Consider the following 97075-nt stretch of genomic DNA (forward strand, 5'->3'; position numbering starts at 1 on the left):
CCGGTGAAGATGCCGGGTACCTGCGACAGGACGGAAAGACCCCATGGAGCTTTACTGTAGCTTGACGTTGGGTCTTGGTACTACATGTACAGGATAGGTGGGAGACTAAGAAGCATGGACGCCAGTCTGTGTGGAGTCAACCTTGGGATACCACCCTTGTAGTACTGGGATCCTAACCATAGGCCTTGAATCAGGTCTTGGAACACCGTCAGGTGGGCAGTTTGACTGGGGCGGTCGCCTCCTAAAAAGTAACGGAGGCGCTCAAAGGTTTCCTCAGCACGGTCGGAAATCGTGCGAAGAGTGTAAAGGCAAAAGGAAGCTTGATTGCAAGACATACAGGTCGAGCAAGGACGAAAGTCGGACTTAGTGATCCGGTGGTACCGCATGGAAGGGCCATCGCTCAACGGATAAAAGCTACCCTGGGGATAACAGGCTTATCTCCCCCAAGAGTCCACATCGACGGGGAGGTTTGGCACCTCGATGTCGGCTCATCACATCCTGGGGCTGTAGTAGGTCCCAAGGGTTGGGCTGTTCGCCCATTAAAGTGGTACGCGAGCTGGGTTCAGAACGTCGTGAGACAGTTCGGTCCCTATCCGTCGCAGGCGTAGGAAATTTGAGAAGACCTGTCCTTAGTACGAGAGGACCGGGATGGACGTACCTCTGGTGTACCAGTTGTTCTGCCAAGGGCATGGCTGGGTAGCTATGTACGGAATGGATAAGCGCTGAAAGCATCTAAGCGCGAAGCCAACTTCAAGATAAGATTTCCCACCGTAAGGGTAAGACCCCAGGAAGACTACCTGGTTGATAGGTCGAAGGTGTAAGTGCAGTAATGTATTTAGCTTATCGATACTAATAGGTCGAGGACTTGACCAAAAGAAATGATGGAATTCTAAATGGTATGCAGTTTTCAGAGTACTAACTTTGAAAAAACTTTATAAAAAGTTAATTGAAAGATTATGTGGTTATTATAGCAAAGAGGATACACCTGTTCCCATACCGAACACAGAAGTTAAGCTCTTTAGCGCTGATGGTACTTGGTGGGTAATTGCCTGGGAGAGTAAGACGTAGCCACGTAATCTTTTTTTAAAAAATGCCTTTAATATGATTTTTATCATTTAAAGGCATTTTTTACGCTTAAGGATATTATAATACTTAAAAAAATGTGGATAAATTCTGAATGTAAGTAATATCAATAAGCTATTTTTGAGCTTAAAAAAGATTTTGAACAAAGGACGGAGTTGTTAACGACATGAGCGAAGCGAATTTTTATAATTTTAAGCATTATAGTTAATATTGTACTAGGATTATACAAAATAAAATATATAATGATATAATATAGATTAGTGATATCGATTGTAAGTAATATTATATAGAGAAGAAATATAATTTATAAGTTTGGAAGGGGTAAATTATGAACACTAAAGAGAGAAGAGAGTTACTATTGAGTATATTAAATAAATCAACCAATCCTATAAAGGGTGATGAGTTAGCGAATATTTTAAATGTAAGCCGACAAGTAATAGTTCAAGATATAGCTTTAATAAGAGCAACAGGAGTAGATATAATAGCTACTCCTCAAGGGTATGTAATATATAATACTAAAATGTCATCTAAAGTTATAGAATGCAGAAACCATACTGATGAAGATGAATTTTATAATGAGTTAAAGACTATAGTAGATTTAGGTGGTAAAGTAAAAGATGTAATAGTAAAACATCCGATTTATGGAGAAATTAAAGTAGATTTAGATATAGCTTCTAATAGAGATATAGATAAATTTATGAAAAAAGCCTCAAGTGATGAATTTAAACAATTATCAACATTAACAAAAAATAGCCATTTTCACACAATTGAAGCAAAAAGTGAAGAGATATTAGATGAAATTATTTCCTCATTATTAGATAAAAATATACTTGCAAATAATAGCAAAAAATAGTCTATAAAAATTATAAAACATTATTTTGCAAAAATAATCTAATTAACTCGTTGTGCTAGTTAAATATAATTATTGAAAATACTAGAATCTAGTAATATATATTTTTATAGTTCAAAAAAAATATATATATGTTTTAATTAAAATACTTCATCAAGTAAAGTTATCATTTTGTATTGTTTAAAAGTACCATAAACAATAAAAGTATTTTATAATGTAGAATTATTATTAAAACATATATAGTAATTTTAATATGTTTAGTAAAATAACTATCACAATAGATTAATTTTTAATTATAAAAGCAAATATTTTAACTAAAATAAAATAATAAAAAGTTTGAATAATACTATTGAAACTTGGTTATATATATAATATAATGATTATCAAATAAAACAATTAGTTTAAAAGCTATGAAGGAAAATAGTAAAAAATATTTTTGTATTCAGAGAGTGAGTGGTTGGTGTGAACTCATTGCAATGATTTTTGAATCCATTCCAGAGCTTCTAGTCGGAAATAATAGTAAGATTAGACGTATACCTACGTTACAGGATTGAGAGGACTATACATATACTGTATGGTCAATTAGGGTGGCAACGCGGATTAAAGACTTTCGTCCCTTTTTATAGGGGGATAGAAGGTCTTTTTTTATTACAATTAATTGTTTTAGGAAAGTTATTCAACAAAAATCTTAAGATAAATTTTAAAAAGATAACGTTATCTAAATGTACATATGTATTAAAAGATAAGCTAGAAAATAGCTATAAAATAAAAATAGGAGGAAGTAAAATGCTAGATATAAAAAGAATAAGAGAAAACTTAGAAGACATAAAAAAAGCAATGGATAGAAGAGGGGAAAAAGAATTCGATTTAGATGCTGTAGTTGCATTAGACGATAAGAGAAGAGAATTACTTAAAGAAGTTGAAGTAATGAAAAATGAGTTAAATGTTGAATCTAAGAAAATACCTCAACTTATAAAAGAAGGTAAAGATGTAGATGCTGCAAAGGCTCAGTTAAAAGAATTATCAGATAAGATAAAGGCTATAGATGAGCAAGTTAGAGCAGTTGAAGGGGAAATGGAATATAACTTAATGAGAATCCCTAATGTTCCTCACCCAGATGTTCCACAAGGAACGACAGATGAAGATAATGTTGAAATAAGACAATGGGGAGAAACTCCAAAGTTTGACTTTGAAAGTAAAGCACACTGGGATCTAGGTACAGATCTTGGAATATTAGATTTTGAAACTGCTGGTAAAATAACAGGTTCAAGATTTACTTTATATAAAGGTTTAGGAGCAAGACTTGAAAGATCTATAATAAACTTCTTCTTAAACACTCATACAGCAGAACATGGATATACAGAAGTGTTACCTCCATTCATGGCAAATAGAGCAAGTTTTATAGGAACAGGACAATTACCAAAGTTCGAAGAAGATATGTTTAAGATAGAAGGTATGGAATATTTCTTAATACCAACTGCAGAGGTTCCAGTAACTAATATACATAGAGATGAAATATTAACTGCAGATCAATTACCTATAAAGTATTGTGCATATACACCATGTTTCAGATCTGAAGCAGGATCTGCTGGTAGAGATACAAGAGGTTTAGTAAGACAACATCAATTCAACAAAGTTGAATTAGTTAAATTCTGTGATCCTCAAAATTCTTATGAAGAGTTAGAAAAATTAACTAATGATGCAGAAAGAATGTTACAATTATTAGGATTACCATACAGAGTAGTTAGAATATGTACAGGTGATTTAGGATTCACTGCAGCATTCAAGTATGACTTAGAAGTCTGGATGCCAAGTTACAACAGATATGTTGAAATATCTTCTTGTTCAAACTTTGAAGATTTCCAAGCTAGAAGAGCTGGTATAAGATTCAAGAGAGATAAAAAATCTAAAGCTGAATATGTTCATACATTAAATGGTTCAGGATTAGCAGTAGGAAGAACTTTAGCGGCTATATTAGAAAACTATCAACAAGCTGATGGATCTGTAGTTGTTCCAGAAGTATTAAGACCATATATGGGTGTAGATGTTATAAAGAAAAATGAATTATAAGATATAGTTTATATAAATATAAGAGTATCCTAAGATTATTATTTTAAGATACTCTTATATATTTTTAATAAAATATAGTTTATATAAATATAATTTATTAATGATTAAGTCTAAAACCTTATTAAAAATATATTAGATCGCTGTGATAATTGAATATTATTATTGAAAATACTATAGTCTAAAATCTACATTTTGATAGCTAAAAAACTATATAGTAATTTCAATAGGTTTAGTAAGAAAACTAGCATAACAGATTAATTCATTGTATTAGATAAATTATATTTTTGAAAGTACTAGCGTTTATAATAAAAAAATAATTACTAAAAAATTTTATGTAACATTTTAAATATGTGTAGGGAATAAGTAGCACGACAGATTAAGTTATTTATTTTGTATATAGAGCACTATGCATATATGAGTTTATATTAATAGTATTAATATTTAAATTTAAGTTGAAATATAAAATAAACTATGTTAATATAAACTTGTTGTAAGTTTTAGGAGGATATATGGAAAACTCATACTACATGAAAGAGGCTTTAAAAGAAGCAAATAAAGCATATGAAAAAGGTGAAACACCTATAGGAGCTGTAATTGTAAAGAATAATGAAATTATAGCAAGGGCTCATAATTTAACTGAAACGTTAAATGATTGTACAGCTCATGCAGAAGTTTTAGCTATAAGACAAGCTTCAGAAAAGTTAGGTGGATGGAGACTAGTTGATTGTGATTTATATGTAACGATGGAGCCGTGTATAATGTGTAGTGGAGCAATAGTTCACTCTAGAATAAAAAAACTTATAATTGGAACAAAACATATAAAAAATGCATATACAGAAAAACAACATGAATTTAAAATAGATTATTATAAATATAATAATATCGAGACCACATTCGGTGTATTACAAGAAGAATGCTCTAATATATTACAAGAATTTTTTAAGAATTTAAGGAAAAGATAATATGGAGAGTTGGTCGAGATGGTCGAAGGCGCTCGCCTGGAAAGTGAGTATACGTCAAAAACGTATCATGGGTTCGAATCCCATACTCTCCGCCAGAGAATATTAAATATGGTTGTAATTTTGCTGTACTAGATGGGGAGGTAGCGGTGCCCTGTAACCTGCAATCCGCTATAGCAGGATTGAATTCCATCTAGAGGCTTTTGCTTTGTAAGGCTGCCCTAAATAAGTGATGTTGACGCTTAGGTCCTGCGCAACGAAAGCTCATGAACCCCGTCAGATCCGGAAGGAAGCAGCGGTAAGTGATCACTTTCGTGTGCCGCAGGGGTGCCTAAGCCGAGTTAACTGTTTAGGTAACGCTTGTGAAGTAAAGTCAATAGATGGTGTACAGCATTTAATATATAAAATAGAATCCCTTTAATCAGGGATTTTTTTAATATGCAAAAATTTTAATTTATATAACTTTATTAAATATAATGATATAATATTTCAAGATATAGGAAATTAATATATTAGATTGATTTTTACATTAAGGAGAGAGAGGAATGCATAAAGCATTATATAGATCGTATAGACCTCAAAATTTTGAAGATGTTGTGGGTCAGGAACATATTATAAGAACATTAAAGAATCAGATAGAAAATAATAATGTAGGTCACGCTTACTTATTTTCAGGTACAAGAGGTACTGGTAAAACATCTACAGCTAAGATATTTGCAAGGGCTGTTAACTGTGAGAATAGTGTTGATCAAGAGCCTTGTAATGAATGTGAAGTGTGTAGAGATATATTAAATGATAATGTTATGGATGTAGTAGAAATAGATGCTGCTTCTAACAATAGTGTAGATGATATAAGGGAGCTTAGAGAAAGTGTTAAATATTCTCCAGCTAAGGCTAAGTATAAAGTATATATAATAGATGAGGTACACATGTTATCTCAAGGTGCATTTAATGCATTATTAAAGACTTTAGAAGAGCCACCATCATATGTAATATTTATATTAGCTACTACAGAACCTCATAAAATACCAGCGACAATTTTATCAAGATGTCAAAGGTTTGATTTTAAGAGAGTTACTGTTAAAGATATGACTACTAGGATGCAAAGGATTTGTGATGAAGAAAATATAGAAGTAGAAGAAAAAGCACTAAACTTAATTGCTAGAAACTCTCAGGGAGCATTAAGAGATGCTCTTAGTATATTAGATCAATGTATATCTTTTTCAGATAATAAAATAGAATACAAAGATGCTGTAGAGTTATTAGGAACAGTTAATATAGAGCAATTATTCGAAATGGCTCAGTCAATAATAGATCAGGATACAAAGAAATCTCTTCATATATTAAATGAGTTTGTTGTATGGGGGAAGGATATAAGAAATTTAATAAATGACTTGATAGATCATTTTAGAAATTTAATGGTCTGTAAAGTCTCAACAGAATTAGATGAGATTATATCACTTCCAGAAGAAACGATAAAACAATTAAAAGAACAATCTAAGATAGTAGATATAAATGATTTAATAAGAATTTTAAATATATTATCAGAGACTCAAGATAATATGAAAACATCATCAAATCCCAGAGTATTAGCAGAAGTTACTATTATGAAAACTGCTCAACCTATGTTTGATGAAAGCAAAGAAGCTTTAATAAAAAGAATAGAAAATTTAGAAAAAACTATTGAAAGCGGTAATATAACAATAAATACAAGGGAGAATCATATATCGAACAATGAGATAGTTATAGAGGAAGAAGAACCTAAAGAAATAGTATATGAAAATGTAAAAAGTGAAGATGTTAAATTAATAGAGTCATCATGGCAGAAGATAAGGCAGAAAATAAAAGAAGATAAAGTAAATAAACAGATGCCGGTATATTTCTTATTAGGTGATGTGAGTGGGTTTAATGTTTATAATAATAACTTATATATAATTTATGGACATGGATTTGAATTTGCAAAGAAAAGATTAAGTAACCCAGAAACTATATCATATATAGAACAAATGATAAGAGAAACTATTAATAGAAGCTTTAGTATAAAAATAATATTAGAGTCTGAAGTTAAAGATATAGAGCTAGAAATAAAAAACGATAAAATGGATAAAGGTGAAGAATTACTAAAGTCTATAGTTAATGAAGATATACTTGAAATAAAAGATAATGAAGAAAAACAAGAGTAATAATAAAAAAGATTATGATATAATAATAAAATATATATAAATTTTAAAAGGAGGATTTTAGTTATGGCTAAAAGAGGTTTTGGAGGCGGAATGATGCCTGGAAATATGAATAATTTATTAAAGCAAGCTCAAAAAATGCAAGAAAATATGCAAAAAATGCAAGCTGAGTTAGAAGCAAAGGAAATAGAGTCTTCTGTTGGTGGAGGAGCTGTTACAGTAAAGGTTAATGGTAAGAAAGAATTAATAGATATAAATATAAAACCTGAAGTAGTTGATCCAGATGATATAGAAATGTTACAAGACTTAGTTTTAAGTGCAGTTAATGAAGCATTAAGAAGTGTTGACGAAATGCAATCAAGTCAAATGAGCAAAGTAACTGGAGGAATGAATATACCAGGATTATTCTAGTAGGTGATTATATGCAAGTTTATACAGGGCCTATAACTAGGCTGATAGAAGAATTTTCAAAGCTTCCTGGAGTTGGAAGAAAAACTGCTCAAAGATTAGCATTTCATATTATAAATATGAATACTAATGATGTAGAAGCTTTATCTAAAGCTATAATAGAAGCTAAGAGAGAAATAAAATATTGTTCTATTTGTTGCAATATAACAGATACAGACCCTTGTAGTATGTGTTCTAATAAAAATAGAGATTCTAGTGTAATATGTGTTGTGGAAGATCCAAGAGATGTAGCAGCAATGGAAAGAACTAGAGAGTTTAAAGGTCAATATCATGTATTAAATGGCGTTATATCTCCTATGGATGGCATAGGACCTGACATGATAAAGATAAAAGAGCTGATACAAAGATTAGGAGCGCAAGACGTAAAAGAGATAATAATGGCTACTAACCCAACGATAGAAGGGGAAGCAACAGCTATGTACATAGCAAGGCTTTTAAAACCTATGGGTATAAAAGTTACAAGAATAGCACATGGTCTACCTGTAGGTGGAGATTTAGAGTATGCTGATGAGGTTACTATATCTAAAGCTTTAGAAGGTAGAAGAGAAATATAAAAAATCGAGGTATATACCTCGGTTTTTATGTTTAATAGGAGTGTAATATGGAAACAACTATGAATTTAGAAAAATATAAATCTATGAAAAAAGCTAGTACTATATCAGAGGAAAAAAAATCAAAAAATATAGATATAGATGCTTTGATTAAGAAAAAATCAAAAAAAACTTCAAGCAATATGAGTAGTGAATTTAGAAATAATTATAAGAATTATCAATATGATTATGAAGAAGATTTTTATGAGCCGAGATACTAAGTTTAAGGTTTTTAGATAATGATATTTAAATATTTTTTATAGCAAAAGAGAGCCAAGTAATAATAAAATTATTTCAAGGCTCTTTTTTATAAGTATATTTATTTAGCATATATTAAAGTTTATTCATTACTGCTTAATATATCTACAACTAAGTTAGAGATATTGACTGCCGAATTGAATTTTCGTATAGACTTTATATTTTTTCTAAGACTATCTAATCTAGAAGGATCATCTATAAGTACTTTCAGTAAAACAGGTAAGCTATACTTTTTAGTTGTTCTAAGTGCAGCACCACAATTAGTTAAGAAGTCTAAATTTTCTTCTTCTTGGCCGGGTATAAAGTATGGCACAATCATAGGTACATCATTAAGCAATGCTTCTGTAGTAGTAAGACCACCAGGTTTTGATATTAATACATCAATAGAAGCTAAGATATCATTCATTTTATTCGTATATCCTAATAAACATATATTTTTATTATGTATAGTGGAATCTAACATTTTTGATAATCTGTCTTTTAAATGCTCATTTCTTCCAGTAACTACTAATATTTGAAAATCTCTATCTACAGTAAGTAATTCCTCTAATGTTTCTTTTATATTACCAGCTCCGAAACTTCCACCCATAAGTAAGACAGTTAATTTTTCAGGAGATAAGCCAAGTTCAGTTAATACAGTTTCTCTATCTCTATGACTTAAGAAAGATTTTTCAACAGGAATTCCAAAAGCCTTAACTTTTTCACTGTCAACTCCTTCGTATACTAGCAACTCTTTAACATATTCATGTCCAACAATATAATAATCAATTTCATTTTGAATCCACGTTGAGTGTGTAGTATAGTCTGTTAAAACGGATATCATAGGTGGTATATCCACTTTAGTAGATTTATAGAAGCTTTCACTTCGACTTAAAGAATGAATATTATTATTTTTTTTCAATGTGCTAAGAGCTATCATAGGAAATGGGTGAGTTCCTATAATTAAATCAGGACTAGAGTCATTTAATAAATGCTTGAATTTTCTAGCCATTAAAGATGTAAGGGGATTTCCTTTAAATTCATTTTTAGAGGCAAGACTAGTTTCGGAAAATCTATATACACTGCCATATGCTTTAGGTGTATATAGTGCTGATTTTTCATAACCTCCAGAAATTACTTTATCCATTGTATTATTAACTAACTTTAAACTATCGACAATTTCACATTCTATCGACATATTATCTATAGTTCTACTTTCAAGTTCTTCCTTAATTGCGCGAGCAGCTCTATTATGCCCGCCGCCAGTAGATGCTGACATGATTAGTACTTTTTTGATCATAAAAGTTCCTCCTAATATAATAGAGTATATTGAACAATCATATAATTTTATGTATTATTAATTATACTTTAAAAAACTAAAATATTACATAGTATTAAATTATTATTAACTGATATATGATAATAATAATCTAATAGAATAAAAAAATACAAGCATATAGTGCTTAGGAGGTATATTAAATGAAAAATATAGAAATATATACTAGTGACACATGTATCCAGTGTATTAAAGTTAAAGAATATTTTAAAAATAGAAATATAGAATTTAAAGAATACAATATATCTAAAGATTTAGAAGCTAAAAGAGAGCTAATAAGAATGGGATATATGTCTATTCCAGTTATACTTATAGATGGAGAACATGTATTAGGATTTGATTTAAATAGAATAGAAAGTTTATTACAAAAATAAATTAAAAGAAGAATTAATAATAGATAAATATTAGGTAAAATTTCTAAAATAATTTTTTTACTAATGTTATAATTTTGAAAGAATATAAAAAATAAAAGTATGGATATTATTTTATTATAAATTATAAAAGCTTTAAATTAATATGTTATGCTAGTTAATCTATTGAATATATTCAAAATACTATGTATAGATTTTTAGCTATGAAAATACCCTATTATAAAGTCTAGTATTTTTAATAACTAAAATTAACTAGCACAACACGTTAAATTAAGTTATATATAGCTGTATAAATCCGATAAAATGGGATATTCTAATATAGAATAATTTTATATACAGAAGTAAAAATAAAAATATAAAATAAAAATATAAAAAAAGTATTGACGATATGAATATAAGATGATATATTATTACTTGTCCTTAAGAAAAAGGAAAAACAAATAAAAACAACTTAAAAAAATAGGTTGACAAAGAAAGATAACTTTGGTAAACTTAAGAAGTTGTGAAAATGAACTTTGAAAATTAAACAGTAGGTTAATTTATAGAATTGAAACTAAACAAACCAAGCCAGATATTCAGATAATGATTAGTCTGAGCAGGTAACAACTTTTATTTGAGAGTTTGATCCTGGCTCAGGATGAACGCTGGCGGCGTGCCTAACACATGCAAGTCGAGCGATTTACTTCGGTAAAGAGCGGCGGACGGGTGAGTAACGCGTGGGTAACCTGCCCTGTACACACGGATAACATACCGAAAGGTATGCTAATACGAGATAAAATACTTTTATCGCATGGTAGAAGTATCAAAGCTTTTGCGGTACAGGATGGACCCGCGTCTGATTAGCTAGTTGGTAAGGTAACGGCTTACCAAGGCGACGATCAGTAGCCGACCTGAGAGGGTGATCGGCCACATTGGAACTGAGACACGGTCCAAACTCCTACGGGAGGCAGCAGTGGGGAATATTGCACAATGGGCGAAAGCCTGATGCAGCAACGCCGCGTGAGCGATGAAGGCCTTCGGGTCGTAAAGCTCTGTCCTCAAGGAAGATAATGACGGTACTTGAGGAGGAAGCCCCGGCTAACTACGTGCCAGCAGCCGCGGTAATACGTAGGGGGCTAGCGTTATCCGGAATTACTGGGCGTAAAGGGTGCGTAGGTGGTTTCTTAAGTCAGAGGTGAAAGGCTACGGCTCAACCGTAGTAAGCCTTTGAAACTGGGAAACTTGAGTGCAGGAGAGGAGAGTGGAATTCCTAGTGTAGCGGTGAAATGCGTAGATATTAGGAGGAACACCAGTTGCGAAGGCGGCTCTCTGGACTGTAACTGACACTGAGGCACGAAAGCGTGGGGAGCAAACAGGATTAGATACCCTGGTAGTCCACGCCGTAAACGATGAGTACTAGCTGTCGGAGGTTACCCCCTTCGGTGGCGCAGCTAACGCATTAAGTACTCCGCCTGGGAAGTACGCTCGCAAGAGTGAAACTCAAAGGAATTGACGGGGACCCGCACAAGTAGCGGAGCATGTGGTTTAATTCGAAGCAACGCGAAGAACCTTACCTAAGCTTGACATCCTTTTGACCGATGCCTAATAGCATCTTTCCCTTCGGGGACAGAAGTGACAGGTGGTGCATGGTTGTCGTCAGCTCGTGTCGTGAGATGTTGGGTTAAGTCCCGCAACGAGCGCAACCCTTGCCTTTAGTTGCCAGCATTAAGTTGGGCACTCTAGAGGGACTGCCAGGGATAACCTGGAGGAAGGTGGGGATGACGTCAAATCATCATGCCCCTTATGCTTAGGGCTACACACGTGCTACAATGGGTGGTACAGAGGGCAGCCAAGTCGTGAGGCGGAGCTAATCCCTTAAAGCCATTCTCAGTTCGGATTGTAGGCTGAAACTCGCCTACATGAAGCTGGAGTTACTAGTAATCGCAGATCAGAATGCTGCGGTGAATGCGTTCCCGGGTCTTGTACACACCGCCCGTCACACCACGGAAGTTGGGGGCGCCCGAAGCCACTTAGCTAACCCTTTTGGGAAGCGAGTGTCGAAGGTGAAATCAATAACTGGGGTGAAGTCGTAACAAGGTAGCCGTATCGGAAGGTGCGGCTGGATCACCTCTTTTCTAAGGAGAATTACCTACTGTTTAATTTTGAGGGTTCATTCCTCAATGTTAGTACCTTGAAAACTGCATAACATTTAGTGATATGACATCATTTTAAACATATATAGACAAGAAAAGTCTTTAAAATTACAACTCTAATAACTGGTCAAGTTATTAAGGGTGCAGGGCGGATGCCTTGGCACTAGGAGCCGATGAAGGACGTGATAAGCTGCGATAAGCTTCGGGGAGTTGCACGTAAACTTTGATCCGAAGATTTCCGAATGAGGAAACTCACTTAGAGTAATGTCTAAGTATCGTTAAGTGAATACATAGCTTAGCGAGGGGAACCCGGGGAACTGAAACATCTAAGTACCCGGAGGAAGAGAAAGAAATTCGATTCCGTAAGTAGCGGCGAGCGAACGCGGAACAGGCCAAACCAATGAAGTTTACTTCGTTGGGGTTGCGGACATGTCATTAACGAAGAGGTCATCGTAGATGAAGAGAGTTGGAAAGCTCCGCTATAAAGTGTAATAGCCACGTAGTTAAAACGATAATTCTTTAGATATGATCCAGAGTACCACGGGACACGTGAAACCCTGTGGGAAGCAGGAGGGACCATCCTCCAAGCCTAAATACTACCTAGTGACCGATAGCGCATAGTACCGTGAGGGAAAGGTGAAAAGAACCCCGGGAGGGGAGTGAAATAGAACCTGAAACCCTGTACTTACAAGCTGTGGGAGCACATTACTTGTGTGACCGCGTACTTTTTGTAGAACGGGCCAACGAGTTACGTTAAGTAGCAAGGTTAAGCACTTAAGGTGTGGAGCCGTAGCGAAAGCGAGTCTTAAATGGGCGATTAAGTTACTTGGCGTAGACCCGAAACCGGGCGACCTATCCATGAGCAGGTTGAAGCGAAAGTAAAATTTCGTGGAGGACCGAACCCACGAGCGTTGAAAAGCTCGGGGATGACTTGTGGATAGCGGTGAAATTCCAATCGAGCCCGGAGATAGCTGGTTCTCCCCGAAATAGCTTTAGGGCTAGCCTCAAGCGTAGAGAAACGGAGGTAGAGCACTGAATGTCCTAGGGGGTATTGCACTTACCGAAGACTATCAAACTCCGAATGCCGTTTTCTTTTACTTGGGAGTCAGACTGTGGGTGATAAGATTCATAGTCAAAAGGGCAACAGCCCAGATCGTCAGCTAAGGTCCCTAAATGTACGTTAAGTGGTAAAGGATGTGGGATTGCACAGACAACCAGGATGTTGGCTTAGAAGCAGCCACTCATTTAAAGAGTGCGTAATAGCTCACTGGTCGAGTGATCCTGCGCCGAAAATTTCCGGGGCTAAAACGTACTACCGAAGCTACGGCATCAATTATGATGGGTAGGGGAGCTTCGTATGCAGGCTGAAGCATGACCGTAAGGACATGTGGACAGTATACGAGTGAGAATGTTGGCATGAGTAGCGAGACGTGGGTGAGAATCCCACGGGCCGTAAACCCAAGGTTTCCAGGGGAAGGTTCGTCCGCCCTGGGTTAGTCGGGACCTAAGCCGAGGCCGAAAGGCGTAGGTGATGGACAACAGGTTGATATTCCTGTACCGCCAATAAGCGTTTGAGAGATGGAGTGACACAGTAGGATAAGCTAACCGTACTGTTGGTTATGTACGGCTAAGCATTGAGGCAGTCTAAATAGGCAAATCCGTTTAGACAATGCTAGGATGTGATGGGGAAGCCCTTCGGGGCGAAGTAGCTGATTTCACACTGTCAAGAAAAGCTTCTATCGAGTTTAAAGGTGCCCGTACCGTAAACCGACACAGGTGGGTGAGGAGAGTATCCTAAGGCCAGCGAGAGAACTATTGTTAAGGAACTCGGCAAAATGACCCCGTAACTTAGGGAGAAGGGGTGCCTGTCTATGACAGGCCGCAGAGAATAGGCCCAAGCGACTGTTTACCAAAAACACAGGTTTCTGCTAAGTCGCAAGACGATGTATAGGAGCTGACGCCTGCCCGGTGCTGGAAGGTTAAGGGGATCTGTTAGAGCAATCGAAGCAGTGAACTTAAGCCCCAGTAAACGGCGGCCGTAACTATAACGGTCCTAAGGTAGCGAAATTCCTTGTCGGGTAAGTTCCGACCCGCACGAAAGGCGTAACGATTTGGGCACTGTCTCAACAATAGACTCGGTGAAATTGTAATCCCGGTGAAGATGCCGGGTACCTGCGACAGGACGGAAAGACCCCATGGAGCTTTACTGTAGCTTGACGTTGGGTCTTGGTACTACATGTACAGGATAGGTGGGAGACTAAGAAGCATGGACGCCAGTCTGTGTGGAGTCAACCTTGGGATACCACCCTTGTAGTACTGGGATCCTAACCATAGGCCTTGAATCAGGTCTTGGAACACCGTCAGGTGGGCAGTTTGACTGGGGCGGTCGCCTCCTAAAAAGTAACGGAGGCGCTCAAAGGTTTCCTCAGCACGGTCGGAAATCGTGCGAAGAGTGTAAAGGCAAAAGGAAGCTTGATTGCAAGACATACAGGTCGAGCAAGGACGAAAGTCGGACTTAGTGATCCGGTGGTACCGCATGGAAGGGCCATCGCTCAACGGATAAAAGCTACCCTGGGGATAACAGGCTTATCTCCCCCAAGAGTCCACATCGACGGGGAGGTTTGGCACCTCGATGTCGGCTCATCACATCCTGGGGCTGTAGTAGGTCCCAAGGGTTGGGCTGTTCGCCCATTAAAGTGGTACGCGAGCTGGGTTCAGAACGTCGTGAGACAGTTCGGTCCCTATCCGTCGCAGGCGTAGGAAATTTGAGAAGACCTGTCCTTAGTACGAGAGGACCGGGATGGACGTACCTCTGGTGTACCAGTTGTTCTGCCAAGGGCATGGCTGGGTAGCTATGTACGGAATGGATAAGCGCTGAAAGCATCTAAGCGCGAAGCCAACTTCAAGATAAGATTTCCCACCGTAAGGGTAAGACCCCAGGAAGACTACCTGGTTGATAGGTCGAAGGTGTAAGTGCAGTAATGTATTTAGCTTATCGATACTAATAGGTCGAGGACTTGACCAAAATAAATGATGGAATTAAATGATATGCAGTTTTCAGAGTACTAACTTTGAAAAAACTTTATAAAAAAGTATTGACATTATTAATTAAAAATGTTAATATTATACTTGTCCTTAAGAAAAGGACGAAAAATTGTAATATGGTTATTATAGCAAAGAGGATACACCTGTTCCCATACCGAACACAGAAGTTAAGCTCTTTAGCGGCGATGGTACTTGGTGGGTGACTGCCTGGGAGAGTAGCACGTAGCCATGTTAAGGCCCATTGGTCAAGCGGTCAAGACACCGCCCTTTCACGGCGGTAACAGGGGTTCGATTCCCCTATGGGTCACCAATATCTCGGGACTATAGCTCAGCTGGGAGAGCACCTGCCTTACAAGCAGGGGGTCACAGGTTCGAGCCCTGTTAGTCCCACCATTTGCGGCCTGGTAGTTCAGCTGGTTAGAATGCCAGCCTGTCACGCTGGAGGTCGAGGGTTCGAGTCCCTTCCAGGTCGCCAACTTAATTAAATACGCGGGAATATGGCTCAGTTGGTAGAGCAATTGACTGTTAATCAATGGGTCACAGGTTCGAGTCCTGTTATTCCCGCCAATATATGCTGGTGTGGCTCAACGGTAGAGCAGCTGACTTGTAATCAGCAGGTTGTAGGTTCGATTCCTATCACCAGCTCCACGTGGAGGATTTCCCGAGCGGCCAAAGGGGGCAGACTGTAAATCTGTTAGCATTGCTTTCGGTGGTTCGAATCCACCATCCTCCACCAACTATATATGAAGTAAAATGCGGATGTGGCGGAATTGGCAGACGCACCAGACTTAGGATCTGGCGCCTACGGCGTGGGGGTTCGACTCCCTTCATCCGCACCACTTTACTTTTTAAAATAATGTGGGTGCATAGCTCAGCTGGATAGAGCAACGCCCTTCTAAGGCGTGTGTCCGGGGTTCGAATNGGGATTCGCCAAGTCGGTAAGGCATAGCACTTTGACTGCTACATGCGTAGGTTCGAGTCCTGCATCCCCTGCCAAATTAATATTTGATCCATTAGCTCAGTCGGTAGAGCACCTGACTTTTAATCAGGGTGTCCCGCGTTCGAGTCGCGGATGGATCACCAAATGGAGAGGTGTCCGAGTGGTTTAAGGAGCTGGTCTTGAAAACCAGTGATGCTTAACGGCACCGTGGGTTCGAATCCCACCCTCTCCGCCAAATGCCCAGATAGCTCAGTCGGTAGAGCAGGGGACTGAAAATCCCCGTGTCGGTGGTTCGATTCCGCCTCTGGGCACCATAAATATGGCGGTATAGCTTAGTTGGCTAGAGCGTTCGGTTCATACCCGAAAGGTCACAGGTTCGACTCCTGTTACCGCTACCAAATTAATGTGGACCATTAGCTCAGTTGGTTAGAGCGCCCGGCTCATAACCGGTAGGTCCGGGGTTCGAGTCCCTGATGGTCCACCATATTAATTTAAAATAAGTACTTCGAGGTGTAGCGCAGTTTGGTAGCGCACGTGGTTTGGGACCATGGGGCCGGGGGTTCGAGTCCCTCCACCTCGACCAATATATGGTGGGTATAGCTCAGTTGGTTAGAGCGCCAGATTGTGGCTCTGGAGGTCGTGAGTTCGACTCTCATTATCCACCCCATATAATTTGATCCATTAGCTCAGTCGGTAGAGCACCTGACTTTTAATCAGGGTGTCCCGCGTTCGAGTCGCGGATGGATCACCAAGTACGGCGACATAGCCAAGTGGTAAGGCAGTGGACTGCAACTCCTTGATCCCCAGTTCGAATCTGGGTGTCGCCTCCAAAAAAATTGAATGCCGAAGTGGCGGAATTGGCAGACGCACAGGACTTAAAATCCTGCGGGACTTACCTCCCGTACCGGTTCGATTCCGGTCTTCGGCACCATTTTTTTACCCTTAATATCGCGGGGTGGAGCAGTTGGCAGCTCGTCGGGCTCATAACCCGAAGGTCGCAGGTTCGAGTCCTGCCTCCGCAACCAAATAAATATGGCCCATTGGTCAAGCGGTCAAGACACCGCCCTTTCACGGCGGTAACAGGGGTTCGATTCCCCTATGGGTCACCAATTAAATATGCGGGTGTAGCTCAATGGTAGAGTTCCGGCCTTCCAAGCCGGCTGTGAGGGTTCGATCCCCTTCACCCGCTCCAGATTAAACTTATGGGACTATAGCTCAGCTGGGAGAGCACCTGCCTTACAAGCAGGGGGTCACAGGTTCGAGCCCTGTTAGTCCCACCATTTGCGGCCTGGTAGTTCAGCTGGTTAGAATGCCAGCCTGTCACGCTGGAGGTCGAGGGTTCGAGTCCCTTCCAGGTCGCCAACTTAATTAAATACGCGGGAATATGGCTCAGTTGGTAGAGCAATTGACTGTTAATCAATGGGTCACAGGTTCGAGTCCTGTTATTCCCGCCAATATATGCTGGTGTGGCTCAACGGTAGAGCAGCTGACTTGTAATCAGCAGGTTGTAGGTTCGATTCCTATCACCAGCTCCACGTGGAGGATTTCCCGAGCGGCCAAAGGGGGCAGACTGTAAATCTGTTAGCATTGCTTTCGGTGGTTCGAATCCACCATCCTCCACCAACTATATAAATTAAATATGCGGGTGTAGCTCAATGGTAGAGTTCCGGCCTTCCAAGCCGGCTGTGAGGGTTCGATCCCCTTCACCCGCTCCAGATTAAACTTATGGGACTATAGCTCAGCTGGGAGAGCACCTGCCTTACAAGCAGGGGGTCACAGGTTCGAGCCCTGTTAGTCCCACCATTTGCGGCCTGGTAGTTCAGCTGGTTAGAATGCCAGCCTGTCACGCTGGAGGTCGAGGGTTCGAGTCCCTTCCAGGTCGCCAACTTAATTAAATACGCGGGAATATGGCTCAGTTGGTAGAGCAATTGACTGTTAATCAATGGGTCACAGGTTCGAGTCCTGTTATTCCCGCCAATATATGCTGGTGTGGCTCAACGGTAGAGCAGCTGACTTGTAATCAGCAGGTTGTAGGTTCGATTCCTATCACCAGCTCCACGTGGAGGATTTCCCGAGCGGCCAAAGGGGGCAGACTGTAAATCTGTTAGCATTGCTTTCGGTGGTTCGAATCCACCATCCTCCACCAACTATATAAATTAAATATGCGGGTGTAGCTCAATGGTAGAGTTCCGGCCTTCCAAGCCGGCTGTGAGGGTTCGATCCCCTTCACCCGCTCCAGATTAAACTTATGGGACTATAGCTCAGCTGGGAGAGCACCTGCCTTACAAGCAGGGGGTCACAGGTTCGAGCCCTGTTAGTCCCACCATTTGCGGCCTGGTAGTTCAGCTGGTTAGAATGCCAGCCTGTCACGCTGGAGGTCGAGGGTTCGAGTCCCTTCCAGGTCGCCAACTTAATTAAATACGCGGGAATATGGCTCAGTTGGTAGAGCAATTGACTGTTAATCAATGGGTCACAGGTTCGAGTCCTGTTATTCCCGCCAATATATGCTGGTGTGGCTCAACGGTAGAGCAGCTGACTTGTAATCAGCAGGTTGTAGGTTCGATTCCTATCACCAGCTCCACGTGGAGGATTTCCCGAGCGGCCAAAGGGGGCAGACTGTAAATCTGTTAGCATTGCTTTCGGTGGTTCGAATCCACCATCCTCCACCAACTATATATGAAGTAAAATGCGGATGTGGCGGAATTGGCAGACGCACCAGACTTAGGATCTGGCGCCTACGGCGTGGGGGTTCGACTCCCTTCATCCGCACCACTTTACTTTTATCATGCGGGAATAGTTCAGTGGTAGAGCGTCACCTTGCCAAGGTGAAAGTCGCGAGTTCGAATCTCGTTTCCCGCTCCAAAAAATAATGTGGGTGCATAGCTCAGCTGGATAGAGCAACGCCCTTCTAAGGCGTGTGTCCGGGGTTCGAATCCCTGTGCGCTCACCACTTTATTTAGGGGATTCGCCAAGTCGGTAAGGCATAGCACTTTGACTGCTACATGCGTAGGTTCGAGTCCTGCATCCCCTGCCAAGTTAATATTTGATCCATTAGCTCAGTCGGTAGAGCACCTGACTTTTAATCAGGGTGTCCCGCGTTCGAGTCGCGGATGGATCACCAAGTGGAGAGGTGTCCGAGTGGTTTAAGGAGCTGGTCTTGAAAACCAGTGATGCTTAACGGCACCGTGGGTTCGAATCCCACCCTCTCCGCCAAATGCCCAGATAGCTCAGTCGGTAGAGCAGGGGACTGAAAATCCCCGTGTCGGTGGTTCGATTCCGCCTCTGGGCACCATTTTATTATGGCGGTATAGCTTAGTTGGCTAGAGCGTTCGGTTCATACCCGAAAGGTCACAGGTTCGACTCCTGTTACCGCTACCAAATTAATGTGGACCATTAGCTCAGTTGGTTAGAGCGCCCGGCTCATAACCGGTAGGTCTGGGGTTCGAGTCCCTGATGGTCCACCATATTAATTTAAAATAAGTACTTCGAGGTGTAGCGCAGTTTGGTAGCGCACGTGGTTTGGGACCATGGGGCCGGGGGTTCGAGTCCCTCCACCTCGACCAATATATGGTGGGTATAGCTCAGTTGGTTAGAGCGCCAGATTGTGGCTCTGGAGGTCGTGAGTTCGACTCTCATTATCCACCCCAATTTTTATTTAGTATGGCGACATAGCCAAGTGGTAAGGCAGTGGACTGCAACTCCTTGATCCCCAGTTCGAATCTGGGTGTCGCCTCCACTATTAACAAATGCGCCTATAGCTCAACTGGATAGAGTGTCTGACTACGAATCAGAAGGTTAGGGGTTCGAGTCCCTTTGGGCGCACCATAAAAGATCCGGGATTATAGCTCAGCTGGGAGAGCACCTGCCTTACAAGCAGGGGGTCACAGGTTCGAGCCCTGTTAATCCCACCAGTGTTTAACCTCTAGTGATAATTCACTAGGGGTTTTTTAATATAAAAATAACTTACTAGATTAACTTCTAAATAATGTATATAAAGTATTAAATGTGTCTAAATTCATATATATATGAGTTTAGGAGGATATAATATGAGCGCTAAAAAAAAGATTGAAAAAGAATTAGAAAAAGAGAATATAATTAAAGAAATAAAAAAAGCTCAAGCTGATGTAATAACGGCTGAAAAATTTTTCCAGTTAGTTAGTGAACCAGAATTAGTAGATGTTGCAATATATAATTTAGAAGCTAAAAAATCTAGATACAGATATTTAATAAAGATTGCAAAAGAAAAGGGAATAAAGAAATCTTTAAAAGAATCCTTAATAGAAGCAATAGCTAAATAATTTAAGAGGAGATGATATTTTGTACATAGTTTTTGGAAATGAAATAATTGATAGCAGTGAGATAAAAGATATTATAGAAAATAATAGTGATTTTAATGTAGAAAAAGATTTAACAAAAGGAAGTAAAAGAGAAGATACACTTGCATATCAAGTAAGTATAAATGTAGATTTATTAAATGAAGTTATAAAAGAAAATTATGAATTAGATGAATTAAATGAAGAAGAGTTATTTGATGAGTATATGACGTTATCTGATGAACTAGCTATGGAATTAGAAGAATATATGCCAGAAGATGTTATAATAAATGCTAGGGCGTATAAATGGGATAACTCGGATAACACTATAAAATCAGTATTAGCGATGGCTCATTTAGAGTTAGGAGAATTAAAGCTTTCAGATATAACTAGGAGATTATTAACACAAGTTGATTAATTAGGGATCTAAATAGATTGATTATATTAGTAGATATAAGTAAAAGTAATCTATATGAAAATATTGAGATTTGTTAATCAAAACTATAAATATACAAAAGACGAAGTATTATCAATTAACAAATGAATATTATAATGTATGTTTAATAGTAACAAGATATACAATTTTTTTAAAGCTGTTTTAAGGTAGGTTAGATAAAATTTATAATTAATATACATAAACAAAAGGGTTACAGCAGAAATACTGTAGCCTTTTATATTATATTTATAAAGATAGAAATACATATACTTATATTTTATATACTAACCAACGTACAACAAAATAAGTAATAAGATAAAAATTAGAGAATTGCTATTATTACAAGTGTAACACTTTATGTGTATGTTGAAGAGGAGATTTTTGGAGGTATTTTATATTTAAAGTATTAGAGAGGTATATTCTTTATTATATTTACTACAAAATTAAACTATTTTTGAGTTATTAGAAAAATCAAATCTTTTAGGATAAAATTTTTAAATAATCTGTTAGTGTTTTCGTTAGGACCTCTTTTTCAAGAAGCACGCCAACATGTAAAATAAATATCTATATATAATATATTTTTAATTTTATTATAAGCATCAAATTCCTGGATTTTATCAATTGTAAATATTTAATTAATTTATTTGAATTTGACTACAATTCTTTGAAATAATATAAATTAAAGGTTAATTATTTTCTTTTTATTCTCCAGCTCATTTTGTTATTTAGGAAAATTTAATTTACTATATAAGCTAAATACTTTTTACTAGCGAGATTTATTATGATTTTTCTTAAAATTGTATAAGCAAGATATTTTATGGTTCTTTTTATATTTGATATGAAGTCGAAGAAATTAGTTATACAACATCTTTTATTTATGATAATATGTTTGCAATTTATAAATTTATGTAGTTTTATGTGAAGTAGTTTTGTAGTGATTATTACTGTAATATGAACATAAACTTACGAGTTATTTTTTATCAATTTTTAGGTTTTTCACTTGATTTAAGCTTAATATGATAATTTACCGTATTAAAAAGATATATCAAAGTAGATAGATTATAAAAAATTATAAAAAAAATTTAAAAAGTATTGACGATATGAATATAAGATGATATATTATTACTTGTCCTTAAGAAAAAGGAAAAACAAATAAAAACAACTTAAAAAAATAGGTTGACAAAGAAAGATAACTTTGGTAAACTTAAGAAGTTGTGAAAATGAACTTTGAAAATTAAACAGTAGGTTAATTTATAGAATTGAAACTAAACAAACCAAGCCAGATATTCAGATAATGATTAGTCTGAGCAGGTAACAACTTTTATTTGAGAGTTTGATCCTGGCTCAGGATGAACGCTGGCGGCGTGCCTAACACATGCAAGTCGAGCGATTTACTTCGGTAAAGAGCGGCGGACGGGTGAGTAACGCGTGGGTAACCTGCCCTGTACACACGGATAACATACCGAAAGGTATGCTAATACGAGATAAAATACTTTTATCGCATGGTAGAAGTATCAAAGCTTTTGCGGTACAGGATGGACCCGCGTCTGATTAGCTAGTTGGTAAGGTAACGGCTTACCAAGGCGACGATCAGTAGCCGACCTGAGAGGGTGATCGGCCACATTGGAACTGAGACACGGTCCAAACTCCTACGGGAGGCAGCAGTGGGGAATATTGCACAATGGGCGAAAGCCTGATGCAGCAACGCCGCGTGAGCGATGAAGGCCTTCGGGTCGTAAAGCTCTGTCCTCAAGGAAGATAATGACGGTACTTGAGGAGGAAGCCCCGGCTAACTACGTGCCAGCAGCCGCGGTAATACGTAGGGGGCTAGCGTTATCCGGAATTACTGGGCGTAAAGGGTGCGTAGGTGGTTTCTTAAGTCAGAGGTGAAAGGCTACGGCTCAACCGTAGTAAGCCTTTGAAACTGGGAAACTTGAGTGCAGGAGAGGAGAGTGGAATTCCTAGTGTAGCGGTGAAATGCGTAGATATTAGGAGGAACACCAGTTGCGAAGGCGGCTCTCTGGACTGTAACTGACACTGAGGCACGAAAGCGTGGGGAGCAAACAGGATTAGATACCCTGGTAGTCCACGCCGTAAACGATGAGTACTAGCTGTCGGAGGTTACCCCCTTCGGTGGCGCAGCTAACGCATTAAGTACTCCGCCTGGGAAGTACGCTCGCAAGAGTGAAACTCAAAGGAATTGACGGGGACCCGCACAAGTAGCGGAGCATGTGGTTTAATTCGAAGCAACGCGAAGAACCTTACCTAAGCTTGACATCCTTTTGACCGATGCCTAATCGCATCTTTCCCTTCGGGGACAGAAGTGACAGGTGGTGCATGGTTGTCGTCAGCTCGTGTCGTGAGATGTTGGGTTAAGTCCCGCAACGAGCGCAACCCTTGCCTTTAGTTGCCAGCATTAAGTTGGGCACTCTAGAGGGACTGCCAGGGATAACCTGGAGGAAGGTGGGGATGACGTCAAATCATCATGCCCCTTATGCTTAGGGCTACACACGTGCTACAATGGGTGGTACAGAGGGCAGCCAAGTCGTGAGGCGGAGCTAATCCCTTAAAGCCATTCTCAGTTCGGATTGTAGGCTGAAACTCGCCTACATGAAGCTGGAGTTACTAGTAATCGCAGATCAGAATGCTGCGGTGAATGCGTTCCCGGGTCTTGTACACACCGCCCGTCACACCACGGAAGTTGGGGGCGCCCGAAGCCACTTAGCTAACCCTTTTGGGAAGCGAGTGTCGAAGGTGAAATCAATAACTGGGGTGAAGTCGTAACAAGGTAGCCGTATCGGAAGGTGCGGCTGGATCACCTCCTTTCTAAGGAGAATTACCTACTGTTTAATTTTGAGAGTTTATTAAAAACTTTCAAAAAGAGGGCGAAGCCCAAAATAAGTACTTTGAGCACCTAGGCACGAACGAATGCGAGTGGAAGGTAGCGAAGTGCGTTAGCACTTTGAAAACTGCATAACATTTAGTGATATGACATCATTTTAAACATATATAGACAAGAAAAGTCTTTAAAATTACACTTTTAATAACTGGTCAAGTTATTAAGGGTGCAGGGCGGATGCCTTGGCACTAGGAGCCGATGAAGGACGTGATAAGCTGCGATAAGCTTCGGGGAGTTGCACGTAAACTTTGATCCGAAGATTTCCGAATGAGGAAACTCACTTAGAGTAATGTCTAAGTATCGTTAAGTGAATACATAGCTTAGCGAGGGGAACCCGGGGAACTGAAACATCTAAGTACCCGGAGGAAGAGAAAGAAATTCGATTCCGTAAGTAGCGGCGAGCGAACGCGGAACAGGCCAAACCAATGAAGTTTACTTCGTTGGGGTTGCGGACATACAACATAGATGCAATATCGTAAATGAAGAGAGTTGGAAAGCTCCGCCATAGAAGGTAATAGCCCTGTAGTTGAAACGAGAAAGCTACTAGTATGATCCAGAGTACCACGGGACACGTGAAACCCTGTGGGAAGCAGGAGGGACCATCCTCCAAGCCTAAATACTACCTAGTGACCGATAGCGCATAGTACCGTGAGGGAAAGGTGAAAAGAACCCCGGGAGGGGAGTGAAATAGAACCTGAAACCCTGCACTTACAAGCTGTGGGAGCACATTACTTGTGTGACCGCGTACTTTTTGTAGAACGGGCCAACGAGTTACGTTAAGTAGCAAGGTTAAGCACTTAAGGTGTGGAGCCGTAGCGAAAGCGAGTCTTAAATGGGCGATTAAGTTACTTGGCGTAGACCCGAAACCGGGCGACCTATCCATGAGCAGGTTGAAGCGAAAGTAAAATTTCGTGGAGGACCGAACCCACGAGCGTTGAAAAGCTCGGGGATGACTTGTGGATAGCGGTGAAATTCCAATCGAGCCCGGAGATAGCTGGTTCTCCCCGAAATAGCTTTAGGGCTAGCCTCAAGCGTAGAGAAACGGAGGTAGAGCACTGAATGTCCTAGGGGGTATTGCACTTACCGAAGACTATCAAACTCCGAATGCCGTTTTCTTTTACTTGGGAGTCAGACTGTGGGTGATAAGATTCATAGTCAAAAGGGCAACAGCCCAGATCGTCAGCTAAGGTCCCTAAATGTACGTTAAGTGGTAAAGGATGTGGGATTGCACAGACAACCAGGATGTTGGCTTAGAAGCAGCCACTCATTTAAAGAGTGCGTAATAGCTCACTGGTCGAGTGATCCTGCGCCGAAAATTTCCGGGGCTAAAACGTACTACCGAAGCTACGGCATCAATTATGATGGGTAGGGGAGCTTCGTATGCAGGCTGAAGCATGACCGTAAGGACATGTGGACAGTATACGAGTGAGAATGTTGGCATGAGTAGCGAGACGTGGGTGAGAATCCCACGGGCCGTAAACCCAAGGTTTCCAGGGGAAGGTTCGTCCGCCCTGGGTTAGTCGGGACCTAAGCCGAGGCCGAAAGGCGTAGGTGATGGACAACAGGTTGATATTCCTGTACCGCCAATAAGCGTTTGAGAGATGGAGTGACACAGTAGGATAAGCTAACCGTACTGTTGGTTATGTACGGCTAAGCATTGAGGCAGTCTAAATAGGCAAATCCGTTTAGACAATGCTAGGATGTGATGGGGAAGCCCTTCGGGGCGAAGTAGCTGATTTCACACTGTCAAGAAAAGCTTCTATCGAGTTTAAAGGCGCCCGTACCGTAAACCGACACAGGTGGGTGAGGAGAGTATCCTAAGGCCAGCGAGAGAACTATTGTTAAGGAACTCGGCAAAATGACCCCGTAACTTAGGGAGAAGGGGTGCCTGTCTATGACAGGCCGCAGAGAATAGGCCCAAGCGACTGTTTACCAAAAACACAGGTTTCTGCTAAGTCGCAAGACGATGTATAGGAGCTGACGCCTGCCCGGTGCTGGAAGGTTAAGGGGATCTGTTAGAGCAATCGAAGCAGTGAACTTAAGCCCCAGTAAACGGCGGCCGTAACTATAACGGTCCTAAGGTAGCGAAATTCCTTGTCGGGTAAGTTCCGACCCGCACGAAAGGCGTAACGATTTGGGCACTGTCTCAACAATAGACTCGGTGAAATTGTAATCCCGGTGAAGATGCCGGGTACCTGCGACAGGACGGAAAGACCCCATGGAGCTTTACTGTAGCTTGACGTTGGGTCTTGGTACTACATGTACAGGATAGGTGGGAGACTAAGAAGCATGGACGCCAGTCTGTGTGGAGTCAACCTTGGGATACCACCCTTGTAGTACTGGGATCCTAACCATAGGCCTTGAATCAGGTCTTGGAACACCGTCAGGTGGGCAGTTTGACTGGGGCGGTCGCCTCCTAAAAAGTAACGGAGGCGCTCAAAGGTTTCCTCAGCACGGTCGGAAATCGTGCGAAGAGTGTAAAGGCAAAAGGAAGCTTGATTGCAAGACATACAGGTCGAGCAAGGACGAAAGTCGGACTTAGTGATCCGGTGGTACCGCATGGAAGGGCCATCGCTCAACGGATAAAAGCTACCCTGGGGATAACAGGCTTATCTCCCCCAAGAGTCCACATCGACGGGGAGGTTTGGCACCTCGATGTCGGCTCATCACATCCTGGGGCTGTAGTAGGTCCCAAGGGTTGGGCTGTTCGCCCATTAAAGTGGTACGCGAGCTGGGTTCAGAACGTCGTGAGACAGTTCGGTCCCTATCCGTCGCAGGCGTAGGAAATTTGAGAAGACCTGTCCTTAGTACGAGAGGACCGGGATGGACGTACCTCTGGTGTACCAGTTGTTCTGCCAAGGGCATGGCTGGGTAGCTATGTACGGAATGGATAAGCGCTGAAAGCATCTAAGCGCGAAGCCAACTTCAAGATAAGATTTCCCACCGTAAGGGTAAGACCCCAGGAAGACTACCTGGTTGATAGGTCGAAGGTGTAAGTGCAGTAATGTATTTAGCTTATCGATACTAATAGGTCGAGGACTTGACCAAAAGAAATGATTAAATTCTAAATGATATGCAGTTTTCAGAGTACTAACTCTAACTCTAAAACTTATGCGGGTGTAGCTCAATGGTAGAGTTCCGGCCTTCCAAGCCGGCTGTGAGGGTTCGATCCCCTTCACCCGCTCCAACTTAAATAAGATTATGTGGTTATTATAGCAAAGAGGATACACCTGTTCCCATACCGAACACAGAAGTTAAGCTCTTTAGCGGCGATGGTACTTGGTGGGTAACTGCCTGGGAGAGTAGCACGTAGCCACGTAATCTTTTTTTATTATATTTACTACAACTTGAGTTATAGTAGTAATATGTTTGTGGTCCATAATTTTATGTCATTTTATGTGAAGTGGTTTTGTAGTTATTATTACTGTAATACGAACATAAACTTAGGATCTATTTTTTTATCCGATTTTAGGTGTTACACTTAATATGATAATTCATCATATATTTAAAGCTAGATGATATATTCTCTAGTTTTTTTACGTTTAAGGATATTATAATACTTAAAAAATGTGGACAAATTCTGAATGTAAGTAATATCAATAAATTGGTTTTGAGCGTAAAAAAGATTTTGAAATACTTCGCCCACGCAGTGGCTCAAGCAACGGACGAAGTCGTTGGCGACATGAAATGTTTCGCCGACACGTCGCTCAGGCTAAGCGAATTTTTTACATTTAAGTATATTTATAAATACTAATTATAGTAGTCGAACTTATAAAAGTTTGTAAATTTAATCAATATCTATTTTATGAGTTCTAAGATAAGTATTGATTTGAGATATATTATGTACGTTTATTATTAAGTTCTATTACTATAACTAGCACAACGTCTTAATTTTAAATATCATATCTAAATTATTGTATACATAATTTGATTTATATAGTTAGTATATAATTAATATAATTTACATATTTTATAGAAAGAGAAAAGATAGTATATAACATCTCTTATAAAAACACATCATAATAGATAGTAAAACCCAAAAAACAAAAGAGTATTTTAATAAAATATTTATATTTTAAAAGGGTAGGTGCTTATATGAAAGTTTATGATAGTAATATGTTAAGAAATATAGCAGTACTAGGTCATAGTGGATGTGGAAAGACAAATCTAATAGAAGCAATAGCTTATACTTCAAATCTTACAAATAAAATATCAAGACAAAATGATAAAGTTAACATGACTTATACACTAGGATTAGTACCAGTAGAATATAATAACTACAAATATAATTTATTAGATACTCCTGGATATTTTGATTTCTGTGGTGAAGTTATATCATCTCTTACTGCAAGTGATGCAGCTATAATTGTAATAGATGCTACTACAGATATTCAAGTTGGTACAGAAAGGTCTTTAGAGTTAACACAAGATATTCCTAAGATAATGTTTATAAATAAAATAGATAATGAAAAATCAAGATATAAAGATACATTAGAAATGTTAAGAAATCAATATGGAAATAAAATAGTACCTATGATAATACCTATATACAAGGATAAAAAATTTATTAAGCTACATAATATATTTGAGAATATAGATGGGCTAGATGGTGAGTTCAAAGAAGAAGCTATGAGTGTAAAAGAAGCTCTAATGGAACTTATAGCAGAAACTGATGATGAGATACTAGATAAGTATTTTAGTGGAGAAGAATTAGATGCACAAGATATACAAAAAGGATTGATTATAGGTATACAAAGAGGAGATATAATACCAGTAATCTGTGGTTCCACGTTAAACAATATAGGAACTACAGAAATATTAGATACAGTATCTAAATATTTAGAGCCTAAGTTCTTAAGTAAAGATGCTATATTTAAAGGTTTTGTATTTAAAACAGTGGTAGACCCATTCATTGGTAAAATATCATATCTAAAAATTACTCAAGGTGAAATAAAGAAGGATGATGAGATATTTAATATAAATAAATCAAGTAAAGAAAAAATATCTAATTTATATACTATGAAAAATAAAGAATTATTAGAAATTGATAAGGCTAAGTGCGGAGATATAGTTATAGTAACAAAGTCTAATAGTTTACAAACAGGAGATACTATATCATTAAACAGAGATGATGAAGCTATGTCATCAATTCAATTCCCTAAACCTCAAATATACTTTGCAATAACTCCAAAAAATAAAGGTGATGAAGAAAAAGTAAGTGCTACTTTAAATAAGATAGTAGATGAAGATCCAACTATAGATTGGCATAGAAATTCAGAAACAAAACAGGTTCTTATAGGGGGACAAGGTGAGCTTCACATAAATATTGTAAAAGATAAGATGAAAGAGAAGTTTGGTGTAGATGTTAATTTAGAAGATCTTAAAGTAGCATATAGAGAAACTGTGAAAGGAAAAGCTGATGTTCAAGGAAAACATAAAAAACAATCAGGTGGTCACGGTCAATATGGAGATGTAAAAATAAAATTTGAAAGAAGCAAGAAGGATTTTGAATTTACAGAAGAAATCTTTGGAGGATCTGTACCTAAACAGTATGTACCAGCAGTAGAAAAAGGTTTAAAGGATTCTATGTTAAAAGGAGTGTTAGCAGGATTTCCGGTTACCAATATAAAGGCTACTCTTTATGATGGTTCATATCATGATGTTGACTCATCAGAGATGGCATTTAAAATGGCAGCAAGTTTAGCATTTAAAAAAGGTATGGAAGAAGCACAACCAGTTTTATTAGAGCCTATAATGAGCCTAAAAATAACAATACCTGAAGAGTATATGGGTGATGTTATGGGAGATATAAATAAAAGAAGAGGAAAAATATTAGGTATGGAACCATTAGGAAAAGGAAAACAATTAATATATGCACAGGCACCTCAAGCTGAAACTTTTAAATATGCTATAGATTTAAGATCTATGACTCAAGGCAGAGGATATTTTGAGATGGAAATTGAGAAATATGATGAAGTTCCTTACCAAATAGCACAAAAAATAATAGCACAGGCTAATAGAAATAGATAAATAATAAAAGGGGGCCATCAAAATTAATGATAGCCCCTTTTTTCAATTTAAGTCATAAATTTAGAAGAAGTTAATATAATACTGTTGATGGAACTTATTTATTATAATTAACTTGTTGTGTTGGCTAGATATAATCATTGCAAATAATAAATTCTATCAATCTATACTTTGCTGGCTAAAAAACTTTATCTAGTAATTTCAATATACTTAGCAAAATAACTAGTAAAACAGATTATTTAATATTTAATATGAATATATCTTATATAAATTTTATAAAAAATAAATTTTTATAGTATAAACTTTACTGAAAAAATCATATAAATTATATTAATCCATAGTTAAAGCAAGTCAAATTTAACAGAAAGAGAATATAATACTATATTCAATAGAAGACAAGGTATTATGTGTACCTATTTCATAACTCAAAGATAAATTAAGAGCAAATATATTACAAAATATATAAATTGGCTTATTACATATAGATGAAAGTGCTTAAGAATTTAATATACAAAATACAGATAAACTAGAAGGAGTGATAGAGTATGTATTTTAGTAGATTTACACAGAAGTCTAAAAGAGTTATAGAGCTAAGTTTAGAATGTGCTAGGGAATTTGGTCATAATAGAGTTGATAGTGAACATTTATTATTGGGTTTATCAAAAGAAGGAGAAGGCGTAGCAGCTAGGGTATTGCTAAAATTAGGCATGACACCAAAGTATATAGAAGGGAAAATAATAGAGAAAAAGGGGATTATACCTATAGCGCCGATAGATTTAGTATTAAGTTCTAGAAATGAAGAGATATTAGAAATCTCAGGTATATTTGCAGATAAATTTAAATCTGAGTATATAGAGACTGAACATATTTTACTAGGTATACTTCAACAAGGAGAAGGTGTAGCTGTTGATATATTAAAAGAAGCATCTATAGATGAAAAAACTATAGTTGAATTAATTATTGACACTGTTGGATTAGATAGAATTACAGCAAATAAAGAGAGTAAGCCTCATTATCCAACTAAAACGCAAGTATCTTCAAAGATATTAGATAAGTATGGAAAAAACTTAACCTTAATAGCAAGTCAAAATAAAATTGACCCGGTAATAGGAAGAGAAAAAGAGATAGAGAGAGCTATACAAATATTAAGTAGAAGAACTAAAAATAATCCAGTATTTATTGGAGATCCAGGCGTTGGAAAAACATCTGTTGCTGAAGGGTTAGCTGCAAATATTGCAAGCGGAGATGTTCCAGATAACCTTGTTGGGAAGGTTTTGTATACTTTAGATATGGGCTCTATGTTAGCAGGAGCTAAGTATAGAGGTGAATTTGAAGAAAGAATAAAGCAAGTTGTAGATGAAGTAGTTAAGAATGGAAATATAATTTTATTTATAGATGAATTACACACAATAATAGGTGCAGGTTCGACTGGAGAAAGTACAATAGATGCATCTAATATATTAAAACCAGCATTATCAAGAGGAGATATACAAATTATAGGGGCCACAACAATAGATGAGTATAGAAAGCATATAGAAAAAGATTCTGCTTTAGAGAGAAGATTTCAACCCATTTTAATAACAGAACCGACAAAGGAAGAAACTATAAAGATACTAGAAGGATTGAGAGAAAAATATGAATCTCATCATAATGTAAAAATAACAGATGAAGCCATAGTAGCAGCAGTAGATTTATCTATAAGATATATAACTGATAGATTTTTACCAGATAAAGCAATAGATTTAATTGATGAATCAGCATCTAGAGTAAGATTAAGAGAGATTAATTTACAAAAAAGCTTATTAAGTCAAGAGAAATATATTTTAAGTAAAGAAATAAATAATGAGTTAAATAAAGATAATATAAACTTGGATACAAGTATGGAATCAAGTCAGGATATAGCAAATATTGAAGTAAGTAAAAAATCATATATAGGCGTAGTAACTAAAGAAATAATAGCTGAGGTTGTAGAGCTTTGGACTGGGGTACCAGTTAATCAAATAGTTGAAGAAGAAGCAGAAAGATTACTAAACTTAGAAGAAATATTACATGGTAGAGTAGTAGGTCAAGATCAGGCAGTAAAATCTATTTCTAGAGCAATAAGAAGATCTAGAGCAGGCCTTAAGGATCCTAAAAGACCAATAGGTTCATTTTTATTTTTAGGTCCGACTGGTGTAGGAAAAACAGAATTATGTAAAGCATTAGCGGAAGTTCAATTCGGTGATGAAAATCAAATAATAAGAATAGATATGTCTGAATATATGGAAAAACATGCAGTATCTAAATTAATAGGATCACCTCCAGGATATGTAGGATATAATGAGGGTGGCCAATTAACAGAAAAAGTGAGAAGAAATCCTTATTCTGTAGTATTATTTGATGAGATAGAAAAAGCTCATGAGGATGTGTTCAATATTCTATTACAAATATTAGATGATGGTAGATTGACAGATTCAAAAGGTCGTATGGTAGACTTTAAAAATACTATATTAATAATGACATCTAATGTTGGTGCTACTAAAATAAATAAAAATAAAGTATTAGGATTTGGCGCAAATAATGATAAAGACGAAGAGATGAAAAATCAATATGATAAAATGAAAGATAGCATAATGGGTGAGTTAAAGCAAAAATTTAAACCAGAGTTTTTAAATAGGATAGATGATATAATTGTATTCCATCCATTAAAAGAGAATCATATATATGAAATAGTAAAATTAATGACAAGAGAAGTAATTCAAAGATTAAAAAGTTTAAATATAGATTTAGAAATAAGTGAAGAAGCTGTAAAATTAATAGCTCAAGAAGGTCTAGATTTAGAGTATGGAGCAAGACCTTTAAAAAGGGCAATACAGAAAGAATTAGAGGATACATTATCTGAGGCAATATTAAAAGGTGATGTAAAAAAAGGTAGCAATGTTGTTGCTGAAATTGAAGGTAATAAAATAGTATATAAATGTAAAGTGTTATAAAACTAAATGAGGAGGAAACTCCTCATTTTTTAATTTCATAATACATTACATAATATACCAGAGATATGTTAAAATTAAATATACAATAGTAAATTAAGGGTGATTTGTAAATGGCAAAGATAAAAACGAAATATGTATGCCAAGAGTGCGGATACGAAACATCTAAATGGTTAGGTAAGTGTCCAGAGTGTACAAAATGGAATACATTAGTAGAAGAAATAGAACAAAAAGGGTCACATAAAGATGTATTTATTATAGATAAATCTTCATCGAGACCTGTAAATATAAATTCTATAGAAACAAAAGAAGAAGAAAGATTTTCAACATGTATAAATGAGTTAGATAGAGTGCTTGGAGGAGGAATAGTAAAAGGGTCTTTGGTATTAGTAGGAGGGGATCCAGGAATAGGAAAATCAACGCTTTTAATTCAAGTATCAAGTAATGTTGCAAACTCAGGGAAAAAAGTATTATATATATCAGGAGAAGAATCTGAATCTCAAATAAAAATGAGGGCTCAAAGATTAGGAATTAATTCTGATAATTTATATATTTTTGCAGAAAATAATTTAAGCTTAATAGAAGCTCAGTTAGATAATATAAAGCCTGAACTTATAATTCTTGATTCTATTCAAACTGTATATAGTCCAGAAATATCATCAGCACCAGGAACAGTTAGCCAAATAAAAGAAGGAACTTCTAAATTTATGAGAATATCCAAAAAAATGGGTATATCAACCTTTGTAGTTGGACATGTAACAAAAGAAGGATCTCTAGCTGGACCTAAATTATTAGAGCATATGGTTGATACCGTACTGTATTTTGAAGGAGAAAGATATAACACTTATAGATTAGTTAGAGCTGTTAAGAATAGATTTGGTTCAACTAATGAATTAGGAGTGTTTGAGATGAGAGATTTAGGTTTAGTAGAGCTTGAAAATCCTTCAAAAATACTTATATCAGAAAAACCAAAGGATGTAGCAGGTTCAGTTATAATATCTACAGTAGAAGGTACAAGACCGATGTTACTTGAAATGCAGGCTTTAGTATCACCAACAAGTTATGGTATACCAAAAAGAACGGCTACAGGTGTTGATTATAATAGAGTGGGTATGTTATTGGCTGTTTTAGAGAAAAGAGTAGGACTTCAAATCCAAAATCAAGATGTATACCTTAATATAGTAGGAGGGATAAAAATAAATGAACCTTCAATTGATTTAGGCATAGTAATAGCTATTGCATCCAGTTTCAGAAATGTTGCAGTTGATGAAACAATAGCAGTAGCAGGAGAAGTTGGACTTACGGGAGAAGTAAGAGCAGTAAACTTTATAGAAAAAAGAATAGCAGAGTGTAAAAAACTTGGCTTTACTAAAATGGTTATACCAAGAAATAATTATGAAGTGGTCAAAGATACTAAAGGTATAGAAATTTGGCCTGTAGATAATCTAAGACAAGCAATAAATATAGTATTAGGGGGGAATAAATAATAATGGAGGATTTCCTAAGTAATAAAACTCTTATACATGCATTAAAAATGATATCACCTGGAAGTCCGCTAAGACAAGGCTTAGATAATATATTGAAAGCTAAAACAGGAGGGCTTATAGTACTGGCAACAGGTGAAGAAATAATGGAAGTAGTAGATGGAGGATTTTGTATAAATGCAGAATACTCACCAGCATATATATATGAATTAGCTAAAATGGATGGCGCTATAGTTTTAAGTAGTGATACAAAGAAAATTCTTTTTGCTAATGCTCAACTTATGCCTGATTATTCAATACCAACATCAGAAACTGGGACTAGACATAGAACTGCAGAAAGAGTTGCTAGACAAACAGGGGCGATAGTTATTGCTATATCTCAAAGAAGAAACATAATCACAGTATATAGAGGAGATAAAAAATATGCGTTAGAAGATATATCTAAGATACTTACTAAGGCAAATCAGGCATTACAGACTCTTGAAAAATATAAATCTGTGTTGGATGAGGCTATAATAAACTTAAATGCTTTAGAGTTTAATGATTTAGTAACAATATATGATGTAGCGATAGTTATACAAAAAATAGAAATGGTAATGAGAATAACAAATATAATTGAAAAATATGTAATTGAGCTTGGCCAAGAAGGAACGCTAGTAAAAATGCAGTTAGAAGAGTTAATGGGGACAACGAAGATGGATCAAAAGCTTATTTTTAAGGATTACAGTAAAAGGAATGTAGAAATGTCAGAATTTAAGAAAAAGATTAAAACTCTTTCATCTGAAGATTTATTAGATTTAACTAATATGGCTAAATTATTAGGGCATAGTGGTTTTTCGGAAAATATGGACATGACTATAAAATCTAGAGGATATAGAATACTTAGTAAAATACATAGACTACCATCAGCTATAATAGAAAATTTAGTAAATTATTTTGATAATTTTCAAGAAATATTAAATGCGTCAATAGAAGAATTAGATGACGTTGAAGGAATAGGAGAAATAAGGGCAACTTATATTAAAAATGGACTTATAAAAATGAAACAGTTAGTTTTATTAGATAGGCATATATAAATAATAGTTACTACTTTGTGCTTGAACATATAAGGTATTATGGATTATAATAAGTAAATATCAATAAAACAATCAGGGGGTGAAATTTTGATACAAAAATTAGTAAGAGCGATGATAGGTATATTTGGTTTTGTTTTAGGATTTACCATATATTCATCATTAGCGAATACATTTCCAGTACTTTTATTTGGAATAGGAAAGAGTATTGTGTTGATATCAACAGTAATAGGTTTAATTATAGGAATTGTATTCTATATAATAGGACCTTGGCTGATAGACAAATTTAAATATATAGCTAAACTTATGGATAAGGAAATATCGAAATATCCTCAGACGGATATATTATTAGGAGCTATAGGACTTATAATAGGATTAGTCATAGCGTACTTATTAGGAGGTTTAATAAATTCAATACCTGTAGTAGGAGGAATTTTAACCTTTATTACATATGGATTCATGGGGTACTTAGGTATAAAAATAGCTTTAAAGAGCAAAGATGATTTATTTAATATAAGTAAACTATCTAGATTGGCACCATCAATGAAAGAAAAGAATGCTAAAAAAGAAGTAAATGGTATTCCACCAAAAGTATTAGATACTAGTGTTATAATAGATGGGAGAATAGCAGATATATGTAAAACAGGCTTTATAGAAGGAAAGCTTATAATACCTAAGTTTGTACTTGATGAATTACAACATATAGCTGATTCTTCAGATGACTTAAAAAGGGTTAGAGGAAGAAGAGGTCTTGATATATTAAATATAATTCAAAAGGAATTAGATATAGAAGTTGAAATAAGTGAAGCTAAATTTGATGATATTCCTGAAGTTGATAGCAAGTTATTAAAATTAGCTCAGGTTTTAGGTGGCAAGGTAGTTACTAATGACTATAATTTAAATAAAGTAGCTCAAGTCCAAGGAGTTGAAGTGTTAAATATAAATGAACTTGCTAATGCTATAAAACCAGTTGCAATACCTGGAGAAGAAATGATTGTTCAGGTTGTTAAAGAGGGTAAAGAACATAGTCAAGGTATAGCTTACCTAGATGATGGAACTATGATAGTTGTAGATGGAGGTAAAAAGCATATGGGTGAAACTATAAGAGTACTAGTTACATCAGTGTTACAAACTCCAGCAGGACGAATGATATTTGGAAAACCAAAAAACTAATAAATTTTAATGAATGTGTCTCATAATATAAATTATTTTATTTTGAGGCACTTTTCTTTTAATATAAGGATTTCAGTAATTAATAAGAGGTGAAAATATGAATGGTGTTGTCATAGTAGCTGCAGGAACAGGCAGTAGAATGAATATGGGAATTAATAAACAATTTATAAAACTTGAAGGAAAAGAAATTATAGCTTATACAATTGAAAAATTTTATAATAATTCAAATATAGAAGATATAGTGGTTGTTGTAAAAGAAGATGAATCTGATTTCTTTAAAAAAGAGATACTAGATAAATATAATTTTAAAAATATTAAGATTGCTTATGGCGGAAAAGAAAGACAAGACTCTGTATACAATGGATTAAAGTTATTAGATAAAAAATGTCATGTTGTATTAATTCATGATGGAGCTAGACCTTTTGTATCTGATAAAATTATAGATAATTGTATTGAAGAGGCAAAAAATCATAAAGCTGTAGTTGTAGGAGTGCCAGTCAAGGATACTATAAAGGTTATAGATAAGGATAAATATATAGTAGATACACCAAATAGAAGTGTATTATGGGCAGTTCAAACTCCTCAGACATTTGATTATAATATACTTATAGATTCTTATAAAGACGCATTTAAAAATGGATTTTATGGTACTGATGATGCGATGCTAGTAGAGAGAATCGGATATAAGGTTAAAATGGTAGAAGGGTCATACAATAATATAAAAATAACGACGCAAGAAGATTTAAACATTGGAAGTCAAATATTAAGCGTTCAAGATTAATAGGAGGATAATTATGAGAGTAGGATTAGGATATGACGTACATAAATTAGTAGAAGGAAGAAAGTTAATAATAGGAGGGATCGATGTTCCACATGAAAAAGGATTATTAGGTCATTCCGATGCAGATGTATTAATACATGCTGTAATGGATTCTATATTAGGTGCATTGGCTTTAGGTGATATAGGTAAGCATTTCCCAGATACAGATGAGAAGTATAAAGGTGCAGATAGTATGAAACTATTAGAGTTTGTATATAATTTAATTAATGAAAAAGGATATGGTATAGGTAATATAGATTGTACTATAATAGCCCAAAGTCCTAAAATGGCTCCTCATATACAAAATATGAGAGAAAATATTGCTAAAGTCTTAAATACTTCAATAGAGAATATAAATGTAAAAGCAACAACAGAAGAAGGACTTGGATTTACTGGAGCAAAAGAAGGTATAGCAGCTCAAAGTATTTGTTTATTAGTTAAAGTTGACAAGTAATATTAAATAATATAATATTAGTAAATAAGATAAAGAATAATATAGTAATATTACAATATAGATTGTACATACTATACATAAATAGTAAATTATAAGCAATGATTAAGAAATAGTAAAAGATGAAATCTTTACAGAGAGGAAACGGTGGTGAAAGTTTCTAAGAAGAAGTCTTTGAACCAGTCTTTTAGCTTAAAAACGGTAAAAAGTTTTTACGGTAGGGACCGTTATATCCCATAAAGAGAGTCTTTGGGCTAATTAGAGTGGTACCGCGGAAATTAAACCTTTCGTCTCTATACATAAGTATAGAGTCGGAAGGTTTTTTTGTGGAAAAATTTTACTATTAAAAATAAAAGATATAAATACAGGAGGAAATGTAATATGAAAATGTCAAAAATGTTTATGCCAACATTAAGAGAAGTACCAGCTGATGCAGAAATAACAAGTCATCAATTAATGTTAAGAGCTGGTATGATAAGAAAGATGGCATCAGGAGTGTATAACCAATTACCTATGGGTATAAGAGTTTTCAATAAAATACAAGATATAATAAGAGAAGAGTTAAATGAAAAAGGATGTCAAGAAATACTTTGTTCAGCTCTTATACCAGCAGAACTTTGGAAAGAGTCTGGTAGATGGGATGTAATGGGAGCAGAAATGATGAGATTAAAAGATAGAAATGATAGAGATTTTTGTCTTGGGCCAACTCATGAAGAAGTATTCACAGATTTAATAAAGCAAGAAATAACTTCTTATAAACAATTACCATTAAACTTATATCAAATACAAGTTAAGTATAGAGATGAAAGAAGACCTAGATTTGGTGTAATGAGAACTAGATCTTTCACAATGAAAGATGCGTATAGTTTTGATACAGATGAGGCAGGATTAGATAAGTCATACCAAGATATGTTTGATGCATATACAAACATATTTGCAAGATGTGGATTAGATAATAGCCCAGTACAAGCAGATACAGGAGCTATAGGTGGTTCGGTTTCAGCTGAGTTCATGGTTAAATCAGAAGTTGGAGAAGATGAAATAGTATTCTGTAGCGGATGTGATTATGCAGCAAACATGGAAAAAGCAGTAGCTGTAGTAGCAGAACCTTCAACTGAAGAAATGAAAGAATTAAAAGAAGTACATACTCCAGGTGTACACACTATAGAAGAATTAGAAAACTTCTTTAAATTATCAGCTGATAAGTTTGCAAAAACTTTAGTATATGTTGCAGATGGAAAAACAGTAGTAGTAGTAGTAAGAGGAGACAGAGAAGTTAACGAAACTAAAGTAGGAAATGCTGTAGGTGGAGTTGTTGAGTTCGAACTTGCTAACGAAGAAGTAGTAAAAGCTGTAACTAATGCAGAAATAGGATTTGCAGGACCAATAGGAATAAAAGCTGACTATGTATTAATAGATAACGAAGTAGCTAATGCTAGAAACTTAATAATAGGAGCTAACAAAACTGAGTACCATATAGAAAATGCTAACTACGGAAGAGACTTCGAAGGAACAGTAGGAGACTTTAGAAACGTAACTGAGCAAGATAAGTGTACTAAGTGTGGAAGTCACTTTGAAATAGCTAGAGGGGTAGAAGTTGGACATATATTCAAGTTAGGGACTAAGTACTCTGAAGCTATGGGATGTAACTTCATAGATAAAGATGGTAAATCTAAGCCAGTAGTAATGGGATGTTACGGAATAGGTGTAGAAAGAACTGCTGCAGCTATAATAGAGCAACATCATGATGAAAATGGTATAACATGGCCTTTAGCAATAGCTCCATATCATGTTGTAGTTGTACCTGTTAACATAAAGAAAGAAGAACATATGGAAGTTGCTGAAAAGATATATAATGACTTACAAGCTATGGGTGTAGAAGTATTATTAGACGACAGAGATGAAAGAGCTGGAGTTAAGTTTAAAGATAGTGAACTTATAGGTATACCAATGAGAATAACTGTTGGTAAAGATATAGTAGATGGAAAAGTAGAATTCAAATTAAGAAAGTCTGAAGAAAAAGAAGTAATATCTTTAGATGAGATAAAATCAAGAGTTGAAGCTGAATTTGTAAAAAATAACGTAAAGTTAGGATAATTGCAAAATAACTAAATAGTATATATAATCCACGAACTTATTAACATTTTAAGTTAAAATGTGGATATATATACTATTTTAATTTTTAGAAAAAGCGAGTTATTAACAGATTATCTGGATAACATATAAATTGTATTTTTAGCAACGGATGTATCCGTAGAGGAAGCAAGAATATATCGTTGGCGAAATGAAGTACTTCGCCGACTCGTCGCTTAAGTGAAGTGAATTTTTTATATTATTTGGATAAAATAACATTACAATAAAGGCTTATTTTGATATTATAGATACGTATATATATTTATAGGAGGTAAAGACATGAGTGTAAAAGTAAGATTTGCTCCAAGTCCAACTGGATTTGTACATATAGGTAGTTTAAGAACTGCTTTATACAACTACTTATTTGCAAAGAGAATGGGTGGAGAATATTTATTAAGAGTAGAAGATACAGACCAAACAAGATTAGTTGAAGGTGCAATAGAAAACATGCTTCAAGCTATGAAATGGGCTGGTGTTAACCATACTGAAGGTGTTATGTTAGATGAAAATGGGAATATAGTTCAAAAAGGTGAGAACGGTCCTTACATACAATCTGAAAGATTAGATATATACAAAAAATATATACAAGAATTATTAGATAGTGGAAAAGCTTACTACTGCTTCTGTACAAAAGAAAGATTAGATGAAGTAAGAGAAAAGCAAAAAGAAGCTGGAGAAACTCCAAGGTATGATGGTCACTGTAGAGACCTTACGGAAGAAGAAGTACAAGCTAAAATAGCTGCGGGAGAACCATACGTTATAAGACTAAGATTACCAGAAAATCACGTTATAAAGTTCAATGACTTAGTTAGAGGAGAAACAGAATTTAATACTAATGACTTAGATGATCAAGTATTAATAAAAACTGATGGATTCCCAACATATCATTTTGCTGTAGTTGTTGATGATCATTTAATGGAAATAACTCATGTTATAAGAGGAGAAGAATGGGTTTCTTCAACTCCAAAGCATGTTTATTTATATGAAGCATTTGGATGGGAGCCTGTGACATTTGTACATTTACCAAATATACTTAATAAGGAAAAGAAAAAGTTAAGTAAGAGACATGGTGATGTTGCTGTTGAAGACTTCAAGAAAAAAGGATACTTACCAGAAGGATTAGTAAACTATGTTGCATTAGTTGGATGGTCTCCAGAAGATAACCAAGAAATATTCTCTATGGAAGAATTAGAAAATGCATTTTCTATAGATAGGGTATCTAAGAGTGGTGGAGTATTTGATACAGAAAAGTTAAATTGGGTTAACCAACATTATATAAAAGATGCAGATGATAGTTATTTAACAGATTTAGCTATACCATTTTTAGTTGAATCAGGATTTATAACAGAAGAAGAAGCTGAAACTAAATATGAATTCATAAAGGGTATGGTATCAGTTCTTAAAGAAAAATTACAATATGTAAAAGAAATAACTGAACATGCTAATATATTCTTTGGAGACACTGTTGAGTTAGAAACTGAAGAATGTAGAGAATTCTTAAACTTAGAGCACATACCAACTTTAATAGATGCATTAGAAGCAAAAGTAGAAGCTGCTGAAGTAGTAGATGAAGCCTTTGTAAAAGCTATGTTTAAAGAAATACAAAAAGAACATGGTATAAAAGGGAAGAATTTATTCATGGGATCAAGAATAATATTAACTGGTCAAATGCATGGACCAGATCTTCCAAAAACTATGGAAGTTCTAGGAAAAGAAACTTGCTTAAATAGAATAAAATATGTAAAAAATAATGTTTTATAGTATATAAAAAGTCCACTAATTTTAAGTGGGCTTTTTTACGCTTAAGTATATTATAATACTTAAAAAATGTGGATAAATTCTGAATGTAAGTAATATCAATATATCTAAAATCGATTAATATGTTAATTCAAAGAATTAGTTAGGATGTAGTGTTGTCGATATAAGTGTGATAAGTAAATTTTATTTATGTAGTTATTTGATGAAAAGATATGGGTATACTTACAAAGGAGTTTTTTCTAAATAAAAGTAATATATTAAGATGTGTAGATTGAGTATAACTTTAGGTAACGTAATTGTAGGGAGGATAAAATAATGGGAGTTGAGGAAGTAAAAGAGGAGTTAAAGAAATTATGCACTGATTATTTAAATATATTACAACAATTAAAGAATGAAGACCTAATAAGTGAAGAAACTTTTAAAAGATGTAGTATAAATAAGAAGTCTTTTTTAGATGAATAGGAAATAATATTTAAATAAAGATAATTTTTTATGCTAAGGATATAATAGTAATACTATTAATTAAATAAATTTTAAATTATAATATAGTATATAAATATTCATGGTAAGATATAACAATATAGTGAGGTGATAAGTATGAAATTATATAATACATTAACTAGAACAAAAGAAGAATTTATACCATTAGAAGAAGGTAAAGTAAAAATGTATGTATGTGGACCGACAGTATACAATTATATACATATAGGAAACGCTAGACCTTTTATAATGTTTGATACTTTAAGAAGATATTTACAATACAAAGGATACGATGTAACTTTTGTTCAAAACTTTACAGATGTAGATGATAAAATAATAAAAAGGGGACACGAAGAAGGCATAAGTCCTGAAGAGGTAGCTAATAAGTATATAGATGAGTACTTTGTAGATGCTGATGGTCTTGGAATAAAAAGAGCAGATGTTCATCCGAGAGTTACAGATAATATACAACAAATAATAGATTTTGTTAAAGACTTAGAGGATAAAGGGTATGCTTATGAAGTAAACGGAGATGTTTACTTTGATACTAAGAAGTTTGAAGGATATGGAAAACTTTCTAAACAAAATCAAGATGAGTTAGAAGCAGGGGCGAGAATAGAAGTAAATGGTCAAAAAAGACATCCAATGGATTTCGTTTTATGGAAGTCTAAAAAAGAAGGTGAACCAGGTTGGAATAGTCCTTGGGGCGAAGGTAGACCAGGATGGCATATAGAATGTTCAGTTATGTCTAATAGATACTTAGGTGAAACTATAGATATACATGCTGGAGGTCAGGACTTAGCATTCCCTCATCATGAGAATGAAATAGCTCAAAGTGAAGCTAGAAGTGGAAAAACATTCTCTAATTACTGGGTTCACAACGGATATATAAATATAAACAATGAAAAAATGAGTAAGTCAAAAGGAAATTTCTTCACAGTAAGAGATATATCTAAGCAATATGATTTAGAAATAGTAAGATTCTTTATGTTATCAGCTCATTATAGAAACCCTGTTAACTTCAGTGATGAAATGCTTAATCAAGCAAAAGCAGGACTTGAAAGACTTTATAATGCAAAAGAAAAATTAGAATTTACAATAAGTAATCTATCAGAATCTTCTATAAAAGATGAAGAAAAAGAATTAATAGGTGAATTAGAATCTTATAAGACTAAGTTTATAAATGCTATGGAAGATGATTTAAATACAGCAGATGCAGTAAGTTCTATTTTTGAATTATCAAAGTTTATAAATACGAATGTAAATGAAACATCTTCAGTAGAATTTGCTAAGATGTGCTTAGATAAATTTAATGAATTGACTGGAGTTTTAAATATAGTAAATAAGAAAAATGATGATATCTTAGACAAAGACATAGAAGAGCTAATACAAAAAAGAGCAGATGCTAAAAAAAATAAAGACTTTAAATTAGCAGATGATATAAGACAAGAATTACTAGATAAAGGTATAGTCTTAGAAGATACGAGACAAGGAACGAAGTGGAAGAGAGCATAAATATGAATAGAACAGAATTAATAACTATGTCTCCATTAGTATTAGCATATCTAGGCGATACAGTTTTTGAATCGCATATAAGAGAGTACTTAATAACTAAAAATATAAATAAAAAAGTTAATGATCTTCATAAATCAGCAGTAAAATATGTAAATGCTAAGGCTCAAGCTACTATAATACACAATATAGAAGATCAATTAACAGAAGATGAACTAAGAATTTATAAAAGGGGAAGGAATCAGAAATCTCATACGTCCCCTAAAAATGCAGATATTATAGATTATAAGCACGCGACAGGGTTTGAAGCTTTAATTGGATATTTATATCTAGATAAAAACTATAAAAGGCTAGAGTATATAATATCGGAAGGCATAAAGATTGTTGAAGCGAATATGTAATTATGGAAAGTATTGCTATATAAAGCAATACTTTTCTACATTTTTATACGAATTATAAGATTTTAATGTATAATATTTATAAAATAAGTTAAGGGAGGAACTAGGAATGAAGGTAAAAATATTATCTCATACACCAGAGCCAGAGAAAGTTATATCAATGGCTGCAAAATTATGTTATTCAGCAGTTGGAGTTGATCAAATAGAGGATAATTTAACGCCAGAGAGTATAGATAAATTTTTAAATATGCTAATAAGTATAGGACATGAATCCCCTCTAGAACATGTATCATTTACATTTGCAGTAGAGGGAATATCTAGAGCTTGTTCTCATCAAATAGTTAGACATCGTATAGCTAGTTATTCACAACAAAGTCAAAGATATGTTAAGTTAAATCAATTTGAATACATAATTCCTCACCATATAAATGAAATAGATGAGGCAAGAGAGCTATTCATAGAAACAATGAAAAAAGATCAAGAAGCTTATGATAAGCTTGTAGAAATATTATTTGAAAAACACTATAATAAATTAATAAAAAGTGGAAAAAATGAGAAAGAAGCGAAAAGAAGTGCAGAAAAGCAAGCGATAGAAGATGCTAGATATGTTTTTCCTAATGCTTGTGAGACAAAAATGGTATTTACTATGAATGTAAGAAGTTTATATAATTTCTTAAACCATAGATGTTGTGAAAGAGCACAATGGGAAATAAGAGAACTATCTATAGAAATGTTAAGACAATTAAAGCAAGTAGCTCCGATATTATTTAGAAATATGGGACCAAACTGTGTTCAAGGACCATGTCCAGAAGGTAACATGACTTGTGGTAAAATAGTTGAAATAAGAGAAAAATTTAAAAATTTATAGGCGGTGGAAAGTTTGGCAACAATAGAAGGAAGAAATCCTGTAATAGAAGCAATAAAAAATGACAGAGAAATAGATAAAATAATGATAGCGAATTCGGCTAAAGAAGGTTCTATTAAAAAAATAATAGGCATGGCTAAAGAAAAAAATATAGTAATACAGTATGTAGATAAACATAAATTAGATGAAGTAAGTACTAGCCACTCTCATCAAGGTGTTATAGCTCAAGTAAGTGAGTATAAATACTGGGAGTTAGATGAATTAATAGAAAGTGTTAAAGCTAAAAATGAAGATCCATTCTTCATAATATTAGACGAGATAACAGATCCTCATAATCTTGGATCTATAATAAGAACAGCTGATGCAGTTGGAGCTCATGGAGTTATAATACCTAAAAGAAGGTCAGTACATATAACACCTGTAGTAGCTAAAGCATCTGCAGGTGCAGTGGAATATGTTCCTGTTTGTAAGGTTACTAATATAGTTAACACTATAAAAAAATTAAAAGATGAAGGTTTATGGATAGCTGCGGCTGATATGGATGGTCAGACATTCTATGAACAAAATCTTACAGGAGCACTTGGATTAGTTATAGGTAGTGAAGGGTTTGGGATATCTAGATTAGTTAAGCAAAATTGTGACTTTACTGTTAAGATGCCTATGATAGGAAATGTAACATCGTTAAATGCCTCAGTAGCTGCAGGAATTCTGTTATATGAGATATTTAAACAAAGAACAGGTAATAAGTAAGTTGATGAGAAGAAATAAAAAAGACTATTTAATAGTAGATGGTTATAATATTATAAATGCCTGGGATGAACTTAAGGATATATCTATAACAGACTTAGAGCATGCCAGAGAAAAATTGATTGATGCAATAATCGAATATGCTGAATTTACAGGAAGACTAGGTATAATAGTTTTTGATGCCTATAACATAAAAAGTTGTAAAGAAAAAATAGAAAAAAGAAAAAATATAACTATTGTTTATACAAAAGAACATCAAACTGCAGATAGTTATATAGAGAAGTTTATAGGAACTTTATCTAAGTATGATGACGTAAAAGTTGCTACTAACGACTATGCAGAACAACAAATCGTATTAGGTAAAGGAGCTAGTAGAATAACTTCTCGAGAATTAAAATTAGACTTAGAAAATGCAAAATCTAAGATAAAAGAAAAAAATACTAGCAGCTATAAAAAAATTCAACGAAATTGGTTGGAAGATAGGTTAGATAAGGAAACATTGTCGAAACTTGAGAACATTCGTAGAAACCGTTGAAAATACTAAATTTATTAGATTATAATAAAGCTATTAAAATGTTTAATGGGGGAGAAAAACATGTTAGTAGCGAATGATGAATTTTATGCATCAATAGATAAATGTCAGCAAGATGAATATGATATAGTATTAAAAGCAAGTAAAGGGGATAAAATAGCATTAGAATATATTATAAAAAAATATAAAAATTTTGTAAAAGCAAAAGCAAAGTCATATTTTTTAATAGGAGCAGATAAAGAAGATATAATTCAAGAGGGAATGATAGGCCTATATAAAGCGGTTAGAGACTTTGACGCGAGTAAAACAAACTCTTTTAAAGGATTTGCTGATATTTGTATAACTAGACAAATAATAACAGCAATAAAAACGGCAACAAGACAAAAGCATATACCTCTTAATTCGTATATATCTTTAAATAAACCTGTATATGATGAAGAATCAGAAAGAACACTTTTGGATATAATTGCAACTAGTATAGTTACAGATCCAGAAGAACTTATAATAAGCAAGGAAGAGCTAAAACACATAGAATCAAAGATGAATGAATTGCTAAGTGAGTTAGAATTACAAGTTGTAGAATACTACTTAAATGGTAAGTCATATCAATACATAGCGGACAAGCTTCAAAGAGATGTAAAATCAATAGATAATGCACTTCAAAGAGTAAAGAGAAAATTGGAAAAACATCTTGAAAACAGAAATGATTAATAGTAAAATACTTACCATAAGCTTATTATAAGCGTAATAAATTAAAAATATTAATCAAGGAGGTACTTCAAAATGGCTAAAGCTAAATTTGAAAGAAATAAACCACACGTTAATATAGGAACAATAGGACACGTTGACCACGGTAAAACTACATTAACAGCTGCAATAACAAAAACATTACACGAGAGATATCAATTAGGAGAAGCAGTAGACTTCGCTAACATAGATAAAGCTCCAGAAGAAAGAGAAAGAGGTATAACAATATCAACAGCTCACGTTGAGTACGAAACTCCAAACAGACACTACGCTCACGTTGACTGCCCAGGACATGCTGACTACGTTAAGAACATGATAACAGGTGCTGCTCAAATGGACGGTGCTATATTAGTTTGTTCAGCAACAGATGGACCAATGCCTCAAACAAGAGAGCATATATTATTATCAAGACAAGTTGGTGTACCATACATAGTAGTATTCTTAAACAAGTGTGATATGGTAGACGACGAAGAATTATTAGAGTTAGTTGAAATGGAAGTAAGAGACTTATTAAATGAGTACGAATTCCCAGGAGATGACACTCCAATAATAAGAGGATCTGCATTAATGGCATTAGAAAACCCAGCTTCTGAGTGGGGAGACAAAATAGTAGAATTATTCGAGCAAATAGATGCTTATATACCAGAACCAGAAAGAGATGTTGATAAGAACTTCTTAATGCCAGTAGAAGACGTATTCTCTATAACAGGAAGAGGAACAGTTGCTACAGGTAGAGTTGAAAGAGGAGTATTAAAGGTTCAAGACGAAGTTGAAATAGTAGGATTAGCAGAAGAACCAAGAAAAGTTGTAGTAACAGGAGTAGAAATGTTCAGAAAGTTATTAGACCAAGCACAAGCTGGAGATAACATAGGAGCATTAATAAGAGGTGTACAAAGAAATGAAATAGAAAGAGGACAAGTTATGGCGAAGCCAGGAACAGTTAAGCCTCACACTAAGTTCATGGCAGAAGTATACGTTCTTAAAAAAGAAGAAGGTGGAAGACACACTCCATTCTTCGATGGATACAGACCACAATTCTACTTCAGAACAACAGACGTTACAGGAGCATGTAAGTTACCAGAAGGTATAGAAATGGTTATGCCAGGAGATAACGTAACAATGGCAGTTGAGTTAATAAACTCAATAGCAATAGAAGAAGGATTAAGATTCGCAATAAGAGAAGGTGGAAGAACAGTAGCATCAGGAGTTGTTGCTTCTATAGTTGAATAATCTTCTTTGATTGGATTAATCAATAGATAAAAAGAGAGGAGTATTACTCCTCTTTTTTATCATGGAATCTACAAAAACATTGACACGACTATTATTTTATGATAACTTATACAAGGTAATGATTCAGATTCAGGAAGGTGATAATACCTCAATAATATAAGTTAAGGTGTTATTTAACTATATATATTATTATATTAATAAAGTTGGAGGTGTAGCAGATGAGAGTTAAAGTAACTTTAGCATGTACAGAGTGTAAGCAAAGAAACTACAACACTACTAAAAACAAGAAAACTAACCCAGACAGAATAGAATTAAACAAATACTGTAAATTCTGTAAGAAACATACAGCTCATAAAGAAACAAAATAGTTTTATTTAAGGATGTGAGTGTAAAGTGGCTGTCCAGGCAAATCAAGGCACAGAAACTAAGAAAAAATTTAGTTTATTCTCTTATATAAGAGAAACTAAACAAGAATTAAAAAGAGTTTCGTGGCCTACAAAAAAAGAATTACTTAAAAACACAGGTGTGGTTTTAACTGTAGTTACTTCAGCTACTATATTAGTGTGGGCTTTAGATACTGGATTACAAGGTGCACTAGGGCTTATACTGAAATAGACGAAAGGGAGAAAACAATATGTCAGAATTACAAGAAGCAAGATGGTATGTTGTGCATACCTATTCAGGGCATGAAAATAAAGTTAAAGCTACGATAGAAAAAGCTGTAAAAACAAGAGGAATGGAAGACTATATAACACATTTAGTTGTTCCAACTGAAGATGTAGTTGAGACTACAAAAACAGGAAAAGAAAAAACTAGACAGCGTAAGGTATTTCCAAGTTATGTCTTAGTTAAAATGATAATCACTGATGAATCTTGGTATATCGTAAGAAATACTAAGGGTGTTACTGGATTCGTTGGACCAGGTTCAAAACCAGTGCCGTTAAGTGATGAAGAAGTAAAAGCTATGGGCATAGAAATAGATGTTCCGAAAGTAGTAAACTCAGATGTAGACTTAGAAATAGGTGATGCAGTAGAGGTTGCTAAAGGTCCTTTTAGTGGACAAGTAGGTACTGTTGAAGAAATAAACCTGGAAACAAGAGAAGCAAAAGTGTGTATAGATGCATTTGGCAAGAAGACTCTATTTGTAATAGAGTTTGAAAATATACAAAAAATATAATAAAATTTAGATAGAAAAATTTTGAGGAGGTGCGCTCAATGGCTAAAAAAGTTATAGGTCAAATAAAATTACAAATACCTGCAGGTAAGGCAACGCCAGCTCCACCAGTTGGGCCAGCGTTAGGACAACACGGTGTTAACATAATGGGATTCACTAAGGAGTTCAATGCTAAAACTGCAGATCAAGCAGGAATGATAATACCAGTTGTTATAACTGTATACCAAGATAGATCATTCTCATTCATAACAAAAACTCCTCCAGCTGCAGTATTATTAAAGAAAGCTGCTGGATTAGATACAGCTTCAGGAGAACCTAACAAGAAGAAAGTTGCTACTTTATCTTCTGCTAAGGTAAGAGAAATAGCTGAATTAAAAATGCCTGACTTAAATGCTGCATCAGTAGAAGCTGCTATGAGTATGATAGCTGGTACTGCAAGAAGTATGGGTATCGTTGTAGAAGACTAATTTTAAAAAAATTAGACACTTCATATAGAAGTGGGAGGCTGAAAAGCCGAATATAACCACAAGGAGGAAAATAAAATGGCAAAGAAAAGTAAAAAATACGTAGAAGCGTTAAATAAAATAGATAGAACAAGATTATATGATGCTACAGAAGCTTTATCTTTAGTTGCAGAAGTTGCTACAGCTAAATTCGACGAAACTGTTGAAGCTCATATAAAATTAGGTGTTGACTCAAGACATGCTGATCAACAAGTTAGAGGTGCGGTTGTATTACCACACGGAACTGGTAAAACTAAGAGAGTTTTAGTTTTCGCTAAAGGAGCAAAAGCTGCTGAAGCTGAAGCTGCTGGAGCTGACTTTGTAGGAGCTGAAGAATTAGTTCAAAAAATACAAGGTGAAAACTGGTTCGAATTCGATGTAGTTGTTGCTACTCCAGACATGATGGGTGTAGTAGGTAGATTAGGTAGAGTATTAGGACCTAAAGGTTTAATGCCAAACCCTAAGTCAGGAACTGTTACTTTCGATGTAGCTAAAGCTATAGACGAAATAAAAGCAGGTAAAGTAGAATACAGATTAGATAAAACAAATATAATACACGTTCCAGTAGGAAAAGTATCATTTGGTGGAGAAAAGTTAGCTGAAAACTTTGCTGCATTAATGGATGCTATAGTTAAGGCTAAGCCAGCTGCTGCTAAAGGACAATACTTAAGAAGTGTAACAGTAGCGTCTACTATGGGACCTGGTGTTAAAATAAACCCTGCTAAAATAGCAGAATAATAAAATTGTTGACAAGCAAAAACAAAAATGTTAATATAACAATTGTTGATATAAAAAAGAATAGATTTGCCGTAGACAGTAGGTGCTAAAAGCTTAATTTCCTACCGAGGTTTTAGATAAATTGAAATTACTAAAGCTTTTGTTGTCTTATTTTGCCATCAAAAGCTTTTTTAAATGAGATTGCGGCGAATACTAAACCTTATTAGGTGAAGGAGGTGCACATCTATATGAGAAAAGCTATAGAACTTAAATCACAAGTTGTTTCTGAAATAGTTGAAAAATTAGAAAAATCATCATCTGCTATAGTTGTTGATTACAAAGGATTAACAGTTGAAGAGGTAACTGAATTAAGAAAGAAAATGAGAGAAGCTGGTGTTGAATACAAAGTATACAAAAACACTTTAGTTAGAAAAGCTGCTAAAGAAGTTGGTATAGAACAATTCAATGACGAGTTATTAGTTGGAACTAATGCAATAGCATTCGGATACGAAGATCCAGTTGCTCCAGCTAGAATATTAAAGGAATTCATGGATTCTCATCCAAAAATGCAATTAAAAATGGGTGTAGTAGAAGGTGAATTCTACAACGAATCTCAAATAGTTGAGTTCGCTAACATACCATCAAGAGAAGTTCTTCTTGCTAAGTTACTTGGAAGCTTAAAGGCTCCAATGTCAAACTTCGCATACTTAATAGATGCTTTAATAAAGAAACAAGAAGGACAAGAAGCTTAATTGTCAATTTAGAAAAGTTAGATATTGTAATATAATAACTTAAAAATAAAATTATTGAAAAAAATTCGGAGGTGCTAAAAATGACAATAGAACAAATATTAGAAGCTATAGAAAACATGAAAGTTTTAGAATTAAATGAATTAGTTAAAGCTGCTGAAGAAAAATTCGGTGTATCTGCTTCAGCTCCAGTTATGATGGCTGGTGCAGTTGCTGGTGGAGCTGCTGAAGAAAAAACTGAATTCGACGTAGTATTAGCAAACGCTGGTGCTTCAAAAGTTGGAGTTATAAAAGCTGTTAGAGAAGTAACAGGATTAGGATTAAAAGAAGCTAAAGAAGTAGTTGATAACGCTCCTAAGACATTAAAAGAAGGTGTTTCTAAAGAAGAAGCTGACCAAATAAAAGAAAAATTAGAAGCTGCTGGAGCTAGCGTAGAAGTTAAGTAGTTTTCTTTCGAAAAGATGTCCTTAAGGACATCTTTTTTTATTTTTATAAAATTTAAATAAAACATGTATAAAAATAGAATTTTAGATTAAAATTATGTGCATAATAAATAATGCATATTTTGTGAAAAAGTATTAATTATAAAGGTTTACGTATAAGTTACATATTGAAAAAAGTTTATTGTTATGATAAAATTATTAGATGCGTTACAATGAACTATGGTTTTATTTTTAATTATTGAGAGGTGAAGACTGAATGCCACATCCTGTCACGATAGGTAAAAGGACTAGAATGAGCTTTTCTAAGATAAAGGAAATAGCTGACGTGCCAAATCTTATAGAACTACAAGTAGATTCTTATAAGTGGTTTATTGAAGAGGGTCTTAAAGAAGTATTTGATGATATTTCTCCGATAGAAGATTACACAGGTAATCTTATATTAGAATTCGTAGATTACTCTTTAGATGATAAGCCTAAATATGATATAGAAGAATGTAAAGATAGAGATGCTACATATTGTGCACCTCTAAAAGTAAAAGTAAGACTTATAAATAAGGAAACTGGAGAAATAAAAGAGCAAGAAGTATTCATGGGAGATTTCCCATTAATGACTGAAAAGGGTACTTTTGTTATCAACGGTGCAGAGAGAGTTATAGTAAGTCAATTAGTTAGATCTCCTGGAGTATATTATGCTCTAGAAAGAGATAAAACAGGGAAAAAGTTAATATCATCTACAGTTATACCAAACAGAGGTGCATGGTTAGAATATGAAACAGATTCAAATGATGTAATATCTGTTAGAGTTGATAGAACTAGAAAGCAACCAGTTACAGTTTTATTAAGAGCTCTAGGTATAGGTACAGATGCTGAAATAATCGAACTTTTAGGTGAAGATGAAAGATTAGCTGCAACTTTAGAAAAAGATAACACTAAAACAGTTGAAGAGGGTCTAATAGAAATATATAAGAAGCTAAGACCGGGCGAACCTCCAACAGTTGAAAGTGCATCTTCATTATTAAATGCATTATTCTTTGATGCGAAGAGATACGACCTAGCAAAAGTTGGTAGATATAAGTTTAATAAAAAGCTTGCTCTATGCTACAGAATAATGAACAAAATATCAGCTGAAGACGTAGTGAATTCTGAAACGGGAGAAGTATTTGTTAAAGCTGGTGAAAAAATAAGCTATGAAGTTGCTAAGGATATACAAAATGCAGGTATAAATGTAGTTACTTTATTAGTAGAAGATGAAAAAGTTGTTAAAGTTATAGGAAATAATTTTGTTGATATAAAATCACATGTTGATTTTGATATAGATGAATTAGAGATAAAAGAAAAAGTTCACTATCCGACTTTAAAAGAAATTTTAGAAACTTATAGTGATGAAGAAGAAATAAAAGAAGCTATTAAGTTCAGAATGAAAGAACTTATACCAAAGCATATATTATTAGATGATATAATAGCTTCTATAAATTATGAATTTAACTTATTCCATGATATTGGAAATATAGATGATATAGATCACTTAGGAAACAGAAGAATAAGATCTGTTGGTGAATTATTGCAGAACCAAGTTAGAATAGGTCTTTCTAGAATGGAAAGAGTTATAAAAGAAAGAATGACTGTTCAAGATATGGAAGCTATAACGCCACAAGCGTTAGTTAACATAAGACCAGTTTCTGCTGCGATAAAAGAGTTCTTTGGTAGTTCGCAGTTATCTCAGTTTATGGATCAAAACAACCCATTATCTGAGTTAACACACAAGAGAAGATTATCTGCATTAGGACCAGGAGGTCTTTCAAGAGAAAGAGCTGGATTCGAAGTGCGTGACGTTCATCATTCTCACTATGGAAGAATGTGTCCGATAGAGACGCCAGAAGGACCAAACATCGGTCTTATAAACTCATTATCTACTTATGCTAAAATAAATGAATTTGGATTTATAGAATCTCCTTATAGAAAAGTAGAGAAGGAAACTGGAAAAGTTACAAATGAAATACATTATTTAACTGCTGATGAAGAAGATTTATTCATAAGAGCTCAAGCAAATGAACCATTAGAAGAAGATGGTACTTTCGTAAATAAGAGAGTAGTATGCAGAACTAAAAATGGTGCTGTTGAACTAGTTCCAACTCATAGAGTTGATTATATGGATATATCTCCAAAACAAGTTGTTTCTATAGCAACTGCTATGATACCATTCTTAGAGAATGACGATGCCAACCGTGCTCTGATGGGAGCGAACATGCAACGTCAAGCAGTGCCTCTAGTTAGAAGAGAAGCACCAGTTATAGGTACAGGAGTTGAATATAGAGCAGCTAAAGACTCGGGTGCAGTTGTTGTTGCTAAGAACTCTGGTATAGCAGAGAGAGTAACAGCTGATGAAATAATAATAAAAAGAGAAGACGGAGTAAAAGATAGATACAAATTACTTAAGTTTAAACGTTCAAATGCAGGTACTTGTATAAATCAAGCTCCTATAATAAATAAAGGTGACCAAATAGAAAAGGGTGACGTTATAGCAGATGGACCAGCTACTGACCTTGGGGAAATAGCATTAGGTAGAAATATGTTCGTAGCGTTCATGACTTGGGAAGGTTACAACTACGAGGATGCTATCTTAATAAACGAAAAATTAGTTAAAGAAGATAGATTATCTACAATTCATATAGAAGAATATGAATGTGAAGCAAGAGATACTAAGCTTGGACCAGAGGAAATAACTAGAGATATACCTAACGTTGGAGAAAGTGCTATAAAGAACTTAGATGACAGAGGTATAATAAGAATAGGTGCTGAAGTAGATTCAGGAGATATATTAGTTGGTAAGGTAACTCCTAAAGGAGAAACTGAACTTACTGCTGAAGAAAGATTACTTCGTGCGATATTCGGAGAAAAAGCTAGAGAAGTTAGAGATACTTCACTTAAAGTTCCTCATGGTGAAGGTGGTATAATAGTAGACGTAAAAGTGTTTACTAGAGAAAATGGAGATGATTTATCTCCAGGAGTTAATGAACTTGTTAGATGTTATATAGCTCAAAAGAGAAAGATAAAAGTTGGAGATAAGATGGCCGGACGTCACGGTAATAAAGGGGTTATCTCAAGAATATTACCGCAAGAAGACATGCCGTTTACGGAAGATGGAACTCCGCTTGATATAGTTCTTAACCCGCAAGGTATACCGTCTCGTATGAACATCGGTCAGGTGTTAGAAGTTCATTTAGGACTTGCTGCTAAAGCTTTAGGATGGTATGTAGCTACATCTGTATTTGATGGAGCTAAAGAGTCAGATATAAGAAAAGCACTAGTGCAAGCTGGATACCCAGAAGATGGTAAATTAACTTTATATGATGGTAGAACGGGTGAAACTTTCGATAATAGAATAACGGTTGGATACATGTACATGTTAAAACTACATCACTTAGTTGATGATAAGTTACATGCGAGAAGTACAGGACCATACTCTTTAGTTACTCAACAACCATTAGGTGGTAAAGCACAATTTGGTGGACAAAGATTTGGAGAGATGGAAGTTTGGGCTCTAGAAGCATACGGGGCTGCTCACATACTTCAAGAAATACTTACTGTTAAATCGGATGATGTTGTAGGACGTGTTAGAGCGTACGAAGCTATAGTTAAAGGTGAGAATATACCTGAACCAGGAATACCAGAATCATTTAAGGTTCTTATAAAAGAACTTCAAAGTTTATGCTTAGATGTAAAAGTATTAACTGAAGAAGATCAAGAAATAGAAGTAAGAGAATCTTTAGATGCAGATGATACAGTTGAAGAGTTCGAATTAGATGTTGTAGATAACATAGATGAAGTAGAACAAAATCATATAATAGAAGAAATAGATGATGAATTCATTGAAAATGACGATGAAGAGATAGATAGTTTAGATTTTGAAGATGATGAAAACTTCGAAGAATTAAACTATGAAGATGAAGACTTTGATGTATAAATTTAATTAACGCAAATATCAAATAGAAGGGAGAGAACTCCTTGTTTGAATTAAACAATTTTGAGTCGATAAAAATAGCACTAGCTTCTCCAGAGAAAATAAGACAATGGTCTAGAGGAGAAGTAAAAAAACCTGAAACAATAAACTACCGTACACTAAAACCAGAAAAAGATGGTCTGTTCTGTGAGAGAATATTTGGACCTCAAAAAGACTGGGAATGTCACTGTGGTAAATACAGAAGAGTAAGATATAAAGGTGTAGTTTGTGATAGATGTGGAGTAGAAGTTACGAAATCTAAAGTAAGAAGAGAAAGAATGGGACATATAGAGCTAGCAGCTCCTATGTCTCATATCTGGTACTTCAAAGGTATACCAAGTAGAATGGGTCTTTTACTTGATATGTCTCCAAGATCTTTAGAAAAAATATTATACTTTGCTTCATATGTTGTAGTGGACCCAGGAGAAACTGGGTTAAATGAAAAGCAGCTTTTAACAGAAAAAGAATATAGAACTGCTGTTGATAAGTATGGATACAATACTTTCACGGTAGGTATGGGAGCTGAAGCTGTTAAGCAATTACTACAAAATATAGACCTAGAAAAAGAAAGCAAAGAATTAAGAGCTGACTTAAAAGATAGTACAGGTCAAAAAAGAGTTAGAACAATAAGAAGATTAGAAGTGGTAGAAGCATTTAAAAAGTCTGGAAATAAACCAGAGTGGATGATATTAGATGCGATACCAGTAATACCTCCAGATTTAAGACCGATGGTTCAACTTGATGGAGGAAGATTTGCAACTTCTGACTTAAATGATTTATATAGAAGAGTTATAAACAGAAATAACAGATTAAAGAGATTACTAGAACTTGGAGCTCCTGATATCATAGTAAGAAATGAAAAGAGAATGCTTCAAGAAGCAGTTGATGCTTTAATAGACAATGGTAGAAGAGGTAGACCTGTAACAGGACCTGGTAACAGACCGCTTAAGTCTTTATCGGATATGCTAAAAGGTAAGCAAGGACGTTTCCGTCAAAACTTACTTGGTAAGCGTGTTGACTACTCAGGACGTTCGGTTATAGTTGTTGGACCAGAACTTAAATTCTATCAATGTGGTCTTCCTAAGAAGATGGCTCTAGAATTATTCAAGCCATTTGTTATGGATAAATTAGTTAAAGAAGGTTTTGCACATAATATAAAGAGTGCTAAATCTATAGTAGAAAAAGTTAAACCAGAAGTATGGGATGTTTTAGAAGATGTTATAAAGAGTCATCCAGTTCTTCTTAACCGTGCGCCTACTCTTCATAGATTAGGTATACAGGCATTTGAACCAGTATTAGTTGAAGGAAAAGCTATAAAGCTACATCCACTTGTATGTACAGCATACAATGCCGACTTCGATGGTGACCAAATGGCGGTACACGTACCTTTATCAGTAGAAGCACAAGCAGAAGCTAGATTCTTAATGTTATCTGTAAATAATATACTTGCACCTAAAGATGGTACGCCGATAACTACGCCTTCTCAGGATATGGTTTTAGGATGTTACTATTTAACTATAGAAGCTCAAGGTGGCGAAAAGGGAACAGGAACAGTATTCAAAGACTTCAATGAAATGTTACTTGCTTATCAAAACCAAGCTGTTCAATTACACTCTTTAGTAAAAATGAGAGTAGTTCTTGAAGATGGAAGAAGTTCTATAGTAGAAAGTACAGTAGGTAGATTCATATTTAATGAAAATATACCTCAAGACTTAGGATTTGTAGATAGAAGTGTAGATCCATTTGGATTAGAAATAGACTTCTTAGTTGACAAAAAAGCTTTAGGTAAAATAATAGATAAGTGCTTTAGAAAGCATGGAAATACAGAAACTGCTGTATTACTTGACCATATAAAATCTCTAGGATTTAAATTCTCAACTAGAGGTGGTATAACAGTTGCGGTTGCTGATATGAAAATACCAGAAGCTAAAAAAGGTTATATAACAGAAGCAGAAGAAAAAGTTGATAAATATGAAAAAGCATACAGAAGAGGTCTAATATCTGACGAAGAAAGATATGAAAGAGTTATAGAAACTTGGACAGAAACAACTGAAAAAGTTACAGATGCTCTGATGGCAGGATTAGACAGACTTAATAATATATATATAATGGCACACTCAGGAGCCAGAGGTTCTAAGAACCAGATAAGACAGTTAGCTGGTATGCGTGGTCTGATGGCCAATGCATCTGGTAAAACAGTTGAGGTTCCAGTTAAATCTAACTTCCGTGAAGGTTTATCAGTAATGGAATACTTCACATCTTCACACGGGGCTAGAAAAGGTCTTGCCGATACAGCGCTTCGTACAGCTGACTCAGGATACTTAACAAGAAGACTTGTTGATGTCAGCCAAGATGTTATAGTAAGAGAAGTTGACTGTGGTACAACAGAAACTACAGAAACATTTGCTATAAAAGATGGAAATGAAGTAATAGAAGTATTATATGATAGAATAGTGGGAAGATATACTATAGACCCTATAGTAAATCCAACTACAGGAGAAGTTATAGTAGAAGCTGATTCTATGATAAAAGAAGATGAAGCTGAAAAAATAATAGCTGCAGGAATAGAAACTGTACAAATAAGAACAGTTCTTAACTGTAAGACAAACCATGGGGTTTGTTCTAAGTGTTATGGTAGAAACCTTGCTACAGGTAAAGAAGTTAATATAGGGGAAGCTGTTGGTATAATAGCTGCTCAATCAATCGGTGAACCAGGTACTCAGCTTACAATGCGTACATTCCATACAGGTGGGGTTGCCGGAGGAGATATAACTCAAGGTCTTCCAAGGGTTGAAGAATTATTTGAAGCAAGAAAACCTAAAGGTTTAGCTGTCATAACAGAAATAACTGGTAGAGTTGAAATAGACGAAACTGGTAAGAGAAAAGAAATAAGTATAGTTCCTGAAAATGGTGAAACAGAAGTTTATGCTATACCTTATGGATCAAGAATAAGAGTTAAGCATGGACAAATGGTTGAAGCTGGGGACCCATTAACTCAAGGTTCTATAAACCCACATGACATAGTAAGAGTTAAAGGTATAGGTGGAGTTCAAGACTATATCGTTAAAGAAGTTCAAAGAGTTTATAGAATGCAAGGGGTTGACGTTAACGATAAGCATATAGAAGTTATAGTAAGACAAATGCTTTCGAAAGTTAAAGTTGAGGATCCAGGTGATACAGAATTAATCCCAGGTGGATATGAAGATGTATTAACATTTGATAAGTGTAATGAAGAAGCTATAGCTCAGGGATTAAAACCTGCTGTTGCTAAGAGAGTTTTACTTGGTATAACTAAGGCATCTCTTGCTACAGAATCATTCTTATCAGCTGCTTCATTCCAAGAAACAACTAGAGTATTAACAGAAGCTGCTATAAAAGGAAAAGAAGATCACTTAATAGGTCTTAAAGAAAATGTTATAATAGGTAAGTTAATACCAGCAGGAACAGGTATGAAGAGATATAAAAACATAGCTGTTGAAAAAATCCAAGACTAATATAATAAGAGATAAAGAAATCTTGACATTATCTATGTTTGGGTGATAAAATGTAAAAGTGTGTAATCGAAGGTCTTCTAAAACTTATATAAGTTATTAGAGATCTTTGATTAGACTTTTAATAAATGAACTAGCAGCACCAAACTGCAAAGAGCTAAAACCACATATAATGTGTGTAATAGACATTTAATTGTAAAAGTAACGTTTTGTTACAAGCATATCAGTACATGTACTGATGTAGTTGGCGGTCATTTAAAGATCGAAAATTTTGGAAGGAGGTGCAGATGATGCCAACAATTAACCAATTAGTTCGTAAAAACAGACAAGCAATAGAAAAGAAATCTACTGCTCCAGCATTACAAAAGGGATTCAACTCTTTACACAAGAAAGCTACTGATGCAAGTGCTCCACAAAAAAGAGGAGTTTGTACTTCAGTAAAAACAGTTACTCCTAAGAAGCCTAACTCAGCTTTAAGAAAAGTTGCCAGAGTTAGATTAACAAACGGGATAGAAGTTTCTGCTTATATACCAGGAGAAGGACACAACTTACAAGAGCACAGTGTTGTTCTTATAAGAGGAGGAAGAGTTAAAGACCTTCCAGGGGTTAGATACCACATATTAAGGGGTACTTTAGATACTGCAGGTGTTGATAAGAGAATGCAAGCTAGATCTAAGTACGGTGCTAAGAGACCTAAAGCTGCAAAGAAATAATAAAAACTAACAATTAATTATATGTGCGGTGCTTTAAATATATATATGTATTTATGGCATCACGGCATTATTTATGTCGAGTACCTATGATTTAAGATTAAATAATTAAGGAGGGAAGCAAAATGCCAAGAAAAGGTAATGTTCCAAAGAGAGAAGTATTAGCTGATCCAATATATGGAAGTAAAGTTGTTACTAAATTAATAAACAATTTAATGATAGACGGTAAAAAAGGGAAAGCTCAAACTATAGTTTATGATGCTTTCGCTATGGTAGCTGAAAAAACAGGAGAAGATGCTTTAGAAGTATTCAACAAAGCAATGGATAACATAATGCCTGTTTTAGAAGTTAAAGCAAGAAGAGTTGGTGGAGCTAACTACCAAGTACCAGTTGAAGTTAGACCTGAAAGAAGACAAACTTTAGGTTTAAGATGGTTAGTAAACTACACTAGAGCTCGTGGAGAAAAAGGAATGGTTGAAAAGTTAGCGAAAGAAATAATGGACGCTGCTAACAACACAGGAGCTTCAGTTAAGAAGAAAGAAGATACTCATAAGATGGCAGAAGCTAATAAAGCATTTGCTCACTACAGATTCTAATAAAATAGGATATAATTGATACCTTTAAGGGATATCACAAGGAGGAGAACCATGGCTAGAAAGTTTCCTTTAGAAAGAACTAGAAATATAGGAATCATGGCTCATATAGATGCAGGAAAAACTACTACTACAGAAAGAATCCTTTTCTATACAGGGCAAACACATAAGATAGGAGAAACTCACGAAGGAGCTTCTCAAATGGACTGGATGGAGCAAGAGAAGGAAAGAGGTATAACAATAACTTCTGCCGCTACTACTGCTGCATGGAAAGACCATAGAATAAACATAATAGATACACCAGGACACGTCGACTTCACAGTTGAGGTTGAAAGATCTCTAAGAGTTCTTGACGGTTCAGTTGCTGTATTCTGTGCTAAAGGTGGGGTTGAACCTCAATCTGAGAACGTATGGAGACAAGCTGATAACTACGGTGTACCTAGAATAGCATTCGTAAATAAAATGGACATCATGGGAGCTGACTTCTTTAACGTTGTTAACATGATGAAAGAAAGATTATCTGCAAATGCTGTACCTCTTCAATTACCAATAGGAAAAGAAGATTGGTTAGAAGGGGAAGTTGACTTATTAGAAATGAAAGCTCATATCTATAAGGATGACTTAGGAAAAGATATAGAAATAACTGAAATACCAGAAGATATGAAAGAATTAGCTCAAGAGTGGAGAGAAAAAATGGTTGAAGCAGTAGCTGAAACTGACGAAGAGTTAATGATGAAATATCTTGAAGGTGAAGAAATATCAGTAGAAGAATTAAAAGCTGCTATAAGAAAAGCTACAATAGCTTGTGAAATGAACCCAGTATTCTGTGGATCTGCTTACAGAAACAAAGGTGTTCAATTATTACTAGATGCTGTTGTTGATTACTTACCAGCTCCAACTGATATACCAGCTATAAAAGGTGTATTAGATAATGGTGAAGAGTCTGAAAGACATTCATCTGATGAAGAACCATTCTCTGCTTTAGCATTCAAAATAATGACTGACCCATTCGTTGGTAAGTTAGCATTCTTCAGAGTTTACTCAGGAATAATGCAAGGTGGATCTTATGTTCTTAACTCAACTAAAGGTAAGAGAGAAAGAATAGGTCGTATCCTTCAAATGCATGCTAATACAAGAGAAGAAATAACAGAAGTATACGCTGGGGATATAGCTGCAGCAGTAGGATTAAAAGATACTACTACTGGAGATACTTTATGTGATCCAGCTCATCCAATAATACTTGAATCTATGGAATTCCCTGAGCCAGTTATATCTGTTGCTATAGAGCCTAAATCAAAAGCTGCTCAAGAAAAAATGGGTATAGCTCTTCAAAAGTTAGCTGAAGAGGATCCAACTTTCAGAGTTAAGACTGATGAAGAAACAGGACAAACTATAATATCAGGTATGGGTGAATTACACTTAGAAATAATCGTTGATAGATTATTAAGAGAATTCAAAGTTGAAGCTAACGTTGGTGCTCCACAAGTTGCTTATAGAGAAACTATAACTCAACCAGTTGATGTTGAATACAAGTACTCTAAGCAATCAGGTGGTAGAGGTCAATACGGACATGTTAAGATCAGAGTTACACCTCAAGAGCCAGGTGCTGGTTACAAGTTCGAAAACAAAACTGTTGGTGGATCTGTACCAAAAGAATACGTTGGACCTACTGATGCAGGTATCCAAGGTGCAATGGCATCTGGTATAGTTGCTGGATATCCAGTTGTTGACGTTGCTGTTGAATTATACGATGGTTCTTACCATGAAGTCGATTCATCAGAAATGGCGTTCAAAATGGCTGGTTCTATGGCGATGAAAGACGCTCTTAAGAAAGGTAACGCAGTATTACTTGAACCATTCTTCAAAGTTGAAGTTGTTACTCCAGAAGAGTACATGGGAGACGTTATGGGTGGATTAAATTCTAAGAGAGGTTTAATACAAGGTATGGAAGCTAGATCTGGTGCACAAGTTATAAATGCATTCGTTCCGCTTTCAGAAATGTTTGGATACTCTACTGAGTTAAGATCAACTACTCAAGGTCGTGCAACTTATACTATGATATTTGACCACTATGAGCAAGTTCCAGCTTCAGTTGCTAAGAAAATAGCTGAAGGAAGATAATAAACTGTTTATTATTAATAAAATTAATATAAATTAAAATGAGTAAGACGGGTATATCTCGTCTTACCTAAAATATATATAGGGAGGTATTTCAAAATGGCTAAAGCTAAATTTGAAAGAAATAAACCACACGTTAATATAGGAACAATAGGACACGTTGACCACGGTAAAACTACATTAACAGCTGCAATAACAAAAACATTACATGAGAGATATCAATTAGGAGAAGCAGTAGACTTCGCTAACATAGATAAAGCTCCAGAAGAAAGAGAAAGAGGTATAACAATATCAACAGCTCACGTTGAGTACGAAACTCCAAACAGACACTACGCTCACGTTGACTGCCCAGGACATGCTGACTACGTTAAGAACATGATAACAGGTGCTGCTCAAATGGACGGTGCTATATTAGTTTGTTCAGCAACAGATGGACCAATGCCTCAAACAAGAGAGCATATATTATTATCAAGACAAGTTGGTGTACCATACATAGTAGTATTCTTAAACAAGTGTGATATGGTAGACGACGAAGAATTATTAGAGTTAGTTGAAATGGAAGTAAGAGACTTATTAAATGAGTACGAATTCCCAGGAGATGACACTCCAATAATAAGAGGATCTGCATTAATGGCATTAGAAAACCCAGCTTCTGAGTGGGGAGACAAAATAGTAGAATTATTCGAGCAAATAGATGCTTATATACCAGAACCAGAAAGAGATGTTGATAAGAACTTCTTAATGCCAGTAGAAGACGTATTCTCTATAACAGGAAGAGGAACAGTTGCTACAGGTAGAGTTGAAAGAGGAGTATTAAAGGTTCAAGACGAAGTTGAAATAGTAGGATTAGCAGAAGAACCAAGAAAAGTTGTAGTAACAGGAGTAGAAATGTTCAGAAAGTTATTAGACCAAGCACAAGCTGGAGATAACATAGGAGCATTAATAAGAGGTGTACAAAGAAATGAAATAGAAAGAGGACAAGTTATGGCGAAGCCAGGAACAGTTAAGCCTCACACTAAGTTCATGGCAGAAGTATACGTTCTTAAAAAAGAAGAAGGTGGAAGACACACTCCATTCTTCGATGGATACAGACCACAATTCTACTTCAGAACAACAGACGTTACAGGAGCATGTAAGTTACCAGAAGGTATAGAAATGGTTATGCCAGGAGATAACGTAACAATGGCAGTTGAGTTAATAAACTCAATAGCAATAGAAGAAGGATTAAGATTCGCAATAAGAGAAGGTGGAAGAACAGTAGCATCAGGAGTTGTTGCTTCTATAGTTGAATAATCTTCTTTGATTGGATTAATCAATAGATAAAAAGAGAGGAGTATTACTCCTCTCTTTTTTTTATAAAAATGCAAAAAATTCATAAATAGTAATAATATACTACTTATATTTCGTTGACAAAATGCTATAAATTTTATATACTAAGTGAGTGCTTTGTTAGAGGAAATAAATCAAGTTTAAGTCAGGTTTTACATAAAAAATAAGATTTGTGAAATTTTAAAAAAAACTTGAAAAAATAAAAAAAATAATGTAAAATATAATAGTGTGCTTGAGAGATACGAAAATAAACTAAATCTTAGTTAGTAGCGACCTATTGTCGATTCTAAAAACGCAACACACCCGGAGCAGTGTATCGGCATAAGTCGCGCGTAACTTAAAGATTAAACGTGCGATAAAGGAGGGAAATTAAAATGGCTCAAAATGAAAAAATAAGAATAAGATTAAAATCATATGATCACAAATTATTAGATTTTTCAGCTGCTAAAATAGTTGAAACTGCTAAGAAAGCTGGATCACAAGTTTCAGGACCTGTGCCACTACCAACAGAAAAGCAAATAGTAACTATACTAAGAGCTGTACACAAGTACAAAGACTCTAGAGAGCAGTTCGAAATAAGAACTCATAAGAGATTAATAGACATAGCTAACCCAACACCTAAGACTGTTGACTCATTAATGAGATTAGACTTACCAGCTGGTGTTGATATAGAAATAAAGTTATAATAGCAACCTAAGATTATTATCCTATAAGGAAATTATCTTAGTATGATTATAAAAATTATAATCCGCTGTAAGATTATAGGAGGTGCTAATATGAAAGGAATATTAGGAAAAAAATTAGGTATGACTCAAATATTCACTGAAGAAGGTATAGTAGTACCTGTAACAGTTGTTGAGGCAGGACCAAACGTTGTAACTCAAGTTAAAACAGTTGAGAAAGACGGATACAACGCAATACAAGTAGGTTTTGAAGATGCTAAAGAAAAATCTTTAAACAAACCACAAAAAGGACATTTAGCTGCTGCTAATGTTTTAAAGAAACACTTAAAAGAGTTTAGAGTAGACGCTGTAGAAGAATTCACAGTTGGACAAGAAATAAAAGCTGACTTATTCGCTGCAGGAGAAAAAATAGATGTTACTGGAACAAGTAAAGGTAAGGGATTCCAAGGTCCAATAAAGAGACATGGACAATCTAGAGGTCCTGAATCTCACGGTTCTAGATACCACAGAAGACCAGGTTCAATGGGAGCATGTTCTTTCCCAGGTAGAGTTTTCAAAAACAAAAAACTAGCAGGACACATGGGTAGCGTTAAAGTTACTGTTCAAAACTTAGAGGTTGTTAGAGTAGATGCTGATAAGAACCTTATACTAGTTAAAGGTGCTATACCAGGACCTAAAGGCTCAATGGTAACTATAAAGGAAGCTGTTAAGTCTTCTAAATAATGACTAACCTAAGAAAGGAGGAAGCACAATGCCAAAATTAAATGTATTAAATATTAATGGACAAAATGTTGGAGAAATAGAATTAGTAGATTCTATATTCAACGTAGAAGTTAATGAACATGTTTTATATGAAGTTGTTAAAAATCAATTAGCAAACAAGAGACAAGGTACTCAATCTGCTAAGACTAGAGCAGAAGTTAGAGGTGGCGGAAGAAAGCCTTGGAAACAAAAAGGAACTGGTAGAGCTAGACAAGGTTCTATAAGAGCAGTACAATGGGTAGGTGGAGGAGTTGCTTTTGCACCAAAGCCAAGAAGCTACAACTACACATTACCAAAGAAAGTTAGAAGATTAGCTATGAAGAGCGCTTTAACTTCTAAAGTACAAAACGGAGAAATGATAGTATTAGATGCTTTAAATATAGAAGCTCCTAAGACTAAAGAATTCGTTCAAATATTAAAGAACGTAAATGCTGCTAAGAAAGCTTTAGTAGTAACTGCTGAAAATAACGAAAACGTAATAAAATCAGCTAAGAACATAGAAGGTGTTGCAACTGCTACAGTTAACACTATAAATGTTTACGATATATTAAAGTATGATTCATTCATAATAACAACAGACGCTGTTAAAAAAGTGGAGGAGGTGTACGCATAATGACTAATCCACATGATATAATAAAAAAGCCAGTTGTAACTGAGCAAAGTATGATGGAAATGGCTAACAAGAAATATACTTTCGTTGTTGCTAAAGATGCAAACAAGACTGAAATAAAGAAAGCTGTAGAAGCTATATTCGGAGTAAATGTAGAAAAAGTTAATACATTAAACTACGATGGAAAAGTTAAAAGAATGGGTAGACATGAAGGAAGAACTGCAAGCTTTAAAAAAGCAGTAGTTAAATTAACTGCTGATAGCAAAGAAATAGAATTCTTCCAAGGAATGTAATTAACCCTTAACAAATGAAGGAGGGAAAACAGATGGCTATAAAAAAGTTTAAACCAACTTCTCCTGCCTTAAGACAAATGACAGTTTTAGTTTCTGATGAAATAACTTGTAATCAACCAGAAAAATCTCTTTTAGTTTCTTTAAAGAAAAACTCTGGTAGAAATGCACAAGGTAAGATAACTGTTCGTCACAGAGGTGGAGGAAACAGAAGAAAATACAGAATAATAGATTTCAAGAGAAATAAAGATGGAATACCTGCAAAGGTTGCAACTATAGAATACGATCCAAACAGAACTGCTAACATAGCTTTATTACACTATGCAGATGGTGAAAAAGCTTATATATTAGCTCCAGTTGGATTAGAAGTTGGAACTACAGTATTATCAGGACCAACAGCTGACATAAAGCCAGGAAATGCTATGGCGTTAAAAGATATGCCAGTTGGTACAGTAATACACAACATAGAATTAAAGCCAGGAAAAGGAGCTCAATTAGTAAGATCTGCTGGGGTTTCTGCTCAATTAATGGCTAAAGAAGGAAAGAAAGCTTTATTAAGATTACCATCAGGAGAAATGAGATTCGTTTCTATAGATTGTAAAGCTACTATAGGACAAGTTGGTAACATAGAACACGGTAACGTTGTTATAGGTAAAGCTGGTAGAAAGAGACATATGGGTATAAGACCTACTGTTAGAGGATCTGTAATGAACCCTTGTGACCATCCACACGGTGGTGGGGAAGGTAGAACTTCAATAGGTAGACCTTCACCAGTTACTCCATGGGGTAAACCAGCTCTTGGATACAAAACTAGAAAGAAAAATAAAGCTTCTGATAAGTTAATAGTATCAAGAAGAACTAAGTAATAGATTTACTTTTTGCCCGGAAAGGAGGAAATTAAATGTCAAGATCAACTAAAAAAGGACCTTTTGTCCACGCAAGACTTTTAAAGAAAATAGAAGAAATGAACGCTAACGGAAATAGAGAAGTTATAAAGACTTGGTCAAGATCTTCAACTATATTCCCACAAATGGTAGAACATACTATAGCTGTTCACGATGGAAGAAGACATGTTCCTGTATATATAACAGAAGACATGGTTGGACATAAATTAGGTGAATTCGTTCCTACAAGAACTTTTAAAGGACACAAGGACGACGAAAAATCTAATAAGAGAAAATAATAAATTTCTGACTAAGGAAGGAGGAATAGCAAATGGAAGCAAAAGCTACTGCTAAATATGTACGTGTATCACCAAGAAAAGCAGGACAAATCTGTGACCTTGTTAGAGGAAAAAATGTTGATGAAGCATTAGCAATATTAAAGTTCACTCCAAGAGGAGCGGCTGAAATAATAGCTAAGGTTGTAAAGTCTGCTAAAGCGAACGCTGAAAACAATCATGAAATGGATGCTGATAAATTATACGTTGCATCAATAGTTGCAAACCAAGGACCTACAATGAAGAGATTCATGCCTAGAGCTATGGGTAGAGCAACAATGATAAGAAAGAGAACTTCTCACATAGAGGTTGTTCTTAAGGAAAGAAAATAATTAATAGATAGGAGGGATAATAATGGGTCAAAAGGTTAATCCACACGGACTAAGAGTCGGTGTTATAAAAGATTGGGACTCAAGATGGTTCACAACTGATAAGAAAGAATTCGGAAACTTATTATTAGAAGACCATAATGTACGTAATTTCTTAAAGAAAAGATTATACTCAGCTGGAGTTGCTAAGATAGAAATAGAAAGATCAGCTAACAAATTAAAATTAGACTTACACGTTGCTAAGCCAGGTGTAGTTATAGGAAAAGCTGGTGCTGGAATAGACGCATTAAAAGCTGAATTAGAAAAAATGACTAAGAAAACTGTAATAGTTAACATAGTTGAAGTAAGAAACCCTGATAAGGATGCTCAATTAGTAGCAGAAAATATAGCGTTAGCTATAGAAAGAAGGGTTGCATTCAGAAGAGCTATGAAGCAAGCTATACAAAGAGCTATGAAGTCAGGAGTTAAAGGTATAAAAGTATCTGCTTCTGGTAGATTAGGTGGAGCTGAAATGGCTAGAACTGAAGGATACAGCGAAGGAAATGTTCCTTTACAAACATTAAGAGCTGATATAAACTATGGTTTCGCTGAGGCTAACACTACTTACGGAAAAACTGGTATAAAAGTTTGGATATGCAACGGAGAAGTTTTACCAACTAAGAGTGGTGTAAACCCAAGAGAAGAAAGAAGAAACGATAGAAGAGATAATAAGAGAAACGATAGAAGAGATAACAGAAGAAACAACAGAAGAGGAAATGATAATAGAGGAAACAATAGAGGACAAAGACCTCAAGGATCAAGACCTCAAAGAACTGAAAACAAAGGAAACTAATAAATAAGGTTCAAGGAAGGAGGAAATACTCATGTTAATGCCAAAAAGAGTAAAACGTCGTAGAGTTCACAGAGGAAGCATGGCTGGGAAGGCTCAAAAAGGTAATAAAGTTACTTACGGAGAGTTCGGATTAGTTGCAATGGAAGCTTCTTGGATAACTTCTAACCAAATAGAAGCTGCCAGAATCGCGATGACAAGATCAATAAAAAGAGGCGGGAAAGTTTGGATAAAAATATTCCCTCATAAGCCTGTAACAAGAAAACCAGCTGAAACTCGTATGGGGGCTGGTAAAGGTTCTCCAGAATACTGGGTAGCAGTAGTTAAGCCAGGAAGAGTTATGTTCGAATTAGCAGGTGTTTCTGAAGATAAAGCTAGAGAAGCTATGAGACTTGCAATGCATAAACTTCCAGTTAAATGTAAGTTTGTAAAAAGAGAAGATTTAGAAGTAAAGGGTGGTGAATAGGATGCAAGCTAAAGAATTAAAGAGTTTAACAAGCGAAGAGCTAATGAACAAGTTAAATGACTTCAAAAGTGAATTATTTAGCTTAAGATTCCAATTAGCTACTGGTCAATTAGAAAATACAGCTAGAATAAAATTCGTTAAAAAGGATATAGCTAGAGTTAAGACTGTCCTTGCTGAAAGAAAGTTAAACGAAACTAGAGCTTAATTTGGAAAGGAGGCTTTTAAACATGGAAAGAGGAAGAAGAAAAGTTAGAATAGGCCGTGTTGTAAGTGACAAAATGGATAAAACTATAGTTGTTGCAGTTGAAGATTTCGTACGTCACCCATTATATAATAAGCCAGTTAAGAGAACTAAAAAGTTCAAGGCTCACGATGAACAAAATGTATGTAGAATCGGAGACAGAGTAAAAATAATGGAAACTAGACCTTTATCAAAAGATAAGAGATTCAGATTAGTTGAAGTTGTTGAGAAAGTTAAGTAGTTTTTTGGAAAAGGAGGGATTACGATATGATACAACAAGAGACACGTCTAAGAGTTGCTGATAACTCTGGTGCAAAAGAAATACTATGTATACGTGTGCTAGGCGGAAGTAAAAGAAAATTTGGTAACATAGGCGACGTAATAGTTGCTACTGTTAAAAGTGCAACACCTGGTGGAGTTGTAAAAAAAGGTAAAGTTGTTAAAGCTGTTATAGTTAGAACAAAGCAAGGCGTAAGACGTAAAGACGGAAGTTATATATCTTTCGATGAAAACGCAGCTGTTATAATAAAAGACGACAAAACTCCAGTAGGAACTCGTATATTCGGGCCTGTTGCTAGAGAGTTAAGAGATAATGACTTTATGAAAATAGTTTCTCTTGCTCCAGAAGTACTATAATAAGGAGGTGCAATAGGACATGATGCGTGTTAAAAAAGGTGATACTGTTGTAGTTATAGCAGGTAAAGATAAAGGTAAAAAAGGTACAGTTGTTAAAGTTATGCCTAAAACTAACAGAGTTGTAGTTGAAGGAGTTAACGTAATAACTAAGCACCAAAAGCCAAATGCTATGAACCCACAAGGTGGAATAGTAAACAAAGAAGCTTCAATACACATATCTAACGTAATGCCACTTGATCCTGAAACAGGAAAAGGAACAAGAGTTAGATTTGAAATGAAGGATGGAAAAAAAGTAAGAGTAGCAGTTAAGAGCGGAAAAGAAATATAATATAGCTTGAAAGGAGGGACCTTAAATGGCTTCTAGATTACAAGAAAAATACATGAAAGAAGTTGCTCCTGCTTTAATGGAGAAATTTGGATACAAAAACGTTATGGAAATACCTAAGTTAGATAAGATAGTTATAAACATGGGTATAGGTGATGCTAGAGAAAATCCAAAAGGATTAGAAAAAGCTGTAGAAGAAATGGAAATAATATCTGGACAAAAACCAGTTATAACTAGAGCTAGAAAATCAGTTGCTAACTTCAAATTAAGAGAAGGAATGCCAATAGGAGCAAAAGTTACATTAAGAGCTGACAAAATGTTCTACTTTATGGACAAGTTAGTTTCTGTATCTTTACCAAGAGTTAGAGACTTCAGAGGAGTTAATGCTAACGCATTCGATGGTAGAGGAAACTATGCTTTAGGTGTTAAAGAGCAATTAATATTCCCTGAAATAGAATACGATAAGGTAGACAAAGTAAGAGGAATGGATATAATATTCGTTACGACTGCAAAGACTGACGAAGAAGCACGTGAATTATTAAAATTATTAGGAATGCCGTTTTCTAAGTAAGCTTAGAAAAGGACATTTTCTAAGTTAATTATGAAGGAGGGATTCCAGTGGCTAGAAAAGCGATGGTTGTAAAGCAACAAAGAAAGCAAAAGTACGCTACTAGAGAATACACTAGATGTACTATATGTGGTAGACCACATTCGGTTTTAAGAAAATTCGGTATATGCCGTATATGCTTCAGAGAATTAGCTTATAAAGGTCAAATACCTGGTGTAAGAAAAGCAAGCTGGTAGAAGCTTGACCAAAATGGAAGGAGGGTTTCAATATGACAATGACAGATCCAATAGCGGATATGCTAACTCGTATAAGAAATGCTAACGTTGTTAAGCATGAAACTGTTGATGTTCCTGCATCTAATATGAAGAAAGAATTATCTAGAATCTTATTAGAAGAAGGTTTCATCAGAGGTTACGATGTTATAGAAGATGGAAAGCAAGGAATAATAAGAATACAATTAAAGTACGGACAAACTGGCGAAAGAGTTATATCAGGACTTAAGAGAATATCTAAGCCTGGTATGAGAGTTTATGCTGACAAGCATGAAGTGCCAAGAGTATTAAACGGATTAGGTATATCAATAATATCTACTTCAAAAGGGATATTAACTGATAAGCAAGCTAGAAAAGAAAATGTTGGTGGAGAAGTAATCTGCTACGTTTGGTAATATAAACGAACAATGTAAGGAGGTGCGACTATGTCAAGAATAGGTGTTAAGCCAATAACTGTGCCTGCAGGAGTTGAAGTTACTATAGCTGAAGGAAATTTAGTTACAGTAAAAGGACCAAAAGGTACATTAACTAAGAAATTTGATGCTGCTATAAGCATAAAGCAAGAAGAAAATACTATAACTGTTGAAAGACCTACAAACAATAAGCAACATAGATCTTTACACGGATTAACTAGAACTTTATTAGACAATATGGTTATAGGTGTTACTAACGGTTTCGAAAAGAAATTAGAATTAGTTGGTGTTGGATACAGAGCTCAAAAGCAAGGAAAGAAATTAGTTATGAACTTAGGATACTCTCATCCAGTAGAGATGGAAGATCCAGAAGGATTAACAGTTGAAGTTCCTAACCAAACTGAGTTAATAGTAAAAGGTATAGACAAGCAATTAGTAGGAAACTACGCTGCTAAGATAAGAGACTGGAGAAAGCCAGAACCATACAAAGGTAAAGGTATAAGATACGCTGGTGAAGTTGTAAGACGTAAAGAAGGTAAAACTGGTAAGAAATAATACCAAACTTAAACACTAGAAAGGAGTGGGCCTGATGTTAAAGAAAGCTGATAAGAATGCTAACAGACTTCAAAGACACAAAAGAGTTAGAAGAAAGATAACTGGAACTACTCAAAGACCAAGATTATGTGTATTCAGAAGTTCTAACAATATATATGCTCAAATAATAGATGATGCTAATAGAGTTACTCTTACAGCTGCATCTTCTTTAGATGCAGAAGTAAAAGGTGCTGTTAACCACGGTGGAAACAAAGAAGCAGCTAAAATGGTCGGAGCAATGATCGCTAAGAGAGCTATAGAAAAAGGAATCACTGAAGTTGTATTTGACAGAGGTGGATACTTATATCACGGTAGAGTTCAAGTTTTAGCAGAAGCTGCTAGAGAAGCTGGACTTAAGTTCTAATTATAAAAGAAACAAAGGAGGGAAATGCACATGTTACGTCGTAAGCCGATAGATGCAAGACAACTTGACTTAAAAGAAACAGTTGTTGAAGTTAGACGTGTTACTAAAGTTGTAAAAGGTGGTAGAAACTTCAGATTTGCAGCGTTAGTAGTAGTTGGAGATGAAAACGGACACGTTGGTGTTGGTACTGGTAAAGCAATGGAAGTACCAGACGCAATAAAGAAAGCTGTAGAAGATGCTAAGAAGAATCTTATACATGTACCAAGAGTTGGTACAACAATACCTCACGAAGTTAACGGACACTTCGGTGCTGGTAAAATATTAATAATGCCTGCTAAGCAAGGTACAGGGGTTATAGCTGGTGGACCTGCTAGAGCTGTACTTGAGTTAGCTGGATTAACAGACGTTAGAGCTAAATCTTTAGGATCTAACAACCCAAGAAACATGGTAAATGCTACAATAGAAGGACTTAACTCTCTAAAGACAGTTGAAGATATAGCTAAACTTAGAGGAAAAAAAGTTGAAGAACTTCTAGGGTAAGGAGGTAGTGAAAGATGGCTAAATTACAAATAAAATTAGTTAGAAGTACAATAGGAACTACTCCTAACCAAAGAAAGAACGTTGAAGCGTTAGGATTAAGAAAAAGAGAACAAGTAGTTGTTAAAGAAGATAATGCCCAAATAAGAGGGATGATAACAAAAGTTAAGCATTTAGTTGAAGTAACTGAAATAGCTGAGTAATAATAACAGAAGTACGATAAGGAGGTGCAATCCATGAAGTTACATGAGTTAAAACCTGCTAAAGGTGCAGTAAAAGCTAAGAGAAGATTAGGTAGAGGTACTGCAACTGGACAAGGTAAAACTGCAGGACGTGGACAAAAAGGACAATGGTCTCGTTCAGGTGGTGGAGTTAGAGTTGGATTCGAAGGTGGTCAGATGCCACTTGCTAGAAGACTTCCTAAGAGAGGTTTCTCTAACCCAAATAAGAAAGTATTCACAGAAGTTAATGTTGAATTATTAAACAGATTTGAAAATGGAACTATAGTAACTGCAGAATTATTAAAATCTACAGGAGCTATATCTAAAATAGAAAAAGACGGCGTTAAAATCTTAGGCGAAGGAAACTTAGAAAGAGCTATAACAGTTCAAGCTGCTAAGTTCACTGCTTCAGCTCAAGAAAAAATAGAAAAAGCTGGAGGAAAGGCAGAATTAGTTTAATCTAATCTGCTAACTCTTAGCCATTATAGGCGGGGTGAGTTAACGTGCTGTCACAATTAAAACAAGCTTGGAAGCTTAAAGATGTAAGAAGAAAAATATTATATACTTTGATGATGATTGTAGTATTTAGGATAGGTGCAACAATACCTGTTCCTGGAGTAGATACAAGTATTATAAAGGGAATGGTTGACTCAAATGGTCTTCTTTCCCTTTATAATATGTTTACTGGAGGATCATTCAGTCAGTTTACATTATTTGCTTTAGGTATAGGTCCTGCGATAACTGCATCTATCATAATACAACTTCTAACTATAGGTTTTGAAGGTTTAGAAGAACTTCAAAAGTCTGGTGAAGAAGGTAAGAAAAAGATAAATAAATACACAAAATATATAGCACTAGCATTAGCGTTTATACAAGCAATAGCTATTACATTAGGTATTGTTAAGTCAGCGTTAATATCAACGAGTGCATTCTTTATAATTACAGTTATATTAACATTAGTATCGGCAAGTATGCTTTTAATGTGGATAGGAGATAAAATTACTGAAAAAGGATTAGGTAATGGAAGCTCGATTATAATATTTATTGGTATTATTTCAGGAATACCAAAAGATATTATATCAACTGTAAGTCTAGTAAAATCTGGAGATGTGAAAATATGGGCAGCAGTTGTGTTAGCAGTAGTAATACTTATAACAATAGCAGCGGTTACATATATACAAGAAGCTACTAGAAAAATACCTGTACAATATGCTAAGAGAGTTGTTGGAAGAAAAATGTATGGAGGACAAAGTTCTCATATACCAATGAAAGTTAATCAATCAGGGGTTATTCCAGTAATCTTTGCTAGTTCGCTTTTAGCTTTTCCTCAAACTATAGCAATGTTCATGGGAGCAGATGCTCAAAACTTTGTTCGAACATATTTAAGCACTATGCAATCGCCAGGAGTTTGGATATATAGAACACTTGAAATTCTGTTGATAGTATTCTTCTCTTATTTCTATACTACAGTATCATTTAATACTGAAGATATAGCAAATAATATGAAAAATAATGGTGGATTTATACCAGGTATAAGACCAGGAAAACCTACTATAGATTATTTAAATAGAATATTATCAAGATTAACTCTAGCTGGAGCTTTATTCCTATCAGTTATAGTTATGATATCAGCGATTGTTATGTTCTTTATGAAGATACAAATAACATTAGTTGGTACCTCATTACTAATAGTTGTTGGAGTTGCATTAGAGCTTAAGAGACAGTTAGAATCAAATTTAGTTATGAGAACCTATCAGGGATTCTTAAAATAAATTGGAGATGATAATATGAGAATAATATTACTTGGACCTCCTGGTGCCGGTAAAGGTACACAAGCAGCTGGTATTGTAGATAAATACAAAATACCTCATATATCAACAGGAGATATATTCAGAAAGAATATAAAAGAAGGAACAGATCTTGGTAAGAAGGCCAAAGAATACATGGATCAAGGATTATTAGTACCAGATGAGTTAACTGTAGGTTTAGTTACAGACAGAATAACTCAAGATGACTGTAAAAATGGATTTATGTTAGATGGTTTCCCAAGAAATGTATCTCAAGCACAACATTTAGATACGTTCTTAAAAGAAACTAATATAGCTTTAGATAAGGTAGTTAATATCGAAGTTGATAAAGAAATATTAGTTGGAAGAGCTGTAGGAAGAAGAATATGTAAATCTTGCGGAGCTACGTATCATGTTGAGTTTAATTCTCCTAAAGAAGATGGTATATGTGATGTATGCCAAGGAGAACTTTACCAAAGAGCAGATGATAATGAAGAGACTGTATCAAAAAGAATACAAGTATATTTAGATGAAACAAAACCATTAGTAGACTATTATAGTTCTCAAGGTATAATAGCTAATATAAATGGTCAACAATCTATAGAAAAAGTATTTGAAGACATAGTTAATGCTCTAGGATGTGAGAAATAATGATTATTATAAAATCACAAAAAGAAATTGAAATCATGAGGGAAGCAGGTAAAATAGTTGCCGAAACTCATGAGATCTTAAAGTCAGCGATAATTCCGGGAATATCTACTTTAGAGTTAGATAAAATAGCTGAAGAGAATATAAGAAAATACAATGCTATACCATCTTTTAAAGGATATGGAGGTTTTCCAGGTTCTATATGTGCTTCTATAAATGAAGAAGTAGTGCATGGAATACCAGGAAATAAAATTTTAAAAGAAGGTGACATTGTAAGTTTAGATGTAGGAGCCTATTATAAAGGATATCATTCAGACTCTGCGAAGACTCACGGAGTAGGTATAATATCTGAAGAAGATAGGAAATTAATAGAAGTAGCAAAGGAAAGCTTCTATGAAGGCATAAAATTTGCTAAACTAGGATATAGATTATCTGATATCTCACACGCAATACAAGCACACGTTGAGAAACATGGTTTCTCAGTTGTTAGAGATTTAGTCGGGCATGGAGTGGGAATTGATCTTCATGAAGACCCTCAAATACCTAACTATGGCCCAGCTGGAAAAGGACCAAGACTTAAAGAAGGAATGGTCTTAGCTATAGAACCTATGATAAACGCTGGTCGTTATCATGTTAAGACTTTAGCTGATGGTTGGACTATTGTCACTGTAGATGGCAAAAAATCAGCTCATTATGAGCATACGATAGCAATAACAAATGATGAACCTATAATATTATCAAGTCTATAGTGACTGGATAAATAGGAAATATGCTATCAAAGTTAAGTCAATGATTTAACTTATCGAAATGGAGGTTTGGTTAGTTAATGGCCAAAAAAGATGTTATAGAATTAGAAGGTACAGTTACTGAAAACTTACCTAATGCTATGTTTAAAGTTAAATTAGAAAATGGACATGAAGTATTATGTCACTTATCTGGAAAGCTAAGAATGAACTTCATAAGAATTCTTGAAGGTGATAAGGTGAACGTTGAACTTTCTCCATATGACCTTACAAGAGGAAGAATTACTTGGCGTAAGAAGTAGACTATTTAAATATTAGTCTAAGGAGGGATTAACAATGAAAGTAAGACCATCAGTAAAACCAATGTGCGAAAAGTGCAAAGTTATAAAAAGAAAAGGTAAAGTAATGGTTATCTGTGAAAATCCAAAGCATAAGCAAAAGCAAGGATAAGAAATTATTACTAGTAATTTGTTGAAATTTATAGTATAATATAATACTGTGATAATAACAAAGGGTAGATTTTAATCGTAGATAAATCTATATTTAGATTGATATGATATTAAGATTTTAACACTAAAATTAAGTGTAGGAGGTGCGAATATGGCAAGAATAGCTGGGGTAGATTTACCTAGAGAAAAAAGAGCGGAAATAGGCTTAACTTATATATACGGTATAGGGAAAGCAACTGCTAACGAAATATTAGCTAAAGCTGAGATAGATCCTAACGTAAGAATAAAAGACTTATCTGAAGAGCAAGTTAACGAATTAAGAAAGATAATAGACAATGATTTCTTAGTTGAAGGTGACTTAAGAAGAGAGATAGCTTTAAATATAAAGAGATTAAGAGATATAAAATGTTACAGAGGTATGAGACATGCTAAAGGTCTTCCACTAAGAGGACAAAGAACTAAGACTAACGCTAGAACTAGAAAAGGTCCTAGAAAAACTGTATCTCGTAAGAAGAAGAAATAATAATTAGATAGGAGGGAAAATAATGGCTAAACCAAAAAAGAAAGTTACACGTGTAAGAAGAAGAGAACGTAAAAACATAGAACGTGGTCAAGCTCATATACAATCAACTTTCAACAACACAATAATAACTTTAACTGATGTTCACGGAAATGCTATATCAGCAGCATCTTCAGGACAATTAGGATTCAAAGGATCAAGAAAAGCTACTCCATTTGCTTCTCAAATGGCTGCAGAAACTGCTGCTAAAGCTGCAATGGAGCACGGATTAAAAACTGTTGAAGTATTCGTAAAAGGACCAGGTTCAGGAAGAGAAGCTGCAATAAGAGCTTTACAAGCAACTGGACTTGAAGTAACAATGATAAAAGACGTAACACCAATTCCTCACAATGGATGTAGACCACCAAAGAGAAGAAGAGTGTAATTATATAACAAGTAAATTAGGAGGTGTAAAGACATGGCAAGATACACAGGTGCATCATGCAGACAATGCCGTAGAGAAGGAATGAAATTATTCCTTAAAGGTGAAAGATGTTATACTGATAAATGTGCTATAGTTACTAGAAACTATGCTCCAGGACAACATGGACAAGGAAGAAAGAAAGTTTCTGGCTATGGTTTACAATTAAGAGAAAAGCAAAAAGTTAAGAGAATATACGGAGTTTTAGAAACTCAATTCAGAAACTTATACGAGCGTGCTGACAAAATGGCTGGTATGACAGGGGTTAACTTATTAAGTTTATTAGAAAGAAGATTAGACAATGTTGTTTACAGAATGGGATTAGCTTCATCTAGAAAAGAAGCTAGACAATTAGTTGGACACGGTCACTTCTTATTAAATGGACATAAAGCTGATATAGCTTCTATGACAGTTAAACCAGGTGATGTTATAACAGTTAAAGAAAGATCAAAATCTTCTGCTAAATTCAAAGCTTTAGTAGAAGCAAATACAAAGGTAGCTCCTAAGTGGTTAGAAACTAACTTAGAAGAAATGTCTGCTAAAGTTGTTGCTTTACCAACAAGAGAAGATATAGATCTTGAAATAGCAGAACACTTAATAATAGAGCTTTACTCTAAGTAATAAGCATATTTTAAAGATAACTTTTAAAGTTATCTTTGAAAAATTGTTTACCCTCAGTGGATTAATAAATTTAAGGGAGGGTTTTGTCCATGATAGAAATAGAAAAACCAAAAGTAGATATAATAGAACTTAGCGAAGACTATAGATATGGAAAGTTTGTCATAGAACCTCTTGAAAGAGGATATGGCATAACTATAGGGAATGCTTTAAGAAGAATATTATTATCATCTTTACCAGGTGTTGCAGTTAATTCTATAAAAATAGATGGAGTTCTTCATGAATTCTCTACTGTACCAGGTGTTAAAGAAGATGTTACTGAAATTATATTAGCATTAAAAGAACTTTCAGCTACTATAGATGGTGAAGGTAGTAGAACTCTTAAAATAGAAGCTCAAGGACCATGCACTATCAAAGGATCAGACATAATATGTCCTCCTGACGTTGAAGTATTAAGCAAAGATTTACATATAGCTACGCTAGATGATAATTCTAAGTTTAATATGGAAATACATGTAGACAAAGGTAGAGGTTACGTTTCTGCTGAAGAAAATAAAACAGAGCATATGCCTATAGGTGTTTTACCTGTAGATTCAATATATACTCCTGTTGAAAAAGTAAGCTACCATGTTGAAAATACTAGAGTAGGTCAAAAGTCAGATTATGATAAATTAATACTAGAAGTTTGGACTAATGGAAGTATAAATCCTCAAGAAGGAATATCTCTAGCAGCTAAAGTTCTAGTTGAACACTTAAATCTATTCATAGACTTAACTGAGCATGTAAGCAACGTTGAGATAATGGTAGAAAAAGAAGAAGACCAAAAAGAAAAAGTTCTAGAAATGACAATAGAAGAATTAGATTTATCTGTTAGATCTTACAACTGTTTAAAGAGAGCGGGAATAAACACAGTTGAAGAATTAGCTAATAAGTCTGAGGATGATATGATGAAGGTTAGAAATCTAGGGAAAAAATCTCTAGAAGAAGTAATCCAAAAATTAGAAGAACTTGGACTAGGTCTTAAACCAAGCGAAGAATAGGCAAGAAGGAGGGATATAGTATGGCTACTTACCGTAAATTAGGACGTGAGACATCTCACAGAAACCTTATGTTAAGAAACTTAGTAACTGATTTACTAAGAAACGGAAGAATAGAAACAACTGTAACTAGAGCAAAAGAAACTCGTAGAATGGCAGAAAAGATGATAACTCTTGCTAAAAGAGGAGATCTTCACGCTAGAAGACAAGTTTTAGCTTACGTTATGGATGAGACTGTAGTAAACAACTTATTCACTGATATAGCTCCAAAGTATGCAGAGAGAAACGGTGGATATACTAGAATAATCAAAAAAGGACCAAGAAGAGGCGACGCTGCTGAAATGGCTTTTATAGAATTAGTATAGTATAGAAAAAGGATTAAGTTATATAACTTAATCCTTTTTTTACGCTTAAAGATATTATAATACTTTAAAAAGTGTAAATAATTTTTGAATGTAAGTAATATTAATAAATTGATTTTTAAAGTAAAAAGATTTTGAGTGATGGGTGAAGTTGCTGCCTACGTAAGTGAAGTAAATTTTCTAACTGAGTAATTAAATTATTTAATAGGATCTTTTATTCATATAATACTCATTGATTGTTATTTAGACTACATACAATAAAAACTCTATTATAGTTATTATTTATTATTAAAAAATGAAAATTGTATTTTGATGTTATAATATGTACTATTTATATATTAAATTCTACTTATCAGAGTTAAAAAAACATATTAAATTATGGTATAATATTAAGTAAAACATTTTTAAATATTAAAAAAGATATACTACTTATGAAAAGGAGTAAATTGATGAAAAATATAATAGAAGTCAATAATGTATCATTTGAGTATATTACAGATGAAAGTACGCTTAAAGCTATAGATAATCTAGACTTAAAGGTAAAAGAGGGTGAATTTGTAGCTATAATAGGTCATAATGGTTCTGGTAAATCTACGTTATCTAAGAACTTAAATGCTATATTATTCCCTACTAAAGGTAATATACTTATAAATAAAATGGATACAAGAGAAGAAGAAAAGTTATGGGATATAAGACAAACAGCTGGTATGGTATTCCAAAATCCAGATAACCAAATAGTTGCAACTGTAGTAGAAGAAGATGTTGCCTTTGGTCCTGAAAATTTGGGGATAGAACCTAATGAAATCAGAAAAAGGGTTGAAGAATCACTTAAAAGTGTAGGTATGTATGAATTAAAAGATAGACAACCGCACTTATTATCAGGTGGTCAAAAACAAAGAGTGGCGATAGCGGGTATAATTGCCATGAAACCTAAATGTATTATATTTGATGAAGGTACAGCTATGTTGGATCCATTAGGAAGAAAAGAAGTAATGAAAACTATAAAAAGGCTAAATAAAGAAGAAAATATAACAACGTTACACATAACACACTTTATGGAAGAAGCAGTTGATGCAGATAGAGTTATAGTTATGGAAAAAGGCAAAAAGTTACTAGAAGGTACACCTAAGGAAGTCTTTAGTAAAATAGATACTTTAAAGCATATAGGTTTAGATGTTCCTTGTATGACAGAATTATCTAATCTATTAAAATTAGAAGGATTAGATATAAGAGATGATATATTAACTGTGGATGAGATGGTGATGGAATTATGTCAATTGTAGTAAAAAATTTAACTCATATATATAATGAGGGAATGCCTTTTAGTAGTAAAGCCTTGGATAATATTAGTTTTGAAATAAAAGATAGAGATTTTGTTGGACTTATAGGTCATACAGGTTCAGGAAAATCAACACTGATACAACACTTAAATGGTATACTTAAGCCTTCATCAGGTGATATATATATAAATGATTTTAAAATAACAGATCCTGATTTAAATTTAACTGAAATAAGAAAAAGAGTTGGTGTAGTGTTTCAATATCCTGAATACCAACTATTTGAAGAAACTATAGAAAAAGATATAGCTTTTGGACCGTCTAATTTAGGTCTAGAAGAAGAGGAAATAAAAAATAGGGTAAAACTATCAATGGAAGCTGTTGGACTTGATTATGAGTCGTTTAAGGATAAATCTCCATTTGAATTATCAGGTGGTCAAAAAAGAAGAGTAGCAATAGCTGGTGTTATAGCTATGAACCCTGAAGTTTTAATTTTAGATGAGCCTACAGCAGGGTTAGACCCAGGTGGTAGGGATGAGATATTTGAGCTTATAACTAATCTTCATGAAAATAATAATATGACTATAATATTATCATCTCATAGTATGGATGATATGGCTAAGCTAGCTAAAAATATAATAGTAATGAATCATGGAAAAATAGAGTTTATGGGTTCTCCAAGAGAAGTATTTAATTCTAATGTTGATAGGCTGAAAGAAATAGGTTTAGATGTACCTCAAGTTTTAGAACTTGCTATAAAGTTAAGAGAAAAAGGATTTAATATAAGAGAAGATATATTAACAATAGAAGAAGCTAAAGAAGAAATACTGAAAGCGGTAAAAGGAGGAAAACAATGTTAAAAGATATAACAATAGGTCAACACTATCCTTCTAATTCTGTTATTCATAGGCTAGATGCAAGAATGAAACTTATAGCTACTTTTGTTTTTATGGCATCCTTATTTGTAATAGATAAGTTCTGGCCATATGCTATAGTATTTATATCTTTGATAGTTGTAATAAAGTTATCTAATATACCTATGAAATATATATTAAAGGGGCTTAAGCCGCTTAGATGGATTATAATATTTACATTTGTAATAAATGTATTTTTCCTTCCAGGAGATCTAATATGGTCATTTGGATTCTTGAAAATAACTGAACAAGGTATTAGTCAGGCTGTATTTATGGCATTAAGATTAGTATTTTTAGTGTTAGGGACTTCTATGCTAACATTGACAACTTCTCCTATGGATCTTACAGATGGTATAGAGAGATTATTAAATCCGTTTAATAAAATAGGGTTACCAGTACATGAATTAGCTATGATGATGACAATAGCGTTAAGATTTATACCTACATTATTAGATGAAACAGATAAGATAATGAAGGCTCAAATGTCAAGAGGAGCTGATTTTGAGAGTAAAAACATTGTAAGTAGGGCTAAAAATCTAGTTCCTTTATTGGTGCCTTTATTTGTTAGTGCTTTTAGAAGAGCGGAAGAGCTTGCAATGGCGATGGAAGCTAGATGCTATAGAGGCGGCTATAATAGAACTAAAATGAGGCAATCTATTATAACTAAAAGTGATTATATTGCAGGCTGTATACTGGTAGTATATTTGGTTATAATTATAATTACTAGATTTATCTAAAGAGGTATATTATGAGAAACTTAAAGATTACAATACAATATAACGGTTCTAATTATTGTGGATGGCAAAAACAACCAGATTCATTAGGGATACAAGGTACAATAGAACGAGCTATTTATGATATAACAAGAGAAGAAGTTAAGCTTACAGGATCTGGTAGGACTGATGCGGGAGTTCATGCATTAGGGCAAGTTGCTAATTTTAAGTTAGAAAGTGCTATACCTGTTGATAAAATACCGAATGCATTAAATTCTAAGTTGCCAAAGGATATTTCTGTAATTGATTGTATAGAAGTTAATGATAAATTTCATTCTAGATATAATGCAAAAGGAAAAACATATAGGTACTTAATACATAACAGTATGTATAGGAGTCCTATATATAAAGATATATCGTACCATGTTAAGTATGAACTTGATTTTGATAAGATGGTTAAAGAATCTAAACATTTAATAGGAACACATGACTTTAAAGGTTTTATGAGTTCGGGATCGTCAGTAAAAGATACAGTAAGAGAAATATATGATATAAGATTAAATAAACAAGAAGATCTTATTGTATTGGAAGTAGAAGGAAACGGATTCTTATATAATATGGTGAGGATAATAGTAGGAACACTGGTAGATATAGGTCGAGGAAGAATAAATAAGAGCTTAAAAGAAATAGTGGAATCTAAAAGTAGAAGTGAGTGTGGTCATACTGCACCAGCACATGGATTATTTCTTAAAAAAGTTGATTATTAGCTTGACACACCAGGGGGCATGTATTAAAATTAATTAGAGTGTGTTAATAAGTCCACTTGCCCCGGACTTGACATAAACGGTAAAATTTTTATATGAAAAAAAGTTAAGGAGGGACAACTATGAAAAGTTATATAGCTAAGCCAGCTGATGTACAAAGAAAATGGTACATCGTTGACGCTGAAGGAAAAACATTAGGTCGTTTAGCAACTGAAATAGCGACAGTATTAAGAGGAAAGCACAAAGTTACTTTCACTCCACACGTTGACGGAGGGGACTTCGTTGTTGTTGTAAACGCTGAGAAAGTAGTTTTAACAGGAAAGAAATTAGATCAAAAAATGTACAGATACCACACTGGTTATGTAGGTGGATTAAAAGAAATAACTTACAGAGAAATGATGGCTAAGAAGCCTGAGGAAGTAGTTTCTCATGCAGTAAGCGGTATGTTATGCAAGAATAAATTAAGAAGTAGAATGATGACTAGATTAAGAGTATTTGCTGGACCAAATCATGATCATGCAGCTCAAAATCCAGAAGTTCTAAACTTCAAATAATAATTAAGGGTGAAAGGAGGAGTTATCATGGCTAACGTTCAATATTACGGAACTGGAAGAAGAAAGCATTCTGTTGCTAGAGTTAGATTAGTTGCAGGTGAAGGAAATATAATAGTAAATGGAAGAGCAGTTGAAGAATACTTCAACTACGAAACATTAATAAGAGATGTTAAACAACCATTAGTTTTAACTAACAATGAAAACAAATACGATGTTATAGTAAAAGTTGAAGGTGGAGGATTCACTGGACAAGCTGGTGCTATAAGACATGGTATATCTAGAGCTTTATTAAAAGCTGATGAAGAGTTAAGAGGAGCTTTAAAGAAAGAAGGATTCTTAACTAGAGATGCTAGAATGAAAGAAAGAAAGAAATACGGATTAAAGGCAGCAAGAAGAGCTCCACAATTCTCAAAGAGATAATTTTATACTGTATTTTTCAAAAGACCTTGGAATATTTCAAGGTCTTTTTTAATATAAATGTACAGGGTGATAATTTGAAAAAGTACATAAAACACGTAATCTTTGTGATGGTAGCTTTAATTTTGATGACAGCCTCTATATATGAAATAAAAGAAAACTCTGAGGACGTAATGAAGTACATGCCAGTTACTAATAAAGTGATAATATTAGATGCAGGCCATGGGGGAATAGATTCGGGTACTCTAAATGATGACAAAACTATATTGGAAAAAGATATTAATTTAGCTATTACACATAAGATTAGAGAATTATTAGAATCTAGTGGTGCACATGTTATACTTACCAGAGAAGATGATAGTAGTTTATATGTAGAAGATGGTAAAAAGACTACAAGGCAAAAATATAATGAAAATTTAAAAAATAGAAAGGTAATAATAGAAGAATCTAATGCGGATATGTTTATATCTATACATATGAATGCTTTAGCAGGTGAAGGTGCATCTAAATACTATGGCGCTCAAACTTTTTATCCTGAAGGCAAAGAGGATTCTATAAAGTTATCTAAATACATACAGCAAGAGCTTAAGAGAGTAGTGGATAAAACAAATAATAGAGAAGTTAAGCCAAGAGACGATTTATACTTATTAAAAGATAATGATATACCATCAGTATTAATAGAGTGTGGATTTTTATCTAATGATAAAGAAGCTAAGTTGTTGACTGATGAAAAATATCAAGAAAAAATCGCATGGGCTATATATGCAGGAATTCAAAATTATTTCACTACAAAGTAGTATAAAAAAACATAATTGTGATATAATAAGCTATGTCTAGTAGAGTTAGATATAGCTTAATTTATTTTTTTATAATAAAATAAGAAAAAAATTAAAAAAAGTATTGACGGTATAAAAATAAGATGGTATAGTTATACTTGTCCTTAAGAAAAGGGCAAAATAAAAAAAGAACGTTGAAAATTAAACAGTAGGTTAATTTATAGAATTGAAACTAAACAAACCAAGCCAGATATTCAGAAAATGATTAGTCTGAGCAGGTAACAACTTTTATTTGAGAGTTTGATCCTGGCTCAGGATGAACGCTGGCGGCGTGCCTAACACATGCAAGTCGAGCGATTTACTTCGGTAAATAGCGGCGGACGGGTGAGTAACGCGTGGGTAACCTGCCCTGTACACACGGATAACATACCGAAAGGTATGCTAATACGAGATAAAATACTTTTATCGCATGGTAGAAGTATCAAAGCTTTTGCGGTACAGGATGGACCCGCGTCTGATTAGCTAGTTGGTAAGGTAACGGCTTACCAAGGCGACGATCAGTAGCCGACCTGAGAGGGTGATCGGCCACATTGGAACTGAGACACGGTCCAAACTCCTACGGGAGGCAGCAGTGGGGAATATTGCACAATGGGCGAAAGCCTGATGCAGCAACGCCGCGTGAGCGATGAAGGCCTTCGGGTCGTAAAGCTCTGTCCTCAAGGAAGATAATGACGGTACTTGAGGAGGAAGCCCCGGCTAACTACGTGCCAGCAGCCGCGGTAATACGTAGGGGGCTAGCGTTATCCGGAATTACTGGGCGTAAAGGGTGCGTAGGTGGTTTCTTAAGTCAGAGGTGAAAGGCTACGGCTCAACCGTAGTAAGCCTTTGAAACTGGGAAACTTGAGTGCAGGAGAGGAGAGTGGAATTCCTAGTGTAGCGGTGAAATGCGTAGATATTAGGAGGAACACCAGTTGCGAAGGCGGCTCTCTGGACTGTAACTGACACTGAGGCACGAAAGCGTGGGGAGCAAACAGGATTAGATACCCTGGTAGTCCACGCCGTAAACGATGAGTACTAGCTGTCGGAGGTTACCCCCTTCGGTGGCGCAGCTAACGCATTAAGTACTCCGCCTGGGAAGTACGCTCGCAAGAGTGAAACTCAAAGGAATTGACGGGGACCCGCACAAGTAGCGGAGCATGTGGTTTAATTCGAAGCAACGCGAAGAACCTTACCTAAGCTTGACATCCTTTTGACCGATGCCTAATCGCATCTTTCCCTTCGGGGACAGAAGTGACAGGTGGTGCATGGTTGTCGTCAGCTCGTGTCGTGAGATGTTGGGTTAAGTCCCGCAACGAGCGCAACCCTTGCCTTTAGTTGCCAGCATTAAGTTGGGCACTCTAGAGGGACTGCCAGGGATAACCTGGAGGAAGGTGGGGATGACGTCAAATCATCATGCCCCTTATGCTTAGGGCTACACACGTGCTACAATGGGTGGTACAGAGGGCAGCCAAGTCGTGAGGCGGAGCTAATCCCTTAAAGCCATTCTCAGTTCGGATTGTAGGCTGAAACTCGCCTACATGAAGCTGGAGTTACTAGTAATCGCAGATCAGAATGCTGCGGTGAATGCGTTCCCGGGTCTTGTACACACCGCCCGTCACACCACGGAAGTTGGGGGCGCCCGAAGCCACTTAGCTAACCCATTTGGGAAGCGAGTGTCGAAGGTGAAATCAATAACTGGGGTGAAGTCGTAACAAGGTAGCCGTATCGGAAGGTGCGGCTGGATCACCTCCTTTCTAAGGAGAATTACCTACTGTTTAATTTTGAGGGTTCTTAATAAAAATTAAAAACTCTATTGACAATCTTCGACATATACTATAAAATATATATCGTTGTAAAAATAAATACGGGGGTGTAGCTCAGCTGGGAGAGCACTTGCCTTGCACGCAAGGGGTCAGGAGTTCGATCCTCCTCATCTCCACCATGTTTGTACTTTGAAAACTGCATAACATTTAGTGATATGACATCATTTTAAACATATATAGACAAGAAAAGTCTTTAAAATTACACTTTTAAGCACTGGAATAAACTGAGTGAATACGAAGTTTGTTCAGTAGCGATAACTTTTTAATAACTGGTCAAGTTATTAAGGGTGCAGGGCGGATGCCTTGGCACTAGGAGCCGATGAAGGACGTGATAAGCTGCGATAAGCTTCGGGGAGTTGCACGTAAACTTTGATCCGAAGATTTCCGAATGAGGAAACTCACTTAGAGTAATGTCTAAGTATCGTTAAGTGAATACATAGCTTAGCGAGGGGAACCCGGGGAACTGAAACATCTAAGTACCCGGAGGAAGAGAAAGAAATTCGATTCTGTAAGTAGCGGCGAGCGAAAGCGGAACAGGCCAAACCAATGAAGTTTACTTCGTTGGGGTTGCGGACATACAACATGGATGCAATATCGTAAATGAAGAGAGTTGGAAAGCTCCGCCATAGAAGGTAATAGCCCTGTAGTTGAAACGAGAAAGCTACTAGTATGATCCAGAGTACCACGGGACACGTGAAACCCTGTGGGAAGCAGGAGGGACCATCCTCCAAGCCTAAATACTACCTAGTGACCGATAGCGCATAGTACCGTGAGGGAAAGGTGAAAAGAACCCCGGGAGGGGAGTGAAATAGAACCTGAAACCCTGCACTTACAAGCTGTGGGAGCACATTACTTGTGTGACCGCGTACTTTTTGTAGAACGGGCCAACGAGTTACGTTAAGTAGCAAGGTTAAGCACTTAAGGTGTGGAGCCGTAGCGAAAGCGAGTCTTAAATGGGCGATCAAGTTACTTGGCGTAGACCCGAAACCGGGCGACCTATCCATGAGCAGGTTGAAGCGAAAGTAAAATTTCGTGGAGGACCGAACCCACGAGCGTTGAAAAGCTCGGGGATGACTTGTGGATAGCGGTGAAATTCCAATCGAGCCCGGAGATAGCTGGTTCTCCCCGAAATAGCTTTAGGGCTAGCCTCAAGCGTAGAGAAACGGAGGTAGAGCACTGAATGTCCTAGGGGGTATTGCACTTACCGAAGACTATCAAACTCCGAATGCCGTTTTCTTTTACTTGGGAGTCAGACTGTGGGTGATAAGATTCATAGTCAAAAGGGCAACAGCCCAGATCGTCAGCTAAGGTCCCTAAATGTACGTTAAGTGGTAAAGGATGTGGGATTGCACAGACAACCAGGATGTTGGCTTAGAAGCAGCCACTCATTTAAAGAGTGCGTAATAGCTCACTGGTCGAGTGATCCTGCGCCGAAAATTTCCGGGGCTAAAACGTACTACCGAAGCTACGGCATCAATTATGATGGGTAGGGGAGCTTCGTATGCAGGCTGAAGCATGACCGTAAGGACATGTGGACAGTATACGAGTGAGAATGTTGGCATGAGTAGCGAGACGTGGGTGAGAATCCCACGGGCCGTAAACCCAAGGTTTCCAGGGGAAGGTTCGTCCGCCCTGGGTTAGTCGGGACCTAAGCCGAGGCCGAAAGGCGTAGGTGATGGACAACAGGTTGATATTCCTGTACCGCCAATAAGCGTTTGAGAGATGGAGTGACACAGTAGGATAAGCTAACCGTACTGTTGGTTATGTACGGCTAAGCATTGAGGCAGTCTAAATAGGCAAATCCGTTTAGACAATGCTAGGATGTGATGGGGAAGCCCTTCGGGGCGAAGTAGCTGATTTCACACTGTCAAGAAAAGCTTCTATCGAGTTTAAAGGCGCCCGTACCGTAAACCGACACAGGTGGGTGAGGAGAGTATCCTAAGGCCAGCGAGAGAACTATTGTTAAGGAACTCGGCAAAATGACCCCGTAACTTAGGGAGAAGGGGTGCCTGTCTATGACAGGCCGCAGAGAATAGGCCCAAGCGACTGTTTACCAAAAACACAGGTTTCTGCTAAGTCGCAAGACGATGTATAGGAGCTGACGCCTGCCCGGTGCTGGAAGGTTAAGGGGATCTGTTAGAGCAATCGAAGCAGTGAACTTAAGCCCCAGTAAACGGCGGCCGTAACTATAACGGTCCTAAGGTAGCGAAATTCCTTGTCGGGTAAGTTCCGACCCGCACGAAAGGCGTAACGATTTGGGCACTGTCTCAACAATAGACTCGGTGAAATTGTAATCCCGGTGAAGATGCCGGGTACCTGCGACAGGACGGAAAGACCCCATGGAGCTTTACTGTAGCTTGACGTTGGGTCTTGGTACTACATGTACAGGATAGGTGGGAGACTAAGAAGCATGGACGCCAGTCTGTGTGGAGTCAACCTTGGGATACCACCCTTGTAGTACTGGGATCCTAACCATAGGCCTTGAATCAGGTCTTGGAACACCGTCAGGTGGGCAGTTTGACTGGGGCGGTCGCCTCCTAAAAAGTAACGGAGGCGCTCAAAGGTTTCCTCAGCACGGTCGGAAATCGTGCGAAGAGTGTAAAGGCAAAAGGAAGCTTGATTGCAAGACATACAGGTCGAGCAAGGACGAAAGTCGGACTTAGTGATCCGGTGGTACCGCATGGAAGGGCCATCGCTCAACGGATAAAAGCTACCCTGGGGATAACAGGCTTATCTCCCCCAAGAGTCCACATCGACGGGGAGGTTTGGCACCTCGATGTCGGCTCATCACATCCTGGGGCTGTAGTAGGTCCCAAGGGTTGGGCTGTTCGCCCATTAAAGTGGTACGCGAGCTGGGTTCAGAACGTCGTGAGACAGTTCGGTCCCTATCCGTCGCAGGCGTAGGAAATTTGAGAAGACCTGTCCTTAGTACGAGAGGACCGGGATGGACGTACCTCTGGTGTACCAGTTGTTCTGCCAAGGGCATGGCTGGGTAGCTATGTACGGAATGGATAAGCGCTGAAAGCATCTAAGCGCGAAGCCAACTTCAAGATAAGATTTCCCACCGTAAGGGTAAGACCCCAGAAAGACTACCTGGTTGATAGGTCGAAGGTGTAAGTGCAGTAATGTATTTAGCTTATCGATACTAATAGGTCGAGGACTTGACCAAGAAATAAACCTAAAGGTTTATATCGCCAACCAAATCATTATTAAAATATTAATAAGGAAGATTTCGGTTGCTAAAATAAAATGATTAATATGTAAATGATATGCAGTTTTCAGAGTATTAACTCTAAATTAAAGATTATGTGGTTATTATAGCAAAGAGGATACACCTGTTCCCATACCGAACACAGAAGTTAAGCTCTTTAGCGGCAATGGTACTTGGTGGGCGACCGCCTGGGAGAGTAGCACGTAGCCACGTAATCTTTTTTTATTGTCTATAGACATAAATTCAAGATATTATAAATCCTAAAACACAATTGTAATTAAATTTAGTTTATGCCGCTGATATAATTTATATCAGCGGCTTTTATATTAATTATAAATTATTTAAAAGTTACTTTTTATATTAATATGGATTTTAAGATAACCAAAGGACATTATAAGTTACGTTGTGTTAGCATCAATAGATATATATAATAATCAGAAAGATCAATATGATGGTTGAAAGTAAAATTAACTCTTTGTTAAGGATATTAGAAAAAAGGTTATTAAAAGCTTATTTCTGTATTGTACAGGAGTAAACTTTTTTAGATTCCACTGATAACGTTCATTAGTGTAATAATCCATATAATTATCTATTAATATTTTTAGTTTTTCTATTGTTCTATAGTTTTTGTAATCAATTTCGTTTTTCATATGTCCAAAGAATGATTCTTGAGGAGTATTATTTAAATAGTTTCCTTTACGATACATGGATACTATATTGCAGCTCAAGCTTTTTTACTAATTCAAGTTCTGCTTTAAGATGCTCTATTTCTTCATATTTATTAGCAGGAGTTTCTTCAATAGCCAAGTCCCTACTAAGTGATCTTCCTGAATTTAACGTTCTAGTATCTTCTAAACCTAAAGCTACTTTATTCTTATATGCTGTTCTTAATCTTAAACTAGCTAAATCTATGTGCTTAATTTTAATTATGTCAAGATCAAATCCTTCATTTTCAGAAATTTTTCTTAAAGTTTTTATATTTTCATATTCAACAATAAACTGTAATTTAAATTTATTAGTATAGATTATACCTTTAGAAGTTAGGTTTTTATATATTTATTTTTAGATAAATCTTGTATTTCTAATTATGTAAATATTTTTTACTCATCTTATGATCACTCTTTATTTAATATTTTATACAAAAAAAACCTATATAGATAGACACGCTTTTTCTCGTATCCACTATAGAGTATCTATTTTAAAGTATACTATTCTTTTAATATAATTTGGATGAGGGAGAATATAAAACATCTAAAAAGCTTTATATAGACAATATAAATAACAGATTAAAAATGATATATAAAATAAATAGTTTTTTAATTAGAAGAAGAACTAAAAATAAGATTAAATTTAGTGAAAATAAAGTGTATTTGGTAAAAAAGAGAATAAGTGTAAGACAAAAAATCAATTTAAATGACAATAAAATAAATATAATACAGCACTTTGCATTTGAAAAAGTATATAAAATAGGAAATCAGAAAACAATCAAGCAATAAAGGTATTTATACATAACTTAAACACAAGCTATTTTAGAACAGGAATTTAGATACCTTTTTTACGCATAAATTTTGGAATAGATACTAGCAAATAAGGAAGAATGGTAAGTGAGAACTTATTTTTAACATAAAAAAGAATTAGATAATTGAGAGAAATTTATATTTAAAATATAAATGGGAATAAATTTAAATTAAGAACATTGTAATTATAATTTATTTAAATTATTATATAAAGTTTCGATTAAAAGATTATTTTTTAACTATAAATTTTTAAATGATATATTTAATGATAAATACCATAAAGATGGGATATAGAGATAATATATATAGGATGTGGAACTAAGGTAACAAGAAATATATGCAGTGAAGAAATAGTTAGTTGAAGGGGTAACTTACCATTCATGACAACTAATTTATCTAGATTAGGAATAAAATATAGAGCAATAAATTAAGAAAATACGGATTTTGAATATTTATTTAAGGAGTTAGATAAAAAGATAGGCTTGTTTATAGAACTCTTCCTAGAGGTTATGGAACTTTAAGAAAGTAAAAAGGTTAAAAATAGTAGTCTCTTAATGGAGAAATGAATATTGAAAGTGTCAAATAAATTAGATAATATCATGAAGAAAGTGAAGAAGCATAGAAGCGAGGAGTAAAGATAATATCTCATATGAGATAAAGTATATAAGTAATGAGTATGATCTAAATTCTATTTAATGGTTATTTAAGCTGAAGGTGCTTTAGGAAGGTTTACTTGTATACAAGCTATTGTATGGGGAATTAAAGGTATCACGGACAAAGAATATTATATGTGTGTTTTGGATGTTATACGAGGAACAATTTGACTTAGTTGTAGCAAAAATGAAGATTGAAGTTCAATAAGGTTTAAAAGAATTAGAAGAATAACAGAATACCCAGTTGTAATTATAGATAGATTTAATGATGTAAAGCAAGTAAGAGTTTTAGATAGGATAAATTAAATAAAGAGGAGGGTTTTATAAACAATATATTATTATTAGATATAACATTTGATAGTGTAGTAAATGTAACTAGATTAAGAGACGCTATATGGATATAAGAAGGTATATATAATTGTATAATATGCGATAATACACACACAATTTATATGGTGGATATGAAGTAGATACTATTGAGTATATAGATAAAATAAAACATTTGAAATTATAAAGGGGCATTATTTTATTTGAAGGAGAGTCATTTTTATAATTAGAGGAATTAGAGACTATTACGAAGTACACAAGGAAATATAAATTTGATGTATGGTAATATAAATGGGTTACATTTGAATAACTTTTAAATAAAGAAAATCTATTTTACTTGAAAGTTTAAATTTATTAAAATGAATAGTTGTTGTACTTGGTGGTAAGTTCATAGATGGTAAAAGTATATCAGATCAAGATTCAGATACTATTAAAACCAAGGAATAAATAGATGTACAAAATAGTTTGAAGTAGCATAAGATTTTTGAATGATGAATATATGTAAAGAATCTCATGTAAAGTAAGATAGCTAAAAAGTAATTGTTTTAGATTAAACGTTTAAGTATGATTGATAAGTATATGTATATACAATTTTTAAGTTTGAGTAAGATTATTATAATATGAATAATGTATTTTTAGATCATATAGGGTTATATAATATGTTGTTTAATGAAATAAAACAAATAATAAAATAGCTGAATATAAAAGATAGTAACAGGTTATCATCGTATAGTGATTAAAAGGGTAAAATGAAGCTTTATGTTAATAGTTATATTTATATAATAAAAATATAATTTAATCTCTTGCGATAGTTATTTTACTAAACATGTTGAAATTACTATATAAAGTTTTTGAACTATAAAAGTATAGTTTACTAGTCTCTAGTGTTTTCAATAATCATATTTAACTAGCACAACGAGTTAATTTAATGTATTCGATTATACTTTATGAATTAGAGTTATTTTGTAGTGATGAATTATCATATTAAGCGGAACACCTAAAATAGGACAAAAAATAGCTCCTAAGTTTATGTTACATTAATAATAGCGGCAAAACTACTCCAGATGAAAGGTGTTGCATAGTTAATCTATTAGACTTAGGATGGAGTATAAGAAAAATAGTAAAATATATTAATAGAAATGATTATACAATTTCAAGAGAAGTTAGAAGAAATTTTATCAATGGAAAATATTTAACTCATATAGTAAATGAAATTTATAAAAACAATAAAATGAATTGTGTATCGGAGGGAAAATTATATAACTATGAAGTTAAAAATATAGATAATTTATTTTGTTGATAACTATGTTATAAATGTGAATAATAAAATAGTATTTCTGAAATATCAATGGAAAGAATATGTGGATTATGTTGATAAATTAAAATGTTAAAATACAGATTAAAATATTTCTAAAAAAAATATTAAAAAAGTGTTGACGATATAAAAATGAGATGGTATAGTTATACTTGTCCTTAAGAAAAGGGCGAACACAAAAGAGAAGAAACAAACAACTTAAAAAAATAAGTTGACAAATAAAGACAAATTTGGTAAACTTAAGAAGTTGTAAAAATGAACTTTGAAAATTAAACAGTAGGTTAATTTATAGAATTGAAACTAAACAAACCAAGCCAGATATTCAGAAAATGATTAGTCTGAGCAGGTAACAACTTTTATTTGAGAGTTTGATCCTGGCTCAGGATGAACGCTGGCGGCGTGCCTAACACATGCAAGTCGAGCGATTTACTTCGGTAAAGAGCGGCGGACGGGTGAGTAACGCGTGGGTAACCTGCCCTGTACACACGGATAACATACCGAAAGGTATGCTAATACGAGATAAAATACTTTTATCGCATGGTAGAAGTATCAAAGCTTTTGCGGTACAGGATGGACCCGCGTCTGATTAGCTAGTTGGTAAGGTAACGGCTTACCAAGGCGACGATCAGTAGCCGACCTGAGAGGGTGATCGGCCACATTGGAACTGAGACACGGTCCAAACTCCTACGGGAGGCAGCAGTGGGGAATATTGCACAATGGGCGAAAGCCTGATGCAGCAACGCCGCGTGAGCGATGAAGGCCTTCGGGTCGTAAAGCTCTGTCCTCAAGGAAGATAATGACGGTACTTGAGGAGGAAGCCCCGGCTAACTACGTGCCAGCAGCCGCGGTAATACGTAGGGGGCTAGCGTTATCCGGAATTACTGGGCGTAAAGGGTGCGTAGGTGGTTTCTTAAGTCAGAGGTGAAAGGCTACGGCTCAACCGTAGTAAGCCTTTGAAACTGGGGAACTTGAGTGCAGGAGAGGAGAGTGGAATTCCTAGTGTAGCGGTGAAATGCGTAGATATTAGGAGGAACATCAGTTGCGAAGGCGGCTCTCTGGACTGTAACTGACACTGAGGCACGAAAGCGTGGGGAGCAAACAGGATTAGATACCCTGGTAGTCCACGCCGTAAACGATGAGTACTAGCTGTCGGAGGTTACCCCCTTCGGTGGCGCAGCTAACGCATTAAGTACTCCGCCTGGGAAGTACGCTCGCAAGAGTGAAACTCAAAGGAATTGACGGGGACCCGCACAAGTAGCGGAGCATGTGGTTTAATTCGAAGCAACGCGAAGAACCTTACCTAAGCTTGACATCCTTTTGACCGATGCCTAATCGCATCTTTCCCTTCGGGGACAGAAGTGACAGGTGGTGCATGGTTGTCGTCAGCTCGTGTCGTGAGATGTTGGGTTAAGTCCCGCAACGAGCGCAACCCTTGCCTTTAGTTGCCAGCATTAAGTTGGGCACTCTAGAGGGACTGCCAGGGATAACCTGGAGGAAGGTGGGGATGACGTCAAATCATCATGCCCCTTATGCTTAGGGCTACACACGTGCTACAATGGGTGGTACAGAGGGCAGCCAAGTCGTGAGGCGGAGCTAATCCCTTAAAGCCATTCTCAGTTCGGATTGTAGGCTGAAACTCGCCTACATGAAGCTGGAGTTACTAGTAATCGCAGATCAGAATGCTGCGGTGAATGCGTTCCCGGGTCTTGTACACACCGCCCGTCACACCACGGAAGTTGGGGGCGCCCGAAGCCACTTAGCTAACCCTTTTGGGAAGCGAGTGTCGAAGGTGAAATCAATAACTGGGGTGAAGTCGTAACAAGGTAGCCGTATCGGAAGGTGCGGCTGGATCACCTCCTTTCTAAGGAGAATTACCTACTGTTTAATTTTGAGGGTTTATTAAAAACTTTCATAAAGAGGGCGAAGCCCAAAATAAGTACTTTGAGCACCTAGGCACGAACGAATGTGAGTGGAAGGTAGCGAAGTGCGTTAGCACTTTGAAAACTGCATAACATTTAGTGATATGACATCATTTTAAACATATATAGACAAGAAAAGTCTTTAAAATTACACTTTTAATAACTGGTCAAGTTATTAAGGGTGCAGGGCGGATGCCTTGGCACTAGGAGCCGATGAAGGACGTGATAAGCTGCGATAAGCTTCGGGGAGTTGCACGTAAACTTTGATCCGAAGATTTCCGAATGAGGAAACTCACTTAGAGTAATGTCTAAGTATCGTTAAGTGAATACATAGCTTAGCGAGGGGAACCCGGGGAACTGAAACATCTAAGTACCCGGAGGAAGAGAAAGAAATTCGATTCCGTAAGTAGCGGCGAGCGAAAGCGGAACAGGCCAAACCAATGAAGTTTACTTCGTTGGGGTTGCGGACATACAACATGGATGCAATATCGTAAATGAAGAGAGTTGGAAAGCTCCGCCATAGAAGGTAATAGCCCTGTAGTTGAAACGAGAAAGCTACTAGTATGATCCAGAGTACCACGGGACACGTGAAACCCTGTGGGAAGCAGGAGGGACCATCCTCCAAGCCTAAATACTACCTAGTGACCGATAGCGCATAGTACCGTGAGGGAAAGGTGAAAAGAACCCCGGGAGGGGAGTGAAATAGAACCTGAAACCCTGCACTTACAAGCTGTGGGA

At 35.3% G+C, this 97075-nt stretch carries 81 protein-coding genes, 54 tRNA genes, 11 rRNA genes, 1 other RNA gene, 1 pseudogene and 5 other annotated features; of the genes and pseudogenes, 146 read left to right on the forward strand and 2 right to left on the reverse strand.

Features of this window, described 5'->3' with window-relative positions; translation table 11 throughout:
- Window positions 1–861, forward strand: a sequence feature (23S ribosomal RNA rRNA prediction is too short).
- A 96-nt stretch (window positions 862–957) separates the two neighbouring features.
- From rrf (CRIB_RS11770) to CRIB_RS11815, 10 genes are all read left to right on the forward strand, one after another.
- A 5S ribosomal RNA gene (gene rrf / locus CRIB_RS11770) occupies window positions 958–1074 on the forward strand.
- A gap of 337 nt (window positions 1075–1411) precedes the next feature.
- Window positions 1412–1936 carry a transcription repressor NadR gene (locus CRIB_RS11775; protein ID WP_180702508.1) on the forward strand — a complete coding sequence of 175 codons (525 nt, stop codon included), beginning with the start codon at window positions 1412–1414 and terminating at the stop codon, window positions 1934–1936.
- Window positions 1937–2334: 398 nt separating this feature from the next.
- Window positions 2335–2554, forward strand: a binding site (T-box leader).
- Between the two features lie 165 nt (window positions 2555–2719).
- Window positions 2720–4003: a serine--tRNA ligase gene (serS, locus tag CRIB_RS11780; protein WP_180702509.1), complete on the forward strand. Its 1284-nt coding sequence runs from the start codon at window positions 2720–2722 to the stop codon at window positions 4001–4003.
- 509 nt (window positions 4004–4512) lie between these two features.
- Window positions 4513–4965, forward strand: a complete 453-nt coding sequence (locus CRIB_RS11785) for a nucleoside deaminase (protein WP_180702510.1) — start codon at window positions 4513–4515, stop codon at window positions 4963–4965.
- 3 nt (window positions 4966–4968) lie between these two features.
- A tRNA-Ser gene (locus CRIB_RS11790) sits at window positions 4969–5060 on the forward strand.
- Window positions 5061–5088: 28 nt separating this feature from the next.
- Window positions 5089–5353, forward strand: an RNA gene (gene ffs / locus CRIB_RS11795) — signal recognition particle sRNA large type.
- A 154-nt stretch (window positions 5354–5507) separates the two neighbouring features.
- Complete coding sequence (gene dnaX, locus CRIB_RS11800; RefSeq protein ID WP_180702511.1) at window positions 5508–7145, forward strand: DNA polymerase III subunit gamma/tau; 1638 nt, start codon at window positions 5508–5510, stop codon at window positions 7143–7145.
- 63 nt (window positions 7146–7208) lie between these two features.
- On the forward strand, window positions 7209–7553 hold the full coding sequence (locus CRIB_RS11805; protein WP_180702512.1) for a YbaB/EbfC family nucleoid-associated protein: 345 nt from the start codon (window positions 7209–7211) through the stop codon (window positions 7551–7553).
- Between the two features lie 11 nt (window positions 7554–7564).
- Window positions 7565–8164: a recombination mediator RecR gene (recR, locus tag CRIB_RS11810; protein ID WP_180702513.1), complete on the forward strand. Its 600-nt coding sequence runs from the start codon at window positions 7565–7567 to the stop codon at window positions 8162–8164.
- 47 nt (window positions 8165–8211) lie between these two features.
- Window positions 8212–8421, forward strand: coding sequence for a hypothetical protein (locus CRIB_RS11815; protein WP_180702514.1), 210 nt, complete (start codon window positions 8212–8214; stop codon window positions 8419–8421).
- 119 nt (window positions 8422–8540) lie between these two features.
- Here CRIB_RS11815 and CRIB_RS11820 read toward each other — a convergent pair whose 3' ends face one another.
- Window positions 8541–9737: an MGDG synthase family glycosyltransferase gene (locus CRIB_RS11820; protein WP_180702515.1), complete on the reverse strand. Its 1197-nt coding sequence runs from the start codon at window positions 9735–9737 to the stop codon at window positions 8541–8543.
- Between the two features lie 179 nt (window positions 9738–9916).
- Between CRIB_RS11820 and CRIB_RS11825 the strand changes: the two genes are divergently transcribed.
- From CRIB_RS11825 to rrf (CRIB_RS12485), 133 genes are all read left to right on the forward strand, one after another.
- Window positions 9917–10147: a glutaredoxin family protein gene (locus CRIB_RS11825; RefSeq protein ID WP_180702516.1), complete on the forward strand. Its 231-nt coding sequence runs from the start codon at window positions 9917–9919 to the stop codon at window positions 10145–10147.
- 606 nt (window positions 10148–10753) lie between these two features.
- Window positions 10754–12258, forward strand: a 16S ribosomal RNA gene (locus CRIB_RS11830).
- A gap of 143 nt (window positions 12259–12401) precedes the next feature.
- Window positions 12402–15301, forward strand: a 23S ribosomal RNA gene (locus CRIB_RS11835).
- Window positions 15302–15436: 135 nt separating this feature from the next.
- Window positions 15437–15553: ribosomal RNA gene (gene rrf / locus CRIB_RS11840) — 5S ribosomal RNA — on the forward strand.
- Together the 16S, 23S and 5S rRNA genes with 51 tRNA genes alongside form the textbook arrangement of a ribosomal RNA operon.
- Window positions 15554–15556: 3 nt before the next feature.
- Window positions 15557–15631, forward strand: a tRNA-Glu gene (locus CRIB_RS11845).
- A 7-nt stretch (window positions 15632–15638) separates the two neighbouring features.
- Window positions 15639–15714: transfer RNA gene (locus CRIB_RS11850), tRNA-Val, on the forward strand.
- A 5-nt stretch (window positions 15715–15719) separates the two neighbouring features.
- A tRNA-Asp gene (locus tag CRIB_RS11855) sits at window positions 15720–15796 on the forward strand.
- 16 nt (window positions 15797–15812) lie between these two features.
- Window positions 15813–15888, forward strand: a tRNA-Asn gene (locus tag CRIB_RS11860).
- A 6-nt stretch (window positions 15889–15894) separates the two neighbouring features.
- Window positions 15895–15969, forward strand: a tRNA-Thr gene (locus CRIB_RS11865).
- A gap of 3 nt (window positions 15970–15972) precedes the next feature.
- A tRNA-Tyr gene (locus tag CRIB_RS11870) sits at window positions 15973–16057 on the forward strand.
- Between the two features lie 19 nt (window positions 16058–16076).
- Window positions 16077–16160: transfer RNA gene (locus CRIB_RS11875), tRNA-Leu, on the forward strand.
- Window positions 16161–16328: 168 nt separating this feature from the next.
- Window positions 16329–16404: transfer RNA gene (locus CRIB_RS11880), tRNA-Lys, on the forward strand.
- A gap of 3 nt (window positions 16405–16407) precedes the next feature.
- A tRNA-Ser gene (locus CRIB_RS11885) sits at window positions 16408–16496 on the forward strand.
- Between the two features lie 3 nt (window positions 16497–16499).
- Window positions 16500–16575, forward strand: a tRNA-Phe gene (locus CRIB_RS11890).
- Window positions 16576–16582: 7 nt separating this feature from the next.
- A tRNA-Met gene (locus tag CRIB_RS11895) sits at window positions 16583–16659 on the forward strand.
- 9 nt (window positions 16660–16668) lie between these two features.
- A tRNA-Ile gene (locus tag CRIB_RS11900) sits at window positions 16669–16745 on the forward strand.
- A gap of 22 nt (window positions 16746–16767) precedes the next feature.
- Window positions 16768–16844: transfer RNA gene (locus CRIB_RS11905), tRNA-Pro, on the forward strand.
- 7 nt (window positions 16845–16851) lie between these two features.
- A tRNA-His gene (locus CRIB_RS11910) sits at window positions 16852–16928 on the forward strand.
- An 8-nt stretch (window positions 16929–16936) separates the two neighbouring features.
- Window positions 16937–17012 (forward strand) — tRNA-Lys (locus CRIB_RS11915).
- Window positions 17013–17017: 5 nt separating this feature from the next.
- Window positions 17018–17091: transfer RNA gene (locus CRIB_RS11920), tRNA-Cys, on the forward strand.
- 12 nt (window positions 17092–17103) lie between these two features.
- Window positions 17104–17192 (forward strand) — tRNA-Leu (locus CRIB_RS11925).
- Between the two features lie 18 nt (window positions 17193–17210).
- Window positions 17211–17286, forward strand: a tRNA-Met gene (locus CRIB_RS11930).
- A gap of 9 nt (window positions 17287–17295) precedes the next feature.
- Window positions 17296–17370, forward strand: a tRNA-Glu gene (locus tag CRIB_RS11935).
- 9 nt (window positions 17371–17379) lie between these two features.
- A tRNA-Gly gene (locus CRIB_RS11940) sits at window positions 17380–17453 on the forward strand.
- A 12-nt stretch (window positions 17454–17465) separates the two neighbouring features.
- A tRNA-Val gene (locus CRIB_RS11945) sits at window positions 17466–17541 on the forward strand.
- Between the two features lie 5 nt (window positions 17542–17546).
- Window positions 17547–17623, forward strand: a tRNA-Asp gene (locus tag CRIB_RS11950).
- A 16-nt stretch (window positions 17624–17639) separates the two neighbouring features.
- Window positions 17640–17715: transfer RNA gene (locus tag CRIB_RS11955), tRNA-Asn, on the forward strand.
- A 6-nt stretch (window positions 17716–17721) separates the two neighbouring features.
- A tRNA-Thr gene (locus CRIB_RS11960) sits at window positions 17722–17796 on the forward strand.
- 3 nt (window positions 17797–17799) lie between these two features.
- A tRNA-Tyr gene (locus tag CRIB_RS11965) sits at window positions 17800–17884 on the forward strand.
- A gap of 18 nt (window positions 17885–17902) precedes the next feature.
- Window positions 17903–17976: transfer RNA gene (locus CRIB_RS11970), tRNA-Gly, on the forward strand.
- Window positions 17977–17988: 12 nt separating this feature from the next.
- Window positions 17989–18064 (forward strand) — tRNA-Val (locus CRIB_RS11975).
- 5 nt (window positions 18065–18069) lie between these two features.
- Window positions 18070–18146: transfer RNA gene (locus CRIB_RS11980), tRNA-Asp, on the forward strand.
- Window positions 18147–18162: 16 nt separating this feature from the next.
- A tRNA-Asn gene (locus CRIB_RS11985) sits at window positions 18163–18238 on the forward strand.
- Between the two features lie 6 nt (window positions 18239–18244).
- Window positions 18245–18319, forward strand: a tRNA-Thr gene (locus tag CRIB_RS11990).
- Window positions 18320–18322: 3 nt separating this feature from the next.
- Window positions 18323–18407 (forward strand) — tRNA-Tyr (locus CRIB_RS11995).
- An 18-nt stretch (window positions 18408–18425) separates the two neighbouring features.
- Window positions 18426–18499: transfer RNA gene (locus tag CRIB_RS12000), tRNA-Gly, on the forward strand.
- A 12-nt stretch (window positions 18500–18511) separates the two neighbouring features.
- Window positions 18512–18587: transfer RNA gene (locus tag CRIB_RS12005), tRNA-Val, on the forward strand.
- A 5-nt stretch (window positions 18588–18592) separates the two neighbouring features.
- Window positions 18593–18669, forward strand: a tRNA-Asp gene (locus CRIB_RS12010).
- Window positions 18670–18685: 16 nt separating this feature from the next.
- A tRNA-Asn gene (locus tag CRIB_RS12015) sits at window positions 18686–18761 on the forward strand.
- Between the two features lie 6 nt (window positions 18762–18767).
- A tRNA-Thr gene (locus tag CRIB_RS12020) sits at window positions 18768–18842 on the forward strand.
- A gap of 3 nt (window positions 18843–18845) precedes the next feature.
- Window positions 18846–18930, forward strand: a tRNA-Tyr gene (locus CRIB_RS12025).
- A gap of 19 nt (window positions 18931–18949) precedes the next feature.
- Window positions 18950–19033 (forward strand) — tRNA-Leu (locus CRIB_RS12030).
- Between the two features lie 15 nt (window positions 19034–19048).
- Window positions 19049–19123, forward strand: a tRNA-Gly gene (locus CRIB_RS12035).
- An 11-nt stretch (window positions 19124–19134) separates the two neighbouring features.
- A tRNA-Arg gene (locus tag CRIB_RS12040) sits at window positions 19135–19211 on the forward strand.
- Between the two features lie 8 nt (window positions 19212–19219).
- Window positions 19220–19295, forward strand: a tRNA-Gln gene (locus CRIB_RS12045).
- An 11-nt stretch (window positions 19296–19306) separates the two neighbouring features.
- A tRNA-Lys gene (locus tag CRIB_RS12050) sits at window positions 19307–19382 on the forward strand.
- 3 nt (window positions 19383–19385) lie between these two features.
- Window positions 19386–19474 (forward strand) — tRNA-Ser (locus CRIB_RS12055).
- Window positions 19475–19477: 3 nt separating this feature from the next.
- Window positions 19478–19553, forward strand: a tRNA-Phe gene (locus CRIB_RS12060).
- Window positions 19554–19562: 9 nt separating this feature from the next.
- Window positions 19563–19639 (forward strand) — tRNA-Met (locus CRIB_RS12065).
- A gap of 9 nt (window positions 19640–19648) precedes the next feature.
- A tRNA-Ile gene (locus CRIB_RS12070) sits at window positions 19649–19725 on the forward strand.
- A 22-nt stretch (window positions 19726–19747) separates the two neighbouring features.
- Window positions 19748–19824: transfer RNA gene (locus CRIB_RS12075), tRNA-Pro, on the forward strand.
- Between the two features lie 7 nt (window positions 19825–19831).
- Window positions 19832–19908, forward strand: a tRNA-His gene (locus tag CRIB_RS12080).
- Window positions 19909–19923: 15 nt separating this feature from the next.
- Window positions 19924–19997 (forward strand) — tRNA-Cys (locus CRIB_RS12085).
- Between the two features lie 12 nt (window positions 19998–20009).
- A tRNA-Arg gene (locus CRIB_RS12090) sits at window positions 20010–20086 on the forward strand.
- Between the two features lie 10 nt (window positions 20087–20096).
- Window positions 20097–20172: transfer RNA gene (locus CRIB_RS12095), tRNA-Val, on the forward strand.
- A gap of 135 nt (window positions 20173–20307) precedes the next feature.
- Window positions 20308–20559 (forward strand): DUF2508 family protein, encoded by a 252-nt coding sequence (locus CRIB_RS12100; protein ID WP_180702517.1) that lies wholly within the window; start codon window positions 20308–20310, stop codon window positions 20557–20559.
- A 19-nt stretch (window positions 20560–20578) separates the two neighbouring features.
- Complete coding sequence (locus CRIB_RS12105; RefSeq protein ID WP_180702518.1) at window positions 20579–20992, forward strand: hypothetical protein; 414 nt, start codon at window positions 20579–20581, stop codon at window positions 20990–20992.
- 1339 nt (window positions 20993–22331) lie between these two features.
- A 16S ribosomal RNA gene (locus CRIB_RS12110) occupies window positions 22332–23836 on the forward strand.
- Between the two features lie 223 nt (window positions 23837–24059).
- A 23S ribosomal RNA gene (locus CRIB_RS12115) occupies window positions 24060–26957 on the forward strand.
- 65 nt (window positions 26958–27022) lie between these two features.
- Window positions 27023–27096, forward strand: a tRNA-Gly gene (locus CRIB_RS12120).
- A 15-nt stretch (window positions 27097–27111) separates the two neighbouring features.
- Window positions 27112–27228 (forward strand): 5S ribosomal RNA (gene rrf / locus CRIB_RS12125).
- Window positions 27229–28004: 776 nt separating this feature from the next.
- Window positions 28005–29939, forward strand: a complete 1935-nt coding sequence (locus CRIB_RS12130; protein ID WP_180702519.1) for an elongation factor G — start codon at window positions 28005–28007, stop codon at window positions 29937–29939.
- A gap of 542 nt (window positions 29940–30481) precedes the next feature.
- Window positions 30482–32908, forward strand: coding sequence for an ATP-dependent Clp protease ATP-binding subunit (locus CRIB_RS12135; protein WP_180702520.1), 2427 nt, complete (start codon window positions 30482–30484; stop codon window positions 32906–32908).
- A 110-nt stretch (window positions 32909–33018) separates the two neighbouring features.
- Entirely contained in the window at window positions 33019–34392 is a 1374-nt protein-coding gene (gene radA / locus CRIB_RS12140) for a DNA repair protein RadA (RefSeq protein WP_180702521.1), read from the forward strand.
- A gap of 2 nt (window positions 34393–34394) precedes the next feature.
- Window positions 34395–35465 carry a DNA integrity scanning diadenylate cyclase DisA gene (disA, locus tag CRIB_RS12145; RefSeq protein ID WP_180702522.1) on the forward strand — a complete coding sequence of 357 codons (1071 nt, stop codon included), beginning with the start codon at window positions 34395–34397 and terminating at the stop codon, window positions 35463–35465.
- 87 nt (window positions 35466–35552) lie between these two features.
- Window positions 35553–36635 carry a PIN/TRAM domain-containing protein gene (locus CRIB_RS12150; RefSeq protein WP_180702523.1) on the forward strand — a complete coding sequence of 361 codons (1083 nt, stop codon included), beginning with the start codon at window positions 35553–35555 and terminating at the stop codon, window positions 36633–36635.
- A gap of 97 nt (window positions 36636–36732) precedes the next feature.
- Window positions 36733–37416, forward strand: a complete 684-nt coding sequence (gene ispD / locus CRIB_RS12155; protein ID WP_180702524.1) for a 2-C-methyl-D-erythritol 4-phosphate cytidylyltransferase — start codon at window positions 36733–36735, stop codon at window positions 37414–37416.
- 13 nt (window positions 37417–37429) lie between these two features.
- Window positions 37430–37909 carry a 2-C-methyl-D-erythritol 2,4-cyclodiphosphate synthase gene (gene ispF, locus CRIB_RS12160; protein ID WP_180702525.1) on the forward strand — a complete coding sequence of 160 codons (480 nt, stop codon included), beginning with the start codon at window positions 37430–37432 and terminating at the stop codon, window positions 37907–37909.
- An 89-nt stretch (window positions 37910–37998) separates the two neighbouring features.
- Window positions 37999–38204 (forward strand) — a binding site (T-box leader).
- 83 nt (window positions 38205–38287) lie between these two features.
- Window positions 38288–40003 (forward strand): proline--tRNA ligase, encoded by a 1716-nt coding sequence (locus CRIB_RS12165; RefSeq protein ID WP_180702526.1) that lies wholly within the window; start codon window positions 38288–38290, stop codon window positions 40001–40003.
- A gap of 315 nt (window positions 40004–40318) precedes the next feature.
- On the forward strand, window positions 40319–41800 hold the full coding sequence (gltX, locus tag CRIB_RS12170) for a glutamate--tRNA ligase (RefSeq protein WP_180702527.1): 1482 nt from the start codon (window positions 40319–40321) through the stop codon (window positions 41798–41800).
- A 312-nt stretch (window positions 41801–42112) separates the two neighbouring features.
- Window positions 42113–42259 carry a hypothetical protein gene (locus CRIB_RS12175; protein WP_180702528.1) on the forward strand — a complete coding sequence of 49 codons (147 nt, stop codon included), beginning with the start codon at window positions 42113–42115 and terminating at the stop codon, window positions 42257–42259.
- 135 nt (window positions 42260–42394) lie between these two features.
- Window positions 42395–43792 (forward strand): cysteine--tRNA ligase, encoded by a 1398-nt coding sequence (gene cysS / locus CRIB_RS12180; protein ID WP_180702529.1) that lies wholly within the window; start codon window positions 42395–42397, stop codon window positions 43790–43792.
- 2 nt (window positions 43793–43794) lie between these two features.
- Window positions 43795–44190 carry a Mini-ribonuclease 3 gene (locus tag CRIB_RS12185; RefSeq protein WP_180702530.1) on the forward strand — a complete coding sequence of 132 codons (396 nt, stop codon included), beginning with the start codon at window positions 43795–43797 and terminating at the stop codon, window positions 44188–44190.
- Window positions 44191–44296: 106 nt separating this feature from the next.
- Complete coding sequence (thyX, locus tag CRIB_RS12190; protein ID WP_180702531.1) at window positions 44297–45055, forward strand: FAD-dependent thymidylate synthase; 759 nt, start codon at window positions 44297–44299, stop codon at window positions 45053–45055.
- 12 nt (window positions 45056–45067) lie between these two features.
- Window positions 45068–45802, forward strand: a complete 735-nt coding sequence (rlmB, locus tag CRIB_RS12195) for a 23S rRNA (guanosine(2251)-2'-O)-methyltransferase RlmB (RefSeq protein WP_180702532.1) — start codon at window positions 45068–45070, stop codon at window positions 45800–45802.
- Window positions 45768–46334, forward strand: coding sequence for an NYN domain-containing protein (locus CRIB_RS12200; protein WP_330404882.1), 567 nt, complete (start codon window positions 45768–45770; stop codon window positions 46332–46334). The genes rlmB and CRIB_RS12200 overlap by 35 nt, the downstream gene beginning before the upstream one ends.
- A gap of 45 nt (window positions 46335–46379) precedes the next feature.
- A complete protein-coding gene (sigH, locus tag CRIB_RS12205; RefSeq protein WP_408638542.1) occupies window positions 46380–47042 on the forward strand; it encodes an RNA polymerase sporulation sigma factor SigH in 663 nt (220 codons plus the stop codon).
- A 72-nt stretch (window positions 47043–47114) separates the two neighbouring features.
- Entirely contained in the window at window positions 47115–48308 is a 1194-nt protein-coding gene (gene tuf, locus CRIB_RS12210; protein WP_180702534.1) for an elongation factor Tu, read from the forward strand.
- Between the two features lie 218 nt (window positions 48309–48526).
- The gene (gene rpmG, locus CRIB_RS12215) at window positions 48527–48676 is read left to right on the forward strand and encodes a 50S ribosomal protein L33 (protein ID WP_071119055.1); all 150 of its coding nucleotides are present in this window, start codon (window positions 48527–48529) and stop codon (window positions 48674–48676) included.
- Between the two features lie 25 nt (window positions 48677–48701).
- Window positions 48702–48923 carry a preprotein translocase subunit SecE gene (gene secE / locus CRIB_RS12220; protein ID WP_180702535.1) on the forward strand — a complete coding sequence of 74 codons (222 nt, stop codon included), beginning with the start codon at window positions 48702–48704 and terminating at the stop codon, window positions 48921–48923.
- Between the two features lie 19 nt (window positions 48924–48942).
- Entirely contained in the window at window positions 48943–49485 is a 543-nt protein-coding gene (nusG, locus tag CRIB_RS12225) for a transcription termination/antitermination protein NusG (protein ID WP_180702536.1), read from the forward strand.
- Window positions 49486–49523: 38 nt separating this feature from the next.
- Window positions 49524–49949: a 50S ribosomal protein L11 gene (gene rplK, locus CRIB_RS12230; RefSeq protein WP_180702537.1), complete on the forward strand. Its 426-nt coding sequence runs from the start codon at window positions 49524–49526 to the stop codon at window positions 49947–49949.
- Window positions 49950–50024: 75 nt separating this feature from the next.
- The gene (gene rplA / locus CRIB_RS12235) at window positions 50025–50723 is read left to right on the forward strand and encodes a 50S ribosomal protein L1 (RefSeq protein ID WP_180702538.1); all 699 of its coding nucleotides are present in this window, start codon (window positions 50025–50027) and stop codon (window positions 50721–50723) included.
- A gap of 51 nt (window positions 50724–50774) precedes the next feature.
- Window positions 50775–50904, forward strand: a sequence feature (ribosomal protein L10 leader region).
- 46 nt (window positions 50905–50950) lie between these two features.
- A complete protein-coding gene (rplJ, locus tag CRIB_RS12240) occupies window positions 50951–51454 on the forward strand; it encodes a 50S ribosomal protein L10 (RefSeq protein ID WP_071119051.1) in 504 nt (167 codons plus the stop codon).
- An 80-nt stretch (window positions 51455–51534) separates the two neighbouring features.
- The gene (rplL, locus tag CRIB_RS12245) at window positions 51535–51897 is read left to right on the forward strand and encodes a 50S ribosomal protein L7/L12 (RefSeq protein ID WP_071119050.1); all 363 of its coding nucleotides are present in this window, start codon (window positions 51535–51537) and stop codon (window positions 51895–51897) included.
- A 253-nt stretch (window positions 51898–52150) separates the two neighbouring features.
- On the forward strand, window positions 52151–55858 hold the full coding sequence (rpoB, locus tag CRIB_RS12250; RefSeq protein WP_180702539.1) for a DNA-directed RNA polymerase subunit beta: 3708 nt from the start codon (window positions 52151–52153) through the stop codon (window positions 55856–55858).
- Window positions 55859–55899: 41 nt separating this feature from the next.
- The gene (gene rpoC, locus CRIB_RS12255) at window positions 55900–59388 is read left to right on the forward strand and encodes a DNA-directed RNA polymerase subunit beta' (protein WP_180702540.1); all 3489 of its coding nucleotides are present in this window, start codon (window positions 55900–55902) and stop codon (window positions 59386–59388) included.
- Between the two features lie 287 nt (window positions 59389–59675).
- On the forward strand, window positions 59676–60098 hold the full coding sequence (rpsL, locus tag CRIB_RS12260; protein WP_071119069.1) for a 30S ribosomal protein S12: 423 nt from the start codon (window positions 59676–59678) through the stop codon (window positions 60096–60098).
- A 122-nt stretch (window positions 60099–60220) separates the two neighbouring features.
- On the forward strand, window positions 60221–60691 hold the full coding sequence (gene rpsG / locus CRIB_RS12265; protein ID WP_071119047.1) for a 30S ribosomal protein S7: 471 nt from the start codon (window positions 60221–60223) through the stop codon (window positions 60689–60691).
- Between the two features lie 51 nt (window positions 60692–60742).
- Window positions 60743–62809, forward strand: coding sequence for an elongation factor G (gene fusA / locus CRIB_RS12270; protein WP_180702541.1), 2067 nt, complete (start codon window positions 60743–60745; stop codon window positions 62807–62809).
- Between the two features lie 96 nt (window positions 62810–62905).
- Window positions 62906–64099 carry an elongation factor Tu gene (gene tuf / locus CRIB_RS12275; protein ID WP_180702534.1) on the forward strand — a complete coding sequence of 398 codons (1194 nt, stop codon included), beginning with the start codon at window positions 62906–62908 and terminating at the stop codon, window positions 64097–64099.
- Window positions 64100–64509: 410 nt separating this feature from the next.
- Window positions 64510–64821 (forward strand): 30S ribosomal protein S10, encoded by a 312-nt coding sequence (gene rpsJ, locus CRIB_RS12280; protein ID WP_071119044.1) that lies wholly within the window; start codon window positions 64510–64512, stop codon window positions 64819–64821.
- Window positions 64822–64911: 90 nt separating this feature from the next.
- Entirely contained in the window at window positions 64912–65541 is a 630-nt protein-coding gene (gene rplC / locus CRIB_RS12285) for a 50S ribosomal protein L3 (protein WP_071119043.1), read from the forward strand.
- A 28-nt stretch (window positions 65542–65569) separates the two neighbouring features.
- On the forward strand, window positions 65570–66193 hold the full coding sequence (gene rplD, locus CRIB_RS12290) for a 50S ribosomal protein L4 (RefSeq protein WP_180702542.1): 624 nt from the start codon (window positions 65570–65572) through the stop codon (window positions 66191–66193).
- A complete protein-coding gene (gene rplW / locus CRIB_RS12295) occupies window positions 66193–66483 on the forward strand; it encodes a 50S ribosomal protein L23 (RefSeq protein WP_071119041.1) in 291 nt (96 codons plus the stop codon). The genes rplD and rplW overlap by 1 nt, the downstream gene beginning before the upstream one ends.
- 32 nt (window positions 66484–66515) lie before the next feature.
- Window positions 66516–67346: a 50S ribosomal protein L2 gene (rplB, locus tag CRIB_RS12300; protein ID WP_071119040.1), complete on the forward strand. Its 831-nt coding sequence runs from the start codon at window positions 66516–66518 to the stop codon at window positions 67344–67346.
- A 35-nt stretch (window positions 67347–67381) separates the two neighbouring features.
- The gene (gene rpsS / locus CRIB_RS12305; RefSeq protein WP_180702543.1) at window positions 67382–67663 is read left to right on the forward strand and encodes a 30S ribosomal protein S19; all 282 of its coding nucleotides are present in this window, start codon (window positions 67382–67384) and stop codon (window positions 67661–67663) included.
- Between the two features lie 32 nt (window positions 67664–67695).
- Window positions 67696–68031 (forward strand): 50S ribosomal protein L22, encoded by a 336-nt coding sequence (rplV, locus tag CRIB_RS12310; protein ID WP_071119038.1) that lies wholly within the window; start codon window positions 67696–67698, stop codon window positions 68029–68031.
- 22 nt (window positions 68032–68053) lie between these two features.
- Complete coding sequence (gene rpsC / locus CRIB_RS12315; protein ID WP_180702544.1) at window positions 68054–68860, forward strand: 30S ribosomal protein S3; 807 nt, start codon at window positions 68054–68056, stop codon at window positions 68858–68860.
- A gap of 31 nt (window positions 68861–68891) precedes the next feature.
- On the forward strand, window positions 68892–69323 hold the full coding sequence (rplP, locus tag CRIB_RS12320; protein ID WP_180702545.1) for a 50S ribosomal protein L16: 432 nt from the start codon (window positions 68892–68894) through the stop codon (window positions 69321–69323).
- 1 nt (window position 69324) lies between these two features.
- A complete protein-coding gene (gene rpmC, locus CRIB_RS12325; protein ID WP_071119035.1) occupies window positions 69325–69528 on the forward strand; it encodes a 50S ribosomal protein L29 in 204 nt (67 codons plus the stop codon).
- Window positions 69529–69550: 22 nt separating this feature from the next.
- Window positions 69551–69805: a 30S ribosomal protein S17 gene (gene rpsQ, locus CRIB_RS12330; RefSeq protein ID WP_071119034.1), complete on the forward strand. Its 255-nt coding sequence runs from the start codon at window positions 69551–69553 to the stop codon at window positions 69803–69805.
- Between the two features lie 26 nt (window positions 69806–69831).
- Window positions 69832–70200 (forward strand): 50S ribosomal protein L14, encoded by a 369-nt coding sequence (gene rplN / locus CRIB_RS12335; protein ID WP_071119033.1) that lies wholly within the window; start codon window positions 69832–69834, stop codon window positions 70198–70200.
- Between the two features lie 22 nt (window positions 70201–70222).
- Window positions 70223–70528, forward strand: coding sequence for a 50S ribosomal protein L24 (gene rplX, locus CRIB_RS12340; protein WP_180703729.1), 306 nt, complete (start codon window positions 70223–70225; stop codon window positions 70526–70528).
- 25 nt (window positions 70529–70553) lie between these two features.
- Window positions 70554–71096, forward strand: coding sequence for a 50S ribosomal protein L5 (gene rplE, locus CRIB_RS12345; RefSeq protein ID WP_180702546.1), 543 nt, complete (start codon window positions 70554–70556; stop codon window positions 71094–71096).
- A 47-nt stretch (window positions 71097–71143) separates the two neighbouring features.
- Window positions 71144–71329 carry a type Z 30S ribosomal protein S14 gene (locus tag CRIB_RS12350; RefSeq protein WP_071119031.1) on the forward strand — a complete coding sequence of 62 codons (186 nt, stop codon included), beginning with the start codon at window positions 71144–71146 and terminating at the stop codon, window positions 71327–71329.
- Window positions 71330–71361: 32 nt separating this feature from the next.
- The gene (gene rpsH / locus CRIB_RS12355; RefSeq protein ID WP_071119030.1) at window positions 71362–71760 is read left to right on the forward strand and encodes a 30S ribosomal protein S8; all 399 of its coding nucleotides are present in this window, start codon (window positions 71362–71364) and stop codon (window positions 71758–71760) included.
- A gap of 30 nt (window positions 71761–71790) precedes the next feature.
- On the forward strand, window positions 71791–72333 hold the full coding sequence (rplF, locus tag CRIB_RS12360; protein ID WP_180702547.1) for a 50S ribosomal protein L6: 543 nt from the start codon (window positions 71791–71793) through the stop codon (window positions 72331–72333).
- Between the two features lie 34 nt (window positions 72334–72367).
- Window positions 72368–72736 (forward strand): 50S ribosomal protein L18, encoded by a 369-nt coding sequence (gene rplR / locus CRIB_RS12365; RefSeq protein ID WP_180702548.1) that lies wholly within the window; start codon window positions 72368–72370, stop codon window positions 72734–72736.
- A gap of 30 nt (window positions 72737–72766) precedes the next feature.
- On the forward strand, window positions 72767–73276 hold the full coding sequence (rpsE, locus tag CRIB_RS12370; RefSeq protein WP_180702549.1) for a 30S ribosomal protein S5: 510 nt from the start codon (window positions 72767–72769) through the stop codon (window positions 73274–73276).
- A gap of 14 nt (window positions 73277–73290) precedes the next feature.
- On the forward strand, window positions 73291–73476 hold the full coding sequence (rpmD, locus tag CRIB_RS12375; RefSeq protein WP_071119026.1) for a 50S ribosomal protein L30: 186 nt from the start codon (window positions 73291–73293) through the stop codon (window positions 73474–73476).
- Window positions 73477–73509: 33 nt separating this feature from the next.
- On the forward strand, window positions 73510–73953 hold the full coding sequence (rplO, locus tag CRIB_RS12380; RefSeq protein WP_180702550.1) for a 50S ribosomal protein L15: 444 nt from the start codon (window positions 73510–73512) through the stop codon (window positions 73951–73953).
- A gap of 44 nt (window positions 73954–73997) precedes the next feature.
- A complete protein-coding gene (secY, locus tag CRIB_RS12385) occupies window positions 73998–75266 on the forward strand; it encodes a preprotein translocase subunit SecY (protein ID WP_180702551.1) in 1269 nt (422 codons plus the stop codon).
- Between the two features lie 15 nt (window positions 75267–75281).
- Window positions 75282–75932 carry an adenylate kinase gene (locus CRIB_RS12390; RefSeq protein WP_180702552.1) on the forward strand — a complete coding sequence of 217 codons (651 nt, stop codon included), beginning with the start codon at window positions 75282–75284 and terminating at the stop codon, window positions 75930–75932.
- A complete protein-coding gene (gene map / locus CRIB_RS12395) occupies window positions 75932–76678 on the forward strand; it encodes a type I methionyl aminopeptidase (protein ID WP_180702553.1) in 747 nt (248 codons plus the stop codon). The genes CRIB_RS12390 and map overlap by 1 nt, the downstream gene beginning before the upstream one ends.
- Before the next feature lie 77 nt (window positions 76679–76755).
- Window positions 76756–76974, forward strand: a complete 219-nt coding sequence (infA, locus tag CRIB_RS12400) for a translation initiation factor IF-1 (RefSeq protein ID WP_092727842.1) — start codon at window positions 76756–76758, stop codon at window positions 76972–76974.
- 34 nt (window positions 76975–77008) lie between these two features.
- Complete coding sequence (gene rpmJ, locus CRIB_RS12405) at window positions 77009–77122, forward strand: 50S ribosomal protein L36 (RefSeq protein ID WP_017753001.1); 114 nt, start codon at window positions 77009–77011, stop codon at window positions 77120–77122.
- Between the two features lie 150 nt (window positions 77123–77272).
- Complete coding sequence (rpsM, locus tag CRIB_RS12410) at window positions 77273–77644, forward strand: 30S ribosomal protein S13 (RefSeq protein WP_071119020.1); 372 nt, start codon at window positions 77273–77275, stop codon at window positions 77642–77644.
- 22 nt (window positions 77645–77666) lie between these two features.
- Entirely contained in the window at window positions 77667–78065 is a 399-nt protein-coding gene (gene rpsK / locus CRIB_RS12415; RefSeq protein ID WP_026899687.1) for a 30S ribosomal protein S11, read from the forward strand.
- A 33-nt stretch (window positions 78066–78098) separates the two neighbouring features.
- Complete coding sequence (gene rpsD, locus CRIB_RS12420) at window positions 78099–78722, forward strand: 30S ribosomal protein S4 (RefSeq protein ID WP_180702554.1); 624 nt, start codon at window positions 78099–78101, stop codon at window positions 78720–78722.
- Between the two features lie 89 nt (window positions 78723–78811).
- Window positions 78812–79759: a DNA-directed RNA polymerase subunit alpha gene (locus CRIB_RS12425; protein WP_180702555.1), complete on the forward strand. Its 948-nt coding sequence runs from the start codon at window positions 78812–78814 to the stop codon at window positions 79757–79759.
- Window positions 79760–79779: 20 nt separating this feature from the next.
- Window positions 79780–80121, forward strand: coding sequence for a 50S ribosomal protein L17 (gene rplQ / locus CRIB_RS12430; protein ID WP_071119017.1), 342 nt, complete (start codon window positions 79780–79782; stop codon window positions 80119–80121).
- Window positions 80122–80567: 446 nt separating this feature from the next.
- On the forward strand, window positions 80568–81401 hold the full coding sequence (locus CRIB_RS12435) for an energy-coupling factor transporter ATPase (RefSeq protein WP_180702556.1): 834 nt from the start codon (window positions 80568–80570) through the stop codon (window positions 81399–81401).
- Window positions 81389–82255 carry an energy-coupling factor transporter ATPase gene (locus tag CRIB_RS12440; RefSeq protein WP_180702557.1) on the forward strand — a complete coding sequence of 289 codons (867 nt, stop codon included), beginning with the start codon at window positions 81389–81391 and terminating at the stop codon, window positions 82253–82255. Before CRIB_RS12435 ends, CRIB_RS12440 begins: the two co-directional genes overlap by 13 nt.
- On the forward strand, window positions 82249–83046 hold the full coding sequence (locus CRIB_RS12445; RefSeq protein ID WP_180702558.1) for an energy-coupling factor transporter transmembrane component T family protein: 798 nt from the start codon (window positions 82249–82251) through the stop codon (window positions 83044–83046). The genes CRIB_RS12440 and CRIB_RS12445 overlap by 7 nt, the downstream gene beginning before the upstream one ends.
- Before the next feature lie 11 nt (window positions 83047–83057).
- A complete protein-coding gene (gene truA, locus CRIB_RS12450; RefSeq protein WP_180702559.1) occupies window positions 83058–83789 on the forward strand; it encodes a tRNA pseudouridine(38-40) synthase TruA in 732 nt (243 codons plus the stop codon).
- A 119-nt stretch (window positions 83790–83908) separates the two neighbouring features.
- Window positions 83909–84340, forward strand: coding sequence for a 50S ribosomal protein L13 (gene rplM / locus CRIB_RS12455; protein WP_092921854.1), 432 nt, complete (start codon window positions 83909–83911; stop codon window positions 84338–84340).
- 27 nt (window positions 84341–84367) lie between these two features.
- The gene (gene rpsI / locus CRIB_RS12460; RefSeq protein ID WP_071119011.1) at window positions 84368–84760 is read left to right on the forward strand and encodes a 30S ribosomal protein S9; all 393 of its coding nucleotides are present in this window, start codon (window positions 84368–84370) and stop codon (window positions 84758–84760) included.
- Between the two features lie 74 nt (window positions 84761–84834).
- Complete coding sequence (gene cwlD, locus CRIB_RS12465; RefSeq protein ID WP_243633531.1) at window positions 84835–85554, forward strand: N-acetylmuramoyl-L-alanine amidase CwlD; 720 nt, start codon at window positions 84835–84837, stop codon at window positions 85552–85554.
- Window positions 85555–85821: 267 nt separating this feature from the next.
- Window positions 85822–87326 (forward strand): 16S ribosomal RNA (locus tag CRIB_RS12470).
- Window positions 87327–87438: 112 nt separating this feature from the next.
- Window positions 87439–87514, forward strand: a tRNA-Ala gene (locus CRIB_RS12475).
- Window positions 87515–87666: 152 nt separating this feature from the next.
- Window positions 87667–90564: ribosomal RNA gene (locus CRIB_RS12480) — 23S ribosomal RNA — on the forward strand.
- Between the two features lie 138 nt (window positions 90565–90702).
- Window positions 90703–90819, forward strand: a 5S ribosomal RNA gene (gene rrf, locus CRIB_RS12485).
- Window positions 90820–91073: 254 nt separating this feature from the next.
- On the opposite strand, the pseudogene CRIB_RS12855 reads toward rrf (CRIB_RS12485), so the two are convergent.
- Window positions 91074–91316, reverse strand: a pseudogene (locus tag CRIB_RS12855) (IS3 family transposase); the annotation flags it as partial.
- A gap of 582 nt (window positions 91317–91898) precedes the next feature.
- Here CRIB_RS12855 and CRIB_RS12495 point away from each other — a divergent pair.
- From CRIB_RS12495 to CRIB_RS12505, 3 genes are all read left to right on the forward strand, one after another.
- Window positions 91899–92102, forward strand: coding sequence for a hypothetical protein (locus CRIB_RS12495; protein ID WP_180702561.1), 204 nt, complete (start codon window positions 91899–91901; stop codon window positions 92100–92102).
- A 2037-nt stretch (window positions 92103–94139) separates the two neighbouring features.
- Window positions 94140–94403 carry a helix-turn-helix domain-containing protein gene (locus CRIB_RS12860; protein ID WP_180703731.1) on the forward strand — a complete coding sequence of 88 codons (264 nt, stop codon included), beginning with the start codon at window positions 94140–94142 and terminating at the stop codon, window positions 94401–94403.
- Between the two features lie 371 nt (window positions 94404–94774).
- Window positions 94775–96279 (forward strand): 16S ribosomal RNA (locus CRIB_RS12505).
- A 223-nt stretch (window positions 96280–96502) separates the two neighbouring features.
- Window positions 96503–97075, forward strand: a sequence feature (23S ribosomal RNA rRNA prediction is too short).

The organism is Romboutsia ilealis (assembly GCF_900015215.1).
In the GTDB taxonomy this organism is placed as follows: Bacteria; Bacillota; Clostridia; order Peptostreptococcales; family Peptostreptococcaceae; genus Romboutsia; species Romboutsia ilealis.

Bases quoted from the DNA above. Each gene is read 5' to 3' on its own strand.
- rpsS (WP_180702543.1), top strand. From the start codon at position 67,382: ATGTCAAGATCAACTAAAAAAGGACCTTTTGTCCACGCAAGACTTTTA.
- rplL (WP_071119050.1), top strand. From the start codon at position 51,535: ATGACAATAGAACAAATATTAGAAGCTATAGAAAACATGAAAGTTTTA.
- cysS (WP_180702529.1), top strand. From the start codon at position 42,395: ATGAAATTATATAATACATTAACTAGAACAAAAGAAGAATTTATACCA.
- CRIB_RS12440 (WP_180702557.1), top strand. From the start codon at position 81,389: ATGTCAATTGTAGTAAAAAATTTAACTCATATATATAATGAGGGAATG.
- rplV (WP_071119038.1), top strand. From the start codon at position 67,696: ATGGAAGCAAAAGCTACTGCTAAATATGTACGTGTATCACCAAGAAAA.
- rpsK (WP_026899687.1), top strand. From the start codon at position 77,667: ATGGCTAAACCAAAAAAGAAAGTTACACGTGTAAGAAGAAGAGAACGT.
- rplE (WP_180702546.1), top strand. From the start codon at position 70,554: ATGGCTTCTAGATTACAAGAAAAATACATGAAAGAAGTTGCTCCTGCT.
- CRIB_RS11785 (WP_180702510.1), top strand. From the start codon at position 4,513: ATGGAAAACTCATACTACATGAAAGAGGCTTTAAAAGAAGCAAATAAA.
- rplX (WP_180703729.1), top strand. From the start codon at position 70,223: ATGCGTGTTAAAAAAGGTGATACTGTTGTAGTTATAGCAGGTAAAGAT.
- CRIB_RS12425 (WP_180702555.1), top strand. From the start codon at position 78,812: ATGATAGAAATAGAAAAACCAAAAGTAGATATAATAGAACTTAGCGAA.
- infA (WP_092727842.1), top strand. From the start codon at position 76,756: ATGGCCAAAAAAGATGTTATAGAATTAGAAGGTACAGTTACTGAAAAC.
- thyX (WP_180702531.1), top strand. From the start codon at position 44,297: ATGAAGGTAAAAATATTATCTCATACACCAGAGCCAGAGAAAGTTATA.
- rplO (WP_180702550.1), top strand. From the start codon at position 73,510: ATGAAGTTACATGAGTTAAAACCTGCTAAAGGTGCAGTAAAAGCTAAG.
- sigH (WP_408638542.1), top strand. From the start codon at position 46,380: ATGGGGGAGAAAAACATGTTAGTAGCGAATGATGAATTTTATGCATCA.
- rplC (WP_071119043.1), top strand. From the start codon at position 64,912: ATGAAAGGAATATTAGGAAAAAAATTAGGTATGACTCAAATATTCACT.
- tuf (WP_180702534.1), top strand. From the start codon at position 62,906: ATGGCTAAAGCTAAATTTGAAAGAAATAAACCACACGTTAATATAGGA.
- CRIB_RS12185 (WP_180702530.1), top strand. From the start codon at position 43,795: ATGAATAGAACAGAATTAATAACTATGTCTCCATTAGTATTAGCATAT.
- rplN (WP_071119033.1), top strand. From the start codon at position 69,832: ATGATACAACAAGAGACACGTCTAAGAGTTGCTGATAACTCTGGTGCA.
- rplM (WP_092921854.1), top strand. From the start codon at position 83,909: ATGAAAAGTTATATAGCTAAGCCAGCTGATGTACAAAGAAAATGGTAC.
- rpsE (WP_180702549.1), top strand. From the start codon at position 72,767: ATGTTACGTCGTAAGCCGATAGATGCAAGACAACTTGACTTAAAAGAA.
- CRIB_RS11815 (WP_180702514.1), top strand. From the start codon at position 8,212: ATGGAAACAACTATGAATTTAGAAAAATATAAATCTATGAAAAAAGCT.
- rplR (WP_180702548.1), top strand. From the start codon at position 72,368: ATGTTAAAGAAAGCTGATAAGAATGCTAACAGACTTCAAAGACACAAA.
- ispF (WP_180702525.1), top strand. From the start codon at position 37,430: ATGAGAGTAGGATTAGGATATGACGTACATAAATTAGTAGAAGGAAGA.
- recR (WP_180702513.1), top strand. From the start codon at position 7,565: ATGCAAGTTTATACAGGGCCTATAACTAGGCTGATAGAAGAATTTTCA.
- CRIB_RS12100 (WP_180702517.1), top strand. From the start codon at position 20,308: ATGAGCGCTAAAAAAAAGATTGAAAAAGAATTAGAAAAAGAGAATATA.
- rpsC (WP_180702544.1), top strand. From the start codon at position 68,054: ATGGGTCAAAAGGTTAATCCACACGGACTAAGAGTCGGTGTTATAAAA.
- rpmJ (WP_017753001.1), top strand. From the start codon at position 77,009: ATGAAAGTAAGACCATCAGTAAAACCAATGTGCGAAAAGTGCAAAGTT.
- rplW (WP_071119041.1), top strand. From the start codon at position 66,193: ATGACTAATCCACATGATATAATAAAAAAGCCAGTTGTAACTGAGCAA.
- CRIB_RS11805 (WP_180702512.1), top strand. From the start codon at position 7,209: ATGGCTAAAAGAGGTTTTGGAGGCGGAATGATGCCTGGAAATATGAAT.
- dnaX (WP_180702511.1), top strand. From the start codon at position 5,508: ATGCATAAAGCATTATATAGATCGTATAGACCTCAAAATTTTGAAGAT.
- rplP (WP_180702545.1), top strand. From the start codon at position 68,892: ATGTTAATGCCAAAAAGAGTAAAACGTCGTAGAGTTCACAGAGGAAGC.
- CRIB_RS12445 (WP_180702558.1), top strand. From the start codon at position 82,249: ATGTTAAAAGATATAACAATAGGTCAACACTATCCTTCTAATTCTGTT.
- rpsQ (WP_071119034.1), top strand. From the start codon at position 69,551: ATGGAAAGAGGAAGAAGAAAAGTTAGAATAGGCCGTGTTGTAAGTGAC.
- truA (WP_180702559.1), top strand. From the start codon at position 83,058: ATGAGAAACTTAAAGATTACAATACAATATAACGGTTCTAATTATTGT.
- CRIB_RS12495 (WP_180702561.1), top strand. From the start codon at position 91,899: ATGATATATAAAATAAATAGTTTTTTAATTAGAAGAAGAACTAAAAAT.
- rpsD (WP_180702554.1), top strand. From the start codon at position 78,099: ATGGCAAGATACACAGGTGCATCATGCAGACAATGCCGTAGAGAAGGA.
- CRIB_RS12175 (WP_180702528.1), top strand. From the start codon at position 42,113: ATGGGAGTTGAGGAAGTAAAAGAGGAGTTAAAGAAATTATGCACTGAT.
- CRIB_RS11775 (WP_180702508.1), top strand. From the start codon at position 1,412: ATGAACACTAAAGAGAGAAGAGAGTTACTATTGAGTATATTAAATAAA.
- CRIB_RS12135 (WP_180702520.1), top strand. From the start codon at position 30,482: ATGTATTTTAGTAGATTTACACAGAAGTCTAAAAGAGTTATAGAGCTA.
- rplA (WP_180702538.1), top strand. From the start codon at position 50,025: ATGGCAAAGAAAAGTAAAAAATACGTAGAAGCGTTAAATAAAATAGAT.
- rpsL (WP_071119069.1), top strand. From the start codon at position 59,676: ATGCCAACAATTAACCAATTAGTTCGTAAAAACAGACAAGCAATAGAA.
- CRIB_RS12200 (WP_330404882.1), top strand. From the start codon at position 45,768: ATGAGATATTTAAACAAAGAACAGGTAATAAGTAAGTTGATGAGAAGA.
- CRIB_RS12435 (WP_180702556.1), top strand. From the start codon at position 80,568: ATGAAAAATATAATAGAAGTCAATAATGTATCATTTGAGTATATTACA.
- rpsI (WP_071119011.1), top strand. From the start codon at position 84,368: ATGGCTAACGTTCAATATTACGGAACTGGAAGAAGAAAGCATTCTGTT.
- CRIB_RS12165 (WP_180702526.1), top strand. From the start codon at position 38,288: ATGAAAATGTCAAAAATGTTTATGCCAACATTAAGAGAAGTACCAGCT.
- disA (WP_180702522.1), top strand. From the start codon at position 34,395: ATGGAGGATTTCCTAAGTAATAAAACTCTTATACATGCATTAAAAATG.
- rplB (WP_071119040.1), top strand. From the start codon at position 66,516: ATGGCTATAAAAAAGTTTAAACCAACTTCTCCTGCCTTAAGACAAATG.
- rplD (WP_180702542.1), top strand. From the start codon at position 65,570: ATGCCAAAATTAAATGTATTAAATATTAATGGACAAAATGTTGGAGAA.
- rpsG (WP_071119047.1), top strand. From the start codon at position 60,221: ATGCCAAGAAAAGGTAATGTTCCAAAGAGAGAAGTATTAGCTGATCCA.
- nusG (WP_180702536.1), top strand. From the start codon at position 48,943: ATGTCAGAATTACAAGAAGCAAGATGGTATGTTGTGCATACCTATTCA.
- rpsJ (WP_071119044.1), top strand. From the start codon at position 64,510: ATGGCTCAAAATGAAAAAATAAGAATAAGATTAAAATCATATGATCAC.
- CRIB_RS12390 (WP_180702552.1), top strand. From the start codon at position 75,282: ATGAGAATAATATTACTTGGACCTCCTGGTGCCGGTAAAGGTACACAA.
- map (WP_180702553.1), top strand. From the start codon at position 75,932: ATGATTATTATAAAATCACAAAAAGAAATTGAAATCATGAGGGAAGCA.
- CRIB_RS11825 (WP_180702516.1), top strand. From the start codon at position 9,917: ATGAAAAATATAGAAATATATACTAGTGACACATGTATCCAGTGTATT.
- rpmC (WP_071119035.1), top strand. From the start codon at position 69,325: ATGCAAGCTAAAGAATTAAAGAGTTTAACAAGCGAAGAGCTAATGAAC.
- rplJ (WP_071119051.1), top strand. From the start codon at position 50,951: ATGAGAAAAGCTATAGAACTTAAATCACAAGTTGTTTCTGAAATAGTT.
- ispD (WP_180702524.1), top strand. From the start codon at position 36,733: ATGAATGGTGTTGTCATAGTAGCTGCAGGAACAGGCAGTAGAATGAAT.
- rpmG (WP_071119055.1), top strand. From the start codon at position 48,527: ATGAGAGTTAAAGTAACTTTAGCATGTACAGAGTGTAAGCAAAGAAAC.
- rplK (WP_180702537.1), top strand. From the start codon at position 49,524: ATGGCTAAAAAAGTTATAGGTCAAATAAAATTACAAATACCTGCAGGT.
- rplQ (WP_071119017.1), top strand. From the start codon at position 79,780: ATGGCTACTTACCGTAAATTAGGACGTGAGACATCTCACAGAAACCTT.
- rplF (WP_180702547.1), top strand. From the start codon at position 71,791: ATGTCAAGAATAGGTGTTAAGCCAATAACTGTGCCTGCAGGAGTTGAA.
- tuf (WP_180702534.1), top strand. From the start codon at position 47,115: ATGGCTAAAGCTAAATTTGAAAGAAATAAACCACACGTTAATATAGGA.
- CRIB_RS12130 (WP_180702519.1), top strand. From the start codon at position 28,005: ATGAAAGTTTATGATAGTAATATGTTAAGAAATATAGCAGTACTAGGT.
- CRIB_RS11820 (WP_180702515.1), bottom strand. From the start codon at position 9,737: ATGATCAAAAAAGTACTAATCATGTCAGCATCTACTGGCGGCGGGCAT.
- serS (WP_180702509.1), top strand. From the start codon at position 2,720: ATGCTAGATATAAAAAGAATAAGAGAAAACTTAGAAGACATAAAAAAA.
- radA (WP_180702521.1), top strand. From the start codon at position 33,019: ATGGCAAAGATAAAAACGAAATATGTATGCCAAGAGTGCGGATACGAA.
- rpsM (WP_071119020.1), top strand. From the start codon at position 77,273: ATGGCAAGAATAGCTGGGGTAGATTTACCTAGAGAAAAAAGAGCGGAA.
- gltX (WP_180702527.1), top strand. From the start codon at position 40,319: ATGAGTGTAAAAGTAAGATTTGCTCCAAGTCCAACTGGATTTGTACAT.
- rpsH (WP_071119030.1), top strand. From the start codon at position 71,362: ATGACAATGACAGATCCAATAGCGGATATGCTAACTCGTATAAGAAAT.
- fusA (WP_180702541.1), top strand. From the start codon at position 60,743: ATGGCTAGAAAGTTTCCTTTAGAAAGAACTAGAAATATAGGAATCATG.
- rpoB (WP_180702539.1), top strand. From the start codon at position 52,151: ATGCCACATCCTGTCACGATAGGTAAAAGGACTAGAATGAGCTTTTCT.
- rpmD (WP_071119026.1), top strand. From the start codon at position 73,291: ATGGCTAAATTACAAATAAAATTAGTTAGAAGTACAATAGGAACTACT.